We start from the raw sequence: 115,343 nt of genomic DNA, 5'->3' as shown, positions 1-115,343 counted from the left end.
GCGGGAGTGCGGGGGAGCGTGTCGGCGACGGCGTCCAGTAAGGCGCGCAGCAGCCGCTCCGGGTCGGGCAGCCTGGGTTGCCCGTCGGCGGAGAGCGGCACGGCGTGTGCCTCCGGAGGCATGGCCGCGGCCAGTTCGCGCACGAGCTCCGCGTCGCGCACGGACAGCGGCCCCACCCGCCATGCGTCGTGATCACCCGGGGAGAGACCGGGCAGGAGCAGACCCCGCGCCAGGAGGTGCAAGGCCAGCAGGCCGGCCGTGCCCCAGAAGGCTGTGGCCCGGTGGCTCCCGGGCTCCGCACGCGCGCGCGTGAGCACCGGGAGGGCGGCACGCACCGGCAGCAGCAGGACAGCCAGCCGTACCCGCTGGACGGCCCGGTCCGGGGCGGGCATCACCAGATCCAGCTCCGAGACGGAGCCCCCGGCGACGACGGGGAGCGGCTCGCCGTCCGGCCGCCAGAAGGCCATCAGGCCGGCGCGGGCGGGGTCGGACGGCAGGAACACCGCGCAGCAGCGGGACAGTTCGGGTAGCTCGGAGGGGGGTGCCGTGGAAATCCTCTGCACAGGTATGCCCGCACTCCTCAAATTTGACTACTCACTTGGGGTCGCTGAGGCTACAGCACGCCAGGCGTGTATCCGGAAGGCTTAGGCTGTGACCTGGGCCACTAGGGGGTACGTCTCAGGGATGTCTCAGGGTCGGGGTCCGGAACCGCTGGGAGCGCGGCGCCGTTTCCAGAGCAGAGAGCGGCAGTGGCCGCGAAGGAGGCGACGCTCATGTCCAAGACCGCGAAGATCGCCGCAGGGGGTGTGGCGGTCGGTCTCATCCTGCTGATCTGGCTGCCCTGGTGGGTCTCGTTCCTCATTGTGGTGGGGGTTCCGGTCGCCGCGTACCTGGCGCTGGACCCCTCGCAGCGGCGCAGGCTCCGCCGGGTCACACGCAAGGAACTCGGCCGCTGAGCGACGGGCCGGCGGGCCGGGGCCGTTCGCCGAGGGGCCCGCAGGCTCGCTCGGAGCCCTTGGGTGCCGCGCCTCCACGGAGGATGCGGCCCCCGCGGGTTCAGCTGGGTCGTACGGCCATTTTGTCGAGCGCCTCCAGAAGCCCTGGCAACTCCGGGCCCCGGCCCACCGGCAGCACCTCGCCGGGCTCCTCGTCGAGCAGGACGAACGCGATGTCGTCGGTGCGGGCCACCATCGACCAGCCCGGGCCGTCGGCGCGCAGCGTACGGGCGTCGCCCGGGGCGAACGACGAGCGCACCCGGCCCAGCGGCGGCGGTGAGTCGACGTAGGCGCGCGCCTCCGCCAGCACCCGCCGGACGCCCTGGTGGCCGCCCTTCGGTGCGCTCTCCTCGCCGTCCGCCGCCGCGCCGTCCGCATGGGCCTGCGCGGTCGTCGGCTGCTCATCGGTCGAGGGGAAGTAGTCGTCGTCGATCTGCTCCCGCCACACCGCCCACTGCAGCGCTATCTCGTCGGCGCCCAGGCGCCGCTGGGCAGCTCCCCAGGAGCCGGTGTCCGGCGGCGTCAGTGCGGGCCCGTCCGCGATCTCGGGATCGGGGTCGTGCGGCGCGGGCACACCGGGTGCGGCGACGGCGACCGCCAGCGGCCAGCCCGGGAGGGCCGCCACGACGCTGCGCTCGTCCGGCGACAGCTCGTACTCCATCCCGCAGTCCCAGGAGGCGATCGCCACGGCGACCAGCGAGACGTCGTCGATGACGACCGTCCAGCGGGCGCCGTCACCGTCCTGCCCGAGCACCAGGCCGTACCCGTCGGCGCGCGGTGCCAGGCCCAGCGCTGTGCAGGCCTCCGGATAGTCGTCGCCCAGCACGCTCGGAAACTGCGCAGGCGTCAGCAGCACCGCCGTGAGCACATACAGCGCCTCGTCCGCGGCGGCGACGGCCTCATCGTCCGTCCCGGCCATCCGTGCCTCCCAGTGGTTCGTCCATCGGCGCGCACCCTAGTGCGAGCGGAAGGCGCTTGTCACGACTCCGCACACCACGCGGAGCTGCAGGTTTCCACCTGGACGGGGGCGAAATGACCACCGGTCGGCGCGGTGTTTCTCTCAGGGTGTCGGGAGCCCGAGCAGATCGCGGGCCACCGCCCGGGGCGACTTGTCGCGCTCCCGGGCGAGTGTGACGACGGCCCGGCACGCCAGCTCGCGCACCCCGAACGCCAGCGCCTCCGGCGACACCCGGGCCGCCGCCTCCTCGATCCGGTCCTGATCGTCCTCCGCGCAGGCCGCCACATAGGCGGCCGCAGCTTCGAACAAGTTGTGTGCGCGCCTGTCCCGGGCGCTTGGTTCCTCCGCGCGCGGGGAGGTGCGGAATCTGGCGGCGTACTTGCGCATCACGTCGAACATGTGCCCCACCTTCCCCCTGAACGGGGTCGTCACCCATCGCCCACCTGCTGCTGTTCAACGTAGAGTTGGAGCTTCGGCGGCAGAAGGGGGACGACACGGTGAAGCGCTTCGGGCGGCTCGAGCAGATCCGTCGGATGGACCCGGTGGCGGACGCCCTGGAGATCTACCGGCTCAGCGTGGCGTTCGAATTTCCGTGGGACTACACACGGGCCCTGGAGCTGGCGCTGTACCGCACCTACGCCGTACCCAGCATCGGGCGGCTGCTCGCGCAGACGGCGGAGCTGACCGAGCGCACACAGAAGCGCTACGACGACACCGCGCTGCTCCTCGACGCCGTTGTGGAGCACGGCTTCAGCACCGCGGAGGGCAGGACCGCGATCCGCCGCATCAACCAGATGCACCGCAGCTACGACATCAGCGACGACGACATGCTCTATGTGCTGTCCACCTTCGTCGTCATGCCGAGGCGGTGGATCGACACCTACGGCTGGCGCCGCCTGTCCCGGCACGAGATCGTCGCCACCACCGAGTACTACCGCACCCTGGGCCGGCACCTGGGCATCCCCGCCATACCCGAGACCTACGAGGAGTTCGAAGCCCTCCTCGACGCCTACGAAGAGGCCCACTTCGCGTGGGACGAGCAGGCCCGGCGGGTATCCGACGCCACGCTCGACCTGATGGCCTCCTGGTACCCGCGACCGTTGGCACCCCTGCTGCGCGCGGCGACGCGCGCGCTGCTCGACGAGCCCCTGCTGCGCGCCTTCCGCTACGAGCCGCCGGGCCCGGCCGCCTCCGCGCTCGTGCGCCGCGCCGTGCGCACACGCGGCCGGCTGGTCCGGCTGCTGCCGCCGCGCCGCACGCCGCATTTCGCACGGCAGAACTGGGAGATCAAGGGCTACCCGAACGGCTACCGGCTGGCCGGCCTGGGTACGCGCCCGGTCCCAGGGGCGGGCGGCTGTCCGGTGCGGCACCTGGACACCTCAGCGGCCGACACCCTCGAGTGACCTGAGCGTGTCGCGCAGCCAGGCGAGTTCGGCCCGGCTCGTGGCACGCGCGATGGTGAGGACGCCCCGCCGGAACGGGTCGTCCAGTTCCTCGGCGCGCAGCGGCCGGTCGCCGTCGTAGAAGAAGCTCGCCGGTTCCTCCAGGAAGGCCAGCCGGCGCCGCAGCACGGCCGCCTGGGCCGCGGGGTCGTCGAGGTGCCGCAGGAACGCGAGCAGTGTGAACCACTGGTTCTCGTCGGTGATCTCGCGCTGCCCGGGATCGGCGAGGCGGCGCCGCAGCTCCTGCCTGCCCTCCTCGGTGAGTGTCAGGACGTGACGCGGCGCGGCCACGGCTCCCGGCTCGGTGGTCCGCGCCAGGAGGCCGGCCTTCTCCAGCCGCTTGATCGCCGGGTACAGCGTGCTCTCGGCGACGGGCCGTACGTGGCCGGTGAGGGCGGCGATGTGCCTGCGCAGGACGTAACCGTGCAGCGGTGCGTCGTACAGGAAACCAAGGATGGCGAGTTCCAGCATGACCGCATTCTCTCGTGGATCCGTTGTACAGCGGTGGCTCTATATTTCGGTACCGCTATACATCGGCATCGAGGTATTGTGCTGACACGTACCGCAGACGTCGGGGAGGGACACGGTGAAGCAGACCGCATTCGACAGCAAGGGGAGCATGATCCGGTGGACGGAGGCGCCCGGCGCCGAGCCCGCGCGTGTGTACCTGCACGGACTCGGATCGATCTCCGCCGTGTACCACGCGCACATCGCGACCCGCCCCGAACTCGTCGGCCGGCGCAGCCTGTTCGTGGACCTGCCCGGGCACGGCACCAGCGACCGGCCCGAGCACTTCGGCTACACGCTGGACGAACATGCCGACGCTGTCGCGGTCGCACTGGACCAGGCCGCCGTCACCGGAGCCGAGATGGTCGCGCACAGCATGGGTGGTGCCGTCGCCATCGTGCTCGCCCACCGGCGGCCCGATCTCGTCTCCCGGCTGGTCCTCACGGAGGCCAACCTCGACGCCTTCCCGCCGGCGACGGCCGGCAGCAGCGGGATCGCCGCCTACCGGGAGGACGAGTTCGTCGAAGAGCACTACGCGCGCGTACTGGAGGCCGTCGGTCCGCTGTGGGCGGCCACCATGCGGCTCGCAGATCCGCGCGCCCTGCACCGCAGTGCCGTCGGCCTCCGCCACGGCTCGGACCCCGTGATGCGCACGATGCTGGAAGGCCTCGCGATCGACCGCGTCTACCTTCAGGGCGAGCACAGTGGCGAACTCAAGGGCAGGCAGGACCTGGAAGCCGCCGGAGTCCGTGTGGTGACGGTGCCGGGCGCCGGGCACAACGTCATGTTCGACAATCCCGACGCCTTCGCGGCAGCCATCGCGGGGCAGGGCTGACCCGCCCCGGCCGTCAGCCCTCGCGTACGGCCAGCGCGAGGAACCGGGCGTGCTCGTCGACGTACGACGTCATGCGCCAGGCCGAGCGGGCGAGGAGCGGGCCCAGATTGGCCTCGGCCCGGAGGTCGTCGGGGGTGATCTGCCGCCCCTGACGTGCCGCCAGGGCCGCCCGGCCGATGGGATGGAACAGCGCCAGCGTGCCACCCGGCCGTACCACGCGGGCCAGTTCCCGCAGGTTCTGGGCGGGTTGCGGCAGATGGGCGATCAGGCCCGCCGCGAACACGGCGTCCAAGGATCCGGACCGCAGCGGCAGCGCGGCGACGTCCGCGAGCAGCAGCCGTCCGTCACGGTCCCTGCCCGCCCGTATGGCGGCCTGGATCATGGCCGGGGTCAGGTCCACCCCGGTCACCACCCCGGAGGGCCCCACGGCGGCACGCAAGGGCGGCAGGGCGCGGCCCGTGCCGCAGCCCGCGTCGAGCACGCGGTCGCCCTGACGGAGCCCCAGGTCGGCCACGGCGGCCGCGTAGGCGGGGCCGTCGTCGGGGAACCTGCTGTCCCAGTCGGCTGCGCGGGCGGTGAAGAACTCCTGGACGTGTGTGTGGTCGTCGCTCATGCTCCGCATGATCCCTCACCGATGTGGGGGACGTTCCTGCGCGCATGTTCGAGCGGGACGCGATCGTTCCATCGCCTCTCTGTGTCATATTCCAACACCTTTCGAAATGCGCGCCCTTCGTGCGCCCCTGCTCCGGCTAGCGTCCCGAGGCCATGGGACACCTGGACCACGCCGCCTTCGGCTGGCTGACCCCCGCGCTGTCGTACGTCATGGCCTGCATAGGCGCCGCACTGGGACTGCGCTGCACCGTGCGCGCGCTCGGCACCACCGGCCGGTCGCGCCGCAACTGGCTCGTCACCGCCGCCTCCGCGATCGGGACGGGCATCTGGACCATGCACTTCGTGGCGATGCTCGGCTTCCGCGTCAGCGGCACCGACATCCGCTACGACGTGCCGCTGACCATTCTCAGCCTCGTCGTCGCCATGGTCGTCGTCTGCGTCGGCGTCTTCGCCGTCGGCTACAGCCGGGACCGCAACCGGGCGCTCCTGCTCGGCGGGCTCACCACCGGGCTGGGCGTCGCCAGCATGCACTACCTGGGCATGGCGGCGGTACGGCTGCACGGTCAAGTGCACTACGACCCCGTCCTCGTGGGACTCTCGGTCCTGATCGCCGTCGTGGCGGCGACCGCGGCCCTGTGGGCAGGGCTCAACATCAAGTCCCCCCTTGCCGTCACCCTCGCCTCCCTCGTCATGGGGGCGGCCGTCAGCAGCATGCACTACACCGGGATGTTCGCGGTGAGCGTGCGCGTCACGCCCTCCGGCGAGGTGCTGCCCGGGGCCACGGCGATGCAGTTCATCTTCCCCCTCGCCGTCGGCCTCGGGTCCTACCTGTTCCTCACTTCGGCCTTCGTCGCCCTCTCACCCACGGCCGACGAGCGCGAGGCGTCCGCCTCGGCCCAGCGGCCCGTCCAGAGCGCTGCCCGCTAGCGGGAGCCCTGCCCCGGAGCCCCGACCCACGTCCCGAGCGAGGAGGCCATGCGCCCACCCCGAAGCACCCCGAACGCCGGCACCCCGGAGCAGTCCCCGCCCCCGCCGCGCGGCCGCCGCGCGCACGCCGGACCACCGGCCGACGAGGACGCGAGACACCCCCTCGACACAGCACCGGACAACGCGCCCCCGCGCGCGGGCCGTTGGCACCTGCGGCCTCGCACGGTGCGGGCCAAGGTGGTCTGCCTGCTGATGGTGCCGGTCGTCTCCCTGCTCGCCCTGTGGGCGTACGCCACCGTCAGCACCGCCCAGGACGTCGCCCACCTGCGCCAGTCCCAGCGGGTCGACGCCGAACTGCGCGCCCCGGTGGCCGCGGCCGTCACCGCCCTGCAGACCGAGCGGGCCGCCGCCGTGCGCTACACCGCCGACCCGGGTGCGGGAGGCGGCGACGCCCTGCGCGGACTCGCCGCCCGAACCGACCGCGCGGTGGCCAGGCTGCGGCTCGGCGAAGACAACACCGTGGCCGACAGCCAGGAACTGCCCGCCGGAGTCGCGGGACGTCTCCAGGCGTTCGTCACCGGCGCCGAGAACCTGCGCGCGCTGCGGACCGCCGTACTCGATGGCAAGGCCGGCTGGAGCGAGGTGTACACCCAGTACACGAAGACGATCGGTACGGCCTTCACGGTGGACGGCGCCCTCACCGGTATCCAGCAGGCCGACGTCGGTTCCGACGCGCGCGTACTGCTCGAATTCTCCCGCGCGGCAGAGGCGCTGGCCCAGGAGGACGCCGCCCTCGGCAGCGCGCGCCCGGCCGGCGGTCTGCACAGCGAGCGGCTGCGGCTGTTCGGGGCAGCCGTCGCCACCCGCCGCACCCTCACCGAGGCTGCCGTCGCCGACCTGCCCGGCACCCAGCGCACCGCCTGGCGCGACCTCGCCGGCAGCAGCGCGTACACCTCGCTCACCGCCACCGAGGACAAGATCCTCGCCGCCGGCCCCGGGGCCAAGGCGGTCGACACCGCACCGACGACCGCCTGGAGCGCCTCGCACGCGCGCGTGCAGGACGGGATGCGGGGCATCGCGACGGACACCGGGCGGGCCGTCGCGGGCCGCGCCGACCCGTTCACGCGCGGCCTGCTCAGCCCGGCGGGCGCCGCCGTGCTCTTCGGCCTCGCCGCCGTCGCCGCCTCGCTCGTCATCTCCGTCCGCATCGGACGGGCTCTCGTCGTCGAGCTGGTGAACCTGCGCAACGACGCCCTGGAGATCGCCCGCCGCAAACTCCCCGCGGCGATGCGAAAGCTGCGCACGGGCGAGGAGATCGACATCCAGGCCGAGGCACCGGCCGGACCACCCGCCGAGGACGAGACCGGCCAGGTGTCGGAGGCCCTGACCACCGTCCACCGCGCCGCCCTGCACGCCGCGGTGGAGCGCGCCGAACTCGCCAGCGGCATCTCCGGCGTCTTCGTCAACCTGGCCCGGCGCAGCCAGGTGCTGGTCCACCGCCAGCTCAGTCTCCTGGACAGCATGGAGCGGCGCTCCGACGACCCCGACGAGCTGAGCGACCTCTTCCGCCTCGACCACCTCACCACCCGGATGCGACGTCACGCCGAGAGCCTGATCATCCTCTCCGGAGCGGCACCCGGCAGGGCCTGGCGCATGCCGGTGTCCCTCACGAACGTCGTACGCGCCGCCGTGTCCGAAGTCGAGGACTACGCGCGCGTGGAGGTGCGCCAGCTCCCGGAGGCGTCCGTCATCGGCGCGGCCGTGGCCGACCTCACCCACCTGCTGGCCGAACTGGTCGAGAACGCCGCCCAGTTCTCGCCGCCCCACACACGCGTGCGCGTCACCGGCGAACCCGTCGGCAACGGCTACGCCCTCGAAGTCGAGGACCGGGGCCTCGGCATGGGCGCCGAGACGCTCGCGGAGGCCAACCGGCGGATCGAGCAGTCCGAGGCCCTCGATCTGTTCGACAGCGACCGCCTCGGACTGTTCGTGGTCAGCAGGCTCGCCTCCCGGCACGGCATCAAGGTGCACCTGCGCACCTCCCCCTACGGAGGCACCACCGGGGTCGTCCTGCTGCCCACCGCCCTGCTGCACACCGGCTCTGCGAGACGCCCCGCCCACGAGGAGGCGCAGGAACACCCGGAGCAGCAACGCGCGTACGCGCCCGTGCCCGACACGCCCCGGCCCCCGTCCGCGGTCACCGCGCCGTCCGTTCGGCCCGCCCTCGCGGCCACGACCCCGGCCTCATCGACGCCCGCGCACGAACCCCCGCCCCCCGGAGTCACCGCTTTGAGGCTGCACCGCCCACCGAACGACTCCGAGCCCTCCGACGACCTCCCGCGCCGTGTGCGCCAAGCGAGCCTCGCCCCCCAACTCCGCCACCAGCGCCCCGAAGAACCGGGGCCGCAACCCGCCCCGCGCGCCGACGACCGGCGCACCCCCGAACTCGTACGGGACCGCATGACGGCCTACCGCGACGGCTGGGCCCGCGGTGGCGGCAGGAAGCCCGGCCGCGGCGCCGCCGCCCCGGAACCCGAAACGGGCAGTGACAGCACCGAAGGAGACCCGGCATGATCCAGGACCCGAGCATGAGGACCGCCCAGCGATCCGGCGAACTCGACTGGCTGCTGGACGACCTGGTGATGCGGGTGAGCGAGGTGCGGCACGCCGTCGTGCTGTCCAACGACGGCCTGGCCGTTGGCGCCTCCACCGGCCTCGCCCGGGAGGACGCGGAGCACCTAGCCGCCGTGGCCTCCGGCTTCAACAGCCTTGCCAAGGGCGCGGGACGGCACTTCGGAGCGGGCGGCGTACGCCAGACCATGGTTGAGATGGACGAGGCCTTCCTCTTCGTGGCCGCCGCCGGCGAAGGCTCCTGCCTCGCCGTGCTCACCGCCGTCACCGCCGACATCGGCCTGGTCGCCTACGAGATGGCACGCCTGGTCAAGCGCGTGGGCGAGCACCTCCACACGGCGCCGCGCGTCACGGCCCGGCCGCCCGCCGCCGGATGAGCCGAAAGGGCGGCACCCATGACCGAGAACCCGACCGACGGCCCGCGCGAACAGGGCATCCAGTGGTACGACGGCGAGGCCGGGCCCCTGGTCCGCCCCTACGCCATGACCGGCGGACGCACCCAGCCCGGCCCCACCGGAGTGCGCTTCGACCTGATCGCCCTCGTCACCCTCGCCCCCGCCGCACCGGCCGTGGACGACGACACCGCGCTCGGCCCCGAACACCGGGCCCTGATCGACCTGTGCCGTACGGAGACGCAGTCCGTCGCCGAACTCGCGGCCGACGCGGACCTGCCGGTGGGCGTGGTGAGGGTGCTCCTCGGCGACCTCTTCGAACTGGGCTGCGTCACCATCAGCCGCCCGGTGCCCCCGGCCCAGCTACCGGACGAACGGATTCTGCGCGAGGTCATCGAGGGGCTGCGGGCGCTGTAGATGAACCTTCACAACCCATCGGACGCCTCACGGCATCCCATTTGGCGCGCCTTCCGGAACCAACCGGGCGCGAGGCGGTCACATCAGGCGCATTCCGGTCCGATCCCCTACAGGGGTGGCGAAGTTGTCATGATGCTGACTTCCCGTCCCGAGCACCTCCACCACGAACCGCAGCCGGCCCTCCCGAGAGAAGTGATCATGGTCTCCGAGCACTCCGACGCCGCCGGCGACATGTCGGCCCTGGCACTGAAAATACTGGTCGCCGGCGGCTTCGGTGTCGGCAAGACGACCCTGGTCGGCGCCGTCAGCGAGATCCGGCCGCTGCGCACCGAGGAACTGCTCAGCGAAGCCGGGCAACTGGTGGACGACACCGACGGTGTGGACCAGAAGGTCACCACGACCGTCGCCATGGACTTCGGGCGCATCACCATCCGCTCCGGCCTGTCCCTGTACCTGTTCGGCACACCGGGGCAGGACCGCTTCTGGTTCCTGTGGGACGAACTCTCCCAGGGAGCCCTCGGTGCCGTGGTGCTCGCCGACACGCGCCGGCTGGAGGACTGCTTCCCGGCGGTCGACTACTTCGAGCACCGGCGCATCCCGTTCGTGGTGGCCGTCAACTGCTTCGCCGGGGCACGCGCCTACGGCGCCCACGACGTCTCCCGGGCCCTCGACCTGGACCGGGGAACGCCCGTGGTGCTGTGCGACGCACGCGACCGGGACTCGGGCAAGGAGGTACTGATCCGCCTGGTCGAATACGCCGGGCGGATGCACACCGCCCGGCTCCTCGACTCGGTCAGCTGAGCCTCAGTCGGCCAGGTCCTTCAGCGCCACCACCTTGTCCACGGCGACCCGGACCAGCAGCTCGCCCGGGACACCGTTGCGGGCGCCGTACTCCTCGGCGCGCTCCTCACCCATGTACCGGGCGGCGAGGCGGGTGGCCCAAAGACGCACCTCGTCCAGCTCCTCCGACAGCCGGGCACGCCCGTTCAGCACCACGAAGTGGAACGGCGGCCGGTCGTCGTCCACGCACAGGGCGATCCGTCCGTCACGGGCGAGATTGCGCCCTTTCACGGTCCCCTTGCCCGTGTTGAAGACCACTTCGTTACCGTCCAGCAGGAACCAGATCGGGGCCACATGTGGGCTCCCATCGGCATTGACGGTGGACAACTTGCCGGTTCGGGTGCCGTACGAGACGAACGCCCGCCATTCCTCATCGGTCATCTTCTGTGCCATACGCCCATCCTGCTTGCCCGGACGCCGGTCGTGGGGAAGGCTGGCGGGCAGATCCTCCAGCCAGGGGGAGACGTCACACGGGGAGACGGAACATGGCGCAGAACCAGGGACTCGGCTGGCTCCTGGACGATCTGACCGAACGGGTGGACCACGTACGGCACGCGCTGGTCCTGTCCAACGACGGGCTGGTCACCGGAGCGAGCACGGGCCTTCGCCGCGAGGACGCCGAGCATCTGGCCGCCGTCGCGTCCGGGCTGCACAGCCTGGCGAAGGGTTCGGGGCGCCACTTCGGCGCGGGAAGCGTGCGCCAGACCATGATCGAGTACGACGACGCAGTCCTGTTCGTGACCGCCGCCGGCACCGGCAGCTGCCTGTGCTTGCTCAGTGGCGCGGAGGCCGACATCGGCCAGATCGCCTATGAGATGACCCTGCTCGTCAACCGGGTCGGCGAACACCTCGGCGTGGACGCCCGGCAACCCGAGCGGGCTCCCCTGACAGACCTCTGACCTGCGTATTCGCCTAGTTCCGCGGAGTTATCCACAGGCTCGCCACGACGCGTGTCGAACCGGATACGGTGTGTGCACGGCTCACGCACACGGCGTGAGCCACCGACTCCACGGGGGAGTACGACCATGTCGGGAAGCACCTTCGTCCCCTCCCGCCCCGTCACCTGCGCAGCGAGCCGCGCAGCTCGTGAACTGGGGCTCAGGCGAGGCGAGTTCGCCCTCGCCGTCCATCTCGGCTGTATCCGCACCGTGCCCGACGAGGGCGGAGGCGGAGGCCGCCGGGTCGAGCGGGCGGAGCTCGACCGGCTGCGCGCCCAGGACGGCTTTCCCGAAACACTCCGGGCACGCGTGCGGGTCGTGGGTACGGCCGAGGGCGCCGCGCTCATGGACATCCCGGCGGGCAGGTTCACGCGGCTCGCCCGTCTGGGACTGCTGGTGCCGGTGCGCTTCTACCTGAACCGCTACCGAGCCGTCGTCTGGCTCTATCTGGCCGAGGAACTAAGGCAGTTCGCGGTCGGCGCCGAGAACGCGCACCTGCTCAAGGGGCGTACGCCCGAGAACCTGAGGGGGCAACTGGCGGCCGGGGTGGACCTGCGGGCCCGCAACTGGCGCGGACGGCACCTGGGATTCCTGCTGCGCGAGGCCGAGGACCCGTGGGCGCGGGCCGGGACCGTGGCCGCCTTCCTCGCGCCTGTCGAGGTCGCGGACATCGTCAAGGATCCCTACGAGCGTGCGCACCTGAACCGCTTCCGGCCCGCTGCGCCCGACCACGCCGCCCCGGGATCGCCCACCGCGCACCTCGCCGAGCAGCTCATGACGGCTCACGACTCCGACGAAGCCGACTGGCTGCGCAGCGAACTGGCGCACGCGGTACAGGAGGCACGCGGCCACTCGCCGGCCCCGCGCCCGGCGGCACGGCACACAGCGCCCGCCCGGCGCCCGGCCGCGCACCACGCCCACCCCGTGACGCCAACGGTCGCACGGCACGCCGTGGCCGCGGCGCAGCCGGCCTCGCCGCCTCCACCTCGGGGTCACGAGACCGAGCCGGGTGCGACGCGGCCGACCCGCGGACTGCGCGCCTGGCTGCACCGCAGAAAGCCCCGGCCCGCAGGGGTCTGAACCCCGCTACAGGGCCCTGAACAGACCCTCCTGGACGACCGAGACGAGCAGCCGCCCCTGCAGGTCGTAGATGCGCCCGCGGGCCAGCCCGCGCCCGCCGGTGGCGATCGGGGACTCCTGGTCGTACAGGAACCACTCGTCCGCGCGGAACGGCCGGTGGAACCACATGGCGTGGTCCAGCGAGGCCAGGTCGAAGTTCCGCGGACCCCACAGGGGTTCGACCGGAATGCGGACCGCGTCCAGGAGGGTCATGTCACTGGCGTAGGTCAGCGCGCAGGTGTGCACCAGCGGGTCGTCCCCGAGCGGCCCGACCGCGCGCATCCACACGGCGCTGCGCGGCTCGGCGCCCTGGATCTCCTCGGCGTTCCAGCGCAGCCGGTCGACATACCGGATGTCGAAGGGCTGGCGGCGCGCCATCCGCTCCAACTGTTCCGGCAGCGCGCCCAGGTGCTTGCGGATCTCCTCGGTCACCGTCGGCAGGGACTCCGGGTCCGGCACCTCGCGGGCCGGTGGCAGCTGGTGCTCGAACGGTCCTTCCTCAGGCTTGTGAAAGGAGGCGGTCAGATTGAAGATCGTGCGGCCCTGCTGCACGGCCGTGACCCGGCGCGTCGTGAACGACCGCCCGTCGCGGACTCGCTCGACCTGGTACACGATGGGCACACCCGGCCGGCCCGGGCGCAGGAAGTACGCGTGCAGCGAGTGCACAGGGCGTTCGCCGTCCGTGGTGCGCCCGGCGGCGACCAGGGCCTGGCCCGCCACCTGGCCGCCGAAGACCCGCTGCAGGGATTCCTGCGGGCTCCGGCCACGGAAGATGTTGACCTCGATCTGCTCCAGGTCGAGGAGGTCGACCAGTCTCTCCGCCGGGTTCGTCATGGGTGGGAGTCTCCTGTGCTCACAGCTGGCCGACGTCGGTGACGCGTACGACCGCACGGCCCTCGGCGTCGGAGGCCTTCAGATCCACCTCTGCGCTGATGCCCCAGTCGTGGTCGTCGCCCGGGTCGTCGAAGATCTGGCGGACGCGCCAGAGGCCGTTCTCCGGCTCCTCCTTGATCACCAGCAGCTTGGGGCCGCGGGCGTCGGGGCCGGTGCCGAGATCGTCGTACTCGTCCCAGTACTTGTCCATCGCCTCGCCCCATGCCTCGGCGTCCCAGCCGGACTCGGCGTCCATCTCGCCCAGTTCCTCGACCTGGTCGAGGGCCGCCAGCTCGACGCGGCGGAACAGGGCGTTGCGGACGAGGACCCGGAAGGCGCGGGCGTTGGTGGTGACGGGCTTGACCTCGTCGGCCTTCTCCTGGGCCTCCTCGGCGGTCATCTCCTCCGGGTTGGCCAGCTGCTCCCACTCGTCCAGCAGGCTGGAGTCGACCTGGCGGACCATCTCGCCGAGCCACTCGATCAGATCCTGGAGGTCCTCGGACTTCAGGTCGTCCGGGATGGTGTGGTCGAGGGTCTTGTAGGCGCTGGCGAGGTAGCGCAGCACGATGCCCTCGGTGCGGGCCAGCTCGTAGAAGGACACCAGCTCGGTGAAGGACATCGCCCGTTCGTACATGTCCCGGATGACGGACTTGGGCGAGAGCGGGTGGTCACCGACCCACGGGTGGCTCTTGCGGTAGGTGTCGTACGCGTGGAAGAGCAGCTCTTCCAGCGGCTTCGGGTACGAGATGTCCTGGAGGCGCTCCATGCGCTCCTCGTACTCGACCCCGTCGGCCTTCATCGCGGCCACGGCCTCGCCGCGCACCTTGTTCTGCTGGGCGGCGAGGATCTGCCGCGGGTCGTCCAGCGTGGACTCGACCACGGACACCATGTCGAGGGCGTAGGACGGCGACTCGGGGTCGAGCAGTTCGAACGAGGCGAGCGCGAACGTGGACAGCGGCTGGTTGAGCGCGAAGTCCTGCTGGAGGTCGACCGTGAGCCGGACGATGCGGCCCTCGGCGTCCGGCTTGTCGAGCTTCTCCACGATCCCGCCGTCCAGCAGGGAGCGGTAGATCGCGATCGCTCGCCGGATGTGCCTCAGCTGCTGCCTGCGCGGCTCGTGGTTGTCCTCCAGGAGGTGGCGCATCGCCTCGAAGGCGTTGCCGGGACGGGCGATCACCGACAGCAGCATCGTGTGCGTCACCCGGAACCGCGAGGTGAGCGGCTCGGGTTCGGACGCGATCAGCTTCTCGAAGGTGTTGTCCGTCCAGCCGACGAAGCCCTCCGGTGCCTTCTTGCGCACCACCTTGCGGCGCTTCTTCGGATCGTCGCCCGCCTTCGCGAGGGCCTTCTCGTTCTCGATGACGTGCTCGGGCGCCTGCGCGACGACCAGGCCCGCCGTGTCGAAGCCCGCCCGGCCGGCCCGGCCCGCGATCTGGTGGAACTCACGGGCCCGCAGCGTGCGCACCCGGCTGCCGTCGTACTTGGTCAGGGCCGTGAACAGCACCGTCCGGATGGGCACGTTGACGCCCACGCCGAGCGTGTCCGTGCCGCAGATGACCTTCAGCAGGCCGGCCTGGGCGAGCTTCTCCACGAGGCGCCGGTACTTGGGCAGCATGCCGGCGTGGTGCACGCCGATGCCGTGACGGACGTAGCGGGAGAGGTTCCGGCCGAACTTGGTGGTGAAGCGGAAGTTGCCGATCAGCTCGGCGATCTGGTCCTTCTCCTCGCGCGAGCACATGTTGATGCTCATGAGGGCCTGCGCCCGCTCCACGGCCTGTGCCTGCGTGAAGTGGACGATGTACACCGGGGCCTGCCTGTTCGCCAGCAGTTCGGTGAGCGTCTCGGTGAGCGGGGTGAGCTGGTACTCGTAGGAGAGGGGCACCGGTCGGGTCGCCGAGCGGACCACCGAGGTGGGACGGCCGGTGCGGCGGGCGAGGTCCTTCTCGAAGAAGGACACGTCTCCCAAAGTGGCCGACATCAGGATGAACTGGGCCTGTGGGAGCTCCAGCAGCGGGATCTGCCAGGCCCAGCCGCGGTCGCCCTCCGCGTAGAAGTGGAACTCGTCCATCACGACCTGGCCGACATCCGCGTCCTTGCCGTCGCGCAGCGCGATCGAGGCCAGCACCTCGGCGGTGCAGCAGATCACGGGCGCGTCGGCATTCACGGAGGCGTCGCCGGTGAGCATGCCGACGTTCTCGGTGCCGAAGATCTTGCACAGTTCGAAGAACTTCTCCGACACCAGCGCCTTGATCGGTGCCGTGTAGAACGTGACCTCGTCCCGGGCCAGCGCGGCGAAGTGCGCACCTGCGGCGATCATGCTCTTGCCGGAGCCGGTGGGCGTCGAGACGATCACGTTCGCCCCGGAGACCACCTCGATCAGCGCCTCCTCCTGGTGGGGGTAGAGGGTGAGACCGCGCTCCTGCGCCCACGACTCGAAGGCTTCGTACAGGGCGTCGGGGTCGGCGGTCGGCGGCAGCTGATCGATGAGGGTCACGCACCCATCTTGCCTGGCCTTGCCGCCGAGAGGGGAATCGGCTGCGGGTACGAAGATCATGGCCGCTACGCTGTGTCGCCGACGGAGCGTCAGTGCACCAGGTCAACAGGACAGCGGCACACGAGGAATGGGGCGGGAAGCGGCCATGATGGGACCAGCACACTCACTGTCGGGGGCTGCGGCCTGGCTCGGCGTCGGAGCGGCCGCCGCCGCGGCCGGACACCCGATGCCCTGGCCGGTCCTGCTCGTCGGCGCCCTGATCTGCGCCGGCGCCGCGCTTGCCCCGGACCTCGACCACAAGGCGGCCACCATCTCGCGGGCCTTCGGGCCGGTCTCCCGATGGATCTGCGAGATCGTCGACAAGCTGTCGTACGCCGTCTACAAGGCCACCAGGAAGAAGGGCGACGCACGCCGCACAGGTGGCCACCGCACGCTCACCCACACCTGGCTGTGGGCGGTCCTCATCGGCGCGGGCAGCTCCGCGGTGGCGATCGCCGGGGGCCGCTGGGCGGTCCTCGCAATCCTGTTCATACACATGGTGCTGGCGATCGAGGGCCTGTTGTGGCGGGCGGCGCGCGGCTCCAGCAGCGACATCCTGGTCTGGCTGCTCGCCGCGACCAGCGCCTGGATTCTCGCGGGGATCCTGGACAAGCCGGGCAACGGCTCCGACTGGCTGTTCACCGCGCCCGGGCAGGAGTACCTGTGGCTGGGCCTGCCGATCGTGCTGGGCGCGCTGGTGCACGACATCGGGGACGCGCTGACCGTGTCGGGATGCCCGATCCTGTGGCCCATCCCGGTGGGCCGCAAGCGCTGGTACCCGCTGGGCCCGCCGAAGGCGATGCGGTTCCGGGCGGGCAGCTGGGTCGAGCTGAAGGTGCTGATGCCCGTGTTCATGCTGCTCGGGGGAGTGGGCTGCGCGGCGGCCCTCAACGTGATCTGACGCACCTCGCCCGCTCAGGTGGCCTCGCCCGACTCCGCCCCGCCGTACCGGCGCTCGAACCGGGCGATGCGGCCCTCGGTGTCCACCGTGCGGGCCTTGCCCGTGTAGAAGGGGTGGCTCTCGGAGGAGATCTCCACGTCGATCACCGGGTAGCTCTGGCCGTCGTCCCACTCGATGGTCTGCTCGCTGCGCGCCGTGGACCGGGTGAGGAAGGCGTATCCGGCGGCGCGGTCGCGGAAGACCACCGGGTGGTAGTCGGGCTGCTTGTCCTGCTGCATCGCGGCTCCTCGCGCGGGGCGGTCGGACAGGGGGCGTCCCGGTGGTCAGCCGGAGAGGGAGTCCTCGTCGACGATGTGCATCGCGGCTTCCTCGGCGGAGGCGGCCGCGCCGTCGATGCCGACGTCCGTGGCGACGAGGGCGCTCTCCTCGTCCTCGTGCGCACCTTCGTCGGGTGCGACGAGGCGGCCGGAGCGGAGATGGCCGACCTCGTTGTCCAGGAGTTCCCCGTCGGTGCCGGCGCAGTCGCCGATGCCGTCGTCGTCGGGCGCCAGGGCATCGGGCAGCTCTTCGGCGAGCCGCTGGTCCAGCGTCTGCCCGGTCAGGCGTTCGCTCGCCGTCACTCCGGTGTGCTCCACCGCCCACGGCCGCTCGGGAGGGGACCAGCCCCGGTCGAGGGGATCGTCGACGCCGTCGAAGTCCAGCGTGTCCTCGACGTCGAGCACGCCCGAGTCCTCCCGGATCTCCGAGGCATCGGGCTGGTAGACGTCATCCCCCCATCCGTCGGCGCTGTCCACGGGTACCTCCAGGTGGTGAGGACGGCCTTGTGCCCCCACGAGGGGCAGCGCGCCGTCGGCACGCTCGGCACGGGTTTCACGCGGCGGGAACCGACGGGTTCCCGGGCGCTCCCCGAGCCGGTGCCGCTATCCAGCCTTCCACCCCTGTTCGGCACCGCGCAACGGCACGGGGCGCGGCTTCGGGCCGAACATCCCCACCCAGGCCCGCCCGGGGAACTGGTGACGGGGCCTGACCGCGTCCTCCGACCGGGTGGGCCCACGGACTCCTCCGGGATCGCCCGCGCTCTCCGCAGCGCCGGCGTGGGGCCTCGTCACCCGACCGGACCCGCAGACACAGCCCGCGTCCGCCGGTGCGACCCCGCAGGCGGGCGACGCCGACGCCCTGGCCGGGAGCGGCGGCGCGGCCGACGGCTCGGCGCTGCCCCCTGCGCACCCCTGCACGCCCGACGCCGCTCACCAAGGCCCCCGCCCCCACGCCGGTCCACCGTTTGGTGCGGCTTGCGGTCCGGGTCTCGGTTTCGGTCCACGGTTTGGTCCGGCTTGCGGTCCGGGCTTCGGTTCCGGTCCATGGCCTGGCCCGGCCTGCGGCCCGAGCCTCGCCCCGGTCCACGGCTTGGTCCCAGCTTGGGGCCTCGCCTCGGCTCACGGCTGGTGGACTTGCCTCGGCCCTGGCCTGCGGTTTCGCTCCGGTCCACGATTTGGTCCCAGGCGATGGCCTGGCCTCGGCCGGCTGGTGGATCTGCCCCTGGCCCTGGCCCGCGGTTTCGCCCCGGCTCACGGCTTGGTCCCAGCCCCCGGCCCAGTCTCGGCCCACAGCCGGGTGGACTTGCCCCGACCCCGACCCCGACCCGACCCCGACCCGCCCCCCGGCCCGCGGTCTCGCCCCGGCTCCAGACTCCGGCCCGGCCTGGCCCAGTCTCCGTCCCGTGGCCCTGCCGCGGCCCCGGCTGCCGGCCTCACTCCGCCCCAGGCCTCACATCGTCCCCGGCCTCACCTCACCTCACCCCAGCCTCACCTCGCCCTCCGACCTCACCCAGACCAACTCAGTCCATCCCCGAACCTGCTCACTCCACCCCCCCGACCGCACCTCAACCTCTCACCCATGCCAAGACCGCCACAGCGCCGCATAAGCCCCGTCCGCCGTGACCAGTTCCTCGTGGCTGCCCAGTTCGCTGATGCGGCCGTTTTCCACGACGGCGATCACGTCGGCGTCGTGGGCGGTGTGCAGGCGGTGGGCGATGGCGACCACGGTGCGGCCGTCGAGGACGCGGGCCAGGGAGCGTTCCAGGTGGCGGGCCGCGCGCGGGTCGAGCAGCGAGGTCGCCTCGTCCAGGACCAGCGTGTGCGGGTCGGCCAGCACCAGCCGGGCCAGCGCGATCTGCTGGGCCTGTGCCGGGGTCAGCGCCACCCCGCCGGAGCCGACCTCGGTGTCCAGGCCGTCGTCCAGCGCCCGCGCCCAGCCCTCCGCGTCGACCGCGCCGAGCGCCGCCCACAGTTCGGCGTCGGTGGCGCCGGTGCGGGCCAGCAGGAGGTTGTCGCGCAGGGAGCCCACGAAGACGTGGTGTTCCTGGTTGACGAGGGCGACGTGCGAGCGCACGCGCTCCGCGGGCATCCGGGACAGTTCCGCTCCACCCAGGGTGATGCGGCCGTCCCGGGGCGCGTAGATACCGGCGAGCAGCCTGCCCAGCGTGGACTTGCCGGCGCCGGAAGGGCCGACCAGGGCCAGCCGGGTGCCCGGCGCGACCTTCAGGGAGACCTTGCGCAGCACGTCGACGCCCTCTCGGTAGCCGAAGTGCACCCGGTCGGCGTGCACGTCCCGTCCGCCGGGGGCCAGCGAGGCGTCCCCGGCGTGCGGCTCGATGTCCCGCACGCCGACCAGGCGGGCCAGCGACACCTGGGCGACCTGCACCTCGTCGTACCAGCGCAGGATCAGGTTCACCGGGTCGACGAGCATCTGCGCGATGAGGGCACCCGTCGTCAGCTGGCCCACCCCGATCCAGCCCTGCAGCCCGAAGGCACCGCCGGCCATGAGGACCGAGCCGAGCACGATGACGTGAACGGCGTTGATCACCGGGAAGAGCACGGACCGCAGCCAGAGGGTGTAGCGCTCCCAGGCGGTCCACTCCTTGATCCGCCGCTCCGACAGGGCGATACGCCGATCGCCCAGGCGGTGTGCCTCGATGGTGTGGCCCGCATCCACGGTCTCGGCGAGCGCGGCGGCGACGGCGGCGTACCCGGCGGCCTCCGAGCGGTAGCCGGCGGGCGCCCGCCTGAAGTACCAGCGGCACCCCGCCACCAGCACCGGTACCGCGAGCAGGACGGCGGCCGCCAGCGGCGGCGCCGTCACGACGAGCCCACCGAGCAGCAGCAGCGCCCACACGACACCGATCGCCAGCTGCGGTACGGCCTCCCGCATGGCGTTGGCGAGGCGGTCGATGTCGGTGGTGATGCGGGAGAGCAGGTCGCCCGTGCCCGCCCGCTCCAGCACGCCCGGCGGCAGGCCCACCGAGCGGACGAGGAAGTCCTCGCGCAGGTCGGCCAGCATCCGCTCGCCGAGCATCGCGCCCCGCAGCCGCACCTGCCGGACGAACACGGCCTGGACGAGCAGCGCGAGTACGAACAGCCCGGCGGTCAGCCCCAGATGAAGCTCGCGCGCCCTGTCCGACACGCGCTCGACGAGGCCGCCGAGCAGGTACGGGCCCACCATCGAGGCGACCACGGCCACCGTGTTGACGGCGATGAGGAGCACAAAGGCCCGGCGGTGCCGGCGGAACAGCTCGGCCACGTAGGCGCGCACGGTCGCGGCCGCGCCGACGGGCAGGGTGGTGGCGGTCGTCGGGGCCGCCGGGTCGTACGCCGGTGGCGCAACGCCGATCATGCGCTCTCCTCGATCTCTTTCAGCTCTTCGAGAGCGCCCATCAGGGCGTTCCCGTCGGCCACGTTCTCGTCCAAGGGGTCGGCCAGGGCCATCTCGTCCTCGGTCTCGCGCGTCACCACGGCCCGGTACCGCGGCTCGGAATCGACCAGTTCGCGGTGCACGCCGACCGCCGCGACCGCGCCCTCGTGGACCAGGGCGACCCGGTCCGCTCGGTCCAGCAGCAGCGGCGACGAGGTGAACACCACCGTCGTCCGCCCCGAGCGCAGCCGGTGCAGCCCGTCCGCGATCCGGGCCTCGGTATGCGAGTCGACCGCGGAGGTGGGCTCGTCCAGGACCAGCACCTCCGGGTCGGTGATGAGGGACCGGGCCAGCGCCAGCCGCTGGCGCTGGCCGCCCGACAGTGAGCGGCCGCGCTCGGTGATGCGGGCGTCCAGCGGATCGGCGGCGTCCAGCGACCCCTGGACCAGTGCGTCCAGGACGTCCCCGCACTGCGCGGCCGCCAGCGCGTCCTCGGCGCGTACGGCACCGGAGGAGGGCACGTCCAGCAGCTCGCGCAGCGAGCCGGACAGCAGCACCGGGTCCTTGTCCTGGACGAGGACGGCGGTGCGGGCGCTGTCCAGGGGGAGGTCGTCGAGCGGTACCCCGCCGAGCAGCACCGAGGAGCCCGGCCCGGCGGGGTGGCCGCCCAGCCGTTCCGCGAGCCGCCCGGCGGCGTCCGGGTCGCCGCACACCACGGCGGTGAGCCGGCCGGCGGGCGCGAGCAGACCGGTGGCCGGGTCGTACAGGTCGCCGCCCGGCACCTCGGCCTCGCGTGCCCCTTCGATGTCGGTGCTCCGCCGGAGCGACAGCACGCGTGCCGCGCGTTTGGCCGACGGGCGCGAGAAGGAGTACGCCATGGCGATCTCCTCGAAGTGCCGCAGCGGGTAGTTGAGGACCATGACCGCGCTGTAGACGGTGACGAGTTCGCCGACCGTGATCCGGCCCTGGCGGGCCAGGTGGATGCCGTGCCAGACGACCGCGATCAGCAGCAGCCCGGGCAGCAGCACCTGGATCGCGGAGATCAGCGACCACATCCGGGCGCTGCGCACGGCCGCCTGCCGTACCTCCTGCGAGGCGCGGCGGTAGCGGTCGAGGAACAGTTCCTCGCCGCCGATGCCGCGCAGCACGCGAAGCCCGGCGACGGTGTCCGAGGCCAGCTCGGTGGCCCGGCCCGCCTTCTCGCGCTGGATGTCGGCGCGACGCGTCGCCCGGGGCAGCAGCGGCAGCACTGCGAGTGCCACGACCGGCACGCCCACGGCGACGACCACGCCCAGAGCGGGCTGGTAGACCAGAAGGCCCACGCAGACCACGACGACCGTCAACGCGGCGGCGGTGAAGCGGGAGACGGCCTCGACGAACCAGCCGATCTTCTCCACGTCGCCGGTGGAGACGGCCACCACCTCGCCGGCCGCGACGCGCCGGGTCAGCGCGGAGCCCAGCCGGGCCGCCTGGCCCGCCAGCAGCTGCTGGACACGGGCGGCGGCGGTGATCCAGTTGGTGACGGCTGTCCGGTGCAGGAAGGTGTCGCCGACGGCGATCCCCGTACCGCACAGCGCCATCAGGCCACCCGTCAGGGCCAGCCGGGTGCCGGAACGGTCGATGACCGCCTGGACGGCGAGACCGACGCAGAAGGGCAGCGCGGAAACGGAGACGAAGTGCAGCAGGCCCCAGGCCAGCGACTTGAGCTGGCCGCCCATCTGGTTGCGCCAGAGCCACCACAGGAGGCGAGGACCCGAACGCGCGTCGGGTACGCCCGGGTCGGAATACGGAAGGTCTTGAATCTGCATGACGTCCCAGTGGCTCGTGTCAGGGAGGGGGAGGCGGCGGCAACAAGCTGTGAAAGGTTCGCGTCGCAGAGTGGTGAATTTCAAACGGTTTTCCCCGACGGCCGCCGAGATCCGCGGGGTTCCGGCCGGCAGTCCTCTTCCGGTGACACGGTCGTCCAGCAGGCCCGTAGCCCGGTGAGCCGAATGCTCGGAAGATCGCACGATGCGTCGGAACGAGATGCCACCATGGGGCGCGTGCAGATCGATGGTGTGCGGCGTGTGACGGTCGCGATGGCGGCTTTCGGAACCTTTTTGGCGGCCCTTTCCGCGTGCGGCGCGTCGGGACGCGGCAGCGGCGAGCCGAAACCCGGCGGCCAGGCCGTGCAGTCCACTGCGGCCAGTCGCGGCTCGCACCGCATCATCCCGGGCGTCGGCGCCCGCCTTCAGCGGCGGATTCCGACCGACTCCGGCCAGGTGGTGGCCGTCTACGGCGACGGCAAGGACTCGGCGGACTCCACGGTCGTGCTCTACGCCAGGCGCGGCGCGGTGTGGCAGCGGATCCGCAGTTGGGCGGCACACAACGGCAAGAAGGGCTGGACCACCGACCACCGCTCCGGCGACCGGCGCAGCCCCGTCGGCGTGTTCACCCTTACCGACGCGGGCGGTGTACTCAAGGATCCGGGCGCCGGGCTGCCGTACACGCGGGACCCTGCCTTCGCCGCCCCGCGCTCGTGGGCCAAGCCGTACTGGCACGACTTCGACTACGTCATCGCCATCGACTACAACCGCGTCAAGGGCACCCCGCCGAACGACCCGACGCGCCCCGAGGGTGAGGAGAGGGGCGGGAACATCTGGCTGCACATGGACCACGGCAGTGGTACGTCGGGCTGCGTCACCATGTCCAAGCCGGCCATGGAGTACCTGCTGCGCAGGCTCGACCCGGACCGGCATCCTGTGGTGGTGATGGGAGACAGAGCGGACCTGATGAGCTAGTACGGATGGCGGAACGCCTCATTGCGGGGCGGACCCATCTCCCCGTAGAACACCGGCCATGAGAAGACGGTTAGTCATGTCCATGCTCGCCGGGGCTGCCCTCCTGGCGAGCACGTTCTTCGGTACCGGGGCCACCGCTGCTCAAGCGGCACCCCACGCTGCCTCCGGCGTTCCGGCCGAGTTCGGCACCGACTGGCACGATCCGGTGACCGCCGCCCCGCCCGTCGACCGGCCGCACACCAAGTCCTGCCAGGTCACCCTCGCCGAGGTCCAGTTCCGCGACTTCACCCCGTACCGGGGCGCGTACACACCGCCGAAGGGCTGCGGCGACCGCTGGAGCAAGGTCGTCCTGCGCCTCGACGGCAAGGTGAAGGGCCGTCAGTACGACCGCCTCGGCTATCTGCACGTGGGCGGTGTCGAGATCCTGCGCACCTCGACGCCCGAGCCGTCACCGGACGGCATCGAGTGGCACGTGGAGAAGGACGTCACCCGCTACAGCGACACCTTCCGCGCCCCGCAGGGCGTCGAGATGCTCATCGGGAACGTCGTGGACGACACCTACACCGGCGTCATCGACGTCAAGGTGACGCTCACGTTCTACGCGGGCCGCCCCGAGACCCCCGCCCCCGACCGTGTCCTCACCCTCGCCGACACGCCCGACGGCACGACCCTCACCACCCCGCGCAACAGTGAGCGCATCGTCGCGGAGGTGTACGCCACCGGATCCGGCGGCGGCTGCGAGGAGTTCTGGTACCTGACCGTGGCCGACCCGGCGTCGTACTCCTGCAAGGCCGACCACGGGCCGTACCGCGAGGTGCAGATCAAGGTCGACGGGCAACTGGCCGGCATCGCCGCGCCGTTCCCGAACGTGTGGACCGGCGGCTGGTCCAACCCCTTCCTCTGGTACGTCATCCCGGGCCCGCGCGCCTTCGACGTCCGGCCCGTCGAGTACGACCTGACGCCGTTCGCCGGGCTTTTCAACGACGGTCGGCCACACCGCGTCGAGGTCTCCGTCGTCGGCGTGCCCGCAGGACAGGCCGGCTGGAGCACCCCCGTGAACGTACTGGTCTGGCAGGACGCGCACCGCGCCCAGGTCGGCGGCGCGCTCACCGCGGACAAGGCGACCGGCATCGCCAACTCCTCGGTCCACACGCCCGGTACGGAGAACCGCGTCGACACCGAGGCCGGACACCGGCTCGCCGTCTCCGGATACCTCGACACCTCGCACGGCCGGGTGACCACCACCGTCACCCGCACGCTCGCGAACAGCTCGACGCACCGCTGGACCGATGGCGAGAGCACGGACGGACTGGACGCGACGTGGACGGACGACGAGACGGTCAAGGCGGACGGACCGGGCCCGGCGCGGACGGCGCACACGCACCGGACGTACACGATGAACGGCGCCACGACCCTCGGCACGGACAACCGGCTGCGCACCGTGCTGACTCTCGGCGACCGGGCGACGGCCGTCGAGCGGCAGGGCGGCCGGCGTCTGACGTGGACGCGGCTCGACGACACCTACAGCGGCGACGCCACGTACACGATCAATGTCCCGCGCGACCAGCGGCACGCGGTCGGCACCTCCGGCGAGCGCTACCGCCTGCACGGCCCGGACGGCTGCTACGACCGTTCGCTGACCACGGTTCAGGGGGTGCTGACCGAGGACCGCAACCGCTGCTGAGGCCCGCGGTGTGGAGTGCGCCACACGCGGCGTGATTTACACGGCTGTGACAAGGGTGTCTCGGGCGCGATCAATGGCTCCTCCAGGGTGATCGACACGGAAGCCGCTTTCCGTATCGCAGAAGTCCCGTCCGGTTTCTGCGAGTCGACGTCCCCCTCTAGGAGTGCCCGTGCCGCAGTCCGTACCGTCTCTGCCGCGACGCGTCGCACGCATACTGCGAACCTCTGTCTTCGCGCAGGTCGCCTGCGCGCTCGTGCTCGGCATCGTCGTCGGGAAGCTGTGGCCGGACTCGGCCACGGCTTTCCAGCCGCTCGGCGACGGTTTCGTGCGCCTGATCAAGGCGGTGATCTCGCCGCTGGTGTTCTGCGTGGTCGTCGTCGGCATCGCCAAGGCCGGTGACCTGAAGGCCTTCGGGCGGATCGGGCTCAAGGCCCTGATCTGGTTCGAGGTCGCGTCCACGGCCGCGCTGCTGATCGGCCTGGTCGCCGCCAACGTGGTCGGACCCGGTTCCGGCATGCATGTCGACCCGGCCAAGCTCGACGCCTCGGCGCTCGACCGGCAGACCCAGGGCGGAGCGCTGCCCTCGACCACCGAGTTCATCCTTGACGCGCTGCCCAACAGTTTCGTCGGCGCCTTCGCCGACAACGCGCTGCTCCAAGTCCTCGTGCTGGCCTGCCTGGTGGGCGCCGCCCTGCTCCACCTCGGCCACACCAGGGTGCCGAAGATCCTGCCCGCGATCGAGCAGGTGCAGGAGGTCGTCTTCGCGGTCGTCGGCTTCGTCATGCGGCTCGCCCCGCTCGCCGTTTTCGGCGCGATGGTCCACCTCGTCGGCCAGTACGGGCTGGGTGTCATCAAGACCTACGGCAAGCTCATCGTCCTGTGCTACGCCGTCGCCGCCCTGTTCCTCGTACTGCTCGCCGTCGCGCTGCGGCTGGTCAGCGGGCTGAGCCTGTGGAAGTTCGTGCGCTACACCCGCGAGGAGCTGCTGCTCGCGCTCGGCACCGCCTCCAGCGAGACCGTGATGCCGCGCATGATGCAGAAGCTGCGCCAGGCGGGCTGCCGGGACGACGCCGTGGGCCTGGTGCTGCCCACCGGCTACTCCTTCAACCTCGACGGCGCCTCGATCTACCTCTCTGTCGGGACCCTGTTCATCGCGCAGGCCGTGGGCGTCGACCTCAGCCTCGGGCAGCAGGTCACCGTCGTGCTGGTGCTCATGCTGACCAGCAAGGGCATGGCGGGCGTGCCCGGTTCGGCCTTCCTCGCGCTGTCCGCGACCGCGAGCTCCCTCGGCGTCATCCCCGCGGGGGCGGTCGCCCTGCTGCTCGGCGTCGACCGGATCATGGACTCGATGCGCGTCACCACGAACCTGCTCGGCAACTGCGTCGCCGTCTTCGCGGTGTCCCGCTGGGAGGGCGCGCTGGACACCGTACGGGCGAAGAAGGTGCTGGACGGCGAGATCGCGTTCGTGCCGGAGCAGGCGGCACAGGCCGACGCCCCCGCCGACCCCGAGAAGGCGGCGCAGGCCGACGCCGCCGTGCCGGTGCCTTCCGGCAAGGAGCCCGCTCCCGAGGCCGGCTGACCCGCACCCGAACCGCACGCAGCCCCCGCTCCGACCTCCTGGAGCGGGGGCCGCGCCCGTTCAGCAGGGCTTGGCCGTCTCGCCGTCGATCAGCGAGTCCAGCAGCACCCCGAGCACCTCGCGCTCCTTCTCGGTCAGCGGAGCGAGGATCTCCTCGGCCGCCGACCGGCGCGCGCCACGCAGCTCGCGCAGGGCCGCCCGGCCCTCGTCCGTCAGCTCGATCCGGGTCACCCTGCGGTTCGTCGGGTCCGGCACCCGGCGCACCTTGCCGCTCGCCTCCAGCCCGTCGACCAGCGTCGTCACCGCGCGCGGCACCACCTCCAGGCGCTCGGCGAGGTCGGCCATGCGCGGGGGTGAGCCGTAGTGCGCGAGGGTGCGCAGCAGCCGGGACTGGGCCGGGGTGACGCCCAGGTCGCGCCGCTCCAGGTGGCGCTTCTGGATGCGGTGCACCCGGCGGGTGAGCCGCAGCAACTGCTCGGCGAGCAGGCCGTCGGGATCGGGGGTGCTCATGCGGGAACAATATCAGGATGCCGTTCATTGTGAGTATAGGTAACAATGAGCTACGATCCGTCAGTCATCGTCGGCCGCTGTCTGCGCCGGCGCCCGTTCCCCTCCGTAGGAGCCCATGCATCCCGACCGTGAACCCTCCTGGACCCCGCCTGCCGACGCCAGAGAACAGCCCCGGCAGGTGCGCCGCATCCTGAAGCTCTTCCGCCCCTATCGCGGGCGGCTCGCGATCGTCGGCCTCCTTGTCGGGGCCTCCTCGCTGGTCTCGGTGGCCACGCCGTTCCTCCTGAAGGAAATCCTCGACGTCGCGATCCCCGACGGCCGCACCGGCCTGCTGAGCCTGCTCGCGCTCGGCATGATCCTCAGTGCCGTCCTCTCCAGCGTCTTCGGCGTGCTCCAGACGCTGATCTCGACCACCGTCGGCCAGCGCGTCATGCACGATCTGCGCACCGCCGTCTACGGCCGCCTGCAGCGCATGTCGCTCGCCTTCTTCACCCGCACCCGCACCGGCGAGGTGCAGTCCCGCATCGCCAACGACATCGGCGGCATGCAGGCCACCGTCACCTCCACCGCCACCTCCCTGGTCTCCAACGCCACCAGTGTCGTCGCCACGATCGTCGCGATGGCCGCCCTGGACTGGCGCCTCACGATCGTCTCGCTGCTCCTGCTCCCGGTGTTCGTGTGGATCAGCCGCCGCGTCGGCAACGAACGCAAGAAGATCACCACCCAGCGGCAGAAGCAGATGGCCGCGATGGCCGCCACGGTCACCGAGTCGCTGTCCGTCAGCGGCATCCTGCTCGGCCGCACCATGGGCCGCTCCGACTCGCTCACCTCGTCCTTCGCCGAGGAGTCCGAGCGACTGGTCGACCTCGAGGTGAAGTCGAACATGGCCGGCCGCTGGCGCATGGCCGTGATCACGATCGTCATGGCCGCGATGCCCGCCGTCATCTACTGGACCGCGGGTCTCGCCCTCCAGTTCGGCGGCCCGCAGGTCTCGCTCGGCACCATCGTCGCCTTCGTCTCGCTCCAGCAGGGCCTGTTCCGCCCGGCCGTGAGCCTGCTGGCGACCGGCGTCCAGATCCAGACCTCGCTCGCGCTCTTCCAGCGCATCTTCGAGTATCTGGACCTGCCCATCGACATCACCGAGCGCGAGCAGCCGGTCCACCTCGACCAGATCAAGGGCGAAGTCCGCTTCGAGGACGTGGAGTTCCGCTACGACGCCAAGGGCGGGCCGGTCCTCGACGGCATCGACGTCACCGTCCCGGCCGGCGGCAGCCTCGCGGTCGTCGGCCCGACCGGCGCCGGCAAGTCCACACTCGGCTACCTGGTGCCCCGGCTCTACGACGTCACCGGCGGCCGCGTCACCATCGACGGCGTCGACGTGCGCGACCTCGACTTCGACACCCTCGCCCGCGCGGTGGGCGTCGTCTCGCAGGAGACGTACCTCTTCCACGCCTCGGTCGCCGACAACCTCCGCTTCGCCAAGCCGGACGCCACCGACGAGGAACTGCACGCGGCCGCCCGGGCTGCCCAGATCCACGACCACATAGCCGGGCTGCCCGACGGCTACGACACCGTCGTCGGTGAGCGCGGGCACCGCTTCTCCGGCGGCGAGAAGCAGCGCCTGGCGATAGCCCGCACCATCCTGCGCGATCCGCCGGTCCTCATACTCGACGAGGCGACCAGCGCCTTGGACAACCGCACCGAAGCCGCGGTGCAGGATGCCATCGACGCCCTGTCGGCCGACCGGACCACCGTGACCATCGCCCACCGGCTGTCCACCGTCCGTGGTGCCGGCCAGATCGTGGTCCTGGACTCCGGCCGGGTCGCCGAGCGGGGCACACACGAGGAACTGCTGGAGCTGGACGGGCGGTACGCGGCCCTGGTCCGCCGGGACGCGCAGCTGGAACCCGCGAGCTGAGGCCGCAACCCCGGCCGACGAGGCTGGCGATATGTCGGGTTTGCGGCGATGGGCGTATTACCGTGCCCGCATGCAGACGAACACTCCACCACGGAGCACGACGCGACTGACGCGCCGGGGCAGGCTCGTCCTCCTTGTGACCGGCGCCGTCCTGGCCGGCTCCGCCGTGGCGGTGCCGCTGCTGATCCTGGGGAGCGGCCACGAGGAGGCGAAACCCCAGATGCTCGTCATCCCGGAGGGCTGGCGCGCGAGCCAGGTCTACGACGCCGTCGACAAGGCCCTGAAGCTGCCCCCGGGCAGCACCCGGAAGTCCCTCGGCAAGGTCGGCCTGAAGCTGCCGAGCGAAGCCGTGGGCAACCCCGAGGGCTACCTCTTCCCGGCGACGTATCCCGTGGAGAAGGGCGCCACCCCCGAGTCGCTGCTGAAGTTCATGGTCGACACGGCCAACGGGAAGTTCAGCGGGGCACCGGTCGCGGCCGGGGCGCAGCGCAACGCGATGAACGTCTACCAGACCGTCACCATCGCCAGCATCGTCCAGGCCGAGGCCGCCACCAAAGCCGACATGGGGAAGGTCGCGCGGGTCGTCTTCAACCGGTTGCAGCGGGGCATGCCCCTGCAGATGGACTCCACCATCAACTACGTGCTGAACCGCACCACCGTGCACACCAGCGTCGACGACACCCACCTGCAGAGCCCGTACAACTCCTACCAGCGCATGGGCCTGCCGCCCACCCCGATCGACAACCCCGGCGAGGACGCGATGCGCGCCGCGCTCAACCCGCCGCCCGGCGACTGGCTGTACTTCGTCACGATCAAGCCCGGCGACACCCGTTTCACCGCCGACTACTCCGAGCACCTGCGCAACGTGGCCCAGTTCAACGCCGGTCACCAGGCAACGGGGCAGCCCCGGGACTCGAGCCGGAGCCCGCAGCAGCTTCCGGTTACACAGCCGCCCCGCTGAGCCGGCGGGACGTCACGCGGCGACCGGCTCCTCGGCCAGCAGCCGTCTGATGTCCCGTACGGCCGCGCGTCCGGCGCGGTTGGCGCCGATGGTGCTGGCCGAGGGGCCGTAGCCGACGAGATGGATACGCGGATCGACGACCGCGCGGGTCTCCTCGACCCGGATCCCGCCGCCCGGCTCGCGCAGCCTGAGCGGCGTCAGATGATCGAGAGCGGCCCGGAAACCGGTCGCCCAGAGGATGACGTCGACGGCAACGTGCCGACGGTGTCCGCCGTCGCTCCACTCCACCCCCTCCGGGGTGATCCGGTCGAACATCGGCTGCCGGTCCAGCACGCCGTCGGCCAGGCCTTGCCGGATCGCGTCGTTGAGCGGCAGTCCCGTGACCGAGACCACACTCCGCGGGGGCAGCCCCTGCCGTACCCGCTCCTCCACCAGCGCCACGGACGTACGGCCGGCCTCCTGGTCGAACGGACCCTCGCGGAAGACCGGGGGCCGCCGGGTCACCCAGGTGGTGGCGGCCGCGTACGGGGCGATCTCCAGCAGGTGCTGGGTACCGGACGCACCGCCGCCCACGACCACGACCCGCCGGCCGGTGAACTCCTCGGGCCCGGGGTACTGCGCGGTGTGCAGCTGCCGTCCCCGGAAGGTCTCCTGGCCGGGATAGCGGGGCCAGAACGGCCGGTTCCAGGTGCCGGTGGCGTTGATCAGCGCCCGGGTCGACCAGGTGCCGTCCGAGGTCTCCACGAGCAGCCGCCCGCCCTCGCCCTCGTGCACGGACCGCACCTCGACGGGGCGCCGTACCCGCAGGTCGAAAGTGCGCTCGTACCGGTCGAAGTACGCGCCGATGACCTCCGCCGAGGGCCGTGCCGGATCGGCGTCCGTCAGCTCCATGCCGGGCAGGGAGTGCATCCCGTGCACCTTGCCGTACGTCAGCGACGGCCAGCGGAACTGCCAGGCGCCGCCAGGCCCGGGGGAGCGGTCGAGGACCACGAAGTCGCGGTCCGGCTCGAAGCCGGTGCGCCGCAGGTGATAGGCGCTGGACAGTCCGGCCTGTCCAGCGCCTATGACGACTGCCTCGACCTCGCGTGTCTCGTTCACGCTCCTGCCAACAGCGGGCCGGCCACCGATCTTCCCGGCCGTTCAGCGCCCGCCATCAGCCTTGGCGTCAGTCGTCGACGGCGGCAGGCCGCCGTTGAACCGTGTGTCCACGAAGTCGCCGAAGTCCACCTTCTTCGGGATGAGCTTCAGCTCGGTGAAGGCGTCGGCGATCTGCTGCTCGGAGGCGACGAGCGGCTTGTCGACGGCGACCGGCACACGGGTGGAGTTGGTGCGCTTCACGGAGGCCAGCGCCACCTCGTACGGCAGCCCGGTGTCCTTCGCCCACACCTTGGCCCACTCCTCCTGGTGGCCGTGCACCCAGGCCTGCGCGCGCCGCAGCCGCGTCAGGTAGTCCTTGATCGCGGCCGCCTTCTTCGGGTTCTCGAGGGCGGCGGGCGCGGCCACCTGGAAACTGAGTCCGTTGGTCACGCCTTCGCCGGTGGTGAGCACACGGCCCTGCTTGGCCTGGAGGATCTGGGAGGTGTACGGGTCCCACACCGCCCATGCGTCGACCTTGCCGGAGGTGAACGCGGCGAGCGCGTCGGCCGGTTGCAGGTACTTGACCTTGACGTCGTTCAGGCCGAGGCCGGCCGCCTTGAGGGAGGCGACCAGCTGGTAGTGCGCGGAGGAGCCCTGCGCCACGGCGATCGACTTGCCCTTGAGCTGCCCCGGCCCGGTCAGCTTCGAGCCGTTCGGCACGAGGACGGCGTCGCCCTCGGACGTCCCGTGCCAGGCGGCCACCACCGAGATCTCCGAGCCGGCGCCGGCCGCGAAGACGGGCGGGGTGTTGCCGACACCGCCGATGTCGACGGCCTTCGCGTTGACGGCCTCCAGCAGCGGCGGGCCGGAGGTGAAGGTCGACCACTTGATCTTGTAGTCCAGGTTCTTCAGCTCACCGGCGGCCCGCAGAATGGCCTCCGAACCGCCCTTCTGGTCACCGACGTCGAGAGTGACGGACCCCGAGCCGTCGGTGCCGGTGCCGGCGGACGCGTTCCCGCCGCAGGCGGTGAGCAGGAGCGCGAAGGGGAGGAGCAGTGCGGCGGGGACGAGGCGTCGTCGCATGGCGGTTCCGTTCGTGTGCAGGGGGAGTCGGGCGGGGGAGTCCGGGATCGAGCGGGGTGGTCAGGCGGCTTCGGCGGCCGTGTGGACGCCGAGCCGTTCCAGCAGTCCGGCGCGCAGTCCGGCGAACCGGGGGTCGGTGATCTCGCGCGGCCGGTGCAGGTCGATGCGCTGTTCGTGGGCGATGCGGCCGGAGTCCATCACCAGGACACGGTCGGCGAGCAGCACGGCCTCCTCGACGTCGTGCGTGACCAGCAGCACGGCGCAGCCGCGGCGCTGCCACAACTCGCCGACCAGACGCTGCGCCTTGATCCGGGTGAGCGCGTCGAGCGCGCCGAACGGCTCGTCGAGCAGCAGCAGATCGGGCTCGCGCACCAGCGCACGGGCGAGGGAGGCCCGCTGTGCCTCGCCCCCGGAGAGCGTCTTCGGCCAGGCGTCGCTGCGGTGGCCGAGCCCCACCTCGTCCAGCGCCCGTTCGGCGACGGAGCGTTCGGGACGCCCGGGCAGGCCGAGCAGCACATTGCGCCACACCTTCTTCCACGGCATCAGCCGGGGCGCCTGGAAGGCGACGGCCCGGCGCCGGGAGACGAGAGCGGTGCCCTCGATGTCCCGGTCGAGGCCGGCGAGGATGCGCAGGAGCGTGGACTTGCCGCAGCCGCTGCGACCGAGCAGGGCGACGAACTCGCCGGGCTCGATGTCGAGCCGGAGGTCGTCGATGACGGCTCGGCCGTCGAAGGAGCGGGTCAGCCCCTCGACACGCACAGCCTTGGCGGCCCCGGTGGCCGCGGGGCTCACCGCCCGGTGAACGTCGGTCGCCATTGCAGCAGCAGCCTTTCGAGGGAGCGGACGATGAAGTCGGCGAGCAGCCCGAGGAAGGCGTAGACGATCAGGCAGACCACGATCACGTCGGTCCGCAGGAAGTCTCGCGCCTGCACCATCAGGAAGCCGATGCCTGCGTCGGCGTTGACCTGCTCGGCGAAGACCAGTGCGAGCCAGGCGATGCCGAGCGAGTAGCGCAGCCCGGTCAGGGCTCCGGGCAGCGCGCCAGGCAGGACCACATGGCGCACCAGCCCCCACCGGCCCAGCCCCAACGACTCACCGGCCTCGATGAGTTGGGAATCGACACCGCGGATGCCGGCGTACACGTTGAGATACAGCGGGAACGTCACGCCCAGCGTGATGATCGCGATCTTCGGTGCCTCGCCGATGCCGAACCAGATGATGAACAGCGGGATGAGACCGACGAACGGCACCGTCCGCAGCATCTGCACCGGCGCGTCCACCAGGTCCTCGCCGACCCGGAACAGCCCCGAGACCAGGGCGAGTCCGGTGCCGGTCACGGTGCCGAACAGCAGCCCGGCCGCGACGCGGCGCAGCGAGGTGCCCATGGCCGAGGGCAGCGAACCGTCGGCGACCAGATCCCAGCCGACCTGGGCGATCCGGCCCGGCGGGGCGAGCACGCCGGAGGCCAGCACGCCGGTGCTGCTGAGGAGTTGCCAGAGGGCGAGCAGCAGAAGCGGGCCCGCGGTACGCCGCAGCCAGCGGGGGACGCGGGTCCGTCGGGAGGAGGCGGGAACGAGGGGCTGGAGGTCCGGTGCCGCGTGCCCGGGTTCCTCCGGTCCGGCTTCGACAGACTTCGATATGCCGGAAATATCGGGTTCGGGGGAGTTGGGTGGGGCATGGCTGATGCTCATGGATGCTCCACGACAAAGGAGAGAGCGGGGCGAAGGGTATGGCCCGGCGCCGCCGCGTCACGCCCGCCTCAGGGACGGATCACGGGTGACGTGCGGGTACGACGGCGGACCGTACTGAAGGGGAGAACGGAGTCAGGGCGTCAGCGGCCGCGGCGACACGCGGCGGAGGCCACCCGCAGCAGGTCGATGTGACCGCGCGTGGTGAGCAGGGCTGAACGCAACATGCGGCAGAAATTAGCCAGGTGGGCGCGGAACGGTCAACGGTGTCTCGCCCTGTGGACCCCTCGTATCGGAAACGGTCGTGCCAGGGACGTGTGAAATGCGGCGCATGGGCCAGGATTGGTGGCATGTCAGATGCCTTCACCACTCGGATGCTGAACGTCGCCACCGGCTCCCGGGAGCGGGTTGTCGACCTGACCTCCGACTGCGAGGACTTCCTGCGCGAGGCGGCGGCCGACCGCGACGGCCTGCTGAACATCTTCGTGCCCCACGCGACCGCCGGCATCGCCGTCATCGAGACGGGCTCCGGCAGCGACGACGATCTCCTGGCCGCCCTGCACACCCTGCTCCCCGCCGACGACCGCTGGCAGCACCGGCACGGCAGCCCAGGACACGGCCGCGACCACGTCCTCCCGGCCCTCGTCCCGCCGCACGCGACCCTTCCGGTCATCGGCGGGCGGCTGGAGCTGGGCACCTGGCAGTCGGTGTGCCTCGTGGACACCAATAAGGACAATGTCGACCGTCAGGTTCGACTGAGCTTCCTGGGCTGAGCAGGATGGTCCTGGGCGTGGCCGCCGAATCTCCGTACCTGCGTGCTCGAAACGGCGGGTTGCCGGGCGTCCAGGGGGCAGTGGGCTGGCGAAGTGGTCGACTCCGTAAGTCGTTCGGGGGTCGACGCCGGGTAGAGCCTGTGCAGGCGTTGGTCAGCAGTCGGAATCGTCAGGCGTTCGAGGGATGGGAGCGACTCTCCGGGCTCTCGGCGAACAGGCCGGTGTGCCGGCCGGAGCCCATAGAGCCTGCCTGACCGGTCTTGGCTGATGCGGACGGCTCTGGGCACAACGCCTCGGAGCCGGCTGCCGCGGGGTCAGCTGCCTCGCAGACCGTTCAGCAGCTGCGCGACATGACTGCTGGCTTGGTCGGGGTCGAGGGGGGCGTGGCCGACCAGGAGGCGGTACCAGAAGGGGCCGAAGACCAGGTCGGTGGCGTGTTCGAGGTCTAGGTCGGCTGGTAGTTCGTCGCGGTCGATTGCGGCGATGAGCATTCTGGTTACCACGGTGCGGCGGCTCTGTACCCACTGGCGGAAGTGTTCGGCGAAGGCCGGGTCCAATTGGGCTTCGGCCATCAGCCCGCGCAATGCTCTGCCTCGCAGCGGGTATGCGCTGATGCGGTAGAGGTCGGAGATGAACGAGGTCAGGTCGCCGGCGACTGTCCCGGTGTCTGGTTCTGGTACGCGTGTGACGACCGTGTGCGTGTAAGCGTCCATGACCAGGGCGCCTTTGGACTTCCACCACCGGTACACGGTGCTTTTGGCGACGTTCGCGTGTCGAGCCACGCCTTCGATGGTCAGGGCGCCGTAGCCGGCCGCCTCCAGCAGTTCGGCGGCGGCGTCCAGGACGGCCCGGCGTGCATCCTCGCTGCGGACGCGGCCGCCGGTGCGGACGGGGCGGGGGTTCTGTTCGGGGGAGTCCTTCGTAGCCACAGTGCTCACTGTAAGTGATGTGCTACGTTTTCAAAACGCGACGTAGCGTTTCGATTAATGAGGGGGCGGAACATGAGCACGATCATCGTGTCGCACGGCTTTGGCATGACCAATCAGGACCACTGGTACCCCTACCTGCGGGACGAGTTGGGCGCTGCCGGCCATCAGGTGCGCATCCCACAGCTGCCGGAGCCTCAGGCGCCTCAGGCGGACGCCTGGCTCAAGGCGCTGGCCGCCGAGACGGCTGTGTCCCCGGCCGCCGACACCGTACTGGTGGGCCACAGCCTCGGCGGGGTCAATGTGCTGCGGCTACTGGAAAAGCACAACGTGGACGCCGAAGGCCCCTATGCGGGTGTGGTCCTGGTGGCTTCGATGGCCGGCGAGGTCGGCTACGACGCACTCGCGGGGTTCTTCGAGCCGGACTTCGAATGGGCGCGGATCCGCCGCGCCGCCAGGACGTTCCGGATCCTGCACGCCGCAGACGACCCGGTCACCGGAGCGGCAACCAGCGAGCACATCATGCGGTTCGTCACCGAGTTGGGCGCCACGGCCACGGTCACCGCGACAGGCGGCCACTTCCCCAGCACCGGGGCGAGCCGACGGCAACTGCCCGAAGCGATCCGGTTGGTCAACGACAGCGTGCCCAGCTGACCCGGTATCGACGAACGCGAGCCCGGGGCCGCCTGCCTGCCTCCCTGAACATGCCGCAGGCAGGCGGCCTGCTGTCTCACTTCACCGAGACCGCGTGCACAGTGCCGCGACACCGCAGGCAATGACTTGTAGCCCGCTCAGACCCCGGCGGCGCTCGGCTTCACGGGCACAGCGGCGCACATAGTCATGACAGAGGGCGGCTCGATCCTGGGGGATGGATGGTGAATGACAGGCCCACTGCCCGCCCGAGTGTCTCGGACCTGGCGGGACCGGTTCGCCCAGCAGGGCCTGCCAGGCCTGGTCGACCGCAAGCGCACCGGTTCGCCCGCCCGCCTTCAGTCCCTTGCAAGCCGCCCAGGTCGAGCCAGCCGGGGAACGCTGCCTGCCGTTCGGCATCTGAGGTGTAGGGCCGCTGGTGGGCCCATTCCCTGAGCGGGGTGAGGTCGAGAGCGGTGTGCAGCCAGGCGTAGCCGGTCCCGGTCCGGTTGCGCCAAGGCGGCTGGGTCTGGCTGCCCCTCAGATCGGCATCTCCCGCGCGGCGGCCGCCGTCCAGCCCACCGACGGCCGCCTGCGAAACGGCCGGCCGGCTCCCCGCCTCCCACGCCGCCGTCGTCCTCTCCGTCGCCCGCACTCAGGCCCAGATGGAACAAGCTGCCGCTCCGGTCTGCTGCGGTGCCGACCACGACCCGGCCGGGGCACCCGGATCGCCTCCAGAACCGGCAGACATCTTTTTTCCCGGCAGGGGTGTCGGTGGGACCACCCCTCATCCGGTGTCCAGGCCCAGCGACGAGAAGCTCCGAGAGCGGGAGGATTCACATCGTCGGCAACGAACCGGCGAGGAACCCACCACACGGACCGCAGGGGGACACCCATGAAGGAAACCATTGCCAGGCGCCTGACGGGCCTTGCAGGCATCGCCACTGCGGCGGCCTTCATGGTCGAAGTACCCTTGTACTTCATCTACTCCGGCTCGCCCCCCGATACGAACGTCCTGGCCAGGCTGTTGGTCGGAATCCTCGCGCTGGCGTTCCTGATCGTGTTCGTGACGGCCTTCCGTGAACTGGTCAAGGCGGCGGACCCCGCTTACGAATGGGTCGGCACGATGGCCTTCGCCACCGGACTGGTCTACGCGACGATCACCCTGGTCTCCAGCGGGCTGGAAGCCGGCGCGGTCATCGCCGCCGAGCACCCGATCGACCCGACCATCACAGTCAGCGGCACCTACATTCTCTACGGGGCGATCGGCCGACTCATGCTCGCACTCTTCCTGACCGCCGTGGGTTACGGAATCTCGCGTACGAACCTGCTACCGCGCTGGACCGGCCGTTCTGCCTTCGTCCTGGCAGGGGTCAACCTGGTCTTCGTACCGTCCCTGTTCTTCGGCAACACGCCCGCACACTTCTACGCGGCGAACGGCTGGGGCACCACCGCCCTGATGGGGGCGATCCTCAGCTACTGGATGCTCGCCCTGGGCATCTCCACCTACCGCAGCGCCACGCGACGTGCGCCCGCCGGCCCACCGGCTCCGCAGTACTGACGCCGCCCGCCCAGAAGACGGCCGCGGTTCTGTCGCGCCGCTGGATACGCTCGGGGCGTGGACCGATGCAGCAGAAAGCCGGACGATACGTTCGGCGAGGAAGCGTGGGGCGAGCTGTCGCCCCGGGCGGCCCGGGCCCTGTGGTGGGGGTCGGCCGGTCTGGTGCTCGTCGTCCTCGGCACCTCGGTGCTCCTCGCCGGCGCGGAGCGCGGTGGACGACTGCCCGTGGCCGTGGCCCTGGTCCTCGCGCAGGCCTGCGCCCTGAGGTGGCAGGCTCGCACCCCGGTCGCCGTACTGGCTGTGAACGCGGCGACGGGGCTCGCGGTGTGGGCGCTGCTGCCCGCGGTGACCTTCACGGGGGCGCTGCTCGCGGCGCAGGTCGCGCTGTGCGTGTTGTCGGCCACCAGGCCGCGGCAGGTATCGGTACGGACGCTCGCGGCGATGTGTCTCCTGGCGCCACTGGCATTCGTGGCGGGTGGCGACGTGGGTCTGACGGTCTATCTGCTGGCGGTTGTCCTGGCGTGGACCGCTGGGCAGTGGCGCAGGGCGCAGCAGGCACGGGCGAGGGCGGAGATGCGCCGGGCTGTGGTGGAGGAGCGTGCGCGGATTGCGCGGGAGGTGCACGACGTCGTGGCACACACCTTGTCGGTCATGGTTGTTCAGGCGGGCGCCGCCGACGACGTTTTCGGCGAAAGGCCCGAACAGGCCCGTCAGGCGCTGCGGGCCATCGAGACGGGCGCGCGCTCGGCGCTTGGCGAGCTGCGCCTGCTGCTTCGCGCGTTCCGGCCCGATGCGGGGGAGGACAGGGGCGGTGAGCAGCGGGAGCCGGGGCCCTCGCTCGTGCGCCTGGATGAGCTGGCCGACACCGTGCGCGCGACCGGAATGACCGTGCACGTGCACCGTGAGGGCGCCACCGACGAGCTGCCGGCCGCGGTGGACCTGGCGGCGTACCGGATCGTTCAGGAGGCCCTCACCAACACGCTGCGCCACGCGGCCGGCGCCGACGAGGTGAGCGTGCAGGTGACGGCCGAAGGGGAGTGCGTGAAGGTCACGGTGACGGACAACGGGCGGACGCCGCAGGGTCGGTCGGCCGCAGCGGGAGCGGGACGCGGTCTGGTCGGGATGAAGGAGCGCGCACGGCTCGTGGGCGGCAGCCTGCGCGCCGGTCCGCTGCCCGGAAGCGGGTTCGAGGTGGTGGCGCAGCTGCCGGTGGAGCGCGCCTCATGACGCTGCGCGTGGTGGTGGCTGACGACCAGGCCCTGGTCCGTACCGGATTCCGCATGATCATCGACGCGCGGGACGACCTCGAGGTGGTCGGTGAGGCGTCCGACGGCCAGGAGGCGGTGCGGCTGACGCGGGACCTGGCGCCCGACGTGGTGCTGATGGACGTGCGCATGCCCATCGTGGACGGCATCGAGGCGACCCGGCAGATCGCGGAGTGCGGCAGCCGGTCCCGGGTGCTCGTGCTGACCACCTGGGACGTGGACGCGCACGTGGTCGCCGCACTGCGGGCCGGGGCGAGCGGCTTCCTGCTGAAGGACATCCGCCCCGCCGAACTCGTCGACGCGATCCGCCTCACCGCGCGCGGCGACGCGCTGCTGGCGCCGGCCGTGCTGAGCCGCGTCCTGGACCGGTTCCTGCGCACCGTGCCCGACCCGGCGCCGCCGCCCTCCCTGCAGGACCTCTCCGGCCGCGAGCGGGAGGTGCTCACCCTGATCGGGCAGGCGCTGTCGAACGCGGAGATCGCCGAGCGGCTGAACCTGTCGGAAGCCACCGTCAAGAACCATGTCACCGCGGTGCTGCGCAAACTGGGCCTGCGCGACCGCGTCCAGGCCGTCGTCGCCGCCTACGACCACCGCCTCGTGCAGCCGCGCCGCCCCTGACGGCGGACCGCGCACCCCTGCCTGCCCGGCCTCCTCCTCAAGGATGAGACCGGGCCGCGGTCCTCCTGCGTTCCCAGTGCCAGTCCATTCCCGTGGCTGATCCGCAGCCGGGGTGTGCGGCCATAGCGTCGACGTGTGAACGACGACCTGGCCTGCCTCATGTATCTGCTCGCCCACGACGACGCGGCCGAAGGCCCCTACGACCGTTCCCGGACCCAGCTGCTGGTCCGTGCCGCCGCCCTGATCGACCTCGCGGTGCGCGGCCGGCTGGGGGAAGACGGCGGCACGGTCACCGTGTCCGGCACACAACCGACCGGCGACCCCGTCCTGGACGGCGTTCTGCGCGACGCCGCCGCCGGGCACGGCTGGAAGCACCTCGTGCGCCGCCACCGCAAGCAGACCCTGACCCAGGTGGAAGACCGGCTCGCCGCGGCGGAACTCCTCACCGTAAAGGCACCTCGCACCCGCTTCGGCACACGGCGGCTGACCGTGACGGACCACGCCCTGCCCGCCGCACTCCGCGCCCGCGTGTCCACAGCGCTGCACGGGGACACCCCCGTGCAGGAGATCCCCGCCTCCGACGCTGCGCTGCTGGCGCTTGCCGCGGCGGGCGGCATCCGCTCGGTCGTCTCCCGGCAGAGCCAGAAGACCTTCCGGGCCCGGATCGACGCCTGCACCGAGCGTCTCGCCGCCCTCGCACCCGGCCTGGAGAACGCCGTACGCGCCCTGCCGACGACCATGATCGCCGCGCAGGGCGGCATGGGCGGCAGCTGACCGGACAGGGAGATGATGAGCAGGCACCGCGTCCTGACCACCCTGGGCTGCGCCCTGACCGCCCTGCTCGCGACGGCCTGGTCCGCAGTCCCACCGACCCAGCCCGCCCGGCCCGCCACCGCCACCACGGTACGCACCCACGACGGCCCGGTGCGGGGCGCCGCCCACGACGGCTACCGCACCTTCGAGGGCATCCCCTACGCGGCGCCCCCGGTCGGCAGGCTGCGCTGGGCGCCGCCCCACCGCCCCACCCCCTGGTCCCGGGTACGGGACGCGACCCGACCCGCGAGCGCCTGCCCGCAGCCGGCCGGCGAGGTGCCCGGCGGCAGCACCGAAGAGGACTGTCTCTACCTGAATGTCACGACACCCGACGGCGCGGGACCGGCACGTCCCAGGCCGGTGATCGTGTGGCTGCACGGCGGCGGCTTCACCACCGGAGCGGGCAGTTCGTACGACGCCCACCGCATGGCCACCCGCGGCGACGTCGTGGTCGTCACCGTCAACTACCGCCTCGGAGCCCTTGGCTTCCTCGCGCACCGCACGCTGCCCGGCTCCGGCACCTTCGGCCTGGCCGACCAGCAGGCGGCACTGCGCTGGGTCCGCGCCGAGATCGGCGCCTTCGGCGGCGACCCCCACAACGTGACGCTGGCCGGCGAGTCGGCGGGCGGCTACAGCGTCTGCACCCAGCTCGCCTCACCCGCCGCCGCGGGGCTCTTCGACCGGGCGATCATCCAGAGCGGCCCGTGCACAGGCCGCCCCGACCGGCCGTTCGCCCCATCCTCCGTTCCCCTGTCCACGGCGCGTGCCGCGGGCGCGGACCTCGCGGCAAAGGTCGGCTGCGGCTTCGCCCGCGACGTCCCGGCCTGCCTGCGGCGCGTGGACGTCTCCCGTCTGATCGCGGCCCAGGACACCGATCAACAGCCCGCCCACGCCACCCCGTTGCTGCCCAGTGATCCCGCAGCGGCGATCGCCGCCGGCCGCTTCCACCACATCCCCGTGCTCATCGGCAACAACCACGACGAGGGCAACGGCTGGGCCGCCGGGATCGTCCAGGCAGGCCATCCCGTCACGCCCGACACCTGGCCCGACGTCGTGGCCTCCTTCTTCCCCTCCCCGGGCCAGGCGAAGGCGATCGTCCGTGAGTACCCGGTGCACCGCACCGACGGCGGCCCGGTGTTCGGCACGGTCATCGGCGACGCCGACTTCGCCTGCCCGACCGCGCGCACCGACAGCCTGCTCGCCGCCCATGTGCCCGTCTGGCGCTACGAGTTCGCCGACGAGCACGCCCCGCCGCTCACCTCAAGCACGCCGCCGTTCCCGCTCGGCGCACCGCACGCGAGCGAACTGCCCTACCTGTTCGACCTGGGCGGCCGCCCCCGCGACCTGACCACGGCACAGCACCGGCTGGCCGACACCATGATCGACTACTGGACCCGCTTCGCCCGCACCGCCGACCCGAACGGCCCGCTGTCGCCGCACTGGCCCCGCCAGACGGTCCTGTCCCTGGCGCCGGACCACATCGTCCCCACCCGCACAACACAGCCCCGCCACCACTGCGCATTCTGGAACGCCCTCGGTTGACCACGGAGACGACCGCCGTGAGGGTCCGACGACCCGGCCGACGGACCCTCACACCGCGGACCCGCGGGGTCAGCCCAGCTCGATGTCACCCGAGCGGGGCAGACCTTCGAGCGCGTGCCACTCAAAGCAGCCACCCGATGCGGTGGAGAGAGTCTCGGGGGCCGCGGTGAGCGCAGTCGGCTCCGCACGGCCAGTCGCCACAGGCGGCGGCCTGGCGGACGGATCAGGTCAGTCCCACTGCTCGTCCGCCAAAGAGCTGACCGGCTGCGGCTTGCCGATGACGGCGAGGGCGATGAAGAAGCTGATCTGGCCGATCGCGATGGTCAGGGTTGCCAGCGCCTTCTCGTCGTAGTGCCTGGCCACCTCGGCATACAGCTCGTCGGAGACACGCTCCCTGCCGTGCGGGGCGGGCTGGAGTGTGGCCTCCACCAGAGCCAGCGCAGCACGCTCGGCATCGCTGAAGTACGGAGCGTCCTGCCACGAGGAGACGGCGGTGATGCGCTCCTCCGAGACCCCGGCCTTGCGCAGGAAACCGGTGTTCAGGACCGTCAGGTAGGTGTTGCCGACGATCTGCCCGGCACGCAGGTGGACCAGGCTCATCGTGGTACGCGGCACCGACCGGTTGCCCGTGGCACGGAACAGAGCCGCGCTGATGTCGTTCAGCTCGGGCACGAACTCGGCCGGGTTCGGCATCCGGGAGATCGAGGTGTCCGTCATGACTGCACTCCTTCACATCCGTCTGATCAGCGACTTCACTGCACTGACGGACCAGCACACGCAGATGTGACAGAAACCTGGAGAATCTCTTTCGGGCACCTCCTGAACCGTGCCCTCGTTCTCATCCTGGGAGAAACGGAAGTCGGCCGGCGGCAAGTCGGTTCGCGGCAACTGGGTGCGCAGCACAGGTCCACCACGGTCCAGCTCCCAGAAGGCGAGACCGAACACGAGCGTGAGAGACAGCACGCGGAAGGTCCGGGTCTGCCGGGTAAGCCGCCTGGGGCTGATCGCAACCACCGGAATCAGAAGCAGTAGCTCCAGGCTGCTTCCACCACGGCAGCCGGGCGGGGTCGGGCAAAGCGGCGGCAGCCCGTCGAACCGCAACGCGCCGGGGAACGCAGGGGTGAAGTGCGATCCTTGCCCGGCAGGCCGTAGCGTCCTGGGATGAGCAGCTTCAACACGCACCGTAGACGGGTCTACGACGAGGGCCTGCCCACGCGCGTTCGGCATACGAATCTGCGGTCTTGCCTCGTTCACTTCGCGCCCTACGGCTTCCGAGCCACGTATCACCACCTCTGCCTCAGCGCGGGGATTCCCAAGAATCCGGAGAGGGATCCGAGCTCGCTCATACGCGCCGTCGAGGAGTTGCACCATGCCCGACAGCTCTGGCTCGCTGACGAACGTGCCTATGCCAACAGTCGCCGAGCGGACAAAGCACGTGGCTTCCGGCAGGTGAAAGCAGACGAGTCCTGGCGAGGCCGGCAGCGCGGATGGGGAAACATCGCCTACTGTCCCGAGCCGACACTCCATCCCGACGAGCCGCTGTCAGTGGTCGTCGAGCGGGTGCTCCGTTCGACGGTCCCGCCCGATGAAGCTCCTGCGCTGACGTGCCGAGTATGCGGAAACCGGGACAACACCAGCGTCTGGCACGACGGCGTCTACCGGACCCATCAGCTGTGCAGGGAATGCGGGGTCAGCCTCGCGGTGCAGCGGGCCGACGCGCCCGACCCGCTGTTGGCAGCCGACCACGCCCGGCAATGGAAGGAGATCTGGAGGCTGCGCAACGAATCTCCTCGCACCCAAAGCTGAGTTTTGGTGGCCCTCGACCACGCCGGAGCTGTAGGACAGGGTGAGTCCGGCGGTGACGGACCAGGTCGGAGGCGCTCACGGCTGGGTGCCTCGATGTCTCGCTCGACTTTGCTCAACTGCGCCTTGCTCCTGCATCCGGGGCTGCTGCAGCCGGGCCGCGAGTTCCCCCGGCAGGACGTCCCGGTTTGCCGGAGTGAGCTGGACGACCTCGATGTCGGTGCGCCGCTTGAGGGCGTCGGTGAACGGATCGCGGTGCGTGTGGACCGTGGCGACGACGTCGACCTCTGCGACGAACAGCGCGTCGACCGCGTGCCGGAACGCCGTGCACGCCAGTTCCATCCGCCCCAGCTCGTCGATGAGCACCAGTCGCCCTGTTGCCTCCCCGGTTGCTGCCGGCCGAAGCGACGGCAGCGCCAGTCGTTCCATGACGCCCGGGTCGACGCCGTATTTCCCTACCCGTGGCGGACCGGGCAGGTCGACATGGGCGAGGACTTCCCGTCGGCCTGCCAGGGTCTCCAGGGCGAATCCGACGCGGGCGCCGTATTGCCGGATCTCCTCCGTGGTGAACCCGCTGGCCGCGTGGGTGGGCAGCAGCGCGGCGAGCCGACGCAGGACGGTCGTCTTGCCCGCGCCAGGGCGGCCCTCGATCAGGATCCTTGTCGGCACACTGCCATCTTCACCCCCGCTTCCGGAGGCGGCCCGGGTGGGCTCGGCCGAGCGGGGGATTTGAGGTGCGGACCGGTGCCGGTGCTGCCGTTGCGGGTAGGGCGGCGCGCATGAGCGGAATTGAACTCAGCAGCACCGCGTTCGACGACAAAACGGTGATCCCCCGTCGGTACAGCGGGGAGGGTGAGAACATCTCACCGCCCCTGACCTGGTCGGGGGTGCCCGACGAGGCCACGGAGCTGGTGCTCCTGTGCGAGGACCCGGACGCGCCGGGGACGACCTTCCTGCACTGGCTGGTGACCGGCATCGATCCGGGGACCACCGGGGCGGCGGAGGGCCAGAAGCCCCAGGGGGGCCTGCCATGGCCGAACGGCTTCGGCCGCGTGGGCTGGGGAGGGCCGATGCCTCCACCGGGGCATGGGCCACACCGCTACTTCTTCCGCCTGTACGCCCTGTCCGAGCCGCTGCCGCTGCACGACCAACCGGGCGCCGAGGACGTGCACCGTGCCCTGAAGGGCAGGGAGCTGGCCTCCGGCACCCTGGTCGGGACCTATCAGCGCTGAGCGGGTCACGGCTGGTCGTAGCCATGGGCGCCGTACAGCCGGACGAACCGGGCCGCGGTGACCGCCCTGCGGTGCACCGGGCCGCGGGCCCGCCGCTCGTACAGCTCGACGCGCTCCTGCCCGCCCTGCCCGATCGGCTGGACGAGCCGGCCACCGGCGCGGAGCTGATCCACGAGCGGCTCAGGCACTCGCGGGAAGGCCGTGCAGACGATGACGGCGTCGTACGGGGCCCGGGTCGGCATCCCCAGGGTCCCGTCGCCGAGTACGACCTCGGCATTGCCGACGCCCTGCCCGGCCAGCCGCAGGCGGGCCTCGTCGACCAGGTCGGGCCGGCGCTCGACGCTGACGACGTACGCGGCCGAGCGGGCCAGCAGCGCGGTCTGCCAGCCGTATCCGATCCCGACCTCCAGGACCCGTTCGTCTCCGGTGAGGCCGAGAGCGGAGACCATCATGGCGATCAGCGAGGGCTGGGTGGTCACCTGCCCGTGGGGGAGCGCAACGGGCGTGTCCCGGTACGCGGATGCCACCTCGTCCGCGGGGACGAATTCCGCCCGCCGTGGCGGTGGCGCCGGCGGCCCCGGTCGTGGTGTGTTCCAGAAGCCGCACAGCGTGATCGTGCTCGCCGCCCGACGTCGCCTCGTTGCTCACGTGCTCGGCGCCGTTCTCGCAGTACTCGTTGTGGTGCCGGTGAGCGGGGTCCGGTTCCGGCCAGGCGCAGCCCCGGCAGTCGAAGCCCTTGGTCTGGTCGAGGTTGAGCAGCGTCAGCGCCGTACGGCGGACCGTCGTCTGCTCCAGGGAGTACCACAGCGGGTCGGCCACCGCCGGCACGCCTACCGCCCGACTCTTGGGCGGGGTGATCGAAACGTCCGTCCCCTCCGCGCCGCTCGGAACATGCCGACACTGGGCTGGAGCGGCAGCGCGGCGTAAGCGCGCCGGCGTCAGGACGGGGTCCCCGGGTCGGCGTACCGCAGCAGGGCGCCCACGCCCTCGTACAGCCTCAGCTCGCTCTCCGGTACGACAACCAGCTCGGCACCGGTGCCGACGAGGGCCCGGACGAGGGCCTCGGCGGCGCGTTCCTCGCGCGGGGCCCGCACGCCGAAGGACATCAGCTCCGCCTCGGTCAGGGCGAGCTGAGTGGGCTGGGAGCCCGCCCAGAGCCGCAGCGAAGACTCTGGCGGTCGGTTCAGCAGCAGTGCCGCGACCTGGCCGCGCTGAAGGGCGGCGACGGTGGCGGCCAGGCCGTCCGCCATGGGTCCGTCCAGGGCACGCCGGCCGATGAAGATGTCCACGAGTTCCCGGTCGTGCGCGGCCATGCGGCCGCGGAAGACGCCGTCGAGTTGCGGCTCCAACAGGGCGCGTCCGGTGTCGGTGGGGGTCCGGCCGCCCACGCGTACGACCTTGTCCCGCAGGGTGTGCGGCAGGCGGCGGATCAGTACGTTGCACGCCCACTCGTCCCCGCCCACGACGACGGCGTCGGCATGGGCGCGCCGCGCCCGTTCGTCCAGCCGGTGACCGAGCCGGAGGGAAGTGTGGTGCCAGGTCGCCACCGCGACCCTGCTGTGCAGCCGCTCACCCGGGGTGACGGTCGACGCGGGCCAGGTTCCGGTCTCCGCCTCCAGAGTCACCCAGCCGTGGGTCTCGGCGGTCGGAAGGCCGCCGTAGTGGACGACTACGGCCATGTAGGGGATCTCCGGAAGGTGCTGGGTGACCAGGGGCATCGCGTCAGGCAGGGTGCTGTAGCGCGCGGAGTCGTGCTCGGGCGGCCTGGGCAGCTCCCCGTCCAGGACGAGCGAGCCGTGGGCGGCGAAGATGGCCTGACCGTGCACCCCCGGCACCTCTGTGTCGGCGCCGACCACCTCCTCCAGCACGTTCAGCAGCGCCCGGTCCGAGCCCTGACGGGACAGACTCTCGCGCAGCCGCCCCCAGCGCAGCGCGATCGCCCGCTCGGGATGCGCGACGTTTCGGGAGGTGTCCAGGTACACGGAGGCGAACGGGCCCGGCTCCGCGTAGAGGGGTTCAAGGAACGACAACCTCATCGCCACTCCTCGTCGATGGTCTCGCCTCCTTTGATGATGCGCGCCCCGGGGGCGAGGGAACTCGGCGAGCGCAAAGCGGTGAGGGACGCGGGCCGGTCAGGCGCTGGCCGGCAGCAGCCGGCCCTTCGTGAGCATGGTGGCGACGACCACGCCGTCCAGCACCGCCAAGCCGCGGGCCGGGACAGCAAGCCGCTGAGCAGCCGGGCTCTGTAGCCGGATGAAGGAGGAGTCTGCGCAGGAGCACCAGATCGTGGCGGGGGCCGCCTTGCCCCACGTGAATACCGGTTTCCGGGCCGTATTCGACAGACCGAGCGGCGCGTGCGTGCGCTGCGCATCCAGCACGGGCCCACCCATCCGGAGGCCATCGCGCCACGCGTGGAGTCGGATGAGCTGACGGGTCGCTCAGGCGGTGCGCGTGGTACGGCGCAACTTTACGACGGACTCGGTCAGGACTGCTGCCGTTGGTTCGCTTTACATGATCGGAAGACACTCGACGCCTTCGAGGGCATCGCGCGCTGGACCGAGAGTACAGCGGGGTGATCCCGCAGCCGTCGGCTCCTGACTGCTCGCAGACCCTTCCGGCCAGCGGGGCTCGGCGGGACGGAAGGGCACCTGCTGGGCTGCCAGGAAGCGTGACAGAGGACACGTTCCTTCTTCGGCAGGCCGCCTGGCAACACCGCCGCAGGACCCGGTAGACACACTTCCGGAAACTCCAACTCCCGCTGTCCCAAGTCGAGTTGGATCGCCAGAGGCTCGGTGCGCGACAGCGCGCCCCCCGACGTACGGGAGAGACATGAGGCGATTACCCCGCCCCTTTTCGAAGCGACACGCGAAGCCGCCGACGCACTCCGCGAGAAAGCCGGGCCGCCGGTCGGCCGCATACCTCACCGCCCTGGTGACGGTCGTCGCGTCGGCAGCGATCGCGGTCCTGCCGACCGCACCCGCGCAGGCCGCGCCGCTCCGCAGCACCCCGCTGATCACGTACAACATGCTCGGCGCCTCGAACGGCCAGGACAGCAAGTGGAACGTCACCGTCGGCAATTACATCCAGGCCGCCGAGATCGTGACCGTGCAGGAGGCAGGCCCTACACCGCCTGGCGACTACCAGGGCAGCGTCGCCGTCCAGGGGCTGCCGCGGGTCGGCCGGGCATGGTTCATCCAGCACCACCGCTGGCGCTACCGGCGTGGGTCCTACGAGGTCTACTTCCTGCAGACCGACCGCAATGGTGGGAACTACGCGGGCGGCCGCAACAACGTCGCCGTCGTCACACATCGAGTGCCGGACGAGGTGTCCGCCGTACCCAGCCCCGTCTCCGACGGGCGGGCCGCGCTCGGGGTACGGTTCGGCGACGACTGGTACTTCACCTTCCATGCCCGGCCCACCGGCCGTCAGAACCCGACCAACGAGTCGGACGTGATGCTCGCCCGGATCGCGGCCTTCGTGAACCAGGTGCCCGGCCGGTCGTGGACCGTGGGGGCCGACTTCAACAACGAGCCGCGACGCTTCGCCCTTCCGCCCGGCGCCCACCTCTACAACACCGGTCTGCCCACCCAGGACAACGGCCGCGAGCTGGACTACGTGGTGGCGTCCGCCAACATCCCCGACCACCGGGTGGAGCGGCTCCCCGGCTCCACCGCGGACCACTACGCCGTGGCCGTCGGCGGCATGCGCGCCGGGGGAGAGCCGAGCCCCTTGTTCACCAGCCCTCGCGAGATCGAGAACATGCAGAGCGGGGGCACACTGGAGGCACTGGCCGGGGGCGTGGTCAACGGCATGCCCGCCATCACCAACCGGCGCAACGAAGGGTTCGGCCAGCGCTGGGACATCGAAGCCAACGGGACCGACACCGTCCGCATCCGACTGCCCAAGGCGAGGTGCCTCATGGGCCTGTTGGACCGCAAGGACCATGGCAAGCCCGTCATGTTCGACTGCGGGTTGACCGGCCTCGAACGCTGGCGGCTGCTCTCGTTCGGCAACGAGCAGTACCAGATCCGCAGTATCCCGCTCGGGCTGTGCCTGGACGTGGGCACGTCGACCAACCCGCGTGACGTCTGGGACCTGGAGCTGAACCCCTGCAAGGCGAAGGCCGGTCAGCACTGGTACCTCGCTCCCCCGGCCGACCCCGACTCCAAGGTCAATTTCGACCCGGACGACCTGGGCATCGCCCACCCCGGCGCCTTCGGGCTGGAGAACGTCCACACCGGCCGGATGCTCGCCGGCGAACCCCGCGGGCTGGGCGGCATGCGCGTGCGCGCCTACTCGCACCGCACCCAGCCCACGCCCAACCAGGAGAAGTGGTTCCCCGAATGGGTCGGCGACCAGCGGCTGCGGATGCGTGACGCGGCGACCGGCCTGTGCATCGAGGCGGACGCGAATCTCCCCAGCGACAGTTTCATCGGCGTCGACCTGCGGGCCTGCAACAACTCCCGCACCCAGACCTGGCGCGTGGAGCCGGCGGGAGAGAACACCTTCCGGCTCCGCAACGAACAGACCTTCATCGGCTCTACGGCCTGCCTGGACCTGGACCAACTGATCCTCGACTCCGGCTCGGACATCGTCAACACCAGCCAGTGCGAAGGAACTCCCCGTACCTCCCAGTACTGGTTCTTCGCGCCCTTCGACGCCTCCGCCGGCCCCGACGAGACGGGGGAGTGACAGGGCCCTGACCTGGTCGCGGTGTCTCGGCCTCCGGGTTGGGCAGTGGCTCTTTCGCCGGGCCGGGCTGAGCAAGATCGTCCTGGGCGGTGGCCGCGAAATCTCCGTACCTTGCATGCCCGAAACGGAGAAGCCTTGCGCGGTACGGACCTGAACGTGATCGAGGGCCTGTCGTGGCTGCGGATCGGCTTGGCCGAGGGTGACGAGGTGGCGTGGACCTGGCTGTCCGGCTATCGCCGACTCGGCCCTCCTGGCTGCACCGTGTGTAATCTGAAAATTCACCTTCCTTATGTAGTCGAGTTTGCGCCGGCTGACATATTCATCCGGTGCTCCCGCCGGGTCGTGTGTGCCGTGCTAAGCGGGTCGTGTGCGCCGTGCTAAAATTGGTGATAGTTGCAGTTGTGGTTCCCGAAACTTCAAGTGCCTTGGCGGCCGTATGCCGTCGGGCATTTCTGTATCTCCGGTGCTTGTCCGGACGGGGCTCATTGTGGCAACGCAGGGGTTCGCATGGCGTGGGTCCCCGGGTACTGCCCCCAAGGAGATGTGACATGGCTACTGGCACCGTCAAGTGGTTCAACGCGGAAAAGGGCTTCGGCTTCATCGAGCAGGACGGCGGCGGCCCGGACGTCTTCGCCCACTACTCGAACATCGCCGCCCAGGGTTTCCGCGAGCTCCAGGAAGGCCAGCGGGTGAACTTTGACGTCACGCAGGGCCAGAAGGGCCCGCAGGCGGAGAACATCACTCCCGCCTGACGTCGAAGCGCATGAGATGGCTGAGGCCCCGCCCTGCGGCGGGGCCTCAGCTTACTGCTGCTCTTTATATTCCGCTGGAATTCTTTTAGATTTACATTCGGCTCGTGCTTGCAATTTATCCGACTCATTCCTGTCGGTAATTCCTCGATGCGCGCCCTGTTGAGGAAGGTTCTCCATGAGCCGTTCAGCTCGCACGAACGACCGTCTCCGGCCCCGGGGTCAGGGCCGCCCCGGCGCCACACCACAGGGGGAGTTCGCGCTGCCGGTCACCGTCACCCCGGCCCTCCCCGCCGCCGCGACCTTCGGTGAGCTGGACATGCCCGCCGCGTTGCTGAAGATGCTCACCAGTCGCGGCCTGAACGAGCCGTTCCCGATCCAGGCCGCCACGTTGCCGAACTCCCTCGCAGGGCGCGACGTCCTGGGCCGCGGGCGCACCGGATCGGGCAAGACGCTCGCCTTCGGTCTGGCGCTCCTCGTGCGCACGGCCGGGCAGCGGGCCGAGTCGCGGAAGCCGCTGGCCCTGATCCTCGTTCCCACGCGCGAGCTGGCCCAGCAGGTCACCGATGCGCTCGCCCCGTACGCCGGGTTGCTGAAGCTGCGGCTGGCCACTGTGGTCGGCGGCATGTCGATCGGCAGGCAGTCCGCCGCACTGCGTACCGGGGCCGAGGTGGTCGTCGCGACTCCCGGCCGCCTCACGGATCTCGTCGAGCGCAAGGACTGCCGCCTGGACCGAGTGAACATCACCGTCCTGGACGAGGCCGACCAGATGGCGGACATGGGTTTCATGCCGCAGGTCACCGAACTGCTGGACCAGGTACGTCCCGACGGCCAGCGCATGCTGTTCTCGGCCACGCTGGACCGCAACATCGACCTCCTGGTCCGTCGTTACCTCCATGACCCGGTGGTCCATTCGGTCGACCCGTCGGCGGGCGCGGTCACCACGATGGAGCATCACGTGCTGCAGGTGCACGGCGCCGACAAGTACGCCACCGCCACCGAAATCGCTGCCCGCGACGGGCGCGTGATCATGTTCCTGGACACCAAGCATGCCGTCGACCAGTTCACCAGGCACCTGCTGAGCAGCGGCGTGAAGGCCGCGGCGCTGCACGGCGGCAAGTCGCAGCCCCAGCGGACCCGCACCCTGGCACAGTTCAAGACCGGTGACGTCACGACGCTGGTGGCCACCAATGTCGCGGCCCGGGGCATTCACGTCGACGACCTCGATCTCGTCGTCAACGTCGATCCGCCCAGCGACCACAAGGACTACCTGCACCGCGGCGGCCGTACCGCCCGCGCCGGCGAGTCCGGCAGTGTCGTCACGCTGGTCCTCCCCAACCAGCGCCGGGACATGGCCCGGCTCATGTCCGACGCAGGCATCAGGCCGCAGATCACGCAGGTCCGCTCCGGCGAGGCCGAGCTGAGCCGCATCACCGGCGCCCAGGCTCCCTCCGGTGTCCCCGTCGGCGGCAGCGCGCCGGTCGCGGAGCGCCCGAAGCGCGGCGGTGCCCCCTTCCGCGGTATGGGCACCCGCCCGGGGCGGGCCGGCGGCGGTGGCGAGTCTCGCCGGTCTGCCGAGGCCCGCCAGATCGCCGAGGCCCGCAAGGCAGCCCGAGTCCGTCGTGGCGCATAGGCCGGCAACGGTGCCCTCGTACCACCGCCAGCCCTGATCGCCATGTCGGCGGACGTCACCACGCAGCCGGCGGCCCGGCCTCCGGCGCCCTTGCCGAGGCCGGCATCCGCTGGTCCCCTCAGACCGGTTTGCGCCACACGGAGATGTGCTTCGTGGAGTCCTGGCCGAACCGCGCCCCGTCCCAGTCCGCGACGCGTCGTTCCAGCTCGAGCCCCGCGATCCGTGCCATCAGGTCGAGCTCGGCCGGCCATGCGTACCGGTGCCGGGAGTTGCCGCGGCGGTAGCGGCCGTCGTCGCCGTCGCGGGTGAAGTGGTGCGAGACCAGAATCTGCTCGACCAGGTCGAAGGTGTCGAAGCCGAGATGCCCCTCGGAGACGTCGAACGGCACCGCGACCTGCCCGGGCGGCAGGGACCGCAGCGGTGGCACGCCCAGCTCGATGACGAAGCGGCCGCCGGGCGCCAAGTGACGTGCGGCGTTTCGGAAGCACTCGACCTGCTCGTCCTGCGTGAGCAGGTTCGTGATGGTGTTGTAGACGAGATAGACCAGGGTGAACTCGCCGGGGACGACGGTCGTGGCCATGTCCCCGATGGTGACCGGGAGCCCGTGCTCGTCGATCTTGCGCCGCAGGACCGCCGCCATGTGCTCGGACAGTTCGATGCCCGCCACGGGCACGCCGCGTTCCCGGAGCGGGACGCCCACGCGTCCGGTTCCGATGGCGAACTCCAGTGCCCGGCCGTCTCCGGCGAGTTCGGCAAGGAAGGCGAGAGTCGGTCCGAGAACGGCGGCCGAGGACATCTCGCTCTCCTCGACGTCGTAGCGGTCGGCGGTCGCACGGGTCCATGGCTCACTGCTCGTCACGGGCGGCCACTTTGCCGGGCGCGGCGGGGCGCTGTCGACGCATTTACGTTCCACCCGGCGGCACAGGCCCCGCACGCACGAGACTGTCGAGTGCGGCGGAGCCCGTCGGTCACCGTGCCGTCGAGGACCCGCGTCCGTCAGCGGCGCGGACGCTCCAGAGTGATGAGCAGGCCCTCGACCGCGCCGGGCCCTATACGGCCCTTGACGTCGGCGGACGTGATCGCCTTGAGGGCCCAGCCGTCCTCGGCGTGCTTGTTCAGAACCTTCTCCAGCTTGTCGCTGTCCAGTGCGTCTCCGATCAGTGACTCGCGGAAGGTGACGACCTTGTATTCGAGTGTGTAGGGGTTGCTCATGGCTGGGGCCTTCCCGTGGATGGACTGGCTGAGGGAACACCGGACAGCCAATCACCGTCCGGCGCTGCCGCACACGGCGGGGTGGGGGTCGTCACCCTCCCCCGGCGCGAACCGGTCGTGCACATCGTGCGTGCGGAACGGGTCGGTGAGCGGGGCGCGGTGCCGCTTGTACTCGGCGCCCTCCGGGGAGAAGCTGGATTTCCGATCACGAGGACGACGCTCTTCCGTGTCAGGAAACGGTGAGTGCAGATGAGCTCCAGCTCCACCGATGCCCCGGATCCCGGGCCGGCCGGTGCGGGCAACGGGCCCGCCGTCTCCCGCCGGGAGTTCGACGCCCTGTTCGAGTCGGTACGCACGTGGGGTCGCTGGGCCCCGGCCGACCGCGGTGCCTGGAACCGTGTGACCGCGGACCATGTGCGGCGGGCCGCGGCCCGGGTGCGGTCCGGGACGGTCGTCCCGATGGCGCTGCCCTGGAACACCCGGCCCGGCCCGGACAACCGTAGGCCCGCCCTGCACCACATGACCGATGTCGGGGACGTGGAGAGCCCGGAACCCTCCACGCACAAGGACTTCATCGCCGCCGACTACCACGGCAAGGCGGTCACCCATCTCGACGCGCTGTGCCACATCGCCTACCGGGGGCAGCTCTACGACGGTCGGACGGCACGCGAGGTCGTCGGTGCCGCAGGCGCCCGCTTCGGTGCGGTCTCCGCGCTCGGGCCCCTCGCCACGACGGGTGTGCTCCTCGATCTGCCCGCCGTCCTCGGCGTCGGCTGGCTGGAGCCCGGACAGGCGGTGCACGCCGGTGACATCGCCGCCGCGGAGAAGGCGCTCGATGTGACGATCGGCGAGGGCGACGCGGTACTGCTGCGCACCGGGCACGCCCGCCGCCGCGAGACACTCGGCGCCTGGGACGCCGACACCGCGAGCGCGGGCCTCCACGTGGACGCCGTACCCCTGCTGGCCGAACGCGGCATCGCACTGCTCGGCTCGGACGGCGACAGCGATGTACGGCCCTCGCCCGTGGACGGCGTGCACTCGCCGGTGCACGCCCTGGCCGTGGCCGCGATGGGGGTGCCGTTGCTGGACAACCTCGACCTGGAGGAACTCTCCGCCGCGACCGCCGAAGCGGGGCGGTACGAGTTCCTGCTCGTCGTGGCGCCGCTGAACGTGCCGGGCGGGACGGGCTCGCCCGTCAATCCGGTCGCGGTCCTCTGACGAGCCCTCCCGCCCGGTTGCCGTCGGCACGGACCTGGTGAATCGTGACTCGCGTCTCCAATGTCCGTATCCTCGTCAATGCCAGATATTTCCTATATGAGGATTATCTGAGGTGGAAGTGAGGCGGAGCGTGATGCGGTCCGGCGGTGAACCGATACCGGCGGGGCGTGCGGGAGGCGGCATGGGACCCGCTCGTTTCCGTGAGCGGTTCCTCCAGGGGGAACCGGTCGCGGCGGGTGTGCGGACGCCGATCCTGAGTTCCTGGCAGCGCTGCAGGTCACTGGGGCTGTCGCCGGACCAGTCCGACCTTCCCTTCCGGGAGGACATCGACCCGGACGAGCGGATCATCCGCGCGGCCGTGCCGGTGCTCGACCGGCTCCAGTCCAGGTTCGCCGGCAGCGCGATGAACATCTGCGTCGCCGACGCGAGCGGGACGGTTCTGCTGCGCCGTTTCGGAGAGGCGTCGCTGGCCAGAAGCCTCCCGGCGATCCAGAGCGTTCCGGGGTTCGTGTTCGCCGAGCAGGTCGCCGGTACCAACGGCATCGGCCTCGCCCTGGCCGAGCGGCAGCTCATCCGGGTCTACGGTGCCGAACACTTCGCCGAGCGCTCCCAGGGCGCCGCCTGCCGCGCGCTTCCCGTTCGCGACCCACTAAGCGGCCGCATCGAGGGCGTCCTGTGCTTCGGCTATCCGCGCAGTGCCGACGACCCGGCGCTGTCCACCGTGATACGCAAGGCGGCCGGGGCCATCGAGCGGCGGCTTCTCGGGCAGAGTTCCGCGCGTGAGCGCGCTCTGCTGCGGGCGTATCTGGCCACCGGAGCAGCCGCCCCGCACCGCGGCATCGCGGTGGACGCGCTGGCTCTCGAACTGCATCCCCATGACCGGGCGATCCTCATGGAGCGGGCCGCCGAGCTGATCTCCTGCGCGCAGCGGGCCGCGGTCGAGGTGTCCCTGCCGGCCGGCCGACTGGTCACGCTCGTGAGCCGTCCGATGACGAGTGCCTCCGGAGTGGAGGGCGTCGCCATCGAAGCCGTCCTGCACGGCCCCGCACCGCGCGAGCTCTTCGCCGCCCCGTACGACATCGACCAGCCGCCGGGCTTCCCCGCCGAGCCTGCCGTCGCCGGCGTCTCCCTGCGATCCGTGGCCGTTTCCGGCGTCGCGGCGCCCGGGCATCCCGGCCGCCCCCCGTCGCCCGGGCACCTTTCCGGCACTGCCCCCGGCCGGGTCGCCACGGCCGCCGACGTCGACGGCGCGACGGACGATCACCTCGGCTCCCCGCCCCCCACGCGAGGGCTGGTGATGGTGGGGGAGCCGCACGTGGGGATGTACGCCCTGGCCGCGCGCCGCCGCCTGGAGCTGCTGTCCGAGGCCAGCGCCCGCATAGGCACCACCCTGGATGTGCGCCGCACCGCCCAGGAACTCGCCGAGACGGCCGTACCGCGACTGGCCGACTTCGTCACCATCGACCTGCCCGAGGCCGTACTGCACGGCGAGGAGTCCACCGACCCGCGTGGCGACCTGCGCCGCGCGGTGGTCCACGGCATCCGCGACGACTGTCCCTTCATGCCCGTCGGCAAGCAGGCCGACTACGGCCCGGCCACGCCCCAGCTGCGGTGTCTGGCCGGCGGGCAGGCAGTGCTGGAACCGGACCTGAAGGTCGCCGCGGGCTGGCTCGCGCACGATCCCGAGCACACCGAGCAGCTGCTGAGCCACGTCCACTCCCTCATCGCGGTGCCCCTGGTCGCCCGGGGTGTCGTCCTGGGCGTCGTCTCCTTCTACCGCGCGCAGGCGCAGAACCCCGCCCCGTTCGGGGACGACGACTGCTCGCTGGCCCAGGAGCTCGCCAGCCGCGCCGCACTGTCCATCGACAACGCCCGGCGCTACACGCGCGAACGCACCATGGTCCTCGCCCTCCAGCGCAGCCTGCTGCCGCACGGTCTGCCCGAACAGGACGCCGTGGAGGTCGCCCACCGCTACCTGCCCGCCGAATCCGACGTCGGGGGAGACTGGTACGACGTCATCCCCCTGTCCGGCACCCGCGTCGGCCTCTTCGTCGGCGATGTCGTCGGCCACGGCATGCTCTCCGCCGCCACCATGGGCCGGCTGCGCACCGCCGCACGCAGCTTCGCCGAACTCGACTTCCCTCCGGACGAAGTCCTCATCCAGCTCGACAACCTCGTGGCACGCCTGGACCGGGAGGATCCCGCCGCCGACGGCGTCGGCATCGTCGGCGCGACCTGCCTCTACGCCATCTACGACCCGACCACGCAGCAGTGCACCATGGCCCGCGCGGGCCACCCCCCGCCCGCGCTGGTCGCCCCCGACGGCACCGTGTCGTTCCCCGACCTGCCCGCCGGACCCCCTCTCGGCCTCGGGGGCCTGCCCTTCGAAGCCGTCGAGATGCACCTCCCCCAGGGCAGCCAGCTGGTCCTCTACACCGACGGGCTCATCGAGGACCGGCACCGCGACGTCGACCAGGTCCTCGAGCAACTGAGCGATGCCCTGGCCCACCCGGAGCGCGCACCCGAGGAGACCTGTCAGGTGGTGCTGGACACCGTGGCGCCCGCCCACCCCTGTGACGACATCGCCCTGCTCGTCGCCCGCACCCATGCCCTCGACCCCCGGCGGATCGCCACCTGGGACCTGCCCGCCGACCCGGCCCTGGTCAGCGAAGTGCGCGCCGCCGCCCTGAGGCAGCTGGCCGACTGGGGACTCGACGAGGCCGCGTTCGCCGCGGAACTGATGCTCAGCGAGCTGGTCACCAATGCCATCCGGCACGGTGCCGGGCCCATCCGGGTGCGGCTCCTGCACGACCGCACCCTGATCTGCGAGGTCTCCGACACCAGCAACACCGCCCCGCACCTGCGCCGTGCGGCCACCACCGACGAGGGAGGGCGCGGCCTGTTCCTCGTCGCGCAGCTGGCACAGAGCTGGGGCACGCGTTACAACCCTCAGGGCAAGGTCATCTGGGCCGAGTGCGGGCTCGCCGGGGTCTGAGGCGGGCCACTGATCCGTTGGAGTCACAGCGAGCGGCGAGATGTCTGAAATGCTGTGATATTGGCCGCTAGTATCACTGATACCTGTCGGGAAGAACTCGCCAGTCCGACCCCCGGAGCTGTCCGTGCACGACGCTCACGACACCTCTGCCTCGGTCCCGCCCTCCGCAAGGGAACCTCTGGTTCGTATCCGCGGGCTCGGCAAGCGGTTCGGCGGGACGCTCGCGCTGGCCGGGGTCGACCTCGATGTCCACGCCGGCAGCGTCCTCGCCCTCCTCGGCCCCAACGGAGCCGGAAAGTCCACCCTCATCAAGGTGCTGGCCGGCGTCCACCACGCCGACTACGGGCGGATCACGGTGGACGGCCACCCGCTCGGCAGCCATGCGGCCTCCCGCTGCATGTCCTTCATCCATCAGGACCTCGGACTCGTGGAGTGGATGACGGTCGCCGAGAACATCGCGCTGAGCACCGGGTATCAGCGCCGCGCCGGACTGATCTCCTGGCGGCGCACCCGGGAGCACTGCACCGAGGCGCTGCGGATCGTCGCCGCACATCTCGATCCCGGCACGCCGATCGCACACCTCGCACCGGCCGAGCGTTCCCTGGTCGGTATCGCCCGAGCCCTCGCGTCGCGGGCGCGGCTCATCGTCCTCGACGAGCCGACCGCCCGCCTCCCCGCCGCCGACTGCGCCCGGCTGTTCCGCGTCCTGCACGCCCTGCGCGACCGGGGGCACGGCATCCTCTACGTCAGCCACCGACTGGACGAGGTGTACGAGGTCGCGGACACCTTCGCCGTCCTGCGCGACGGCCGCCTCGTCAGCCACGGCTCGCTGGCGGGCCACAGCCCTGCCCGCCTGGTGCACGACATCACCGGCGAGGAGCCGACCGAGCACCGCCCCGCCGCGGTCCCCGCCGGCGGCCCGGCCGTCCTGACCCTCCACGGGGTACGGACCGCCGGCGCGGGACCGGTCAGCCTGGAGCTCAGGGCCGGGGAAGTCCTGGGCCTGGTCGGCCTCTCGGGCGCCGGACACATGGACCTGGCGCGAGCCCTCGCGGGTTCCGGGCCCCTCCTCGGCGGGCGTGCCCTGCTCGGCGGCCGCCGCTACAGCCCCCGTACGGTCGCCGACGCCGTCGGACTCGGTGTCGCCCTCGTGCCCGGCGACAGACAGCGGGAAGGCTGCCTGGCCGAGCTGACCGTACGGGAGAACCTCCTGGCCAACCCCCGAGCGGGCGGCCTGCCGGCCCTGCACTGGATCAGCCCCCGCCAGGAACGCGCCGAGGCCGCCACCCTGCTCGAACGGTTCTCGGTACGTCCCCGCGACAGCGAGGCCCCCATCGCCACCCTGTCCGGCGGAAACCAGCAGAGAGTCATGATCGGCCGGTGGCTCCGGGTGGGCCTGCGTCTGCTGATCCTCGAGGAACCGACGGCGAGCGTGGACATCGGTGCCAAGGCCGCGATCCACCGGCTGCTCGACGAGGCGCTGACCGCCGGCCTCGCGGTCCTCCTCATCTCCACCGACTTCGAGGAGGTCGCGGGCGTGTGCCGACGCGCCCTGGTCTTCGTCCGCGGAACCGTCACCGCCGAGCTGAGCGGTCCGGCCCTCACGGCCGCGGGGCTCACCCGGGCGGCTTCGGCCATGCCTTCCTCCGGAACCGCGACGAACCCGTGACCGCCTCGCCCTCCCCGTCCTCGCCCCGGCCACGCCCGCAGCGCCGGGGCCCGCTGAGCCGACCCGGCCGACGAGGCGGGCCGCGCGGCCCGGCCGGGCACCTCATCGGCGCCTACGGCCTCCTGGCCCTCACTGCCCTGCTCTGCCTCACCTTCTCCCTCACCCTGCCGCGCACCTTTCCCACCCTGGACACCGTCGACTCGATCCTGTCCACCCAGTCGATCCCGGCCGTCCTCGCCCTCGCCGCCATGGTCCCCATCGTGACCGGCGCGTTCGACCTCTCCATCGGCTACGGCCTCGGCCTGGCGCACGTCATGGTGATGCAGCTCCTCGTCAACGACGGGTGGCCCTGGCCGCTCGCCTGCCTCGCCGTGATCGTCGGAGGGGCCGTCGTGGGTGTGCTCAACGGTGTGATCGTCGAGTTCGGCCGGATCGACTCCTTCATCGCCACGCTCGGGACCGGCAGCATGCTGTACGCCGTGACCGGCTGGACCACCGGCGGCGGCCGGATCGTCCCCGGCCCGCAGGGCCTCCCCGCCGCCTTCACCGGCCTCTACGACTCCACGTTCCTGGGCCTTCCGCTCCCCGCCTTCTACGTGCTCGCACTCGCGGTCGCCCTCTGGCTGGTGCTGGAGCGGCTGCCGCTCGGCCGGTACCTGTACGTCATCGGATCGAACCCGCGCGCCGCCGACCTCGTCGGCATCCCGACCCGCAGATACACCGTCTACGCCTTCGCCGCATCGGGGCTGATCGTCGGCTTCGCCGGAGTACTGCTCGCGGCCCAGCAGCAGATCGGCAATCCGAGCGTCGGCCTCGACTACCTGCTGCCCGCCTTCGCCGGCGCCCTGCTCGGCTCCACCGCGATCAAACCCGGCCGCCCCAACGCCATGGGCACCCTCGTCGCCGTCGCCGTCCTCGCCGTCGGACTCACCGGCATCGCCCAGATGGGCGCTGACTTCTGGACGGTCCCGCTGTTCTACGGCGGCACCCTGCTGCTCGCCGTCGGCCTGGCCGGCTACTCCGCCCGCCGGCGACTGCGCACCGGTGCCGTCGCCGCCCGCGATTCACCCGCCGGGTCACCGCAGCCGCCGTCCTCCCCGGACGGCGGCCCGGCCGGCAGCGCTCCATGACCCACGCCGCGTGCATCACCACCGCGCCCAGGGCGCGTCCTTGCGCCCACCCCTCAGCGAGGAGCTCTTGTGCACCGCAACCGCAAGGCCACCCCCGGCGTCCTCAAGCCCCGGTCCGCCGCCACCGCCCTGCTGGTCGCGGCCACCGTCCTGGCAGGCTGTGGGCGCGGCTCCTCCAGCGGCCCGGGGGTCTCCACCTCGGGGCCGAGCGGCTGCCCCGAGGCCCACGCCAGGGCCCAGGCCGCCGTCGGCCGGGCGGAGCGGACCGACATCCCGTGGAACGGGCCGACCAGCGGCCCCAAGGCGGTGGCCGGCAAGACCATCGTCTACGTCGCCCAGACCATGACCAATCCCGGAGTCGCGGGCGCCGCCGACGGTGCGCGGGACGCCGCGCGGGTCATCGGCTGGAACGTCCGGGTGATCGACGGCGGCGGTACCCCCGCAGGCATCCAGGCGGCGATGAGCGAGGCCGTGGCTCTCAAGCCCGCGGGCATCGTCATCGGAGGCTTCGACCCCGACTCGACCTCGCAGCAGGTCGCGCGGGCGGGCGCGGCACGCATCCCGCTCATCGGCTGGCACGCGGTCGCTGCCCCCGGCCCCAGTCGGCGGCCCGAGCTCTTCACCAACATCACCACCAAGGTCGAGGACGTTGCCGCAGCCAGCGCGCAATGGATCATCGCGAGCTCCAACGGCAGAGCCGGGGTCGTGCTCTTCACCGACGCCTCGATCCCCTTTGCCAAGAACAAGTCCGAACTGATCAGGAAGGAGCTCGCCACCTGTGCGGGCGTGAAGCTGCTGGCCTACGAGAACATCCCGATCCCGGACGCGAGCAGCCGCACACCCCAGGAGATCTCCTCGCTCCTGTCCCGCTTCCCCGCCCGGTGGACGTATTCCGTCGCCATCAACGACCTGTACTTCGCCGATGCCGCCCCGGCCTTCCGCGCCGCAGGCAGGAAGGGTTCCGGGCCGCCCTTCAACATCGGCGCCGGGGACGGCGACCCGTCCGCCTTCCAGCGCGTCAACAACAAGCAGTACCAGGCGGCCACCGTGCCCGAGCCGCTGTCCCTGCAGGGCTGGCAGATCGTCGACGAGTTCAACCGCGCCTTCTCCGGCCGTCCCGCCAGCGGATATGTGGCCCCCGTCCACATCACCACGGCTGACAACGGCCACGGCGCCACGACCTGGGACCCGTCGGGCTACCAGGAGGCGTACCGGAAGATCTGGGGAAAGTGACAGCGCCGTCCGGGACCGGGCAGCGTGATCCACACGTCCTCGCCCTTCACCGAGCGTGTCGGCCGGTGTGCCCAGTAACGGCGTTTACATGCCTATTTGACAGGTCTAGCGTAAAAGTACAGACGACGATGCTCGCCGCCATCACCATCGGAAAAGGGGAGCAGCCATGTCATGGACGATATCCGGCACCTACGTGGCCGGTTGCTCTTGCGCGGTGCTGTGCAGCTGCCCGTACGACGGCCAGCCCCGGGACGCCAAGGGCGGTACCGAGTGCCTGGGCACCGCCGTGTTCCATGTGGCCGACGGGAACCTGGACGGCCTGGACCTGTCCGGTGTCGACTTCGCGTTCTACAACCACTTCCCGTCCAACCTGTCTTCCGGCAACTGGAAGGTCGGGCTGGTCGTGGACAGTGCGGCCACCGACGAGCAGGCCGACGCCCTTGAGCGCATCCTGTCCGGCCGGGAAGGCGGGCCGTTCGGCCAGCTCTCGCAGTTCTACGGCGAGTACCTGGGTATGGAGCGGGCCGGTGTCTCCCTCACGGACGGGGACCGTCCCGGCTTCACGGTCGAGGGCAGGACGGAACTCTCCTACGAGCCGCTGACCGGCCCCGACGGCAGTGCGACGAAGGTCAAGAACGCGATGTTCGGGTTTGCGTCCGAATTCGAGGTCGGCAGGACCACGGGGCGGTCCGACGCCTTCGGGCTCAGTTACGAGGCGTCGTACGGCGAGACGGCCGACTACGTCTTCAGCAGCGAGGAGCGCGCAGGGACAGGCGCCGGCCGTATCTGACCGGCTTCATACACGAGTACGCCCGTCATGAGCGCCGGCGAGGCACCGCGGCTTCTGGCGACGGTGTTCTCCGCGACGTCGCTGTCGAGGTGCGTGCGGCGGGCAGCCTGGCGGACCAGCCGGTCCACTGGGGCGAGGTGAGTCGGTGGGCCGAGTGGGTCACATGCCGTCCATCGACGGCATCGAGCCCTGGAGCCCCGGCAGGAGCCAGTACTGGAACGGCGCCAGTACGGCCAGGACGAGGAAGGTGACCCCCACGATCCGGGCGAGCAGCGGGCCCCGGGACCACAGCTTCTCCACGAAGATCACCACCGCCAGTCCGGCCATCGCCGCCACGTTCATCACACCGAGCGGAACGAGGACGACCATCAGTCCCGCGCAGCAGCCGACGCAGTAGGTGCCGTGGTGGAGGCCCACCCGCAGGTCGCGGGCCGGTTGCCGGAAGCCGGCGTAGTGCATCAGATGGCTCATGGGGTCGCGGCAGTGCCGCAGGCAGACGTACTTGAGGGGACCGAGCTGGTACAGACCCGCGAGCAGGAAGGCGGCCGAGCCGATCCAGCGTCCGGCGGTGGGACGGTCGTCCACCAGGCCCCCGGTGAAGGCCAGGGCCGCGTAGGCGAGCAGTCCGAAGGCGGTCCACACCAGCAGATATCCGCCCACGAACTCGACGGTGCGTGCGGCCCGGGACCAGCCGGAGGACTGCCGGCCGATCCCGCGCACCCACGTGATCGCCACCGGCGCCATCGACGGCAGCATCATGGCCGCCATCATCGTCACCCAGAGCAGCAGGAACAGCGGCAGCTCCACCCCCATCGTGCCGGGCTCGACCCCCATGTCCCGGGCCTGCCCGATCGTCAGCGCCCAGGCGGGCACAGCGATCAGGACGACCAGGAACCAGGCGGCCGCGAGATCCCGCGCCGACAGCAACCCGCCGCCCGCTCCGGTCGGCGCGGGCGCCCGGGCCGAGCGGGCGGTGGAGGTCCGGCTGTGGCGCATCGGCGTGTACTCCTGCGGATACTCCCAGGAGAGCATGCCTCCACCTGCTACGCGACCCGGCCCTGACTCGATGCCATGTCACAAGGGAGCACTAGAGCACGATGATAATGACACCTCCGCGGTTGAAGAAGAAGTGGTGATGGTCGAAGCGGAACCCGTGATGGTCGAAGCGGAACCCGTGGTGGTCGAAGCGGTGGTGGTCGAAGCAGCGGCCGTTCCAGTCGCCCCAGTCGCCGCACCAGTCGGTAGTCACATGGGTGTGCACCGTGGGAGCTGCCGCGGCCGGGCCCGCTGTGCCGATCGCAGCGCCGCCGGCCATCAGGATGCCGACCGCGGACACCGTGGCGAGACGCCTCGCGTGTTGTGCTCGCATGATGGATGCACGCTTCCTTCCCTGATCTCGCGCAGCTCACAGCGGTTGCGGCTCTCTTGTTGAGTACGTCGATGGCGCCTATTTGGATTGAACCGGCCCGCCCGGCGGCCGGTGCCGCGTCCCGTCCGCTTCAGGCGCCCCAGGCCGCGGCGCACAGCGCGCGGTCCACCTCTTCCGCGTAGCGGGCAGCGGCCAGCCAGGCACCGGCGAACCGGTCCGTGTCCGCCGGGAGGAGACGGCCGAAGACATCGCGTGAGCGCTCCGCCGCGGCTGCGTGCAGTTCGTCCAGCAGGTCACCCGCCGTCGCGAGACCGTGGCCGCTCAGCCGCTGGACGTCGGCGGCCGTGTTCCCGGAGAAGGACAGCACGAGCCGCCCGCCCGAGGCCGCCTGCTGCACCCGGCGACGCAGCAGGTGCACGGGGGCCTCTTGGGGTGTGGGCGCGGCGGCCGGAGGCGCGGGGGCGGCGGGCGCGGTCGGCAGGTCGGCGTGCTGCAGCCGGTCGAGGCCGGCGTCGACCCGGGTGCCGGGGACGGTGGGGTGCTCGGTCGCCAGCAGTAGGGCCCGGGGGTGCGGGGCCGGGGTGAGCCGGGCGACGATCCGGAGCCGGCTGCCCCGGGCGGCGGCCAGCAGGCGCAGGTTGTCGCGGTGAGGGAGCGCCGGGTGGTCGTGGGCGGCGGTCAGCCGCAGGCGGATGCCTGCGCAGTCGGCGAAGAGGCAGTCGCCCGCCGCGTCACGGAGCGTGCCGACGAGGGTGACCTCCAGGAAGAGCAGGCCGGCGCCCCCGGTCAGGGCACGGGCCACCTGTTCGGCGGCCGGTACCGTCCAGAGCCGGTCCAGGGGCTCCGCGCGCCAGTCGGCACCGGACGCGCGGACCGCCCGTACTCCCGCGCCCGCGCCCAGCCGCCCCGCCGGGGACACCGTGGCACCCGACACCGCGAGCCCGGCCCGGGACAGCTCGCGGTGGGTCAGCGCCGTGTCCCCGACGCGTACGGCCCGGTCGGCCGCGCCCACGGCCCGCCCGCCGCCGCCCGGGGCCACGTCCGAGACCTGGTACAGGCGGCCCTCGGCATCGGCGGTCCAGGTGACGGCGCCCGCATACCCGCTCGCCGTGAGCACCGGCTCGGAGAAGAGGCCGTACAGCCGCAGCGAGCCGTCCGGGCGGTACGGCTGCCGCACCGTGCCGCGCAACTCGGTCAGTTCCGGGCCCTCGGCGTGCGGGATGCGGTGGGCCGCCGACAGGGCGTCGCGGAGCGCGCCGACGAGGTCGGCGAGGCGGTACGCCGGGTCGGCGGAGCGGGCCGCACGCAACGCGGTGACCACGGAGACGGCCGTGGCGGCGGCCCGGGGGAGCCCCGCGAGCCGCGCGGTGTGGGCGGCGCGCAGCAGCTCCGCCTGGAGCACCGCCCCGGAACCGTCCGTACCGGCTTCGAGTACGGCGGTCGCGGCGCTGTGCAGGGCACGGGCGGCGGCGCACTGCTCCGGGGTGGCCCGCTCGGGCCGCTCCGTGTCCGGCAGTGCCGGTGCACCTGCGGCCACATCCTCGCAGTGGGCCGCTGTGGCCGCTTCCGTGGCCGCTTCCGTGGCCGGTTCCGCGATCGGTGCCGCCGAGGCCGCCGCGGCGCGGTGCAGACAGTCCGGGGCCAGCAGGCAGCCGCAGCGGACGGCGTCCGCGCTGGTCACCGTGCCACCGGGGGCGTGCAGTTCGACGTCGGTGCTGTCGTCGACGGCGATGCGCACGATGTCGCCGTCGCGGACGGCCGGGCGGCCGGCCAGCTTGGCGATGCCCGCGTCGAGCCGCTTGCGCAGCCGGGGCGTAAGGGCCGCGACGAGTTCGGCGGTCACGGCCGGGGCGACCGGGGGCAGAGCCGGGCTCACACGATCCTGCCTCACATGTTCCTGGCTCATGCGATCTTCTCCCCTACCCAGCGGGCGAGTTCGAGCGGACTGAGGGCGGCGACCGGCATCCCCGCGGCGACCAACTGACCCGCGACCCCGGTGGAGTACCGAGGCCGGCCGGAGTCGTCCAGGCTCGCGCACCCGAGGACCTGGCAGCCGGCCCCGACCAGGGCGCGGACCTCGGCGAGCAGTCCGCCGAGCGGGCAGCCCTCCTCGAAGTCGCTGACCACCACGACGATCGTGCGCGAGGGCACGGTGACCAGTTCCCGCGCGTGGCGCAGCCCGGCCGCGATGTGGGTGCCGCCGCCCACGCTGACCTCCAGCAGCAGCGACAGCGGGTCCTCGACGTGGTCGGTCAGGTCGATGACCTTTGTGGAGAAGGCCAGGAAGTGCGTGGACAGGGTGGGCACCCCGGCCAGTACGGAGGCCGTGATCGCCGCCCAGACGGTGGACGCCTCCATGGACCCCGACACGTCGGTGACCAGGATCAGCCGCCAGTCGGCGGTCTTTCGGGCCCGGGTGCGGAAGACGGGGCGCTCGGGAATGACCCGGACCGTGCCGTCCGGGGCGCGGCGCGCGGTCGCCAGGTTGGCCCGCAGCGTCCGGGGCAGGTCGAGGCCGCCGCCCGGGCGCCGGCTGGGGCGGGGCAGCGCGGTGCCGTGCAGGGCCGGGCGCAGCCGCGTGGCCAGCTGCCGGGCCAGCGCGTCGACCAGGCGCCGGACCAGCGGACGCAGCGCGGCCAGCCGGGCCTCCGGCAGCCCGCCCGCGTGCCGCAGCACCGAACGGAGCAGGTCGACGGAGGGCCGTACGGTGTCCGGGTCGAGCTCCGCGAACACGTCCGGCCGGCCCGCTGCGGCGGCCGCCGCCAGCACCTCCTCCCGGATGCCCGGTCCGAACAGCGCCGCCAGTTCCTCGGACCACTCCCGCACCCCGGGATACGGCGCCTCCCGTCCGGCGCCGCCCCCCGGACCGGTGAGGTCGCCCCGGCACCCCTCGCCGCGTCCGCTGCCGTACAGCTCGTCCAGCGCCGTTGCCAAGGCACGGGCGGACGCGGGCAGTTGGTCGGTGCGGCGGCCCAGTACGAGACGCCATCGGTCGGCCGGCGCAAGCCGGTGGTCCCCGCCGGAGCCGGGGGCGCCGGGGGCGTCGGCGGTGGCCGAGGGTGCCTGTGGCCGCCGGGGCGGCGGAAGAAGCCCCCACGCGTCCAGGGCTTCGCGGGCCGCGAGGTCGGCCCGGGTCCAGACGGCCAGCGCGAGCGGATCGACGGCGCCGGTGTCGGCCAGGTGGCGCTCGTCCAGGCGCTCCTCGACGGTGGACAGGAGCCGGCCGCGCGCGGCCGGGCTGAGCGTGTCGAAGCCGCCCCGCAGCGCGGGCAGCCGGTCCAGGAAGTCCCGGTCGGACAGCTGCGAGACCCGGCTCAGCAGCGGCTCCAGCGCGGGTGCCGCCGACTCCAGCAACTGCCCCGCGGCGGTCAGCAGTCCGGTGAGCCGCGCGGAGAGCGCCGAGCGGGACTCGGGGTCGCAGGCCCCGTCGACCCAGGACGCCACCCGGTCACCGAAGCCGCCCGGATCCTCGTGCCCGAGCAGCACGCGGACGGCTCCGGCGGCGCCGCGCATCAACGGCGAACCGTCGGCGGCCAGCCGGGCGAGCGCGTCGGTGAGCCGGATTCCCCCCAACAGGTCCGCCCGGTGGGCGAGTTCCAGCAGGGCGTGGGCGTCGGCCGGGTCCTCGGAACCGGTGAGGCCGTCGACCTGGCGCACGGCGGCGGCGGTGAGCAGCTCGGCCACGGCCGCCGCCCGTGCCGTACGCTCCTCGTCGGCCGGCAGTCCCGCGATGTGTCCGGCGCTCAGCCGGTCCAACAGGGCGAGTCCGGCGAGGAGTTCGGGCAGCGTGCCGGAGTTCGGCAGGACGTCGGCTGTGTCGTCGAGCCGTTCGTCCGTCAGGCCCGGCAGCCCGCACTCCGCCGCCTGCTCCAGGCCGAGCAGGGCCTGTGCCCCCGTGGGCCCGCCCTCGTCCCGCTCGGTGCGCCGCCGCTCGCGCAGCAGGCCCTCGGCGGCCTGGGCAGGGGTGACCCCGCGGACACCGGCGCCGGTCAGCATGGCCGCCGTGGCGGGCGTCCAGCGCACCTCCCAGCGGGAGGTCAGCGCCTCGGCACCGCCCGCGCCGGTGACCTGCTTGGGCTCCGCGTACGGCACCGCGCACACCGTCAGGCGGCGCAGCAGGAGTTCGCGACGGCGGTCCAGGTCGGAGCGGAGCGGGTCGAGGCGCAGGTCGCGGGCGGTGCCGGGCCCCGAGTCCGCCGGGCCGGGAAGGCCCAGCGCGGCGACTTCGGCCTCGACCGCGGGAGCGAGCCCGCTGCGCGGCGCCTGTGGCGCCGGCCGGCCGGCGCGGCTGCCGACGAGCACCTTCTCCATCGCCTGTGCGACGGCCCGACCCCGCCCGTACGGCTCGCCCTGCGCGAGCACCGTCTGCACGGCCTCGACCAGTTCGCCCCGGCCCGCCGCCGGCAGCCCCCGCAGCCGGGCCAGATCACCGGCGAGCCGTACGATCTCCCGCGCGTCGGCGGGCCCGGAGGGGTGACCGAGCGCCCGCAGCTCGGCACACACCCGTACGGCCGCTCCGGTCAGCGCTTCCTCCAGCGCAGCGGGGTCACCGGCGGCTTCCAGCACCCTGTGCTGCCACTCGGGGTCCCGGATACCGGCGGGGTATCCGGAGCGCTCGTCGAGGAGGGCGTAGGTGTAGGGGATGAGGGAGGTGGTCCACGTCGAGTCCGCCGGGACGGGCCGGTCGTGGTCGCTGTCGGCCGGCGCCAGCAGCGCCGGGGCATGGAAGGCGCCCACCACCACGGCGGCACGCTCGCCGTTCGCCGTGGCCGCGGCCAGGCACGACCGCATCCACCGTTCCCGCCGCAGGTCCAGCTCCGGCACCCCGCCCGAGCCCGCCGCGTCCGCGCGCAGTGCCCACCCGGTGAGCAGCGCGGCCCGCCGCAGGGCCTCCGGCGACGAACCCGGGGCGGTGGCCTCGACCAGCCGGTCCCAGAGGTCGTCACCGGGGCGGCCGGTGAGGCGGGAACGGAGCGCGCCGGCGAGACCGCCGACGGCGGAACCGTCCGCTGTCGTGGCCGCGCTGCTGTCCGCGCGTGGTGCGGAGACGCCGCTCGAACTGGTGCCGACGGAACTGTCTGGCGTCGTGGCCGGGTTGTTGTCCGTGTGTGGTGTGGGGCCGCGGTTCGGGCTGGTGGTTGCGGAGCTGTCTGTTGTTGTGGGCGGGTTGCTGTCGGTGTGTGGTGTGGGGCCGCGGTTCGGGCTGGTGTTTGCGGGACTGTCTGTTGTTGTAGGCGGGTTGTTGTCCGTGTGCGGTGCGGGGCCGCGGCTCGCGCTGGTGCTTGCGGAACTGCCCGGCGTCGTGGCCGTGCTGTTGTCCGTGTGTGGTGCGCAGATGCGGCTCGGGCTGGTGTTTGCGGGACTGTCTGGCGTCGTGGGCGGGTTGTTGTCCGTGTGTGGTGCGGGGCCGCGGCTCGGGTTGGTGCTTGCGGAGCTGTCTGTTGTCGTGGGCGGGTTGCCGTCCGTGTGTGGTGCAGGGCCGCGGCTCCCGGCCGGACCGTTCGCTGTTTCGGTCGCGCTGCTGCCCGTCTCCGGCGCACAACCACGCCCCGACCCGGTGCCGGGCGCGTGGGCCGGTGTCTCCCCGGCCCACGCCCGGTCCGCGAGTGGCAGGTCGCAGGCGATGACCGGTACGCCGTGACGTGCCGCCCACCGCACCGCCGCCAGTTCCGGGGAGAAGTCCGCGAAGGGATAGAACGCCGGCCCGCCGCCCGCGTCGACGGGCGCGGCGGCGAGGGCGACCGGTGCCCGGGTCTCCTCGTGGGCGAGCCAGGGCAGCCAGTCCTGCAGTTCGGCGGGCAACTCGACGAGCAGGACGTCCGGCTCGGCCGCGGCCAGCAGCGCCGGCACGGCCGCGGCCAGGGAAGGCGCGTGGTGCCGTACACCGATCAGGTAGGGCGCCGCCGGGTCGGTGAGGGCCAGGGCGGCCGCCTCGGGAGAAGCGTGGGGCACGGCCGTCAGCCCTCCAGGACCGTGCGCAGGTCCCACAGGGTCCGCCAGGTGGCGGAGCCCTGCTCGGCGCGGCGCCGGACGGGACCGTCCCAGTAGCCGCGCAGTCGGGCCGCGTCGGCCGGGTCGTCCTTGTGCACGACACCGAGGAGGTGGCCCGGGAGCAGATCGAGGACGTCGCGGTCACCGGGGAAGTACGCCGCGGCCAGGCCCAGCGCGCCGGCGACGGACACGGCCTCCGCGGTGCTCATCACCGTGGACGGCCGCTCCACCTCCCAGCCCTCCGCCGACCGCCCCTCCCGCAGGTCCCGGAACGCGGTGACCAGAGCCTCCAGCACGGCGTCGTCGACCTGGAAGGGCGCCCCGGCCCGCTCCACCGACGCCCTGGCCTGGCTGCGCACCAGCGCCGTTTCGGCGTCGAGGTCCCCGATGGGGCCCACGGTCTCGAAGTTGAAGCGGCGCTTGAGCGCGGCGGACATCTCGGAGACGCCCTTGTCGCGCAGGTTGGCGGTGGCGATGAGATTGAACCCGGGCGCCGCGTGCGCCAGCGCGTCCTCGCCGCCCGCCAGTTCGGGTACGGCGATCCGCCGCTCCGACAGCAGCGACACCAGGGAGTCCTGGACCTCGGGCAGGCAGCGGGTGACCTCCTCGACCCGGGCGATCGCACCCCGGGACATCGCGGTGAGCACCGGCGACGGCACCAGCGCCTGCCGGCTGGGCCCCTGCGCGAGCAGCAGGGCGTAGTTCCAGCCGTACTTGAGCTGGTCCTCGGTCGTGCCCGCCGTCCCCTGCACCACCAGGCCGCTGGTCCCGCAGACGGCTGCCGACAGCAGCTCGGACAGCATCGACTTGGCGGTGCCGGGCTCGCCGACGAGCAGCAGGCCCCGCTCACCGGCGAGCGTGACGACGCACCGCTCCACCAGCGCCCGGTCGCCGACGAACTTGCCCTCCACCACCAGGCGCCGCGGCACCGTGTCGGGCACCTCGGCGTCCTCGGGCAGCCGCAGTGCCTGCCCGCCGCTGCCCATGACGAACGTGACCACGGCCCGCGGCGTGAGCCGCCACGCGGGCGGACGCGGCCCGGTGTCGTACGCGGCGAGGAAGGCGAGTTCGGTGGCGTGACGGTCCTCGGGAGGGACGATCTGACGGGCCGGGTCGGGAGCGAGGACGGTGGTCATCGGCTGGTGCCCTTCGGGGTGGTGCGAGTGGTGGTCGGTGTGCGGAGGGTCATCGGCGCCGCCCCCTGCGCGTGGCCCGCGTGGTCAGCTCCTCGTACGCAGGGGCGTCCCCGCCGCGGACGCGGTCCCAGGCGCTCGCGAACAGCTCGGGCACCGGCAGCAGAGGCAGGGCGCGCCGCTGGCCGAGGACCGGGTACAGGCCCTCCTTCCAGGTCTCCACCGGCAGCGCGGGCGACTTCAGGTCGCGCCAGCCGCAGGGCAGGAACAGGGTCCGCCCGGCACGCGACCGCTTGGCCTGAACGACCAGATCCGTCGCGGCCAGCTCCGCCCGGGCCTTCTTCGTCCGGGCGGGCTTCCAGCCGGTCCAGCGGACGCAGTTGCGGTCCGTCGGATCGGGCAGCGCCAGCAGCTGGAGGTAGAGGGCCGCCGCGTCCTCGCCCAGGCCGTGCGCCGCGGCGACCTCGGCGACGAGGGCGGGAGCGGCGACGGTCGGGTCCTGGGCGTAGCCCGAAGGGCCCTCGGTGCCGACGCCGGCCTCGACGGCCCGGGCCAGCTGCTCGCCCAGGAGCGTGCGCAGCATCCGCAGGCCGTGACCGCGCGCGCCGCCGACCAGGCCTTCCAGCAGCCCGAACACGGCGTCGTCGGGGCCGCTGAGCGCGGCCGGGCGGACCAGGACCGTCTCCGTGTCCTGGTACCAGGGGCGCAGGACGATCGCCTCGCCGACCCGGGTGAGGCCGTGCGCGTCGGCGCCCCCGGTCGCCGGGAGGCCGTAGGCCTTGCGCAGTTCGACGGCGGTCGAGCCGCCCTTCTCGGTCCACTCGACGTCCAGGTCGAGCAGCAGCTCCGGGTCGGTCATGCGGTGGCGCAGTGCGGCGAGCCCGTCGGGCAGGGACGCGCGCAGCGGGTGGCCGTACGGCAGCACGTAGGCCAGCGCGGCCAGGGCGTTCACGGCGGCCGTCAGATCGTGCCGGCCGGGGATCGCGCTCGGGTCCGCCCAGGTCAGGTTGCCGTCCTTGTCGGGACGCAGGACCGTGGTGCGGGCGAGCCAGGGGGTGCGGGTCGGGTTGAGCACCTCCTCGGCGTAACCGGCGCCCGTTCCGGCCAGGTCGGCGGCGAGTTCCTCCGGTACGCGGACGAGGGAGCCGAAGCGCTCGGCCCACATCCGGCCCACGGCCTCCGTGTCGGGCCCGGAGGTCCACAGGCCGGCGGGATCCGCGGGCAGGAGGGCGCCCAGGAGGGCGTTGCGCTCCGCGGGTTCCAGGGTGTTCACCCGGGCGACGGCGAACTCGCACTGCCGGGGCTTCAGTCCGATGGTGGCCAGTTCCTCGGCGCCGGGCTCGTGCGGCAGGCCGGCCAGCAGCGCGGTGGACTGGAGCGGCCCCAGTCCGCCGTGGGTCGCCGCCACCAGCGCCTCGGGTGCCTCGGGCCGCCAAGGGGTGGCGCCCTTGTCCCGGACCAGCCGGGCGAGTGTGGCGAGGTCCTCGGCGGAGACCGTCGAGGCGTGCCGGACCTCGCTCTCCAGCGTGAAGTGGGCGATCGCACCGAACGCGCCGGACGGGTCGTGGTCCAGCGCCAGCCAGTTCACCCGGTCCCGCTGGACGTCGATGTTCTTGCAGCCGAGGATCACCACCGTGCGGCCGTCACGGCGCAGCACCTGGCCGGCCCGCTGCTGCTTGTCGTGTGGCTCGCCCAGGACGATCTCCCGGAGCACGCCGTCGGCCGACAGGAGCGGACCTTCGGTGACCGCCTCGAACAACAGGAGCAGCGACTCCCGTCGGGCCTCGGTCAGCGCGGGCGAGGCGGCCCGGTGGGCGAGCGCCCGCAGGACACCCAGTACGGGCGGCCACACCATGCCGATCCCGGGGATGGTGTGCTCGTCGCTGAGCCAGCCGCCGCCGACAGCGGGGAGCTGCTCCCGGTCGGGCAGTCGTTTGCCTTCGGCGGACTTCCCGGACAGCACGTGGTTCACCGCCCGGATCTGACGCAGCACGCTCCACCGTTCTCCATGCCACCAGCCGTACATGCCGATGACACCGGAGAGGGCATCGTTCAGCGCGCGGTCCTCGCCGTGCCGGGGGCTGTAGTCGGCGAACATCTCCTCGGTCCCGCTGGGCTTGTGCGGCCGTTCTCGGGGAGGAGTCGCGAAGGCGGTCGCGGACTCGGTGAGGCGCAGCGCCACCCGGACCAGACAGGCGATGCCCGCGAGCAGCCGGCCATCGGTGCAGCCGGGCAGGGCGAGGGCGACGGCCCCGAGGGCGACCTGGTCCGCGGACGGAACGGCAGCCTTGGCGGCCTCGTCCGAGCCGGCGCGAGCCAGCGCCTCCTGCCGTCCGGCCAGCGCCAGCGCCGTGACCCGCAGCACCTCGGCCGCCTCTTCGTCGGTCAGGGCGCGCAGCACGGCCGAGCCCTGCTCGTCGCGCGGGCGCAGCGCGTGCCAGAACGCGAGGGGCGGTACCAGCCGCGATCCGGCGGCGAACTCGTTGCCGGTCTCGCCGGGCGTCACCCGGCCCAGTTCGTCGCCCCGGGAGGTGTCGTCGGCGGCGAACAGGCCGACCTGGCGGTGCATCTGCGCGACGACCGGCTCGGCGCCCCCGGGCATCCGCAGCGCCCCGAGCGGCACCGCGCCCGCCCGGCCGTTGCCGGCCGTCGGCAGGGAGACGGTGCGCCCGTCCGGTGTCCCGGCGGTCCTGCGGGCCTCCTCGCCCCTGCCCTCCAGGCGCACCCAGCGGCCCAGCACCGTGCCGTCGGTCCCGAACGGGCTGTGTTCGAGCCCCGGTTGCAGGGGCAGCACCTCGCACCAGCCGGGTTGCAGGGAGGCGTCCTCGCGGATACCGGACCGCAGCAGCGCGGGCAGCGAGGCGCGGCCGTGCGTGCCGGTGGCCGGGTCGTACTCCAGCCACACCGTCTCCCGGCCCTGCCTGCCCTGGCGCCACAGCGTGGTGCCGTCGCCGATCACGGCACGGCTCGGCGGCAGCACCGTGTCCCCGGCGTGCAGGGTGCGCCCGCCGGTGGCGCGGCCGCCGCCGGGCAGCGGGATCGAGGGGGTGTCGCCCTCGTTCCCGGACCAGTAGGACGGAAGCTGCTCGCCGCCGAGCTCGAACACCTCGGCGGGGCGGGCCGACCAGTAGCCGTGCTGCTTGCTGCCCTGCCGCCACATCACCAGCAGCTCGCCGTCCGCGTAGCGGAACCGGGGGCGCTGCCAGCGGTCCAGGTCCTGGGGCAGGCGCAGGTCGTGGCCGAGGAGCACCCGGTCCGGGCCGACCACGACCGCCTTGTGCCGGCGCACCAGGATCAGTGCGGGCCAGGCCTCGTGGATCGTCAGGGTGTTGTCCGCGTCCTTCCTGGTCTCGGCGTCGAGCAGCTCCAGCGCCTCGTCGAGGGCGGGCCAGCCCAGCTCGTCCAGGATTCCGGCGCGCAGGGTGCGGCCGAGCAGCGGCGCCACCTCGTGTCCGGCCACCCGGGCGACGGCGTCCGGGCTGACCCCGGAGGCGATCGACCGGAACGGGCGCAGCCGGTCCAGGGCGCTGCGGGCAGCGGGCAGGCCCGTCGCGCGCGTGACGTCCCCGGCGGCCTCCTCCAGCCACGCGCGCAGCACGACGGAGAGCACGGGGTGGGCGGCGACGGCCTTCAGCAGCTCGGAGCTCTGCGCGTCCTTGCCGACCGTGTCGACGGCCTGGTGCAGCAGGCGCCCGAAGCGCGGGTCGGCCGCGACGGCCACCAGGTCCCGGCGGCCGGTCCGGGTGTCCTTCAGCCAGTCGGTGAGCGGCAGGTACACGTTCACCTCGGCGCCGGGCACCGTGAGCGGAACACCCTCGGCCACGCACAGGTCCAGCAGGTCGAGGTCGGCGCCGGCGTGCCAGCGACCGGTGAACAGGTCCACGGCCCGGCCGCCGGCCCGCAGCGGCGCTGCCATGCGCTCGACGAGCGCCAGCGTGGCCGGCGAGCGGCGCGAGAAGGACCCGCCGTGCTTGCGGAAGGAGGCCCAGCGGCTCAGCCAGTCGGCGGGATCGACGCCGTACTCCTCGGCCGCCTCCGCGTCGGTCAGCAGCCGCTCGGCCCCGCACTCCGCGAGCAGCGTCAGCCAGAACTCGTCGTCCTCGACCTCCCGGCCGAGCCCGGCCGGCATGATCTCCAGCAGCCGGGTGCGCACGGCCGGCCGGCGCTCCGCGAAGACCGGCAGGACCGAGCGGTAGGAGTTCCAGAAGGACGCGGGCGCCCGGACGGCGGCGGGCGAGGCGAGCAAATCGGCGACCAGGGCGCACTCCTCGGTGCTCCGGTCCAGGCCCGCCGCCTTGATCAGCCCGCGCGCGTCCTGCGGCAGTGAGGCGTACGGCGGCATCCCGGCCGCGCAGCGCTCCACCGTGAGCTGCCGGAACTGCGCCCACGCGGCGGCCGGGTCGAGCCGCCGGGCGAGGTCCTTCACATGTTCCTTGAGGGCCTTGACGGTCAGCGCCCCGGCGAAGGCGAACTCAAGGAACACCGCCCGCTGCCGCTCCTCGTCCACGGCGAGGGCGTGCACCCGCTCGGCCTCGCGGGCCTTGCCGAAGAAGGCGGCCGCGTACGTGGTGTTCTCGTGCTCCAGGAAGATCCGCGCGGCCTGCTCGTAGAAGGTCGGCAGGAAGTGCGGCACGGCCCGGCCGAGCCGTTCGCCGAGCCTCTCGAAGCCCTCCTTGGCGTTGCCCGGGCGGGACTTGGCCTGGCGGGCGAGCCGCTCGACGTCCTTGACCAGGGCGAGCGCGTGGTGGCCGTTCGCCGGGTCGTTCACCAGCGCCCATGCCGGGAAGCCCAGGGTCTCCTTGCGCACCTGCCCGACCTCGGGCGCCTCCGGTTCGCGGGCGAGGCCCAGGAACTCCAGCGCCAGGTCCTCGGCCTCGCCGAGGGTGCCCGGCACCAGGCGGACCACCTGCCGGTCCTCCAGGGCGGGGTGGGTGTAGGTGCGTACGGTGAGGCTGTCGGCGTCCTCGCGCGCGGTGCTGCCCGGCGGCAGGACGGCGCCGGCGTCCAGCAGCGCGGCAGCAGTGGTCTCTTCGTATGTGTTCATGCCGCCTGCTCCTCGTCCTGGATGTCCCGCCCGGCGTACAGCGCGGCCGCCATGCGCATGCCCTCGGACCAGGCGACCGGCCCCACCTGACCGAGTTTCAGCAGGCGTCCTTCGGGGTCGGTCCACACCAGCGGGCCGGTCTCGGTCTCCTCCCAGCCGTCGTAGTCGCCGACCCAGACGCGGGCCTCGATGCCGCGGCCGTCCTCCAGGACGGAGTACACCGCGTGTCCGCCGCGCACGCGGTAGCCGAGCTGGGCGGCCCTGCCGTGCAGGAAGCGCAGTTCCTTGTACGAGCCGCCCGCGTACTCCTCGACCTGCGTGCCCTCGGCGTCGACGGCGGCCGGGCGGTGCCAGACCTCGCGGAAGAGCTGCTGGGCGCGCTGTTCGACGCCCAGCTCGACGGCGAACTCGCGCAGTTCCTCAAGGTCGTCGAGGAGCACCGGGTGCGGGATGCGGACGAGGTCCGGGGCGATGCGGACGGTGTCGCCGTCGAGGTCGACGAGGCCGAGACCGCGCTCGGGGTCGGCGTCCCGCAGGAAGCCGGCGATCCGGCCGTCGGCGCCGGTGACGACGAGGTCGCGCAGGGCCGCCTGCCAGGCGGGGTCCGGCCACACGCGGCCGACGACGGAGAGCGGCGCCGGCAGCGAGCGGACCATCCACCGCTCCACATCGGCCAGGCACTGCCTCTCGTGCCGCTCCAGCCACTCGGCGAGCTGCCTGAGGCCCACGACCGCCGGATCGTCGATGAGCTTCGCGGGCACGGACTTCAGCCGCCGCCCGGCCGCGTTGCGGCACACCACCTTCCCGCCGTCGAGGGCGACCTCGTAGTCGCCGGCCGACACCCACCCCATGTGTGCCTCCCCGCACCGCAGTGATCAAGTGACGGGAACTTTAGGGGAGCCCACTGACAACGGCCTGGGCACCCGGAGGGAACGGCACCCTCACGAAACCGGCCACCGCGGATTGTGCACGAGTGAAGGAGGCCTCGAGGAGCCCACAGCCGTGCGCGGTGCGCAGGGCGCGGTGTCCGCCGTGGGTCGGCCTTGCCCGAACGCGGGTGCGGATGTTGCCCGCACGTCAGCTGTGCTGAAGCTGTGCACCACTGCCGAGGGGCGCACGGGAACGATGTGTGAGTGCCGCGAGTTGACCTTCACAAAACCTTTTCTTTGCATGGCCGGAAGGCACCTTGTTGCTTCAACTCCCGCCGCAACAAGGTGGGTTGAGCACTTGAGCATCAGGGGTTGCAAGCGAGCGCTTGACCGTGCGGCCGACGCACGGGGCTGACGGGGGAATTGAAGCGGTGCGTAGTCACTTTCGCCCGTTTGGGTGGTGTCTCGGCGCACCAGTCCGGAAAATCTCCCTCTGTCGTCTCTTGGTGTCTTCGTCCGGTGCCAGAGACAGGGATAGGAGGGGGAAAGCCGATGAGCGCGGTGAGCGCCGCCAAGCCGACGTATCCCGGCGTCTACGTCGAAGAGCTTCCCAGCAGCACCCGCACCATCTCGACCCTGACCACGTCGGTGACGGCTTTCGTGGGCCACACCCGGCGCGGTCCGCTGAACGAGCCGGTACGCGTCACCAGCTTCGCGGAGTTCGAGCGCCGCTTCGGCGGCCTGAGCGCACGCAGCGCCGTCGGCTACGCGGTCCACCAGTTCTTCGGCAACGGCGGCACCGTCGCCGTCATCGTCCGCGTCACCAAGGCCGGGACCGGCAAGGCCGCCTGCGTCACCCTCCAGTCCACCGAGGGCCACAGCGACAGCCCGGTCCTCGAGGTGCACGCCAAGGAGCCCGGCGTGTGGGGCAACGGCCTGCGCGTCGCCGTCGACCAGGACACGCCCTGCCCCGACGACACCTTCAACTTGCGCGTGTACGACGCCCGGGGCGAGGCCCGCGAGAGCTTCACCGGTCTGTCCATGGACCCCTCCGACGACCGCTTCGCACCGACCGTGATCAACGCCGGCTCCCGGCTGATCCGCGTCGAGGCCGTCGGCGAAGGCCGCCCGGACCCGTCCGGCACCGTCTCCAAGCCGTTCGGCCACCAGCTGCCCGACCTGGCCGTCGACCTCACCGTCAAGATCGGCGAGGTGGAGCGCGAGTTCACCCTCTACGACCCCGACTGCGACGGCGAAGCCCCCTCGTCCGTGGCCGAGTTGGCGCTGCTGCTCGAAGGCAAACTGCGCGCCCTGCCCGACGCCCCGGGCAAGCACGCCTTCGCCGGCGCCGAGGTCACCGCCTTCGGCCGCCGCCTCCAGGTGGTCGCGGGCTCCGCCGACCCCGCCGACGTCGTCCGCTTTCTCGGCGAGTGCGCCAACGACCTCGGTCTGGAGGCCTCCGTCAACCCGCCCGTCTTCCCGCTGGAGGGCGGCGAGGACGGCGAGGCGCCCGGACCGCGCGACCTCATCGGCTCCGAGGCCGGCAAGACCGGCATCCAGGCGCTGCGCCAGGTCGCCGACGTCAACCTGCTGGTCCTGCCCGAGCTGGCGGCGTACGAAAAGACCGAGGACGCGATCACCGTCGTGTCGGCGGCCCAGCGGCTGTGCCAGGAGCGACGGATCTTCCTGCTCGTCGACGCCCCCGGCACCTGGGTCAGCGTGGACACGGCGCGCGCCGGGATCGCCGCCTTCGACGCCGTACGGGGCAACCACGCGGCCCTGTACTTCCCGCACCTCCAGCTCACCGACCCGCTCACCGGGCGGCTGCGTTCCTTCCCGCCCTCCGGCGCCATCGCGGGCGTCGTCGCGCGCACCGACTCCGAGCGCGGCGTGTGGAAGGCGCCGGCCGGCACCGAGGCCCGGCTCGCCGGTGTCCACTCGCTCACGGTCAACCTGACCGACCGGGAGACCGGACTGCTCAACCCGCTCGGCGTCAACTGCCTGCGCAGCTTCCCGCTGACCGGTCCGACGGTGTGGGGCGCCCGCACCCTTCAGGGCGCCGACGCGCTCGACAGCGAGTGGAAGTACGTGCCGGTACGGCGGCTCGCCCTGCACGTCGAGGAGAGCCTCCAACGCGGCCTGCAATGGGTGGTGTTCGAGCCCAACGACGAGAACCTGTGGCAGCAGATCCGGCTCGCCGCCTCCTCGTACCTGCACACGCTCTTCAGGCAGGGCGCCTTCAAGGGCGGCACCCCGCGCGAGGCCTACTTCGTCAAGTGCGACAGCGACACCACGACCGCCGAAAACATCGCGAACGGCATCGTCAACGTCCTGGTCGGCATCGCACCGGTGCGCCCGGCGGAGTTCGTGATCGTCAAAATCCAGCAGACGTCCGGGCAGTTCGAGCTGTAGGCCCGCGGGAATCGTGGAGAGCTGAAGGAATCCGATGGCAGAGTTCACCGTCAACGCCCATCGTTTCGACCCCTACAAGAACTTCAAGTTCCTGGTCCTGTGGGACGGTCGTACGGTCGCCGGCATCAGCAAGATCAGTCCGCTGAAGCGCACCACCGAGGTCGTCAAGCACCGGCACGGCGGCGACCCCTCCTCCCCGCGCAAGTCGCCCGGCCGCTCCGAGTTCGAGGGCATAACCCTGGAGCGCGGGGTCACCCACGACCCCGAGTTCGACCGCTGGGCCAACAAGGTCTGGCAGGTCGGCGCCGGGCTCGGCTCCGAGGTGTCCCTCGCCGACTTCCGCAAGGACATCGTCATCCAGGTCCTCAACGAGGCCGGCCAGGTCGCCGTCTCGCACAAGCTCTACCGGACCTGGCCCAGCGAGTACCAGGTGCTCGGCGAACTGGACGCCAACGCCAACGCGGTGGCCATCCAGTCACTGAAGCTGGAGTGCGAGGGCTGGGAGCGGGACTACGAGGTGCCCGAGCCCGAGGAGCCCTCCTTCCTCAATCCGGCCTGATGTGAGGTGAGGAAGCCGGGGGGAACACATGGCGATCACCGGGGCGGCCGGGCTGCTGGACGCCTGGGAGGCGGGGCTCGCCGAGGCGCCCGCCGGGCGCGCCCTGCTGCTGCACGGCACGGCGCGCCCGGACCTCGATGCCGCGGCGCTGCCCGCGGTGCCGCTGGGCGAGCGCGAGTCCGACCTGTTCGCCCTGCGCCGCGCCCTGTTCGGGGAGCGGATGCAGGTGCGGCTGGAGTGCCGTACCTGCGGCGCGGACATGGAGTTCGAGCTGGACGCGGGGCAGTTCGCCCGCTCCCTCGGCGGCTCGGAGGAGACGGCCGTACGGCTGACACAGGACGGCTGGGACATCACCTTCCGGCTGCCCGCCGCCGCTGATCTGACGGCCGCGGCCCGGGCCGCGGACCCACGCGCCGCGCTGCTCGCCCGCTGTCTGGTCTCGGCGGCGCACGACGGCACGCCCAAGGCCGCCGACGCCCTTCCGGCCCCGGTGCAGCAGCGGATCGCCGAGGCCGTCAAGGCCGCCGACCCGGGCGCCGACGTGATGCTCACCATCGGGTGCCCCGAGTGCGGCACGGCCACCCGCGCCGAACTCGACATCGCCTCCTACCTGTGGACCGAACTGGACGCCTGGGCCAGGGACCTGCTCCTCGACGTCCATCTGCTCGCCACCGCCTACGGCTGGAGCGAGCCGGAGATCCTGGCGCTCAGCCCGCTGCGGCGCCGCTACTACCTGGAGCTGTGTGCGGATGTCTGAGTCCTCCTCCCGGGCGCCCGCGGCGGAGCCCGACTTCCTCGACCGGCTGATCGCCCGGCACGCCGCCGCTGCGCGACCGGACACGGTCCGGGTACGGCCCCGCCTGCCCGGCCCGTTCGAACGCGTCGAGGCGGTCCGGGCCCGCACTGCGGATCCGGACGCCACCGACTCCGTGCCGTGGCCCTCCGCCACGCCCGCACCCGTACCGGAGCGGGAAGCGCCGCGCCCCGCCGCCACCGAGGTCCGGCGGCACACCGAACGGGAACGGACCGTCGTACGTACGCAGCGGGACCCCGCCGAGCCGCCGGCGCGCCCCGCCCCGCCCGCCCTGCCCGACGCACCGCTGCTGCGTCCCGCCGCGCCCCTCGCGCCGGGATCCCGCCCGGTGCCCCGGACCGGGCCGCGCCTCTCCGGGCGGGGAGGCCCGGAATCCGGCGCGGACCGGATCGCGGCGCCCGTGCCCATCCCCCCGGGCACGGGCGCCGCTCCCCCCGCCTCCGTGTCCGCGGCAGTGCGCCCCAGCGCCGCGGACGCGACGGCGGCCCGCGCGGCGATCCGCCAGGCCGCGGCCCGGCGGCCGGCGCGGGCGCCCGAGCAGGTGGTGCAGGTGCAGATCGGCCGGCTGGAGGTGACGGCCGGCCGGACGCCGCCGAGGAACGGCGCACCGCAGCCGGCGCGGCCCGCCCAGCGGCCGGGTGCGGCCGTGAGCCTGGCCGACTACCTGGCACGGGGGCGCGAGTGAGCCGCACCGGCAGTGGGCGCGGCAGGACCGGCAACACGAGAGGAACCGAGGAACTGACGCCATGAGCAACGCACTCGCCATCGCCCATGTCAGCCAGGCCCTCGCCCTGCTGATCGAGTCCCACCTGCAGCCGGAGATCGACATGGCGGTCAAGGTGGAGCCGCGCAAGCCGCCCGCCGAACCGCCGACGGACCCCACCATCTCCGTCTTCCTCTACCAGGTCACCCCCAACGCCTCGCAGCGGGGCAACGACCTGCCGACCCGCGCACCCGACGGCACGCTGGTGCGCAGAGCCGCCGCCGCGCTCGACCTGAACTACGTGATCAGCGCGTACGGCGACGAGACCGAACTGGTCGGGCAGCGGCTCATCGGCTCGGTGGTGCGCACCCTGCACGAGATACCGATCCTGCCCAAGGACGTCATCGAACTCGCCGGTGAGCGGCCCTACTTGGCGGGCAGCGACCTCGCGGAGGCGGCGCAGCGGGTGCGGTTCACGCCGACGGTGATGGACGTCGACGAGACGTCGAAGCTGTGGGGGATGCTCTACCAGACTCCGTACGCACTCTCGGTCGTCTACCGGGCGTCCCTCGTCTTCATCGACGGCCGCGAGACGCCGGTTCCGGCGAAGCCGGTCGAACGGCCCGAGGTACGGGTGCTGCCGTTCGGGGCGCCGGGGGCGCCGGTCCCTCCGGGGGGTCAGCCGCGTGCTGATGAGCCGTCTGCCGGTGGGGCGGAGGTCACCCCTGAGGAGCCCGCTCGGAACAAGGCCACCAAAGCCGTTGCCAGGACCGCGGCCAAGACCCCGGCGCGCACCCGGAAGACCACGCCCCGCACCGCCAGGTCCACGCAGCCCGCCGCCCGGAAGACGGACCGCCGGGGTGGCGACGAGGGCACGGAGAGCTGAGCCGGCATGGGCGACACGACGGGGGCAGGTGAACACATGGGCACGTACCAGCCGGACCCGACCGACTCGGGCGGCGAAGGCGCGGCGCTGACCGCCGGGATCCGGCGCGTCCTGGCCCGCATCGACACCCACGCGGCGCGCACCACCGAGCAGCGGGCCGATGCCCCCGGCACCGCCGTCCTGCCCGTACCCGAGACCACCACACCGCTCGACGCGCTCGTCGCCTGCTTCGGTCTCACCCCCTTCGAGCGCGACCTCGTCCTGCTCACCGCCGCCGACGAACTCGAGCCCACGACAGCCGCCCGGTGCGCGGCGGCCGCCGGTGATCCGCAGCGGGCGTACCCCACCTTCTCGCTCGCGCTGGCCGCGCTGGACGGCCCGCACTGGAGCGCGCTGACCCCCGTGGCGCCGCTCAGACGCTGGCGGATCGTGGAACTGGACGACGCGACACGGCTGACCACCTCCCGGCTCCGGCTGGACGAACGCATCCTGCACTTCCTGCTGGCCTCGCCCTACCTGGACGCCCGGCTGCACGGCCAGCTGCGGCGCACGCCGGTGCCGGACGCGCTGCCGCCGCCGTACGACCTGGCCGCGAACCGGCTCGCCGAGGGCTGGACGGAGGGCGGCCGCAACCCCGACGCACCGCTGCTGGTCGAGGTGACCGGCGGCGATCTGCGCAGCCGGGCCGACATCGCCGCAGCCGCTGCGGCACGGTCGGGGCTCGGGCTGTACGCGATGAGCGCCGAGGACGTTCCGGGCGACCCCGTCGAGCGCGACCGGTTCGCCCGGCTGTGGCAGCGGGAGGCGATCCTGCTGCCTGCCGCGCTGCTGGTGGAGGCCGGCGAACTCGACCGCGACCAGAGGGCGGCGACCGAGGCCTTCCTCGCCGGGGCGGCCGTACCCCTCGTCGTCTCCAGCGAGGACCCGCTGCGCACAGACCGCCCGCACGGAGTCCGCGTGGCCGTGCCGCGCCTGGACGACGACGAGCAACTCGCCCTCTGGTCCGACGCGTTCGAGGAGGTCGCGGACCTCGACGACACCGAACTCCGCTCCCTGGTAGCCCAGTTCCAGCTGCCGCCGCACATCGTGCGCTCCGCCGCGTCCGCCGTGCGCCGCCGGCTGCCCCACGAGAACGAGCTGGACGCCGCCGAACTCGCCTGGCGGGCCGGTCTGGACGAGGCCCGGATCGGCATGGACGAGCTCGGCCGCCGGATCGAGCCACGGGCGGGCTGGGACGACCTCGTCCTGCACGAGCGGCAGACGAGCGTGCTGCGGGAGATCGTCGCGCACGTGCGGCAGCGCGCCACCGTCCACCAGGAGTGGGGCTTCGCCGCGACCCTGCGCCGCGGCCTCGGCGTCACCGCCCTGTTCGCGGGCGGCTCCGGCACCGGCAAGACCCTGGCGGCCGAGGTCATGGCGAAGGAACTGGGCCTGGACCTGTTCGTGGTCGACCTCTCCCAAGTGGTCAGCAAGTACATCGGCGAGACCGAGAAGAACCTCCGCCGGGTCTTCGACGCCGCCGAACGCGGCGGCGCGCTGCTGCTGTTCGACGAGGCGGACGCCCTCTTCGGCAAGCGCAGCGAGGTCAAGGACAGCCACGACCGGTACGCCAACCTCGAAGTCAGCTACCTGCTCATGCGGATGGAGGCCTACCGCGGCCTGGCCGTCCTCACCACCAACATGAAGCAGGCCCTCGACACCGCGTTCCTGCGGCGCATCCGCTTCGTCGTGGACTTCCCCTTCCCGGCCGAGCACGAGCGGGCCGAGATCTGGCGCCGGGTGCTGCCGCCGCAGGCCCCGGTCAAGGACATCGACCCCGGTCTGCTCGCCCAGCTCACCGTGGCCGGCGGCTCGATCCGCAACATCGCCCTGTCCGGGGCGTTCCTGGCCGCCGAGGAGGGCGACCGGCTGCAGATGCGGCACATGCTCGCGGCCGCCCGCACCGAATATCTCAAGCTGGAGCGCTCGCTGACGCCCTCGGAGGTCCGCGGATGGGTGTGAGCGGACGGCCCTCGGCGATCCGTGTGGAGATCGGCGAACTGGTGCTCGACGGCTTCAGGGCGGACCCCGCCCGGGTCTCGGCCGCGTTCGAGAGCGAGCTGGCCCGGCTGGTCCGGCTGCACGGCGTGCCCCTGGCGGCGAACGGCGCCGTGACCGTCGACGTGCTCAGCGGTCTCGCGGCGCTGCCCGCCGGGCTGTCCGCGCGACGGCTCGGCCAGGAGCTGGCGCGCGCGGTGCACGAGGGGCTCAGCGGCCACGGGGAGGTGACCCGGTGAACTCCCGGTCCCAGGACGCCCGTGCGGAGCAGGCCGCCGAACAGCGGCGCCGCAAGCGCAAGGAGCGGGCCGCCAAGTCCCGCGCCCCGGAGCCGAAGAACATCGTCAGCGGCGCCGGTCAGCCCCTCGACCCGGGCGTGCGACGGGAGCTGGAGGAGCAGCTCGGCCACGACCTCGGTCGCGTACGGCTGCACACCGGCCGTGACGCCGGACGGCTGACGGAGCTGCTCGGGGCGGACGCGGTCGCGGTCGGCCAGGACATCCTCTTCCGCGAGGGCGCCTTCAAGCCCGGCACGGACGAGGGCCGCCGTCTCCTCGCCCACGAGCTGCTGCACACCGTGCAGAACCCGCACGGCCTCGGCGCCCTGCGGGCCGGACGCGAGCCGGGCGCGGTGAGCCTGCCGCAGCAGGCGATCGAGCGGGAGGCGGAATCCGCCGCCCAAAGGCTCGTACGGCCGCAGGCGGAGCCCTCCGCCCCGGAGGTGGAGGAGGGCCGGGCCACCCCGGGCTGGCTGCGGTACGCGACCGTGGACGCGGACCGGATGCGCACCGAGGCCGTCGACCCCGCCGCTCTCGTGGACCGGCTCGCGGGCGGGCTGCTGCGCTCGCTGCGCGGTGATCCCGCCGACCTCTCCGGCCGTGTCCGCATGCAACTGGCCCGCATGTCACCGCAGTTGCAGGACTCGGTACTCGACCGGCTCGAAGTCCGCCTGCTCACCCCGGAGTTCGACCGGCTGCTGGAACTCGCCGAACAGGCCGGGGAAAGCGGCGCCCCCGAACTCCAGCCCGCCCGGGCGCCGGAGGTCGAGCCCGACCTGTTCGAGCTGCTCGGCGTCGAACGCCTGCACTGGCAGCAGGGGCAGGACAGCGGCCGCGGCGCGCAGGACCGGAAGGCCGCCGACACCCGCGAGGAACGGCAGGAGGCCCGGGACCGGGACGAGAAGTACGGCAGCGACCGCAGCCGGGCCCGCGCGGACGCCGCCGTGGAGGACCAGGAAGCCGCGCAGCGCACCGAGCAGGAGGACGAGCGCGAACACTCCCGGCAGCAGGCCGGGCAGAAGCAGCGGCAGGAGGACGAGAACCAGGCCGCCGACCGGGCCCGCGTGGACCAGGCCTCCGACGAGCGGGCCCAGGCCCGGCAGGACGGCACCGAACAGGCCAGGCAGGAGCGCAAGGCCCAGCGGGACCGGGAGGAACAGGACCCGGCACAGGCGGGCGCCCCCGGCGCCGACAAGCGCTGGCGCCAGGAGCAGGCGACCCAGCCGGCCGCCGGTGCCGGACGAGAGGCACTCGACCCGAAGGCCAAGGGGCAGCCCGGGCCCGTACGGCCCGAGAAGGTCGACGAGCAGGCCGCACAACCGGACAGCGCGCTGTCCGAACACGGCCTGAACGAGAAGGACGAGGACGAGGAGCAGCCCCGCGAGGAAGAGCGCCCGCTCGGCCTCGAAGCCGGTGCGGACGCCGAGGTCGCCGGGCGCGAGGAGCAACCGGGCAGGTCCGGGGAGGCCGCGCACCTGCCCGTGATCAAGCCCGAGGACCATCTGCCGGACTCCGACCCGGACCTGTCCGCCGTACCCACCGCGGACAAGCTCACCCCTGGCGCGGCCGAGCCCGCCGCGCCCACGTTCCCCACCCCGCCGCCGACCCGGGCCGAACGCATCGAGCAGGAGCGGGAGAAGCAGGAACAGGAGGAGGACGAGGACTCCACCGGCCCGGACGCGAAGGCGCCGGGACAGGACGAGGGACCCGTCGAGGGCGAGGCACCCCAGCCCGAGGGCGGGCCCGTCGCCCAGGCCGCAGAAGGCGACGAGAAAGACCTGCAGGCAGACCAGCCCACCGATCAGGAGGTCGGTCCCGACCCGGGGACCACCGACAAGGAGAGCCAGGAGCCGGAGCCCGAACAGCCCTCGGCGCAGGAGGACACGGCAGACTCCGCCGACAGCGCTCAGGAGCAGCAAGGGGACGCCGGAGTATCCGCCGACGGCCGCCAGGAGCAGCAGGAGGAGCAGGACCGCACGCGGCAGGAGGCGCGCCCGCAGGCATCGGCGCCCGCGGAGGCCGCTGCCCGCGTCGTACGTCCCGCAGGCGCGCCCACCCCGCGCACGCCCGTCGAGGACCGCAACCCGTCGCCCGCCGTACGCCGTGACGTCGAGCCGCCCAGGCCGCAGCGGGAGGCGCCGGCCGCCAGGAGCGCCGTACCCAAGGAGAGCGGGCCGGGCGCCGCACCGCGCGGCGGCCGGGTCGGGGAGAGCGAACGGGCCGGGCCGACGACCGGCGCCGGACCCGGCGCGGCGCCGTCCGCGGCCCAGGCGGCGGTCGGCCCCGCCGCCGAACAGACCGACAACCCCGGCCCGCTGGGCGCGCCCGAGGGGGCGCAGCCCCAGCCGGAGGCGTCCCTGGAGAAGGACGGCGGCGGCTGCGCACCGCCCGAGCCCGCGCCGGAGAAGGACGACGGCGCGCAGAGCGGTTGTGGCGGCGGCGGGGGCGCGGCCACCGAGGACAAGGAGAAGGCCGAGGAGCCTGCGGACGTCTCCGGCCAGGACCCCAAGGCCGCCGTGCAGACGGTCAGCAGACTCGCGCCCGACCAGGCCGCCGCCGCCATGCCCGGCGTGGGCCGTGCCGTGGACAAGAAGGTCGGCGACGAGCAGCAGCGCCTCGCCGCCGGCCCGCCCACGCGGGAACGCCCCTCGGGCGCCCCGCAGACCCGCTCGGCGCCGCCCACGGCCGCCGCGCCGGCGGCCGAGGTCACCGGCAGCGTCGAGAAGCTGGGCCCCGAGGATCAGGGCGACAAGCAGCAGGCCAAGGGCAGCGAGAAGGCCCAGGGACAGAACCCCGCCGAGGACGTCGCCCCGCCGCCTCCGCCCGTGGCGGCCGAACTCAACGCCGACGAGGCGAAGAACGTCGAGGCCGCGGCGGACTCCGTACCCACCTCCGACCCGGCACTGAAGAACAGGACGGTCGGCCCCGCGCCCAAGATCCGGCTGGAGGGCGCCAGCGACCCCAAGCGCACCGACGACCAGGCCAAGGCGCTCAAGGACAAGCAGAACGACATCCACCGCACCGGCCGCGACGACGCGGCCAAGCCGATGGGCGAGGACCAGATCTTCCCCGACGCGCCCCGGGAGCGGCTGGTCGGCAAGGCCGCCGTCCCGGGCGGCGGCAAGGGCGTGCACCTGCAGGCCGGTACGGCGCCCAAGGCGGGCGTGGGCGCGGTCGCCAGGCAGGAGAAGGGCACCGAGATCGACGCCGGGGCGGGCAGGGCCCAGGGGGACCTGACCGCCAAGGAGAAGGAGCACCAGCAGGGCGAGCAGCAGGCCAAGCGGGAGAAGCAGGACGAGATCGACCGTGAGGTCGCCCGCAACACCGAGCAGCAGACCGGCGAACGCGGCCGGGTGGCCGGCGAGGTCCAGCAGCAGCGCGAGCAGTGGCGCACCGAGCAGGACAAGAAGATCGAGGACGCGGACACCAAGTCCGAGGAAGAGCACGCCACCAAGAACAAGGAGATCGTCAAGGCCCGCGACGACAAGGACAAGGAGATCGAGGGCCGCAAGGACCAGGACAACCGGAAGATCGACGCCGAGCGGGAGAAGTCGGAGCAGGAGGCCAAGAAGAAGAAGGAGGAGAAGAAACCCTCCGGCGGCTTCTTCGGCTGGATCGCCGACAAGGTCAAGAGTTTCTTCAACGCCCTGCTCGAAGCGGTCACCGCGGTCTTCGAGGCCGCCCGCAAGGCCGTCAACGGCATCATCGACACCTTCAAGGACTGGGCCGACAAGGCGATCGACTTCGTCCGCGACCTGGCGATCAGCGCGATCAACGCGCTCGCCGACGCGCTGATCGCGATCGGGGACGTGCTGCTCGCCGCGTTCCCGGAGCTGCGCGACCGGTTCCGCAAGGCGATCGAAGGGCTACGGGACCGGGCGATCGCCACGGTCAACAGGCTGGCGGACGACCTGAAGAAGGGCGTCAACGCCCTCCTCGACGCCCTGGCCGCGGGCCTGAACAAGTTGCTCGACGTCCTCGAAGCCGGCCTCAAGGCCGTCATCCAGGCCTACCAGTCGATCATCCTCGGCGCCATCAAGTTCGCGCAGGCCGCGATCGAGGCGCTCGGGAAGTTCGCCGCGCTCGTCGCCGACATCGCGCCGGACCCGGGCGGCTGGCTGTCCAAGGCCGGCAGCTCGGCGAAGACGGGCATCACCGACCACCTCTGGGGCGCTGTCAAGGTCGCCGTGAAGCAGTGGTTCGACACCAAGGTCGAGGGCATTCTGGGCCTCGGCAAGACCATCATCGACGTCCTGGTCAAGGGCTGCGTGTCCGTCAAGCAGATGGGCAAGATGGCCTGGGACGCGATCGTCGCCTCCCTGCCGATGATGATCGCCACGCTGGTCATCGAGAAGGTCGTCTCGATGCTGGTTCCGGCGGCCGGCGCGATCCTCACCATCGTCCAGGGCCTGATGGCGGCCTGGCAGAGCCTCAGCTCGATCCTCTCCGCGTTCTCGAAGTTCTGGGCGTACCTCAAGGCGGTCAAGGCGGGCCCCGCGGCCTGCCTGTTCGCCGAAGCGGTCGCGGCGGGCGTGGTCGCCCTCCTGGACCTCATCACCAACTTCCTCCTGGCCCGCCTCTCCTCCGCCGCGAAGGGCGTCGGCAAGCGTCTGAAGGCCATGGCCCAGAAGATCACCGAGGGCCTGAAGAAGCTGGGGCGCGGGGCGCGGAAGGCGGCGGGGGAGGCGGTCAACAAGGCCCGGGACGCGTTGCGGAACGCGCGCGAGCGGGTGGGGGCACCGGCCCGAGCGGAACGGCCGACGGGCAAGCCGTCCCCGGACCCCAAGTCGCCCCCGAAGCCGAAGGACCACGCCACCCCGAAGTCACCGGCGAAGCCGGAGCCGACAGCGACCGGGCCGAAGGAGGCGCCCGGCGGACCGGTGAGGGAAGGGACGCCCGACAGGCCGAAGGACGCACCCGGCGAGTCGCCGAAGAACAGGACGCCCGACAGGGAGCAGGAGCGCGACGGCGGCGCCAGGGACAGGGACACACCCAAGGACAAGGACAACGGTCCAAGGAGGGTTCCCAGGAAGAAGAAGGAGATCGAGGGGCCCAAGCCCGTCAAGCCGAAGAAGCCCAAGTCGCCGCTCGGCAGGGCACTCGCCAAGGCCAAGGGGGCCGTCAAGTCGGCCCTGACCAAGGTCCGCAACGCGGGCAGGACCCTCGGCCGGAAGCTGAAGAACTCCAAGCTGGGCAGGTCCCTCGAGAACGGCGCGTCCAAACTGCGTGACCTGTTCAAGAAGAAGCGCGACCGGCTGCGCGAGGACTGGAAGAAGCGGGCCGAGCAGAGGAAACGGAACCGGGACAGGCGGAAACGGGACGAGAAGTCGCACGACTCGAAACAGGAGCGGCTCGACCGGGCCATTCCACGTGTGCGGCGGATTCTCGCTGTGCTCCTCAAGCGAGGAATTCCCGATCGGATCCTGCGTCCGACGCTCGACGCGATCAGCCGGTTCTACCGCCTCACCAGCCTCACCGCGACGGGCGATCCCGTGGTGGACTTCGACGCGAAGCTCAACCCTGAGCGCGATCCCGGAATCGACGGATTCCGTGTGCGGCCGTCGGAGAAGGAGGCGCCGAGCGAGGACGTGGAACAGGCCGAGACGTCCGACCAGCAGATCGAGGAGACCGAGCAGCAGGCCCCGGCCGGTCGTGCGCCCAAGGGAACCCCGGATCCGACAGCGTCCAAGAAGGGGACGGTCGTCTACGACAAGGACAAGACCGACAAGGAAGAGGAGGACAAGAACCCGCGCCCGTATTCCCGTATGAAAGTGTACGCCAAGCAGCCCAGCACAGGGATGTGGCACATCGGGCAGGTCGAGAGCGTCGCGAAGACGACCTTCTCGTTCTACGGTCACGGCAAGGAAGGCCCTGCGGAGTTCCAGGTGACCATCAAGAACAAGAGGAGCTGGAGCAAGATCTCCAAGCCGGGGAACTTCAAGTACGGCAGGAGTTTCGAGGCGATCAGGAACAGTGCCCCCTGGTCCCAGTATGAGCCCGATGCGCGACAGTCACTGAATTACCGCAAGGCCTACAGATTCACCAACCCGGGTGGCCGGAAGTGGAACTGGCATCACATTCACGAGCAGGTCGCCAATGGTCCGAACACAGTCAGGAACCTGGCGTACTCCAGAGACTATGCGAATCAGGAGTTCAATGTGTGGATGGCCAGGAAGCAGCCGGTCACGCTGGCGCCGGACGGCACTCTGCTGCCTTCCACGGGTAACAAGTCGGTCCGTAACTTCCTCCGGGATTCCGGTGCGTCCCCGGAGACGCATCGCAAGTGGGGGCTTGCCTGCATTCAACAGCTCGGGTATCAGATCGACTTGCTGGAAAAGGGCCGCGGACCGTTTCAGCAGATCAGAAAGTAGTCGGCCATGCGATCAACACACACCATCGTGACCATGCCCAGTACAGAGGTTCAGGAAGTCATGGGGGGAAGCGGGGTGACTTCCCCTCGGCCTGGTCAATGGGTCGGACCGGCGGAGGCTGTTCTGCCGGTCTACTCGGAGCTGCGCCGGCGTGGTATCCAGTGCTATCTGCTTCACGCTTTCCAGCCGGACGCGAGTGACCGCCCCGAGCGCTATGGAGCACTCCTCTCCCTCATTCCGGAAACCGAGGCGAACCTCAGGGCGGACTTTCCGGCGCTCTTGGAGACGGACGACGGCAGGGTCGCACTGGCAAACCAGTCCACGCTCGACCTTCTGGCGCCGGTCACCAAGGGCGTGGAGTGGACCGGAAGAGCCGACGGTCCGCTCTCGGAGCTGGCCGCGGCGCCCTCCCTCCCGGAGCCGGTGCTACTTGTCACCGCATTCAATTTTGACCAGGGAACCACCGGATCGTGGATGATTGCGCACGACGGAAGAATGGTGCTGACAGAGTCGAATCTGAAATTCCTTCACGAGCATGGAATGGCCTGGTCGGACAGCTACATGGTGAAAGGTGAGCGGTATCCCGTCGCCCCCTTCCTGATGTTCGCGGGAAGGGTCTCCGATCTCCTCCTCTCCCGTGGAGTCGAGTTCTCCGATCCCCCCATCTATGTCATCGACAGGGCGGTGGCTGATTCCGTGGACACGGGTGACGAGGAGCATCGGTCATGACCAGATACGCAGACATCCCCAAACCCATCCGCTCCGGCATGGTCGTCGTGGACCCCGACCGCGGCACCCCCCAGCGCATCATCGTGCTCCAGTTCAACCCGGACACCCTGGAGCGCAGCATCGCGCCGCAGTCCGCCGGGGACGGCGGCGACGCGGCGGGCTCAGGGGCCGGGAACGGGGACCGGAACGAGGCCCTGCGGCTGAAGGGACCCGCGCAGGAGACCTGGAAATTCACCGCCGAGATCGATGCCACCGACCAGCTGGAGATCGCCGCGCCCGACGGGATCCATCCGCAGCTCGCCACCCTCGAGATGCTCGTGCAGCCGACCACCGCGCAGCTGCGGGCCGCGAGCAGGCTGTCGCAGAAGGGGACCATCGAGATCAGCCCGATCGAGATGCCGTTGACGCTGTTCACCTGGGGGAGCAAGCGGGTCATGCCCGTCAGGCTCACCGAGCTGTCCGTCAACGAGTCCGCCTTCGACGTCAACCTCAATCCGATCCGGGCCTCGCTGAGCATCGGGATGAAGATCCTGACCGTGAGCGACCTGCCCGCCGGGCATCGCGGCGCCGACCTGTACATGGCGCACCTGGCGCAGAAGGAACGGCTTGCGGCCGCCGCACGGGGCGGCAGCCTGGGCGCCCTCGGACTCGGCGGCACCGACCTCGTGACCGGAAGGGGATGAGCAACACGCCATGGCCGACACCGAGCCCTACGAGAGTGCGCTGGACTCCATACCCGGGGCGCACCCCTACCCGCGCACCAGCCGTTACCACGACGCCGAGATCGGCGTGCACCGCCGGGCCGACGGCACCGAAGTCCGCTACACCAAGCGGCGGTTGCTGCCCGAGCCGGACGAGGACACCGAGCCGCACACGGTCGGTGCCGGCGAGCGGCCCGACCTGCTGGCACAGCGCTACCTGGGTGATCCCGGCCAGTGGTGGCGGATCGCCGACGCCAATCCCGTCCTCGATCCACGGGAGCTGACGGACGAGCCCGGCCGCGTCATCGGCATTCCGCTCGCCGGCGGGTTCCCGCGCGGAGAGCGGCGTGTCTGAACAGCCCGTGGGGCAGGGCCCCGTCCACCTCCAGCTCCTCATGGGGCCCACGCTGGCCCGCCCCGTCCCCGTCGAGGTCGCCGAGGCGCTGCTGTCCGCCCAGATCACCGCCACCGCGGGCGAGCGCAGCGGCTTCCAGTTCGCCTTCGACCTCACCAAGAACGGCATGATCAACCGGCGGCTGCTGCCGGAGGGGTTCTTCGATCCGAAGACGCGCGTCATCCTCACCGTCAGCGTCCGGGGCACCCCCGAGGTGCTGTTCGACGGACTGATCGTGCGGCAGGAGGTCGGTGCCAGCAACATCCCCGGCCACTCCACCCTCACCGTGACGGGCGAGGACCTCACGCTGCTCATGGATCTGGAGGAGCGGACCGCCCCTTATCCCAACCTGCCCCCGTCCCAGCGCGTGCTCGCCATCCTGCGGCGGTACTCGGACTACGGCATCCGCCCGGACGTCTACACCGAGAAGGTGGCCCAGCCCCCGCACCAGGACCTGCGCGTGCACTACCAGACGGGGACGGATCTGCAGTACGTCACCGACCTCGCGAAGGCGAACGGGTACACCTTCTATCTGGAGCCGGGTCCCAACCCGGGCCAGTCCTCGGCCCGTTGGGGTCCGGAGGTCCGGCTCGGCCTGCGTCAGCACGCCCTCAACGTCAACATGGACGCCCAGTCCACGGTCGACCAGCTGACCTTCGCCTACGACGGCACGGCACGCGAGGAGCCGCAGGCCCGCTGGCAGGACCCCAGCACCCGGCTGGCCACGCTCCTGCCCCAGCCGCCGATCAGCCCCCTGCGGCCGCCGCTGGGCAGGCGACCCACCCCCGCCCTCAAGCGCAAGACCCTCTCCGGCACCGCCAAGCAGCAGCGCGAGCAGGCCGAGGCCGAACTCCTGGCCAGGGCCGCGGTCTCCGCGGACGTCATCTCGGGCTCCGGCTCGCTCGACGTCAACCGGCACGGCTACCTTCTCCAGCCGCGCCGGCTCGTCGGCGTGCGCGGCGCCGGCCGGGCCTACGACGGCGACTACTACGTCAAGTCCGTCACCCACAACCTGCGCCCGGGCTCGTTCCAGCAGAACTTCACCCTCTCCCGGGAGGGCCTGGAGGCGCGCAGCGACTACGTCCGGCCCTGACCCGAACCACCGATGAACCAGGAGCAGTTCAGCATGGCGGCACCCAGCAATCGCTACCTCGGCAAGTTCCGCGGCCGGGTGGTCAGCAACGACGACCCGTTGCGCATCGGCCGGATCACGGTCGAGGTCCCCGACGTGCTCGGCGAGACGCCGTCCACCTGGGCGCTGCCCTGCCTGCCGTTCACCGGACCGGAGTCGGGCCAGTTCGTGGTGCCGCCCCCCGGTGCGGGCGTGTGGGTCGAGTTCGAGCAGGGGGATCCCAGCTTCCCCGTGTGGACCGGCTGCTGGTACGGCGCGGCCGAGGAACTCCCGCCCGACGCCCGCCGGGAGCTGCAGGCCGGCGCACCGAACAAACCCGTCGTCGTACAGACCCCACAGGCGCACAAGATCGTCATGAACGACACCGCCGGTGCCGAGCAGGGAATCCTGCTCCAGGCCCAGGGCGGCGCCTACATCCGCATCACCAGGGAAGCCGTGGTCATCGCCACCGGCGCGGGCGCCGAGGTCGTCCTGCGCGGTCGCGAAGTCACCGTCAACGAGGGCCAGTTGACCGTCCTCTCCAAGCGATAGACAACGGGGGAAAGAAGTTGTCCGGGAGTCTGCTAGACGCGAGCGCCGTCATCGGCTGCCCGCACGGCGGCCGCGTCACGCCCGCCACCACGCCCTCCGGCGGCCTGCGGATCGCCGGTGCCGCCGTGGCCACGACCGCCCACACGTACGTCGTCATCGGCTGCCCGCACACCCTCGACGGCGTGCCCTCACCGTGTGTGTCGGTCCGCTGGACCGCCGGCGCCACCGGCGTCACGGCCGACGGGGCACCCGTGCTGCTCGACACCTGTGCCGCCCAGTGCTTCAGCGCGGCCCTCCTGCCGCAGGGACCACCCGTCGTCCAGGCCGCGCAGCGAAAGGTCACGGTCCGATGAGCCCACGCACCCGCACCGACATGGCGTTTCCCTTCCACGCCGACCGCCGTGGACGCACCGCGCACGCCCGCCCCGCCGAGCACGTCCACGACCTGGTCGAACAGCTGCTGTTCACCAGCCCCGGCGAGCGCGTGATGCGCCCCGACTTCGGCTGCGGACTGCTCGACCTGGTCTTCGCCCCGAACACACCCGAGCTGGTCAGCACCCTCGAACTGTCCGTCCAGGCGGCGCTCCAGCGCTGGCTCGGCGACCTGGTCGAGGTCGTGAACCTCGACATCGAGAGCGGCGACGACGCCGTACGCGTGCACCTGTCGTACGTCGTCCGTGCCACCGGCGCCGTCCGTGAGGACGTCTTCGAGGGGAGGGCGGCATGAGCGCGGGCACCACCCGGCGGGCCAAGGTGCGCGCCGCCCAGCTGGGCGGGGTCGACGCCGTCGAGGTGAGTGACGACGGGCTGCTGCTCACCGTCACCTTCCTCGGCAAGGCCCCGCACGGCCTGGGCCCCGAGAACGTCCGCATCGACGGCGGCCGGCGCATCACCGGCATCGCCGCCCTCGACATCAGCGTCGAACGCGAGGAGGACCCGGAGCTGGACGACCGGCTCTACGTCACCCTCGACCGGGCCGGCGACACCTCCCCCTACCGGCTGTCGCTGGTCGAGGCCGATCCGTACGGCCGGCCCGGCACCGAGCCCTACCGCGGCTTCGACCAGCGGTACCACAGCGCGGAGTTCACCTTCCGGCCCGACTGCCCGACCCCGTTCGACTGCACGGACGAGACCGAGGAGACCCCGGTCCTCCCGGCCACGCCTGTCATCGACTACACGGCCCGGGACTACGACACCCTCCGCAAGTTGCTCCTGGACCGGCTCGCGCTCACCACCCCCGACTGGGCCGAGCGCAACCCCGCCGACCTGGGCACGACCCTCGTGGAACTGCTCGCGTACACCGGCGACCAGATCAGCTACCAGCAGGACGCGGTCGCCACCGAGGCCTACCTCGACACCGCCCGCCGCCGGGTCTCCGTACGCCGGCACGTCCGGCTCATCGACTACGCCATGCACGACGGCTGCAACGCCCGCGCGTACGTGACGGTCGAGACCGCCGCCGACCACACCCTGGCGCCGGGCACCTACCGCTTCGCCTCCGTCGACGTACGCACCCTCGACCCGCACGACCGCCCCGAGCCCGGCACCGTCATCGACGAGAACGACCTCGACGACCTGGACGAACGCGGCTCGGTGGAGGTCTTCGAACCCGTCGTCGCCGCCGAACCGCTCCGGCTGAAGGTCGCGCACAACACGATCCGGCTGTGGACCTGGGGCGGCGAGGTGTGCGCCCTGCCCCAGGGAGCCACCACGGCCACCCTGCGCGACACATGGGCGGACCCCGAGACGTGCAGGGAGCGCAGGCTGGACCTGAAGCCGGGCGACGTCCTGGTCCTGGAGGAGAGCAAGGGCCCGCGCACCGGCACCCCGGGCGACGCCGACCCCGCCCACCGCCAGGCTGTCCGCCTGACCTCCGTCACCCCGGGCCTGGACCGCATCGAGGACCAGCCGGTCCTGGAGGTCACCTGGGCCGCCGAGGACGCCCTGCGCGTCCCGTTCTGCCTCACCACGCGGGGTGGGCGCGACTGCCTGCCCGTCGAGGACGTGACCCTCGCCCGCGGCAACGCCGTCCTGGTCGACCACGGCCGCTCCGGCCTGACCGAGACGGTCACCGTCCCACCGGTACCGGCCGTCGTCGCCCCCTGCGACCCGCCGGACTTCGGCTGCTACGACCGCAGGGAGGGCAACGCGCCCGCACGGCTCGTCAACTCCCTCACGGACCAGGCGGAGAGCGGCGAGGCGCTGACCCCGGACGACATCCGCGAGCTGTTCGAGATCGTGGGAGAGCAGGCCACCGTACGCGCCGGACTCGGGCTCGAGCGGGCCGGGCAGCGGAACGAGCGAAGCGAGATGGGGGCACCCCCGGCCGGAGGCTGGGGGAGCGTCATACCCGGCACGGCCTACGCCCAGGCCGCCGCCCTGCGCACCCTGCTCGCGCAGTCCGTCTACCCGGGCATCCGGCCCCGCTTCCGTCCGGTCCTCGGCCGGGCGCCGGTCACCCAGGCCGTACCGTTCCCCGACCCGGGCACGGTCGCCGCCGGACAGGCCGAGCGGATCGCCGCCATCCCGGGCCGGGCCAGGCAGCGGCTCGTCGAGCTGTGGCGCAGCGCCCGCGACCGCGACGGGCTCGGCGAGGAGGAGATCGCCGAACTCGCCGTGATCTACGGCCTGAAGACGCTGGAACGGCTGGAACTGCGCCGCCATCCGGTCCGCGCCCTGCGCGAACTCCTGCATCGCACCGTTGAGTTGCTCGACGGCAAGCTGCGCCGCATCGAAATCCTCACCGCCCGGGCCCGCGCCGGTACGGTCCTCGACGGGCACATCGCCTGGGAGATCGCCCACAGCTGGGGCCCGGCGTACGCGACCGGACTCCATCCCGAGGAGCCGGTCCTGCTCGGCTCGGCGACCGCCGCCCTCGCCCAGGACCCGCGCCGCGCCCTGCCCGCCGTACGACTCCACGAGACCGACACGGTCTGGGAGCCGCGCCGCGACCTGCTCGACAGCGCCGCCCGCGACCGGCACTTCGTCGGCGAGCCGGAGGACGACGGGCGCCTCGCCCTGCGCTTCGGCGACGGCCGCCATGGCGCGAAACCGACACCCGGAGCCCGGCTGGTGGTGCGTCACCGACTCGGCGGCGGCAGAGCGGGCAACGTCGGCGCCGAAGCCATCAACCACCTCGTGGTGGAGGCGGGCTGCCACGCCCCGGCCGCCGCGGTCCGCAACCCGCTGCCCGCCATCGGCGGCACCGAGCCCGAACCCATCGATCAGGTACGCCAGTTGGCCCCGCTCGACCTGCGCCGCACCCGGCTGCGCGCGGTCACCGCCGAGGACTACGCGACCCTCGCCTCCGCCCTGCCGGGAGTGCAGCGGGCCGCCGCCGAGATCCGCTGGACCGGCAGCGGCCAGGAAGCACACGTCGCGGTCGACGCGTACGGCAGCGCAGCCCCGAACGCGGCGCTGCTCGGCTCGGTGGCCCAGGCCCTGGAGGCATACCGGCGCATCGGCCACGAGCTGGTGGTGGGCGCCGCCCGCCTGGTACCGCTCGACATTGCTGTGCGCGTCTGCGCCCGGCCCGGCCACCAGCACGGGCAGATCCTCGCCGAGCTGTACCGCGTCCTGGGCAGCGGCCGGCTGCCGGGCGGGCGCCTCGGCTTCTTCCACCCGGACGCGCTGACCTTCGGAGAACCGGTCCGGCTCAGCCGTCTGGTCGCCGTCGCCGCTGCCGTCCCGGGCGTGGAGAGCGTCGAGGTCACCCGGTTGCGGCGGCTGTTCGAACAGGACCGAGGAGAAAGGGAGGACGGCGTGCTGCGGCTCGGCCCGCTGGAGATCGCCACCTGCGACAACGACCCGGACCGGCCCGAACAGGGCCGACTGGAGATTTCCCTGGGAGGCGCCCGATGAGCCAGGCCTGCACCTGCGGCGGCGCGTGCGCCGGCCACGACGAGCGCCTCGCCCCCGCCCCGTTGCACAATCCCCCCGGCGGCACCGCCCTCGACTACCGCGTCGGCGAGTACGGTTCCTTCCTCGCCGCCCTCCTCGGCCGGCTCGCCTCGCCCGCGTACCCGGCCCTGGCCGGGCTGACCGTCCGCACCCCCGACGATCCGGCGATCGGCCTGCTCGACGCCACCGCCGTCCTCGGCGACCTGCTCACCTTCCACTCCGAGCGGATCGCCGACGAGGCCTACATCCGCACGGCCGACGACCACCGCTCCCTGGTGCTGCTGGGCCGGCTCGTGGGACACCGGCCGCGCCCCGGAGTGGCGGCCGGCACCCACCTGGCGTACACCCTCGAACGAGACCCGCGCGCCGAGACCCTGCCCGTGCCGATCCCGCGCGGAGCGCGCAGCCATAGCGTGCCCGCCTCCGCCGACGAGCAGTCGCTGACCTTCGAGACCGCCCGTGACCTCACCGCCCGCTGGGACTGGAACGAGCTGAAGGTGCGGCGCCACCGCCCCTCCCTCCTCACCCCCGAGGACCTGGACCGCCGCTCCGAACTGTTCGTGGAGGGCACCGCGAACTCCCTCCGGACCGGCGACCAGCTGCTCTTCGTCTTCGGCGAACGGGCGGGCGGAGAGCGCAAGCTGCTGCCCGTCGCGGGCGTCCGGATCGACCGCGAGGACGAGGTCACCGCCCTCTCACTGCCCAAGTCGGCCCCGCCCACGCTGAAGGAGCTGGTGGACGAGGTACGGCGCTGGACCGCGGAGCCGGCAGCGCCGGGCGAACCGGGCGAGGAGCCGCCCACACCCGAGGTCCCCAACCCGCGCCCGGTCAGCCGTCTGATCGAGGACTTCGACGACCAGGTCCTCGCCCCGCTGCGCACGGACCTGGACGGCATCAAGACCCCGGAGAGTCTCGCGGCCCGCCTCGGGGAGCCCCTCGCCCGGCTGCGCGAGGCCGAGGTGCTGGCCGAACCGTACGAGGACGTGGCGGCGTGGTTCGAACAGCTGGCGGCGGTGCTCGCGGAACTGGCCGAACGCGCACGGGAGTTGGCACCTGCTCAGCCTGCGCAGACCGGCGCTGCCCAGAAGGCCGCGCTTCCCGATGCCCGCCAGGCCGCCCTCCAAGCCCTGTCCACCGTCCTGCCGGCCCTGCGCACCGCCGCCCCCGCCCCCCGGTCGGGCAGCCGGGCCCAGCGCCCCGGCACCGACACCGCCCGCCTCCTGTCCGCGCTCAACCCCGGCCTCGGCAGCCTGTACCCGGCCTGGCGCACGGCCGTCGCCCCCGGCACCCCGCAGCTCCTGCGCGAGCTGCTCGCGATGCGGGTCACCGCCGCGCCCTTCGGCGCCACCGCCCCGCTCAAGCCCGTCCAGGACGAGCGCGGCCGGGTCATCCGCACCGCGGACTGGCCGCTGACGGGAGCGGTGCTGGCGAGCATGCGCGTGGTGTACGACCCGGCGGGCAAGCTCCCGGTCCGGGCGGAGTTCCAGTACGTCGAGGGCAGCAGCAGCGACCAGCGCGCCGAGAACCTGCCCGTCACCCAGCCGGTCACCTTCGTCCTGGGCCCGGGCCAGGTCGACCTGTCGACCCGGGCCGCCCAGGACCGCGAGCTGAGCCGGCTGACCCGCCGTCCGGCCGCCGCCGAGGAACCCGGCGTCACCGCCCGCTTCCACTCCGGCCTGCCCGAGCGCAGCCTGTTCGTGTCCCGCCCGGACGACGACGGCACGGTGCACGTGGCCCTGCACAACGGCACGGCCGAGGAGATCCCCCTGCGGCCGGGCGGGAGCAGGCAGTTCACCCATGGCGAGTACGAGGTGAGCGTCAGGTACACGGTGGGCACCGCCGAGCCCAACGTCGAGATCGTCATCGCCGGCAAGCCGGCGCCCCTCAACCGCCGTGTCCTGCAACTGGACAGCGTGCACGACGGCATCACCGTCGGCAGCTGGGTGGCGATCCGGCGACCCGCCAAGGGCACCGCCGTACCCGGCGACGCGGGGCTCGCCTTCGTCACCACCCAGGTGGTGGCGGCACGCACGGCGGCGTACTCCCACTACGGCATCACCGGCCGGGGCACCGAACTCACCCTCGCGGACCCCTGGCTGGACGAGTTCGACGTCCTGCTCTCCCACATCCGCGACACCACCGTGCACGCGGCGGGCGAGCCGCTGCGCCCGGCCGACGAGCCGCTCGGCGAGGACGTGCACGGCAACGAGATCGAACTCGCCGAGCTGTACGACGGGTTGCGCCCCGGCCGCACCCTCATCGTCAGCGGCGAGCGCACCGACGTCCCGGGCACCACCGGCGTCACCGCCACCGAGGTGGTCACCATCGCCGCCGCCGACCCGGCCGTCGATCCCCGGCTCCCCGGCGACCACGTCCACACCCGGCTCACCCTGACCACCGACCTGGTCCACCGCTACCGCCGGGCCACCGTCCGCATCCTCGGCAACGTCGTCGAGGCCACCCACGGCGAGAGCCGCGAGGAGGCCATCGGCAGCGGGGACTCCGACCGCGTCAACCAGACCTTCGCCCTCTGGCAGTCCCCGCTGACCTGGCTCGCCGCCGACAACCCCCTCGGCGCCACACCCGTCCTGGAGATCCGCGTCGACGGCGTGCTCTGGCACGAGGTCGACAGCCTCGCCGGGCGCGGCCCCACCGAGCGGGTCTACATCACCGGCACCGCCTCGGACGGCCGTACGACGGTGACCTTCGGCGACGGCGTTCACGGTGCCCGTCTGCCCAGCGGCCACGAGAACCTCCGGGCCCGCTACCGCTTCGGCACCGGCAAGGCCGCCAACGTCCCCGCCGACCGGATCACCCAGCCCCTCACCCGCCCCCTCGGCGTCACCGCGGTCACCAACCCGCGCCCGGCGACCGGCGGCGCGGACGCGGACGGCCCCGGACTCACCCGCCGCACGATCCCGCTCGCGGTCTCCGCCCTGGACCGGCTGGTCTCCCCGGCCGACTACGAGGACTTCGCCCGTTCCCGCGCCGGCATCGGCCGGGCGGCGGCCCGCGAACTCTTCGACGGACGGCGGCGCGTGCTGCACGTGACGGTCGCCGGCACCGACGACGTGCCGCTCGCCGAGGACAACCTGCGGCCCCTGCGCGCAGCGCTGACCGAGTACGGCGACCCGAACCTGCCGGTCCGGGTGGACGCCCGCGAACTCGTTCTGCTGCTGATCTCCGCCAAGGTGAAGCTCGCCCCGGACCACGCCTGGGAGATCGTCGAACCCAGGCTCCGACAGGCGCTGCTGCTCCGACTCGGCTACGAGGGACGGGAGTTGGCGGAGCCCGCCCGCCTCTCCGAGGTCCTCGCCGCCGCGCACACCGTGCCCGGCGTCGACTACGTGGACGTCGACGTCTTCACCGGCGTACCCGCCTCCGCCACCCCGGAACAGCTGACCGCCCTGCTCGCGGGCCCCGGCACGCCGAGAGCGTCCGTCCCCGCGCACCCGGCGGCGCACGAGGAGAAGACCCACACGGTCCGCGACCCGAACGGCGAGACCCTGTCGTCCGTCTGCGCCCGCCACGGCCTCCCGCTTGCCGAACTGCTGCGCCTGAACCCCGACATCACCGACACCCGGCGCCTGAAGAACGGCCGGACGGTGTTCGTCTTCCGCGGCATCCGACCGGCCCAGCTCACCATGCTGTCGGCACGGGCCGCGGACACCCTGATTCTGACGGAGGTCAAGTGATGTCCGCGAAGTCGACGGATGTCGAGTCCAAGACGCCCGCCCCGGTGCTGCCCCGGGAGCCCGACGGGCTCGCCGAGCTGCTGCCCCGCTGGCACCGGCTGCGCGACGCCGAGGAGGGCGAACCGCTGCGGGCCCTGCTCGCGGTGATCGCCGAGCAGCTCGACCGGGTCCGCGACGGCGTCCGGCAGAGCTACGAGGACCTGTTCGTGGAGACCGCCGCGCCCTGGGTGCTGCCGTACCTCGGCGACCTGGTCGGCTACCGCACCCTGCCGGGCTACGAGCGGGTCCTCACCACCGGCCTGCACGGCGGCGGCCGGGACGCGCTCGCCGAGGCCATCGCCCCGCGCCGCGACGTGGCGGCCACGGTCGCGGCCCGGCGCCGCAAGGGCACCCTCCACCTCCTGGAGGAGCTGGCCGAGCAGGTCGCCGACTGGCCCGCCCGCGCCGTCGAGCTGTCCCGGCAAATGGCCCACACCCAGCCGGTGAAGCTGTACGGCACCGGCCGGCGCGGGGACCGTGGCCGCCTCCTCGATCTGCGGGACGGCAGCGCGCTCGCTCTCGCGGGCGGCCCGTTCGACGAGACGGCCCGGACGGTCGACGTACGACGCGCCAACTCCGCCAGAAAGCAAGGTGGTTGGACCCCGGCCGGGGTCGGCCTCTTCGTCTGGCGGCTGAAGCCCTACTCCCTGACCTCGTCCCCGGCCTACTGCATCGACCGCGCCCGCAACCTCTACACCTTCTCCATCCTCGGCAACGACACCCCCCTGGTCACCAAGCCGGTCCCGGAGCCCTCGCCCGCGCACATCGCCGCCGTCGACAACGTGCCCGCGTTCATCACCCGCCGCCTGCTGCACGACCGGCTCGCCGACTACTACGGGCCCGGCAAGAGCCTCGTCATCCGGCGTGACGGCGAGGACCGGCCCGTACCGCCCGGCGACATCGTCGTCGCCGACCTGTCCGACTGGCGCTACCGGCCAAGGCGCGGGCAGGTCGCCGTCGATCCGGAACTGGGCCGGATCGCGTTCGGCTCCCGCTCGGCGCCCCGGCAGGGTGTGTGGGTCGACCACCACCACGCGTTCGGCGCCGACATGGGCGGCGGCGAGTACGAGCGCCACGACCGCGAGCCCCGCCCCGACGCCGAGTTCTACCGGGTCGGTCCGGGACAGCCGTACCAGCGGATCATGGACGCCTACCGGGCCTGGCAGGGCGAGCGGAGCCCGGAGCGCACCGGCATCATCGAGATCACCCACAGCGCCGCCTACCAGGAGCAGCTGGACTTCGACCTCGACCCCGGCGACCGCCTCGAACTGCGGGCCGCCGAGGGCACCCGGCCGGTGATCCGGCTGCTGGACTGGTACAGCAACCGCCCCGACGCCCTCAACATCCGTGCCGTGCACGCCGACTGCGCCCCGCACGAGCGGCCGCGGGTCGTCCTCGACGGACTCCTCGTCGCCGGACGCGGCATCAACGTCACCGGCCCGGTGGGCGCCGTCGCCGTCCGGCACTCGACGCTCGTACCCGGCTGGTCGCTGGAGCCCGAGTGCGAGCCGCACTCGCCCGACGAGCCCAGCATCGTGCTGGAACGCACCACCGCCTGCCTCCAGATCGAGCACAGCATCCTCGGCACCATCGAGGTCATCGGCGACGAAGTGAGCGAGGACCCCCTCGACATCCATCTGCGCGACAGCGTCCTGGACGCCACCGGCAGCGACCGGGAGGCGCTCTCCGCCCCGGACTGCCGCCACGCCCACGCCGTCCTGCACGCGCACCGCACCACCGTCATCGGCGAAGTGCACACGCATGCGGTGGAGATCGCCGAGAACTCGGTCTTCACCGGCAGGCTCCACGTGGCCCGGCGCGGCATCGGCTGCCTGCGCTACTCCTACGTGCCGCCCGGCTCGCGCACCCCGCGTCGCCACCGCTGCCAGCCGGACCTCGTCGGCCCCGAACAGGCGGCGCGGGTACGGCCGTTGTTCGCCTCCGAGCGCTACGGGACGCCCTGGTACGGCCAGCTGGCGGACCGCTCGGCCCAGGAGATCCGGCGCGGCGCCGACGACGGCGCCGAACTCGGCGCCTTCCACGACCTGTACCGGCCCCAGCGCGAGGACGGCCTCAGGGCGCGGCTCGCCGAGTACACACCCGCGGGCGCGGACGCCGGGATCTTCTTCGTGACGTGAGCAGTGCCGCCGTACGGACCACCCGCAGATTTCCGAACCAGGGGGACCCCCTTCATGCACGCTGATCTCTCGCGCTCCACGTTCCGCCCGGAGCGGCACTACTCCGCGGTCGTCGCCCAGCAGGGCCGCGTCCAGCTGGACGCGGACCTCAACGAGCAGGCCGCGATCCAGCTCCACCAGGCCCGCACGTTCGCCGCCGACCTGATCGGACGGCACGGCGGGCCCAGCGGGCCCGGCACCGCCCCCGGCTTCCGCATCCAGTACGTGGGCGGCAAGCTCGACATCGACACCCTGTACATCCACGGCGGCCGCTACTACGTCGACGGCATCCTGTGCGACGCCGACCGTCCGGCGCCCGGCACACCCGTACCGGACGAGGGCGCCGAGGAGCAGCAGACTCCCGAGACGGCCGCCTACTGGGACTACTGGAACCAGCCCGACGGCTTCCGTGACCCGGAGAACCCCGCCGACCGGCTGCCCTCGCCCGCCCAGTCGCCCTTCGTCGTCTACCTGAAGGTGTGGGAGCGGGCGGTCTCCGCGGCCGAGGACCCGGCGCTGCGCGAGGTCGCCCTCGGCGCCGCGCTGCCCGACACCGCCGTCCGCGCCAAGGTCGTCTGGCAGGTGCTGCCGCTGTCCCTCACCGCGCTGGACATCGAGGAGACCGAACCGTCCCCGAAGGCCGTCCGTGACGCCTTCGAGGAGTGGGCGAAGGCCCAGTCGGCGCCCGCCGCCCGGCTCGCCGCCCGCAGCGAGCGGCCCGAACACGCCGACGAGGACCCCTGCCTGGTCCGGCCCGACGCCCGCTACCGGGGCCCGGAGAACCAGCTGTACCGGGTGGAGATCCACGCGGGCGGCGAGGCGAAGGACGCCACCTTCAAGTGGTCCCGGGAGAACGGTTCCGTGGTCTTCCCGGTGGACGAACTCGACGGCACCTGGGTGCAGTTGGCGACCCTCGGCTTCGACGACAAGCTCGACCTGGACGTCGGCGACCACGTCGAGTTCACCGACACGGCCTACGCCTCCCGCCTCGAACCCCTGCCCCTGCTGCGGGTCGAGGAACTGGACCTGCCCGGCCGCCGGGTGCGCCTCTCCGCCGAGCCGGACCCGCACGTCGGACGGCTGCCGCACCTGCACCCCTTCCTGCGCCGCTGGGACCACCACGAAGGGCCCCGGCACAAGGGCCGCACCGCGGCCCTGAAGGGCGGCGCGGTGCCCGTCACGGAGGGGGAGTGGCTGTCGCTGGAGGACGGCGTCGAGGTGTACTTCGCCAAGGGCGGCGGCTACCGCACCGGCGACCACTGGCTGATCCCCGCCCGCACCGCCACCGGCAGCGTCGAGTGGCCTGCCGACCCGGCGCGCCGCCCCCTCCTCCAGGCCCCGGCCGGCATCGCCCGGCACTTCGCGCCGCTGGCCCTGGTCAGGGGCGAGGGCAGCGCCGTCGACCTGCGGCTCGCCTTCGGCCCGCTCGGCGCGGAGATCCCCGCGGCCGACCAGGCGGCCCTGGACGCCGAGGCCCTGGCCGCGCGCGAGGAGCAGGCGGCCGAGGCCGACCCCTCCGGCGGCCGTTCGCAGACCACAGCGGCGGCCGAGGCCGCCGTGGAAGGAGACGAGTGATGGCTCAGCCGATGAGCGGGGCGAAGCTGCTGGAGGTCCTGCGCGCCGAGGGCCTGACCGTCCTCGAGGTACGCGACTGGCGCCACCACAACCGCAACACCAAAGGCCCCTGGGGCCCGGTGAACGGCGTCATGATCCACCACACCGTCACCTCGGGCACCGAGAACTCCGTGAACATCTGCTACAACGGCTACTCCGGGCTGCCCGGCCCCCTGTGCCACGGCGTGATCGACAAGCAGGGCCATGTCCACCTCGTCGGCAACGGCCGCGCCAACCACGCGGGACTCGGCGACAGCGACGTGCTGCGCGCGGTGATCAACGAGACGAAGCTGCCGCACGACAACCAGGCCGACGTCGACGGCAACCGCCACTTCTACGGCTTCGAGTGCATCAACCTCGGCGACGGCAAGGACCCCTGGCCCGAGGCGCAGAAGGAGGCCATCGAGAAGGTCTCCGCCGCCATCTGCCGGCACCACGGCTGGTCGGAGCGCTCCGTCATCGGGCACAAGGAGTGGCAGCCCGGAAAGCAGGACCCGCGCGGTTTCACCATGGACGGAATGCGCAAGCGCATAGCCGACCGGCTGGCCGGAAAGGGCGGCGGGAAGGACCCGGGGGACCCGGGGCCCGTGCCCAAGCCGAAGTACGCGCCGTTCCCGGGCAGCGGCTTCTTCCACATCGGGCAGAAGTCGCCCGTCGTCACGGCCATGGGCCGTCGGCTGGTCGCCGAGGGCTGCGGGCACTACGAGGAGGGCCCGAGCCCCGAGTGGACCGAGGCCGACCGCAGGTCCTACGCCGCCTGGCAGCACAAGCTCGGCTTCAAGGGCAAGGACGCGGACGGCATCCCCGGCAAGGCCAGCTGGGACAAGCTGAAGGTGCCGTCGGACGGCTGAACCGGGGGAAGGGCGTCAGCCCTGCTTGTCGTCCTTCTCCTTCTTCAGGTTCTTGATCCGCACCGCTTCCTTGCGGACCTCCGCCTGGGTGGCGCGCTCCTTCTCCAGCCACTCGGGCTGCTCCTGCTTGAGCGCCTCGATCTGCTCGGTGGTCAGCGGCTCGGTGACCCCGCCGCGGGCGAGACCGGCGATGGACACGCCGAGCTTCGCGGCGACCACCGGGCGCGGGTGCGGGCCGTTCTGTCGCAGCTCGCGCAGCCACTGGGGCGGATCGGCCTGCAACTCGTTCAGCTCGGCGCGCGAGACCACACCCTCCTGGAACTCGGCGGGGGTGGCGGGGAGGTACACACCCAGCTTCTTCGCCGCGGTGGCGGGCTTCATCGTCTGGGTGCTCTGCTGCGAACTCATGGGGTCAAGGGTATCGGCCGCGTGCCGGACGGCCGACCACGGCCGGTAACCTGGCCTGGTGACAGGCTCGCAGGAATCACCTTCGTTCCGGCTCGCGTACGTCCCCGGAGCGACGCCCGCCAAATGGGCGCGGATCTGGAACGAGCGCCTGCCCGACATCCCGCTCACCCTCCTCCAGGTGCCCGGCACCGAGGCAGCGGACGTGCTGCGCGCGGGCGAGGCCGACGCGGGGCTCGTCCGGCTGCCCGTCGACCGTACGTTCTTCAGCGCGATCCCCCTCTACACCGAGACCACGGTGGTCGTCGTCCCCAAGGATCACCTGATCACGGCGGCGGACGAGGTGACCCTGGCCGACCTCGCCGAGGAGGTGCTCTTCCACCCCCTGGACGACGTCTTCGACTGGGACAGCCCGCCCGGCGAGCCCGCCTTCGAACGCCCCGCGACGACACCGGACGCCATCGAGCTGGTGGCGGCGGGCGTCGGCCTCCTGCTCGTCCCCCAGTCCCTGGCCCGCCTCTACCACCGCAGGGACCTCACCTACCGCCCGGTCGTCGACGCCCCCCAGTCGAGCATCGCCCTGTCCTGGCCGGAGGAGGCCACCACCGACCTGGTGGAGGACTTCATCGGCATCGTCCGCGGCCGCACGGTCAACAGCACGCGGGGCCGAACGGCGGCGAAGGCCGAGCCCGAGCAGAAGCGTCCGGAGCAGCGCGGTGCCCGGCAGAAGCAGACGCCCGCGAAGTCGACGGGCGGCAAGCCCACGGGCCGCACCGCACGGGGCCGCACGGGCTCAGGGGCCGCCAAGCCGGCCAAGCGGGGGAAGCCGCGCCGGAAGTCGTGACCTCTCGGGATCCGTGCCGGAGGTCGTGACCTTCGTCGTGACCTTTCAGGAGCCCCGTCGGACCGTCTCCTCCGTCCCGCCCTCCTCGGAACCCCGCCGGACCGGCCCGGCGACAGCCTCCGGCTCGGGATGCGACTGGCGTTCCCGCAGGTCCGCGACCGCCAGCAGCAGCGCGATCATGATGATCCCCACGGCGGTGAGCAGTCCGAGCTGAATGGCGGTGACGGAGCGGCCGTGGTTGGCCTGATGCGCGAAGTACACCGCGCCCACCACGGCGATCCCGGCCGCCGAGCCGACGCGCTGGCCCGTCTGCAACACCCCGCCGGCCGCACCGGCACGGCGTACGGGGACGCGGGTGAGGGTGAGGGTCGTGTTGGGGGAGACGGTGAGGCCGGAGCCGATCCCCCCGATGACCATCGGCAGCGCCGTGGCCCACCCCACGTCCTGCCCGGGCACCAGCTGCACCGCCACGACCACCCCGAGCAGCCCCACCGCCACCCCGCTCAGTCCGATGACGACCAGCTTGCGGCCGTGCCGTACCACCAGCCGGCCCCCGGCGGCGGCGCCGACCGCCGAGGCGGCCGCGAAGGGCAGGACCGAGAGCCCTGCCGTCAGCGCGCTGTAGCCGACCGTGTTCTGCAGGAACAGCGTGTAGACGAAGAAGACCGTGGTGAAGCCCGCGAAGTAGCTCAGGCTGATCAGCGCGCCGAGCGTGAAGGACCGCAGGGAGAACAGGCCCAGGTCGACCAGTGGCGCCCGCCCGCGCTGTCCCTCACGCTTCTCCCACGCCCAGAACGCGGCCAGCAGCAGCGCGGCCACCGGCATCAGCGCCCACTTCAGCCGCCCGGTCCACTGCTGCTCCTGCACCAGGGGCAGCATGAGCGCCAGCACACCCGAGCCGAGGAGCAGCACCCCGAACAGGTCGAACTCCTCGCGCCTTCCCGCGGACGCCGGGAAACGGGGCAGCAGCCGCAGCCCCGCGGCGAGGGCGGCCACCCCGATGGGCAGGTTGACGAAGAACACCCAGCGCCAGCCGTCGTCGGTGCCGACGGCGTTGATCAGCAGACCGCCCGCCAGCGGGCCCACCGCCGTCGAGACGCCGATGACGCTGCCCAGCAGGCCGAAGGCCTTGGCCCGCTCGACGCCCTGGAACATCTGCTGGATCAGCCCCGAGGTCTGCGGTGCGACCATGCCCGCCGCCGTGCCCTGGATCAGCCGGAACAGCACCAGCCAGGAGGCACTGGGCGCGAGCCCGCACGCCGCCGAGGCCAGCGTGAACAGGGCGAGCCCGAACAGGAAGGCCTGGCGCCGCCCGCGCATGTCGCCCAGTCGGCCCGCCGGGACGAGCGCCAGCCCGAAGGTGAGGGCGTACCCGGACACCACCCATGACTGGGCGGCCTCCGAGGCGCCCAGCCCGTGCTCCATCGAGGGCAGTGCCACGTTCACGATCGAGGTGTCGAGCAGCGAGATGAAGCCCGCCGTCAGACAGACCCCGAGCGCCTTCCACCGCCGGTCGTCGGGGGCGGGCCGGGCCTGGACTGTGGTCATGGGGTCACGCTAAGCAGCCACCCGCCTCAACGCACGCAAGGAGCGCTTCCGCGCGCGTCGTAGCCGGTCAGTCCGCGTACGACGCCGTCCCCGCCGTCCGCACGACCGCCTCCCCGTCCGCCCGCCCGAGAAGCCCGTCCGCCACCCAGGCGTCCACGACGTCCCGCACCTGCGCGATCAGCGCCCCCTTGCTCCGGAACGGCGCCGCTGCCCAGACGGCGTCGAGGAGCGTCGTCCCGTCGGTCCGAGCGGGGTTCGCGACACGGGAGTCGAGGCCGCCGAAGACCACCCGGGGTTCGGCACGGCGGAAGTACGCGTGGGCCGGATCCTCGGTCCCCTCGAAGAACGGGGCGAACTCGATGCCGTCCAGGGTGTAGTGCAGCGGGGCACCGGAGACCGGGGTGAGCGAGGGCAGCAGGTCGCCGGAGAGCGCCGCGTTCCGGTACAGGCCCAGCTTCAGGTACTCCGTCGCCGAGTCGCGGGCCACCAGGTTGACCGGGCCGTAGAACAGGGCCTCGAGGGACGGGTCGTCCAGGGCCTTCTCCACCCGCAGCCGGAACGGCATCCGCACCCGGACCGTGTCGCCGCGCCGCCAGGTCCGCGCGATCGAGACGTAGCTGCCGGGCGTCGGAACGCCGTCCACCGCACGCCCGTTGACCGTCACGTGGAAACCGGCGGTCGCCCACCCGGGCACCCGCAGCCGCAGCGCGAAGGAGACGCTGCCGCTGCCGCCGATGGTGAGGGTGCTGCCCTGCTCCTGCGGGTAGGCGGTGGTCTGGGTGACCGTGATGCCCTTCTCGGCCCAGGTCAGGGTGGAGGGGCTGTACAGGTTGACGTACAGGGCGCTGCCGTCGGCCGCTGCGAAGTACACCGAGTCCTGGTACTTGGTGGCGCTCTCCATGCCGGTGCCCTCGCAGCAGGTCGTGCCCTGCTTCGGTGTGTAGTCGCGGACATGACCGGGCGTCAGCCCGATGAAGTACGTGACCAGCGGCTTCTCCGCGTCGGCCCGGTCCTGCTTGCTGCCCAGCACCTGGTTGTACAACGCCCGCTCGTAGTAGTCCATGTAGGCCGGATCCTGCTCGTGGAAGAACAGCGACCGGCTCAGCTTCAGCATGTTGTACGCGCAGCAGGTCTCCGCGTTCGTCGCGCCGATCGTCCCCGCGATGACGTCCCGTGCCTTCCAGAACTCGCCGGTGCTGGTGCCGCCGATGCCGTACATGCGAGGGGGTACGACCATCCGCCAGAAGTTCTTCGCGGCGGTGAGGCAGCGCTGCTCGCCCGTCGCGTCGTACAGGCGGACCAGACCCGTGAAGATCGGTATGTGCTGGTTGGCGTGGAGCCCGGCGAGGACGTCGGTGTCCGCCGCGCACGCGTCGATCAGCCGGTCCAGGTCGAACAGGCGGGCCAGCGCGAGGTGTTCGGCCTTGCCGGTGTGCTCGTGCAGGTCGCAGATCGCCTCGACGATCCCGCCGTACTCACCGCTGGAGAAGATGCCCCACATGCGCTGGAGGGTGGCCGCGGGCAGCCGGGACAGCCGGGAGTACATCCAGTCGCCCATGCCCGAGGCGAGGTCCAGTGCCCGTGCGTCGCCGGTGGCGAGGTGGGCGTCCAGCAGGCCGCGGAGGATCTTGTGCGCGGTGTAGTACGGCGCCCACACCTTGGTGTAGTCGCTGCTCGTCATCGACTCCAGCAGGATGAACTGCGTCTCCGGGCAGGCCGCGAGGAAGCCGGGATGGCTGGGCCCGCCCCAGGTGCGGCGCAGGGTGGCGTCCAGGCCGCGTCCCGAGGAGTCGGCGAAGCGCGAGCCGACCGTCTCCCCGAAGCGGTACGACACCAGGTCGCCGGGCCCCGCCGAGGTGCCGGCCGCCCGCCGGTCCTGCAACTCGGCGACCTCCACGGCACTCAGCGCCCGCGACCAGATGTTGAACTCCTCCAGCGCGCCCGCGAACACCGGGTCGGCGGAGTAATGCGAGCGGCCCAGCCAGTGGTCGGCCAGGGTGCCCAGCGCCGCCGGGGTGAGGGTCATGGCGGTGTTGCGGGCCACGGCCGTCCCGTTGACGTAGAGCGTGCCGGTGCCGTCGGCGATCGTCACGGCCAGGTGGCTCCACTTGCCGATCGGCAGCGGGGCGGTCCCGTCGATCCCCTGCTCACCGCCCGCACCGGAGGTGGTCACGGCGAACCGGGGCACACCGGTGGCATTGCGCACGGCGAGGTACAGGTACCGGGTGGTGCCGTCGCCGAAGTCGAGGACGCGGGCCCAGTCCGCGTCATGGGTGGGCTTCACCCAGGCGGACAGGGTGACCGCGGGGCCGGCACCGAGCACCCCGGACGGCAGGTCGACGTACTGGCAGGAGCCGCGGACCTGCTCGGCGGCGGAACCGAATCTGCCGTCCGTGGCGAGCACGGCGGGCTCCCGGCGCAGCGCCTCGCGCACCTCGCTCAGCGCACCGATCATCGTGCGGAGCTTCTCCGCGAACACCTCCTCCCCCGTGCTCGCCCTGGCCTGTGCCAGCATCGTGAGGAAGTGCCCGGTGTAGTGGCCCCGCAGGTTCCCGTTGGCCTCCCCGTCCAGCCCCTCCCAGCCGCCGGGCGCAACCGCTCCGCCCGTGTCCAGCCCCGCGTTGGCCCGGAAGACCTGAAGGAGCCGGTTCACGTCGTACCCACGGGCGTGCTGGAGCATCAGCGCGCGTTTGCCGGCGAACACACCGCGACCGAGCGTTACCTCATCCAGCCCGAACGGCCTTACCTTCCAGGCGGGTTCGGCGGTGGCACCCGTCGCGCCCGCGGGGGCTGCCGTCAGACCGGTCGCCGCGGCGGCCAGTGCGGTCGCCTGGAGAAGGGCGCGCCGCGAGAGGGGCGGGGTCATGTGCTCCTCACTTCCCTGCTGTTCGTGATATCGAACGTCGTTCGACAAGTCGCCCAGAAGATAGGGAAGGGACAGGGGAGCGTCAACGGTACTGACGGGTAAGGAAGTTGCTCAGGCGGAGGTGGCCGAATCCGTCAGCCATGCGTACGCCGACTGCGCCGTGAACTCCGCCTGGCCGCCCCGCAGCAGCAGCTCCGCCCTGGCGAACTCGGGCGCGTCCGCCTGGGCAGCCACGTACGGGATGGCGATGCAGCGCATTCCGGCCGCGTGTGCGGCGGCCGCGCCCGGTGCCGCATCCTCCAGGACCACGCAGTCGGCCGGGTCCGTGCCGAGCCGCCTGGCCGCCTCCAGGAAGACGTCGGGGGCGGGCTTGCCGTGGCTCACCTCGTCGGCCGAGACCACGGTGTACAGGAAGGCGTTCAGGCCGGTCCCGGCGAGGATGGCGTCGATGGCCTCGGCGCAGGAGCCGGAGGCCACCGCCAGTGGGACGCCCTCGGCGGCCAGCAGCTCCACGAACTTCCGCATCTCGGGGTACGCGCGCGTGCCGGTGCGGGCCAGCTCCAGATAGCGCCGGTTCGTCGCGTCGAAGAGCTCGTCCGGCGAGGCCCGCAGGCCGTAGCGCTCCCGCCAGAGCGTGACCGTCTCCCAGGTGCTGATCCCGACGTAGCTCTCGTGCTCCGCCCAGGTGAAGTCCGGGACGCCGTGTTCGGCAAGGGTCTGCCGGCTCGCCTCGTAGTAGTTCGGCTCGCTGTCCACCAGCGTTCCGTCGAGATCGAAGATGACCGAAAGAGTGCTGAGCGTGCTCATGGCATCCAGGATGCCCAGGGTCAGGCGCGGCCCGCCCGTCCGAGCGACTCGATCAGAGGCAGCAGCCGGTGCGGCACGCGCTCGCGCAGGGCCACCTCGGTGCGGGTGCGCACCACGCCCGGCAGGCTGATCAGCTTCTGGATCACATCCTCCAGATGGGCGTTGTCCCGCCCCACCACCCGGGCCAGCAGATCCCCGCCGCCGGTGATCGAGAACGCCTCCACGATCTCCGGTACGGCGGCCAGCGCGTCCCCGACGTCGTCCAGGTGGCCCTGGGTGACCTCGATGTGCACGAACGCGAGCACCGGGTGGCCGAGCGCGGCGGGGGAGAGTGAGGGGCCCGTACCGGTGATCACGCCGTCCCGTTCCATGCGGTCCAGGCGGGCCTGGAGCGTGCCCCGCGCGACGCCCAGGGTGCGGGCGTACTCGCGCACGCTGGTGCGCGGCTGCTCCAGGAGCAGCCGCAGGATGCGGGTGTCGAGCTCGTCCACGGTCATCACGTACGACTGTACCAATGGCTCACCGGGAGGCAGCACGAGCATGCCGCCCGACCTGGGCCGTTGGCTTTCAGGTGGGCGAAAGTCCAGGCGTGGTACCGGGCCAATGGCTCAGTGATTGAGGCAACACTTGAGCCATCGACCTCCGTGATGCTCTCATGGACAGGTCGATGGCGCTGCGGATCCCCGCGGCGCCTTTTGTATGCGGGTGTCCCAGGTGTTCTCAAGGGGAGGGGAAGCAGTGCTGAAGAGGGTGTTCGCGGCGCCGGACCCGGGGCGGGCACGGTTGCGCTTCGCCGCGCGGGCCGTCCTCGGCATCGGGCTGGCGGTCGTGGTGTGCGGGCTCGCGGGGCACTCCCTGCCCGGGGCGGTCACCGGCGGTCTCGCCGCGCTGCTCGCCCTGTTCACCGTCGCCGACGCCACCGTGCGCGGGCAGGCGGTCACCACCGCGCTGCTGCCCGCCGTCGGCCTGCCCGTGCTCGCCGTGGCCGCCGGGCTGCACGACCTCCCGGTGGCCCGGGACCTGGCCTTCCTCGCCGTGGTCGGCGCCGGCGTGTACGCCCGCCGCTGGGGCCCGCGCGGGCACAGCCTCGGCGTGTTCGCCTTCATGACCTTCTTCGTCGCCCAGTTCCTGCACGCCGCCCCCGGACAGCTGCCCGAGCTGTACGCGGCCGTCCTGCTGTCCGTGCTCAGCGCGGCTGCGGTGCGCTTCGGCCTGTGGTGCTACGAGCGCAGGCTGCCCTCGGCCGCCGTACCCGCACCGCCCGCCGGCACCGGGCTCGCCCGCGTGACCACCCGGCAGGCGGTCCAGGCGGTCGCGGGCACGGGGTTCGCGCTGGTCGTGGGCCAGCTGGTGTCCGGGCAGCGCTGGTACTGGGCCGTGGGTGCCACCTGGTGGGTCTTCGTCAACACCGCCTCGCGCGGCGAGACGCTGGTCCGCGGCTTCCGGCGGGTCCTCGGCACGGTGATCGGCATCGGCCTCGGCCTGCTCGTCGCCGTCCCCGTGCACGGCGCGCCCGTGCCCACGGCCGTCCTCGTCGCGGTCGCCGTCTTCGGCATCTTCTACACGGCCGCCGTCTCGTACACCTGGATGATGCTCTGGGTGACCCTGCTCGCCGAGCTGCTCTACGGCCTGCTCGGCGTCCTCAGCCCCGGCCTGCTCGCGCTGCGCCTCGCCGAGACCGGCGTGGGCGCCCTCGGGGCCGTGCTGGCCGTGCTGTTCGTGCTGCCCGTGACCACCCACGCCACCACCGACGCCTGGATCCAGCGCGCCCTGCGCTGTGTGCACGCCTGCACCGCCGAGGCCGCGGCGCGCCTGGCCGGCTCGGCCACCGCCGACCCGGCGCCGCGCGTGGCCGAGCTGGAGCAGCTGCTCGGCCGGGTCCGGCTCTCGGTCGCGCCGCTGGTGCACCCGCTGAACCCGATGCTCGGCCGTAAGCGGCGCGCCCGCCGGGTCCTCGCCCTCCTCGACGACTGCGCCCGCGAGATCCGCGGCCTGGTCGCCGTCGCCGCGGACCCCGAGGCCTCCCACGACGCCCGCCTGGCCGCCGCCTGCTGGCGGGTGGAGGCCGCGGTCGAGGCACTCACCGAAGGCGGCCGCGACCACGTCCACCTGCCCGCCGAACCCCCGGCCGAGCCTGCCCTGGCCCACCTGCACGGCCTGGAGCGCGCCCTCGCCGACCTGGCCGAACCCCTGCGGGCCCCGTCGGGATCGCCGCTGGTGGGAGCCTGAGGGGAGCGCGCGAAGCGCGTCTGGTTGGAGGGTGATCAGGG

At 72.2% G+C, this 115,343-nt stretch carries 95 protein-coding genes and 1 pseudogene (1 of these 96 running past the window's edge); 56 read left to right on the top strand and 40 right to left on the bottom strand.

What is annotated here, in order from left to right:
* Positions 1-563, bottom strand: the start of a protein-coding gene (locus AQI88_RS28160; protein WP_067004453.1) for a DEAD/DEAH box helicase. The gene continues 2,308 nt to the left of window position 1, outside the view; 563 of the gene's 2,871 nt are visible here — the first part of the coding sequence; the start codon lies at positions 561-563; the stop codon falls past the left edge of the window.
* A gap of 210 nt (positions 564-773) precedes the next feature.
* Between AQI88_RS28160 and AQI88_RS28155 the strand changes: the two genes are divergently transcribed.
* Positions 774-956 (top strand): hypothetical protein, encoded by a 183-nt coding sequence (locus AQI88_RS28155; RefSeq protein WP_067004451.1) that lies wholly within the window; start codon positions 774-776, stop codon positions 954-956.
* Between the two features lie 100 nt (positions 957-1,056).
* Here AQI88_RS28155 and AQI88_RS28150 read toward each other — a convergent pair whose 3' ends face one another.
* Complete coding sequence (locus AQI88_RS28150; protein WP_067004449.1) at positions 1,057-1,914, bottom strand: hypothetical protein; 858 nt, start codon at positions 1,912-1,914, stop codon at positions 1,057-1,059.
* Between the two features lie 141 nt (positions 1,915-2,055).
* Entirely contained in the window at positions 2,056-2,352 is a 297-nt protein-coding gene (locus tag AQI88_RS28145; RefSeq protein WP_067004447.1) for a hypothetical protein, read from the bottom strand.
* A gap of 98 nt (positions 2,353-2,450) precedes the next feature.
* On the opposite strand from AQI88_RS28145, the gene AQI88_RS28140 reads away from it, so the two are divergent.
* Positions 2,451-3,356, top strand: a complete 906-nt coding sequence (locus AQI88_RS28140) for an oxygenase MpaB family protein (RefSeq protein ID WP_067004486.1) — start codon at positions 2,451-2,453, stop codon at positions 3,354-3,356.
* Here the strand turns inward: AQI88_RS28140 and AQI88_RS28135 are convergent.
* Positions 3,333-3,866, bottom strand: coding sequence for a PadR family transcriptional regulator (locus tag AQI88_RS28135; RefSeq protein ID WP_067004445.1), 534 nt, complete (start codon positions 3,864-3,866; stop codon positions 3,333-3,335). The two genes, AQI88_RS28140 and AQI88_RS28135, sit on opposite strands and share 24 nt — an antisense overlap.
* Before the next feature lie 115 nt (positions 3,867-3,981).
* On the opposite strand from AQI88_RS28135, the gene AQI88_RS28130 reads away from it, so the two are divergent.
* Positions 3,982-4,737, top strand: coding sequence for an alpha/beta fold hydrolase (locus AQI88_RS28130; RefSeq protein ID WP_208615920.1), 756 nt, complete (start codon positions 3,982-3,984; stop codon positions 4,735-4,737).
* 13 nt (positions 4,738-4,750) lie between these two features.
* On the opposite strand, the gene AQI88_RS28125 is transcribed toward AQI88_RS28130, so the two are convergent.
* Entirely contained in the window at positions 4,751-5,350 is a 600-nt protein-coding gene (locus AQI88_RS28125; protein ID WP_067004443.1) for a class I SAM-dependent methyltransferase, read from the bottom strand.
* A 152-nt stretch (positions 5,351-5,502) separates the two neighbouring features.
* Between AQI88_RS28125 and AQI88_RS28120 the strand changes: the two genes are divergently transcribed.
* The 5 genes from AQI88_RS28120 to AQI88_RS28100 all read left to right on the top strand — a co-directional run bounded on the left by AQI88_RS28120 (position 5,503) and on the right by AQI88_RS28100 (position 10,517).
* On the top strand, positions 5,503-6,276 hold the full coding sequence (locus tag AQI88_RS28120) for an MHYT domain-containing protein (RefSeq protein ID WP_067004441.1): 774 nt from the start codon (positions 5,503-5,505) through the stop codon (positions 6,274-6,276).
* A 48-nt stretch (positions 6,277-6,324) separates the two neighbouring features.
* The gene (locus AQI88_RS28115; protein ID WP_208615919.1) at positions 6,325-8,850 is read left to right on the top strand and encodes a sensor histidine kinase; all 2,526 of its coding nucleotides are present in this window, start codon (positions 6,325-6,327) and stop codon (positions 8,848-8,850) included.
* The gene (locus tag AQI88_RS28110; protein ID WP_067004440.1) at positions 8,847-9,284 is read left to right on the top strand and encodes a roadblock/LC7 domain-containing protein; all 438 of its coding nucleotides are present in this window, start codon (positions 8,847-8,849) and stop codon (positions 9,282-9,284) included. Before AQI88_RS28115 ends, AQI88_RS28110 begins: the two co-directional genes overlap by 4 nt.
* Before the next feature lie 18 nt (positions 9,285-9,302).
* Positions 9,303-9,716, top strand: coding sequence for a DUF742 domain-containing protein (locus AQI88_RS28105; RefSeq protein ID WP_067004438.1), 414 nt, complete (start codon positions 9,303-9,305; stop codon positions 9,714-9,716).
* A 198-nt stretch (positions 9,717-9,914) separates the two neighbouring features.
* Positions 9,915-10,517, top strand: coding sequence for a GTP-binding protein (locus AQI88_RS28100; protein WP_067004480.1), 603 nt, complete (start codon positions 9,915-9,917; stop codon positions 10,515-10,517).
* Between the two features lie 3 nt (positions 10,518-10,520).
* Here the strand turns inward: AQI88_RS28100 and AQI88_RS28095 are convergent, their stop codons facing one another.
* Positions 10,521-10,949, bottom strand: a complete 429-nt coding sequence (locus tag AQI88_RS28095; RefSeq protein WP_067004436.1) for a PPOX class F420-dependent oxidoreductase — start codon at positions 10,947-10,949, stop codon at positions 10,521-10,523.
* Positions 10,950-11,041: 92 nt separating this feature from the next.
* On the opposite strand from AQI88_RS28095, the gene AQI88_RS28090 reads away from it, so the two are divergent.
* Entirely contained in the window at positions 11,042-11,455 is a 414-nt protein-coding gene (locus AQI88_RS28090; protein WP_067004434.1) for a roadblock/LC7 domain-containing protein, read from the top strand.
* 126 nt (positions 11,456-11,581) lie between these two features.
* The gene (locus tag AQI88_RS28085; RefSeq protein ID WP_067004432.1) at positions 11,582-12,574 is read left to right on the top strand and encodes a DUF6397 family protein; all 993 of its coding nucleotides are present in this window, start codon (positions 11,582-11,584) and stop codon (positions 12,572-12,574) included.
* A gap of 6 nt (positions 12,575-12,580) precedes the next feature.
* Here the strand turns inward: AQI88_RS28085 and AQI88_RS28080 are convergent, their stop codons facing one another.
* Together AQI88_RS28080 and AQI88_RS28075 are read right to left on the bottom strand one after the other, a co-directional pair.
* Positions 12,581-13,447, bottom strand: coding sequence for an acyl-CoA thioesterase (locus AQI88_RS28080; RefSeq protein WP_067004430.1), 867 nt, complete (start codon positions 13,445-13,447; stop codon positions 12,581-12,583).
* A gap of 19 nt (positions 13,448-13,466) precedes the next feature.
* A complete protein-coding gene (locus AQI88_RS28075) occupies positions 13,467-15,980 on the bottom strand; it encodes a DEAD/DEAH box helicase (protein WP_067004429.1) in 2,514 nt (837 codons plus the stop codon).
* Positions 15,981-16,125: 145 nt separating this feature from the next.
* Here AQI88_RS28075 and AQI88_RS28070 point away from each other — a divergent pair, with 145 nt between their 5' ends.
* Positions 16,126-16,920, top strand: a complete 795-nt coding sequence (locus AQI88_RS28070; protein ID WP_067004427.1) for a metal-dependent hydrolase — start codon at positions 16,126-16,128, stop codon at positions 16,918-16,920.
* A 14-nt stretch (positions 16,921-16,934) separates the two neighbouring features.
* On the opposite strand, the gene AQI88_RS28065 is transcribed toward AQI88_RS28070, so the two are convergent.
* From AQI88_RS28065 to AQI88_RS28050, 4 genes are all read right to left on the bottom strand, one after another.
* Complete coding sequence (locus AQI88_RS28065; protein WP_067004425.1) at positions 16,935-17,198, bottom strand: type B 50S ribosomal protein L31; 264 nt, start codon at positions 17,196-17,198, stop codon at positions 16,935-16,937.
* Between the two features lie 45 nt (positions 17,199-17,243).
* Complete coding sequence (locus AQI88_RS28060) at positions 17,244-17,714, bottom strand: DUF5709 domain-containing protein (RefSeq protein WP_067004423.1); 471 nt, start codon at positions 17,712-17,714, stop codon at positions 17,244-17,246.
* 1,096 nt (positions 17,715-18,810) lie between these two features.
* The gene (locus AQI88_RS28055; protein ID WP_067004420.1) at positions 18,811-20,592 is read right to left on the bottom strand and encodes an ABC transporter ATP-binding protein; all 1,782 of its coding nucleotides are present in this window, start codon (positions 20,590-20,592) and stop codon (positions 18,811-18,813) included.
* Positions 20,589-22,418, bottom strand: a complete 1,830-nt coding sequence (locus AQI88_RS28050) for an ABC transporter transmembrane domain-containing protein (protein WP_067004418.1) — start codon at positions 22,416-22,418, stop codon at positions 20,589-20,591. The genes AQI88_RS28055 and AQI88_RS28050 overlap by 4 nt, the downstream gene beginning before the upstream one ends.
* Before the next feature lie 225 nt (positions 22,419-22,643).
* Here AQI88_RS28050 and AQI88_RS28045 point away from each other — a divergent pair, with 225 nt between their 5' ends.
* From AQI88_RS28045 to AQI88_RS28035, 3 genes are all read left to right on the top strand, one after another.
* A complete protein-coding gene (locus AQI88_RS28045) occupies positions 22,644-23,390 on the top strand; it encodes a L,D-transpeptidase family protein (protein ID WP_067004416.1) in 747 nt (248 codons plus the stop codon).
* A 58-nt stretch (positions 23,391-23,448) separates the two neighbouring features.
* Entirely contained in the window at positions 23,449-25,074 is a 1,626-nt protein-coding gene (locus AQI88_RS28040) for a peptide-N4-asparagine amidase (protein WP_244184361.1), read from the top strand.
* A gap of 169 nt (positions 25,075-25,243) precedes the next feature.
* Positions 25,244-26,653 (top strand): cation:dicarboxylate symporter family transporter, encoded by a 1,410-nt coding sequence (locus tag AQI88_RS28035; RefSeq protein ID WP_067004412.1) that lies wholly within the window; start codon positions 25,244-25,246, stop codon positions 26,651-26,653.
* A 60-nt stretch (positions 26,654-26,713) separates the two neighbouring features.
* On the opposite strand, the gene AQI88_RS28030 is transcribed toward AQI88_RS28035, so the two are convergent.
* Positions 26,714-27,163, bottom strand: coding sequence for a MarR family winged helix-turn-helix transcriptional regulator (locus AQI88_RS28030; protein WP_067004410.1), 450 nt, complete (start codon positions 27,161-27,163; stop codon positions 26,714-26,716).
* Positions 27,164-27,278: 115 nt separating this feature from the next.
* Here AQI88_RS28030 and AQI88_RS28025 point away from each other — a divergent pair, with 115 nt between their 5' ends.
* Both AQI88_RS28025 and mltG read left to right on the top strand, forming a co-directional pair.
* On the top strand, positions 27,279-29,081 hold the full coding sequence (locus AQI88_RS28025; RefSeq protein WP_067004408.1) for an ABC transporter ATP-binding protein: 1,803 nt from the start codon (positions 27,279-27,281) through the stop codon (positions 29,079-29,081).
* 70 nt (positions 29,082-29,151) lie between these two features.
* Entirely contained in the window at positions 29,152-30,042 is an 891-nt protein-coding gene (gene mltG / locus AQI88_RS28020; RefSeq protein WP_067004406.1) for an endolytic transglycosylase MltG, read from the top strand.
* A 12-nt stretch (positions 30,043-30,054) separates the two neighbouring features.
* On the opposite strand, the gene AQI88_RS28015 is transcribed toward mltG, so the two are convergent.
* The 5 genes from AQI88_RS28015 to AQI88_RS49120 form a co-directional block, all read right to left on the bottom strand.
* Positions 30,055-31,140, bottom strand: coding sequence for an NAD(P)-binding domain-containing protein (locus AQI88_RS28015; RefSeq protein ID WP_067004404.1), 1,086 nt, complete (start codon positions 31,138-31,140; stop codon positions 30,055-30,057).
* A gap of 42 nt (positions 31,141-31,182) precedes the next feature.
* Complete coding sequence (locus tag AQI88_RS28010; protein WP_067004402.1) at positions 31,183-32,202, bottom strand: ABC transporter substrate-binding protein; 1,020 nt, start codon at positions 32,200-32,202, stop codon at positions 31,183-31,185.
* Positions 32,203-32,262: 60 nt separating this feature from the next.
* On the bottom strand, positions 32,263-33,018 hold the full coding sequence (locus AQI88_RS28005) for an ABC transporter ATP-binding protein (protein ID WP_067004400.1): 756 nt from the start codon (positions 33,016-33,018) through the stop codon (positions 32,263-32,265).
* A complete protein-coding gene (locus tag AQI88_RS28000; RefSeq protein ID WP_067004398.1) occupies positions 32,991-33,893 on the bottom strand; it encodes an ABC transporter permease in 903 nt (300 codons plus the stop codon). Before AQI88_RS28000 ends, AQI88_RS28005 begins: the two co-directional genes overlap by 28 nt.
* A gap of 140 nt (positions 33,894-34,033) precedes the next feature.
* Positions 34,034-34,117 (bottom strand): putative leader peptide, encoded by an 84-nt coding sequence (locus AQI88_RS49120; protein ID WP_313884353.1) that lies wholly within the window; start codon positions 34,115-34,117, stop codon positions 34,034-34,036.
* A 123-nt stretch (positions 34,118-34,240) separates the two neighbouring features.
* On the opposite strand from AQI88_RS49120, the gene AQI88_RS27995 reads away from it, so the two are divergent.
* Positions 34,241-34,663 carry a secondary thiamine-phosphate synthase enzyme YjbQ gene (locus tag AQI88_RS27995; RefSeq protein ID WP_067004396.1) on the top strand — a complete coding sequence of 141 codons (423 nt, stop codon included), beginning with the start codon at positions 34,241-34,243 and terminating at the stop codon, positions 34,661-34,663.
* Positions 34,664-34,977: 314 nt separating this feature from the next.
* Here AQI88_RS27995 and AQI88_RS27990 read toward each other — a convergent pair whose 3' ends face one another.
* On the bottom strand, positions 34,978-35,592 hold the full coding sequence (locus AQI88_RS27990; RefSeq protein ID WP_067004394.1) for a TetR/AcrR family transcriptional regulator: 615 nt from the start codon (positions 35,590-35,592) through the stop codon (positions 34,978-34,980).
* Positions 35,593-35,664: 72 nt separating this feature from the next.
* On the opposite strand from AQI88_RS27990, the gene AQI88_RS27985 reads away from it, so the two are divergent.
* The 6 genes from AQI88_RS27985 to AQI88_RS27960 all read left to right on the top strand — a co-directional run bounded on the left by AQI88_RS27985 (position 35,665) and on the right by AQI88_RS27960 (position 42,018).
* Entirely contained in the window at positions 35,665-36,243 is a 579-nt protein-coding gene (locus AQI88_RS27985; RefSeq protein WP_067004392.1) for an RBBP9/YdeN family alpha/beta hydrolase, read from the top strand.
* A gap of 871 nt (positions 36,244-37,114) precedes the next feature.
* A complete protein-coding gene (locus AQI88_RS27980; protein WP_067004390.1) occupies positions 37,115-37,780 on the top strand; it encodes a hypothetical protein in 666 nt (221 codons plus the stop codon).
* 57 nt (positions 37,781-37,837) lie between these two features.
* Positions 37,838-39,007 (top strand): sensor histidine kinase, encoded by a 1,170-nt coding sequence (locus tag AQI88_RS27975; RefSeq protein WP_208615918.1) that lies wholly within the window; start codon positions 37,838-37,840, stop codon positions 39,005-39,007.
* On the top strand, positions 39,004-39,663 hold the full coding sequence (locus AQI88_RS27970) for a response regulator (protein ID WP_067004388.1): 660 nt from the start codon (positions 39,004-39,006) through the stop codon (positions 39,661-39,663). The genes AQI88_RS27975 and AQI88_RS27970 overlap by 4 nt, the downstream gene beginning before the upstream one ends.
* Positions 39,664-39,798: 135 nt before the next feature.
* A complete protein-coding gene (locus AQI88_RS27965) occupies positions 39,799-40,437 on the top strand; it encodes a GOLPH3/VPS74 family protein (RefSeq protein WP_067004386.1) in 639 nt (212 codons plus the stop codon).
* A gap of 15 nt (positions 40,438-40,452) precedes the next feature.
* Entirely contained in the window at positions 40,453-42,018 is a 1,566-nt protein-coding gene (locus tag AQI88_RS27960; protein WP_067004384.1) for a carboxylesterase/lipase family protein, read from the top strand.
* Between the two features lie 228 nt (positions 42,019-42,246).
* Here AQI88_RS27960 and AQI88_RS27955 read toward each other — a convergent pair whose 3' ends face one another.
* Positions 42,247-42,735: a carboxymuconolactone decarboxylase family protein gene (locus AQI88_RS27955; RefSeq protein WP_067004382.1), complete on the bottom strand. Its 489-nt coding sequence runs from the start codon at positions 42,733-42,735 to the stop codon at positions 42,247-42,249.
* A gap of 12 nt (positions 42,736-42,747) precedes the next feature.
* On the bottom strand, positions 42,748-43,119 hold the full coding sequence (locus AQI88_RS47110; RefSeq protein ID WP_208615917.1) for a hypothetical protein: 372 nt from the start codon (positions 43,117-43,119) through the stop codon (positions 42,748-42,750).
* Between the two features lie 60 nt (positions 43,120-43,179).
* Between AQI88_RS47110 and AQI88_RS43625 the strand changes: the two genes are divergently transcribed.
* The gene (locus AQI88_RS43625) at positions 43,180-43,824 is read left to right on the top strand and encodes a hypothetical protein (protein ID WP_079057841.1); all 645 of its coding nucleotides are present in this window, start codon (positions 43,180-43,182) and stop codon (positions 43,822-43,824) included.
* A gap of 75 nt (positions 43,825-43,899) precedes the next feature.
* On the opposite strand, the gene AQI88_RS27945 is transcribed toward AQI88_RS43625, so the two are convergent.
* Complete coding sequence (locus AQI88_RS27945; RefSeq protein ID WP_067004377.1) at positions 43,900-44,490, bottom strand: nucleoside-triphosphatase; 591 nt, start codon at positions 44,488-44,490, stop codon at positions 43,900-43,902.
* Between the two features lie 110 nt (positions 44,491-44,600).
* On the opposite strand from AQI88_RS27945, the gene AQI88_RS27940 reads away from it, so the two are divergent.
* On the top strand, positions 44,601-45,053 hold the full coding sequence (locus tag AQI88_RS27940) for a YbhB/YbcL family Raf kinase inhibitor-like protein (protein ID WP_067004375.1): 453 nt from the start codon (positions 44,601-44,603) through the stop codon (positions 45,051-45,053).
* A 5-nt stretch (positions 45,054-45,058) separates the two neighbouring features.
* Here AQI88_RS27940 and AQI88_RS27935 read toward each other — a convergent pair whose 3' ends face one another.
* The 4 genes and pseudogenes from AQI88_RS27935 to AQI88_RS27925 all read right to left on the bottom strand — a co-directional run bounded on the left by AQI88_RS27935 (position 45,059) and on the right by AQI88_RS27925 (position 47,431).
* Positions 45,059-45,580, bottom strand: coding sequence for a protein-L-isoaspartate O-methyltransferase family protein (locus AQI88_RS27935; protein ID WP_244184359.1), 522 nt, complete (start codon positions 45,578-45,580; stop codon positions 45,059-45,061).
* A gap of 100 nt (positions 45,581-45,680) precedes the next feature.
* Positions 45,681-45,911: pseudogene (locus tag AQI88_RS47930) on the bottom strand (hypothetical protein); the annotation flags it as partial.
* A gap of 80 nt (positions 45,912-45,991) precedes the next feature.
* Positions 45,992-47,089, bottom strand: coding sequence for a baeRF2 domain-containing protein (locus tag AQI88_RS27930; protein ID WP_067004371.1), 1,098 nt, complete (start codon positions 47,087-47,089; stop codon positions 45,992-45,994).
* 96 nt (positions 47,090-47,185) lie between these two features.
* Entirely contained in the window at positions 47,186-47,431 is a 246-nt protein-coding gene (locus AQI88_RS27925; protein WP_067004369.1) for a hypothetical protein, read from the bottom strand.
* A 451-nt stretch (positions 47,432-47,882) separates the two neighbouring features.
* Between AQI88_RS27925 and AQI88_RS27920 the strand changes: the two genes are divergently transcribed.
* The 3 genes from AQI88_RS27920 to AQI88_RS27910 all read left to right on the top strand — a co-directional run bounded on the left by AQI88_RS27920 (position 47,883) and on the right by AQI88_RS27910 (position 52,127).
* Positions 47,883-49,745 carry a ricin-type beta-trefoil lectin domain protein gene (locus AQI88_RS27920; RefSeq protein WP_079057840.1) on the top strand — a complete coding sequence of 621 codons (1,863 nt, stop codon included), beginning with the start codon at positions 47,883-47,885 and terminating at the stop codon, positions 49,743-49,745.
* 548 nt (positions 49,746-50,293) lie between these two features.
* Positions 50,294-50,497 carry a cold-shock protein gene (locus AQI88_RS27915; protein ID WP_067004365.1) on the top strand — a complete coding sequence of 68 codons (204 nt, stop codon included), beginning with the start codon at positions 50,294-50,296 and terminating at the stop codon, positions 50,495-50,497.
* A gap of 175 nt (positions 50,498-50,672) precedes the next feature.
* Positions 50,673-52,127: a DEAD/DEAH box helicase gene (locus AQI88_RS27910; protein WP_067004363.1), complete on the top strand. Its 1,455-nt coding sequence runs from the start codon at positions 50,673-50,675 to the stop codon at positions 52,125-52,127.
* 118 nt (positions 52,128-52,245) lie between these two features.
* Here AQI88_RS27910 and AQI88_RS27905 read toward each other — a convergent pair whose 3' ends face one another.
* A complete protein-coding gene (locus AQI88_RS27905; protein ID WP_067004361.1) occupies positions 52,246-52,986 on the bottom strand; it encodes a class I SAM-dependent DNA methyltransferase in 741 nt (246 codons plus the stop codon).
* A gap of 137 nt (positions 52,987-53,123) precedes the next feature.
* Positions 53,124-53,339, bottom strand: coding sequence for a DUF4177 domain-containing protein (locus AQI88_RS27900; protein ID WP_067004359.1), 216 nt, complete (start codon positions 53,337-53,339; stop codon positions 53,124-53,126).
* A gap of 249 nt (positions 53,340-53,588) precedes the next feature.
* Between AQI88_RS27900 and AQI88_RS27895 the strand changes: the two genes are divergently transcribed.
* From AQI88_RS27895 to AQI88_RS27870, 6 genes are all read left to right on the top strand, one after another.
* Entirely contained in the window at positions 53,589-54,557 is a 969-nt protein-coding gene (locus tag AQI88_RS27895) for a cyclase family protein (RefSeq protein WP_067004476.1), read from the top strand.
* Positions 54,558-54,738: 181 nt separating this feature from the next.
* Positions 54,739-57,552: a SpoIIE family protein phosphatase gene (locus AQI88_RS27890; RefSeq protein WP_398698693.1), complete on the top strand. Its 2,814-nt coding sequence runs from the start codon at positions 54,739-54,741 to the stop codon at positions 57,550-57,552.
* A gap of 124 nt (positions 57,553-57,676) precedes the next feature.
* Positions 57,677-59,221 (top strand): sugar ABC transporter ATP-binding protein, encoded by a 1,545-nt coding sequence (locus tag AQI88_RS27885; RefSeq protein WP_067004356.1) that lies wholly within the window; start codon positions 57,677-57,679, stop codon positions 59,219-59,221.
* Positions 59,218-60,351: an ABC transporter permease gene (locus tag AQI88_RS27880; RefSeq protein WP_067004354.1), complete on the top strand. Its 1,134-nt coding sequence runs from the start codon at positions 59,218-59,220 to the stop codon at positions 60,349-60,351. Before AQI88_RS27885 ends, AQI88_RS27880 begins: the two co-directional genes overlap by 4 nt.
* 69 nt (positions 60,352-60,420) lie before the next feature.
* Entirely contained in the window at positions 60,421-61,584 is a 1,164-nt protein-coding gene (locus tag AQI88_RS27875) for a substrate-binding domain-containing protein (protein ID WP_079057839.1), read from the top strand.
* A gap of 166 nt (positions 61,585-61,750) precedes the next feature.
* Positions 61,751-62,374 (top strand): DUF1326 domain-containing protein, encoded by a 624-nt coding sequence (locus AQI88_RS27870; RefSeq protein ID WP_067004352.1) that lies wholly within the window; start codon positions 61,751-61,753, stop codon positions 62,372-62,374.
* Positions 62,375-62,533: 159 nt separating this feature from the next.
* On the opposite strand, the gene AQI88_RS27865 is transcribed toward AQI88_RS27870, so the two are convergent.
* The 7 genes from AQI88_RS27865 to AQI88_RS27835 all read right to left on the bottom strand — a co-directional run bounded on the left by AQI88_RS27865 (position 62,534) and on the right by AQI88_RS27835 (position 76,762).
* A complete protein-coding gene (locus AQI88_RS27865; RefSeq protein WP_079057838.1) occupies positions 62,534-63,406 on the bottom strand; it encodes a DUF2182 domain-containing protein in 873 nt (290 codons plus the stop codon).
* A gap of 55 nt (positions 63,407-63,461) precedes the next feature.
* Positions 63,462-63,743 carry a hypothetical protein gene (locus AQI88_RS27860; protein ID WP_067004350.1) on the bottom strand — a complete coding sequence of 94 codons (282 nt, stop codon included), beginning with the start codon at positions 63,741-63,743 and terminating at the stop codon, positions 63,462-63,464.
* A 130-nt stretch (positions 63,744-63,873) separates the two neighbouring features.
* Entirely contained in the window at positions 63,874-65,649 is a 1,776-nt protein-coding gene (locus AQI88_RS27855; protein ID WP_067004348.1) for a hypothetical protein, read from the bottom strand.
* On the bottom strand, positions 65,646-69,695 hold the full coding sequence (locus AQI88_RS27850) for a DUF5682 family protein (protein WP_244184357.1): 4,050 nt from the start codon (positions 69,693-69,695) through the stop codon (positions 65,646-65,648). The genes AQI88_RS27855 and AQI88_RS27850 overlap by 4 nt, the downstream gene beginning before the upstream one ends.
* A gap of 5 nt (positions 69,696-69,700) precedes the next feature.
* Positions 69,701-70,870: an ATP-binding protein gene (locus AQI88_RS27845; protein WP_067004345.1), complete on the bottom strand. Its 1,170-nt coding sequence runs from the start codon at positions 70,868-70,870 to the stop codon at positions 69,701-69,703.
* 49 nt (positions 70,871-70,919) lie between these two features.
* Positions 70,920-75,911: a hypothetical protein gene (locus tag AQI88_RS27840; protein WP_067004343.1), complete on the bottom strand. Its 4,992-nt coding sequence runs from the start codon at positions 75,909-75,911 to the stop codon at positions 70,920-70,922.
* Complete coding sequence (locus tag AQI88_RS27835; protein WP_067004341.1) at positions 75,908-76,762, bottom strand: DUF4132 domain-containing protein; 855 nt, start codon at positions 76,760-76,762, stop codon at positions 75,908-75,910. The genes AQI88_RS27840 and AQI88_RS27835 overlap by 4 nt, the downstream gene beginning before the upstream one ends.
* 570 nt (positions 76,763-77,332) lie before the next feature.
* Here AQI88_RS27835 and AQI88_RS27830 point away from each other — a divergent pair.
* From AQI88_RS27830 to AQI88_RS27735, 20 genes are all read left to right on the top strand, one after another.
* A complete protein-coding gene (locus AQI88_RS27830; protein WP_067004339.1) occupies positions 77,333-79,192 on the top strand; it encodes a phage tail sheath subtilisin-like domain-containing protein in 1,860 nt (619 codons plus the stop codon).
* Between the two features lie 34 nt (positions 79,193-79,226).
* Entirely contained in the window at positions 79,227-79,751 is a 525-nt protein-coding gene (locus tag AQI88_RS27825; protein ID WP_004003113.1) for a phage tail protein, read from the top strand.
* A gap of 28 nt (positions 79,752-79,779) precedes the next feature.
* Positions 79,780-80,508: a T4 family baseplate hub assembly chaperone gene (locus tag AQI88_RS27820; RefSeq protein WP_067004338.1), complete on the top strand. Its 729-nt coding sequence runs from the start codon at positions 79,780-79,782 to the stop codon at positions 80,506-80,508.
* Positions 80,501-81,250, top strand: a complete 750-nt coding sequence (locus AQI88_RS48570) for a hypothetical protein (RefSeq protein ID WP_067004336.1) — start codon at positions 80,501-80,503, stop codon at positions 81,248-81,250. Before AQI88_RS27820 ends, AQI88_RS48570 begins: the two co-directional genes overlap by 8 nt.
* A gap of 61 nt (positions 81,251-81,311) precedes the next feature.
* Entirely contained in the window at positions 81,312-82,154 is an 843-nt protein-coding gene (locus AQI88_RS27810; protein ID WP_067004334.1) for a Pvc16 family protein, read from the top strand.
* Between the two features lie 36 nt (positions 82,155-82,190).
* Entirely contained in the window at positions 82,191-84,155 is a 1,965-nt protein-coding gene (locus tag AQI88_RS27805; RefSeq protein WP_067004332.1) for an ATP-binding protein, read from the top strand.
* Positions 84,146-84,430, top strand: a complete 285-nt coding sequence (locus AQI88_RS27800) for a hypothetical protein (RefSeq protein ID WP_067004330.1) — start codon at positions 84,146-84,148, stop codon at positions 84,428-84,430. Before AQI88_RS27805 ends, AQI88_RS27800 begins: the two co-directional genes overlap by 10 nt.
* Entirely contained in the window at positions 84,427-90,840 is a 6,414-nt protein-coding gene (locus AQI88_RS27795) for an eCIS core domain-containing protein (protein WP_079057837.1), read from the top strand. Before AQI88_RS27800 ends, AQI88_RS27795 begins: the two co-directional genes overlap by 4 nt.
* 33 nt (positions 90,841-90,873) lie before the next feature.
* Positions 90,874-91,569: a hypothetical protein gene (locus AQI88_RS27790; RefSeq protein WP_159050408.1), complete on the top strand. Its 696-nt coding sequence runs from the start codon at positions 90,874-90,876 to the stop codon at positions 91,567-91,569.
* Positions 91,566-92,252 carry a hypothetical protein gene (locus tag AQI88_RS27785; protein ID WP_067004326.1) on the top strand — a complete coding sequence of 229 codons (687 nt, stop codon included), beginning with the start codon at positions 91,566-91,568 and terminating at the stop codon, positions 92,250-92,252. The genes AQI88_RS27790 and AQI88_RS27785 overlap by 4 nt, the downstream gene beginning before the upstream one ends.
* Positions 92,253-92,262: 10 nt before the next feature.
* Positions 92,263-92,625, top strand: a complete 363-nt coding sequence (locus AQI88_RS27780; protein WP_067004325.1) for a LysM peptidoglycan-binding domain-containing protein — start codon at positions 92,263-92,265, stop codon at positions 92,623-92,625.
* On the top strand, positions 92,618-93,757 hold the full coding sequence (locus AQI88_RS27775; RefSeq protein WP_067004323.1) for a hypothetical protein: 1,140 nt from the start codon (positions 92,618-92,620) through the stop codon (positions 93,755-93,757). Before AQI88_RS27780 ends, AQI88_RS27775 begins: the two co-directional genes overlap by 8 nt.
* A 33-nt stretch (positions 93,758-93,790) precedes the next feature.
* Complete coding sequence (locus tag AQI88_RS27770) at positions 93,791-94,327, top strand: phage baseplate assembly protein V (protein WP_067004470.1); 537 nt, start codon at positions 93,791-93,793, stop codon at positions 94,325-94,327.
* A 17-nt stretch (positions 94,328-94,344) separates the two neighbouring features.
* Complete coding sequence (locus AQI88_RS27765) at positions 94,345-94,680, top strand: hypothetical protein (RefSeq protein ID WP_067004321.1); 336 nt, start codon at positions 94,345-94,347, stop codon at positions 94,678-94,680.
* Entirely contained in the window at positions 94,677-95,054 is a 378-nt protein-coding gene (locus AQI88_RS27760; protein ID WP_067004319.1) for a GPW/gp25 family protein, read from the top strand. Before AQI88_RS27765 ends, AQI88_RS27760 begins: the two co-directional genes overlap by 4 nt.
* Entirely contained in the window at positions 95,051-98,188 is a 3,138-nt protein-coding gene (locus AQI88_RS27755; protein WP_067004318.1) for a putative baseplate assembly protein, read from the top strand. Before AQI88_RS27760 ends, AQI88_RS27755 begins: the two co-directional genes overlap by 4 nt.
* Positions 98,185-101,922, top strand: coding sequence for a putative baseplate assembly protein (locus AQI88_RS27750; RefSeq protein ID WP_067004316.1), 3,738 nt, complete (start codon positions 98,185-98,187; stop codon positions 101,920-101,922). Before AQI88_RS27755 ends, AQI88_RS27750 begins: the two co-directional genes overlap by 4 nt.
* Positions 101,922-104,099: a hypothetical protein gene (locus AQI88_RS27745; protein ID WP_067004315.1), complete on the top strand. Its 2,178-nt coding sequence runs from the start codon at positions 101,922-101,924 to the stop codon at positions 104,097-104,099. The genes AQI88_RS27750 and AQI88_RS27745 overlap by 1 nt, the downstream gene beginning before the upstream one ends.
* A gap of 54 nt (positions 104,100-104,153) precedes the next feature.
* Entirely contained in the window at positions 104,154-105,713 is a 1,560-nt protein-coding gene (locus tag AQI88_RS27740; RefSeq protein ID WP_067004313.1) for a DUF6519 domain-containing protein, read from the top strand.
* On the top strand, positions 105,713-106,603 hold the full coding sequence (locus AQI88_RS27735; RefSeq protein ID WP_067004311.1) for a peptidoglycan-binding protein: 891 nt from the start codon (positions 105,713-105,715) through the stop codon (positions 106,601-106,603). The genes AQI88_RS27740 and AQI88_RS27735 overlap by 1 nt, the downstream gene beginning before the upstream one ends.
* Positions 106,604-106,618: 15 nt before the next feature.
* Here AQI88_RS27735 and AQI88_RS27730 read toward each other — a convergent pair whose 3' ends face one another.
* Positions 106,619-107,011 carry a DUF5997 family protein gene (locus AQI88_RS27730; RefSeq protein ID WP_067004309.1) on the bottom strand — a complete coding sequence of 131 codons (393 nt, stop codon included), beginning with the start codon at positions 107,009-107,011 and terminating at the stop codon, positions 106,619-106,621.
* Between the two features lie 58 nt (positions 107,012-107,069).
* Between AQI88_RS27730 and AQI88_RS27725 the strand changes: the two genes are divergently transcribed.
* Positions 107,070-107,852 carry a LysR family substrate-binding domain-containing protein gene (locus AQI88_RS27725; protein WP_067004308.1) on the top strand — a complete coding sequence of 261 codons (783 nt, stop codon included), beginning with the start codon at positions 107,070-107,072 and terminating at the stop codon, positions 107,850-107,852.
* A 45-nt stretch (positions 107,853-107,897) separates the two neighbouring features.
* Here the strand turns inward: AQI88_RS27725 and AQI88_RS27720 are convergent, their stop codons facing one another.
* From AQI88_RS27720 to AQI88_RS27705, 4 genes are all read right to left on the bottom strand, one after another.
* On the bottom strand, positions 107,898-109,400 hold the full coding sequence (locus AQI88_RS27720; RefSeq protein ID WP_067004306.1) for an MFS transporter: 1,503 nt from the start codon (positions 109,398-109,400) through the stop codon (positions 107,898-107,900).
* A gap of 67 nt (positions 109,401-109,467) precedes the next feature.
* Positions 109,468-112,266, bottom strand: a complete 2,799-nt coding sequence (locus AQI88_RS27715; RefSeq protein ID WP_067004304.1) for a beta-L-arabinofuranosidase domain-containing protein — start codon at positions 112,264-112,266, stop codon at positions 109,468-109,470.
* Positions 112,267-112,377: 111 nt separating this feature from the next.
* On the bottom strand, positions 112,378-113,073 hold the full coding sequence (locus AQI88_RS27710; protein WP_067004302.1) for an HAD family hydrolase: 696 nt from the start codon (positions 113,071-113,073) through the stop codon (positions 112,378-112,380).
* Between the two features lie 20 nt (positions 113,074-113,093).
* Positions 113,094-113,570 (bottom strand): Lrp/AsnC family transcriptional regulator, encoded by a 477-nt coding sequence (locus AQI88_RS27705; RefSeq protein WP_067004300.1) that lies wholly within the window; start codon positions 113,568-113,570, stop codon positions 113,094-113,096.
* 241 nt (positions 113,571-113,811) lie between these two features.
* Between AQI88_RS27705 and AQI88_RS27700 the strand changes: the two genes are divergently transcribed.
* Positions 113,812-115,302, top strand: coding sequence for an FUSC family protein (locus AQI88_RS27700; protein ID WP_067004298.1), 1,491 nt, complete (start codon positions 113,812-113,814; stop codon positions 115,300-115,302).
* The last annotated feature ends 41 nt before the right edge of the window (positions 115,303-115,343 follow it).

It is taken from the genome of Streptomyces cellostaticus, from assembly GCF_001513965.1.
Lineage (GTDB): Bacteria > Actinomycetota > Actinomycetes > Streptomycetales > Streptomycetaceae > Streptomyces > Streptomyces cellostaticus.
Note: the sequence above shows the minus strand (reverse complement) of the source record. Positions and strands in the feature narration are given on the sequence as shown.

Bases quoted from the DNA above. Each gene is read 5' to 3' on its own strand.
- AQI88_RS28085 (WP_067004432.1), top strand. From the start codon at position 11,582: ATGTCGGGAAGCACCTTCGTCCCCTCCCGCCCCGTCACCTGCGCAGCG.
- AQI88_RS27755 (WP_067004318.1), top strand. From the start codon at position 95,051: ATGAGCGCGGGCACCACCCGGCGGGCCAAGGTGCGCGCCGCCCAGCTG.
- AQI88_RS28005 (WP_067004400.1), bottom strand. From the start codon at position 33,018: ATGGCGACCGACGTTCACCGGGCGGTGAGCCCCGCGGCCACCGGGGCC.
- AQI88_RS28120 (WP_067004441.1), top strand. From the start codon at position 5,503: ATGGGACACCTGGACCACGCCGCCTTCGGCTGGCTGACCCCCGCGCTG.
- AQI88_RS27745 (WP_067004315.1), top strand. From the start codon at position 101,922: ATGTCCGCGAAGTCGACGGATGTCGAGTCCAAGACGCCCGCCCCGGTG.
- AQI88_RS28115 (WP_208615919.1), top strand. From the start codon at position 6,325: ATGCGCCCACCCCGAAGCACCCCGAACGCCGGCACCCCGGAGCAGTCC.
- AQI88_RS27760 (WP_067004319.1), top strand. From the start codon at position 94,677: ATGAGCCCACGCACCCGCACCGACATGGCGTTTCCCTTCCACGCCGAC.
- AQI88_RS28100 (WP_067004480.1), top strand. From the start codon at position 9,915: ATGGTCTCCGAGCACTCCGACGCCGCCGGCGACATGTCGGCCCTGGCA.
- AQI88_RS27980 (WP_067004390.1), top strand. From the start codon at position 37,115: ATGAAGGAAACCATTGCCAGGCGCCTGACGGGCCTTGCAGGCATCGCC.
- AQI88_RS27890 (WP_398698693.1), top strand. From the start codon at position 54,739: ATGGGACCCGCTCGTTTCCGTGAGCGGTTCCTCCAGGGGGAACCGGTC.
- AQI88_RS27970 (WP_067004388.1), top strand. From the start codon at position 39,004: ATGACGCTGCGCGTGGTGGTGGCTGACGACCAGGCCCTGGTCCGTACC.
- AQI88_RS28065 (WP_067004425.1), bottom strand. From the start codon at position 17,198: ATGCAGCAGGACAAGCAGCCCGACTACCACCCGGTGGTCTTCCGCGAC.
- AQI88_RS27735 (WP_067004311.1), top strand. From the start codon at position 105,713: ATGGCTCAGCCGATGAGCGGGGCGAAGCTGCTGGAGGTCCTGCGCGCC.
- AQI88_RS27895 (WP_067004476.1), top strand. From the start codon at position 53,589: ATGAGCTCCAGCTCCACCGATGCCCCGGATCCCGGGCCGGCCGGTGCG.
- AQI88_RS27930 (WP_067004371.1), bottom strand. From the start codon at position 47,089: ATGAGGTTGTCGTTCCTTGAACCCCTCTACGCGGAGCCGGGCCCGTTC.
- AQI88_RS27960 (WP_067004384.1), top strand. From the start codon at position 40,453: ATGAGCAGGCACCGCGTCCTGACCACCCTGGGCTGCGCCCTGACCGCC.
- AQI88_RS27920 (WP_079057840.1), top strand. From the start codon at position 47,883: ATGAGGCGATTACCCCGCCCCTTTTCGAAGCGACACGCGAAGCCGCCG.
- AQI88_RS28105 (WP_067004438.1), top strand. From the start codon at position 9,303: ATGACCGAGAACCCGACCGACGGCCCGCGCGAACAGGGCATCCAGTGG.
- AQI88_RS28145 (WP_067004447.1), bottom strand. From the start codon at position 2,352: ATGTTCGACGTGATGCGCAAGTACGCCGCCAGATTCCGCACCTCCCCG.
- AQI88_RS28040 (WP_244184361.1), top strand. From the start codon at position 23,449: ATGAGAAGACGGTTAGTCATGTCCATGCTCGCCGGGGCTGCCCTCCTG.
- AQI88_RS27820 (WP_067004338.1), top strand. From the start codon at position 79,780: ATGGCGATCACCGGGGCGGCCGGGCTGCTGGACGCCTGGGAGGCGGGG.
- AQI88_RS28010 (WP_067004402.1), bottom strand. From the start codon at position 32,202: ATGCGACGACGCCTCGTCCCCGCCGCACTGCTCCTCCCCTTCGCGCTC.
- mltG (WP_067004406.1), top strand. From the start codon at position 29,152: ATGCAGACGAACACTCCACCACGGAGCACGACGCGACTGACGCGCCGG.
- AQI88_RS27790 (WP_159050408.1), top strand. From the start codon at position 90,874: ATGCCCAGTACAGAGGTTCAGGAAGTCATGGGGGGAAGCGGGGTGACT.
- AQI88_RS43625 (WP_079057841.1), top strand. From the start codon at position 43,180: ATGAGCAGCTTCAACACGCACCGTAGACGGGTCTACGACGAGGGCCTG.
- AQI88_RS49120 (WP_313884353.1), bottom strand. From the start codon at position 34,117: ATGTTGCGTTCAGCCCTGCTCACCACGCGCGGTCACATCGACCTGCTG.
- AQI88_RS28070 (WP_067004427.1), top strand. From the start codon at position 16,126: ATGATGGGACCAGCACACTCACTGTCGGGGGCTGCGGCCTGGCTCGGC.
- AQI88_RS27710 (WP_067004302.1), bottom strand. From the start codon at position 113,073: ATGAGCACGCTCAGCACTCTTTCGGTCATCTTCGATCTCGACGGAACG.
- AQI88_RS27865 (WP_079057838.1), bottom strand. From the start codon at position 63,406: ATGCTCTCCTGGGAGTATCCGCAGGAGTACACGCCGATGCGCCACAGC.
- AQI88_RS27770 (WP_067004470.1), top strand. From the start codon at position 93,791: ATGGCGGCACCCAGCAATCGCTACCTCGGCAAGTTCCGCGGCCGGGTG.
- AQI88_RS27750 (WP_067004316.1), top strand. From the start codon at position 98,185: ATGAGCCAGGCCTGCACCTGCGGCGGCGCGTGCGCCGGCCACGACGAG.
- AQI88_RS27830 (WP_067004339.1), top strand. From the start codon at position 77,333: ATGAGCGCGGTGAGCGCCGCCAAGCCGACGTATCCCGGCGTCTACGTC.
- AQI88_RS27910 (WP_067004363.1), top strand. From the start codon at position 50,673: ATGAGCCGTTCAGCTCGCACGAACGACCGTCTCCGGCCCCGGGGTCAG.
- AQI88_RS28110 (WP_067004440.1), top strand. From the start codon at position 8,847: ATGATCCAGGACCCGAGCATGAGGACCGCCCAGCGATCCGGCGAACTC.
- AQI88_RS27860 (WP_067004350.1), bottom strand. From the start codon at position 63,743: ATGCGAGCACAACACGCGAGGCGTCTCGCCACGGTGTCCGCGGTCGGC.
- AQI88_RS27805 (WP_067004332.1), top strand. From the start codon at position 82,191: ATGGGCACGTACCAGCCGGACCCGACCGACTCGGGCGGCGAAGGCGCG.
- AQI88_RS27870 (WP_067004352.1), top strand. From the start codon at position 61,751: ATGTCATGGACGATATCCGGCACCTACGTGGCCGGTTGCTCTTGCGCG.
- AQI88_RS28045 (WP_067004416.1), top strand. From the start codon at position 22,644: ATGGGGCGCGTGCAGATCGATGGTGTGCGGCGTGTGACGGTCGCGATG.
- AQI88_RS27740 (WP_067004313.1), top strand. From the start codon at position 104,154: ATGCACGCTGATCTCTCGCGCTCCACGTTCCGCCCGGAGCGGCACTAC.
- AQI88_RS27855 (WP_067004348.1), bottom strand. From the start codon at position 65,649: ATGAGCCAGGAACATGTGAGGCAGGATCGTGTGAGCCCGGCTCTGCCC.
- AQI88_RS27705 (WP_067004300.1), bottom strand. From the start codon at position 113,570: ATGACCGTGGACGAGCTCGACACCCGCATCCTGCGGCTGCTCCTGGAG.
- AQI88_RS27985 (WP_067004392.1), top strand. From the start codon at position 35,665: ATGAGCACGATCATCGTGTCGCACGGCTTTGGCATGACCAATCAGGAC.
- AQI88_RS27785 (WP_067004326.1), top strand. From the start codon at position 91,566: ATGACCAGATACGCAGACATCCCCAAACCCATCCGCTCCGGCATGGTC.
- AQI88_RS27840 (WP_067004343.1), bottom strand. From the start codon at position 75,911: ATGAACACATACGAAGAGACCACTGCTGCCGCGCTGCTGGACGCCGGC.
- AQI88_RS27995 (WP_067004396.1), top strand. From the start codon at position 34,241: ATGTCAGATGCCTTCACCACTCGGATGCTGAACGTCGCCACCGGCTCC.
- AQI88_RS27845 (WP_067004345.1), bottom strand. From the start codon at position 70,870: ATGACCACCGTCCTCGCTCCCGACCCGGCCCGTCAGATCGTCCCTCCC.
- AQI88_RS28095 (WP_067004436.1), bottom strand. From the start codon at position 10,949: ATGGCACAGAAGATGACCGATGAGGAATGGCGGGCGTTCGTCTCGTAC.
- AQI88_RS27800 (WP_067004330.1), top strand. From the start codon at position 84,146: ATGGGTGTGAGCGGACGGCCCTCGGCGATCCGTGTGGAGATCGGCGAA.
- AQI88_RS28030 (WP_067004410.1), bottom strand. From the start codon at position 27,163: ATGAGCACCCCCGATCCCGACGGCCTGCTCGCCGAGCAGTTGCTGCGG.
- AQI88_RS28080 (WP_067004430.1), bottom strand. From the start codon at position 13,447: ATGACGAACCCGGCGGAGAGACTGGTCGACCTCCTCGACCTGGAGCAG.
- AQI88_RS27940 (WP_067004375.1), top strand. From the start codon at position 44,601: ATGAGCGGAATTGAACTCAGCAGCACCGCGTTCGACGACAAAACGGTG.
- AQI88_RS27715 (WP_067004304.1), bottom strand. From the start codon at position 112,266: ATGACCCCGCCCCTCTCGCGGCGCGCCCTTCTCCAGGCGACCGCACTG.
- AQI88_RS28090 (WP_067004434.1), top strand. From the start codon at position 11,042: ATGGCGCAGAACCAGGGACTCGGCTGGCTCCTGGACGATCTGACCGAA.
- AQI88_RS27780 (WP_067004325.1), top strand. From the start codon at position 92,263: ATGGCCGACACCGAGCCCTACGAGAGTGCGCTGGACTCCATACCCGGG.
- AQI88_RS28150 (WP_067004449.1), bottom strand. From the start codon at position 1,914: ATGGCCGGGACGGACGATGAGGCCGTCGCCGCCGCGGACGAGGCGCTG.
- AQI88_RS27825 (WP_004003113.1), top strand. From the start codon at position 79,227: ATGGCAGAGTTCACCGTCAACGCCCATCGTTTCGACCCCTACAAGAAC.
- AQI88_RS28055 (WP_067004420.1), bottom strand. From the start codon at position 20,592: ATGATCGGCGTTGCGCCACCGGCGTACGACCCGGCGGCCCCGACGACC.
- AQI88_RS28025 (WP_067004408.1), top strand. From the start codon at position 27,279: ATGCATCCCGACCGTGAACCCTCCTGGACCCCGCCTGCCGACGCCAGA.
- AQI88_RS27810 (WP_067004334.1), top strand. From the start codon at position 81,312: ATGAGCAACGCACTCGCCATCGCCCATGTCAGCCAGGCCCTCGCCCTG.
- AQI88_RS27835 (WP_067004341.1), bottom strand. From the start codon at position 76,762: ATGGGGTGGGTGTCGGCCGGCGACTACGAGGTCGCCCTCGACGGCGGG.
- AQI88_RS27720 (WP_067004306.1), bottom strand. From the start codon at position 109,400: ATGACCACAGTCCAGGCCCGGCCCGCCCCCGACGACCGGCGGTGGAAG.
- AQI88_RS27730 (WP_067004309.1), bottom strand. From the start codon at position 107,011: ATGAGTTCGCAGCAGAGCACCCAGACGATGAAGCCCGCCACCGCGGCG.
- AQI88_RS28155 (WP_067004451.1), top strand. From the start codon at position 774: ATGTCCAAGACCGCGAAGATCGCCGCAGGGGGTGTGGCGGTCGGTCTC.
- AQI88_RS27915 (WP_067004365.1), top strand. From the start codon at position 50,294: ATGGCTACTGGCACCGTCAAGTGGTTCAACGCGGAAAAGGGCTTCGGC.
- AQI88_RS28000 (WP_067004398.1), bottom strand. From the start codon at position 33,893: ATGAGCATCAGCCATGCCCCACCCAACTCCCCCGAACCCGATATTTCC.
- AQI88_RS48570 (WP_067004336.1), top strand. From the start codon at position 80,501: ATGTCTGAGTCCTCCTCCCGGGCGCCCGCGGCGGAGCCCGACTTCCTC.
- AQI88_RS28135 (WP_067004445.1), bottom strand. From the start codon at position 3,866: ATGCTGGAACTCGCCATCCTTGGTTTCCTGTACGACGCACCGCTGCAC.
- AQI88_RS27955 (WP_067004382.1), bottom strand. From the start codon at position 42,735: ATGACGGACACCTCGATCTCCCGGATGCCGAACCCGGCCGAGTTCGTG.
- AQI88_RS27900 (WP_067004359.1), bottom strand. From the start codon at position 53,339: ATGAGCAACCCCTACACACTCGAATACAAGGTCGTCACCTTCCGCGAG.
- AQI88_RS28050 (WP_067004418.1), bottom strand. From the start codon at position 22,418: ATGCAGATTCAAGACCTTCCGTATTCCGACCCGGGCGTACCCGACGCG.
- AQI88_RS28125 (WP_067004443.1), bottom strand. From the start codon at position 5,350: ATGAGCGACGACCACACACACGTCCAGGAGTTCTTCACCGCCCGCGCA.